Source organism: Streptomyces sp. NPDC046349, assembly GCF_055587885.1.
The window spans coordinates 103,393-215,556 of sequence record NZ_JBVJFK010000008.1; the positions used below are offsets into that span (position 1 = coordinate 103,393).

110 protein-coding genes, 4 tRNA genes and 1 pseudogene (2 of these 115 cut by a window edge) are annotated in these 112,164 nt (G+C 70.0%); 91 read left to right on the plus strand and 24 right to left on the minus strand.

Translation table 11 applies throughout. The features are described from left to right. On the plus strand, nucleotides 1–1,115 hold the 3' portion of the coding sequence (locus ACZ6JS_RS19915) for a geranylgeranyl reductase family protein (protein WP_469299558.1). 169 nt of this gene lie to the left of the window's left edge; the window shows 1,115 of its 1,284 coding nt (coding positions 170–1,284); its start codon lies beyond the left edge, outside the window; it ends in the stop codon at nucleotides 1,113–1,115. Nucleotides 1,116–1,128: 13 nt separating this feature from the next. On the opposite strand, the gene ACZ6JS_RS19920 is transcribed toward ACZ6JS_RS19915, so the two are convergent. Together ACZ6JS_RS19920 and ACZ6JS_RS19925 are read right to left on the minus strand one after the other, a co-directional pair. After that, a complete protein-coding gene (locus tag ACZ6JS_RS19920) occupies nucleotides 1,129–1,419 on the minus strand; it encodes a hypothetical protein (protein WP_469299560.1) in 291 nt (96 codons plus the stop codon). A 227-nt stretch (nucleotides 1,420–1,646) separates the two neighbouring features. Next, on the minus strand, nucleotides 1,647–2,477 hold the full coding sequence (locus ACZ6JS_RS19925) for a C40 family peptidase (protein ID WP_469299561.1): 831 nt from the start codon (nucleotides 2,475–2,477) through the stop codon (nucleotides 1,647–1,649). A gap of 777 nt (nucleotides 2,478–3,254) precedes the next feature. On the opposite strand from ACZ6JS_RS19925, the gene ACZ6JS_RS19930 reads away from it, so the two are divergent. Genes ACZ6JS_RS19930 through nuoN form a run of 14 tightly spaced genes read left to right on the plus strand, consistent with a single transcriptional unit; the run spans nucleotide 3,255 to nucleotide 19,063 of the window. After that, nucleotides 3,255–3,614, plus strand: coding sequence for an NADH-quinone oxidoreductase subunit A (locus ACZ6JS_RS19930; protein WP_030653431.1), 360 nt, complete (start codon nucleotides 3,255–3,257; stop codon nucleotides 3,612–3,614). A 15-nt stretch (nucleotides 3,615–3,629) separates the two neighbouring features. Next, on the plus strand, nucleotides 3,630–4,184 hold the full coding sequence (locus tag ACZ6JS_RS19935; RefSeq protein WP_030028258.1) for a NuoB/complex I 20 kDa subunit family protein: 555 nt from the start codon (nucleotides 3,630–3,632) through the stop codon (nucleotides 4,182–4,184). Further along, nucleotides 4,181–4,930 carry an NADH-quinone oxidoreductase subunit C gene (locus ACZ6JS_RS19940; protein WP_469299562.1) on the plus strand — a complete coding sequence of 250 codons (750 nt, stop codon included), beginning with the start codon at nucleotides 4,181–4,183 and terminating at the stop codon, nucleotides 4,928–4,930. Before ACZ6JS_RS19935 ends, ACZ6JS_RS19940 begins: the two co-directional genes overlap by 4 nt. Beyond that, a complete protein-coding gene (locus ACZ6JS_RS19945; protein ID WP_469299564.1) occupies nucleotides 4,930–6,255 on the plus strand; it encodes an NADH-quinone oxidoreductase subunit D in 1,326 nt (441 codons plus the stop codon). Before ACZ6JS_RS19940 ends, ACZ6JS_RS19945 begins: the two co-directional genes overlap by 1 nt. Next, nucleotides 6,252–7,007, plus strand: coding sequence for an NADH-quinone oxidoreductase subunit NuoE (gene nuoE, locus ACZ6JS_RS19950; protein WP_469299566.1), 756 nt, complete (start codon nucleotides 6,252–6,254; stop codon nucleotides 7,005–7,007). The genes ACZ6JS_RS19945 and nuoE overlap by 4 nt, the downstream gene beginning before the upstream one ends. After that, nucleotides 7,007–8,356 carry an NADH-quinone oxidoreductase subunit NuoF gene (gene nuoF, locus ACZ6JS_RS19955; protein WP_469299567.1) on the plus strand — a complete coding sequence of 450 codons (1,350 nt, stop codon included), beginning with the start codon at nucleotides 7,007–7,009 and terminating at the stop codon, nucleotides 8,354–8,356. Before nuoE ends, nuoF begins: the two co-directional genes overlap by 1 nt. Further along, nucleotides 8,353–10,857 (plus strand): NADH-quinone oxidoreductase subunit G, encoded by a 2,505-nt coding sequence (locus ACZ6JS_RS19960; RefSeq protein WP_469299569.1) that lies wholly within the window; start codon nucleotides 8,353–8,355, stop codon nucleotides 10,855–10,857. The genes nuoF and ACZ6JS_RS19960 overlap by 4 nt, the downstream gene beginning before the upstream one ends. Beyond that, a complete protein-coding gene (nuoH, locus tag ACZ6JS_RS19965) occupies nucleotides 10,854–12,218 on the plus strand; it encodes an NADH-quinone oxidoreductase subunit NuoH (protein WP_469299571.1) in 1,365 nt (454 codons plus the stop codon). Before ACZ6JS_RS19960 ends, nuoH begins: the two co-directional genes overlap by 4 nt. Beyond that, on the plus strand, nucleotides 12,211–12,813 hold the full coding sequence (gene nuoI / locus ACZ6JS_RS19970; RefSeq protein WP_469299573.1) for an NADH-quinone oxidoreductase subunit NuoI: 603 nt from the start codon (nucleotides 12,211–12,213) through the stop codon (nucleotides 12,811–12,813). Before nuoH ends, nuoI begins: the two co-directional genes overlap by 8 nt. Continuing rightward, complete coding sequence (locus ACZ6JS_RS19975) at nucleotides 12,810–13,616, plus strand: NADH-quinone oxidoreductase subunit J (RefSeq protein ID WP_469299575.1); 807 nt, start codon at nucleotides 12,810–12,812, stop codon at nucleotides 13,614–13,616. Before nuoI ends, ACZ6JS_RS19975 begins: the two co-directional genes overlap by 4 nt. Beyond that, nucleotides 13,613–13,912 carry an NADH-quinone oxidoreductase subunit NuoK gene (nuoK, locus tag ACZ6JS_RS19980; protein WP_030653455.1) on the plus strand — a complete coding sequence of 100 codons (300 nt, stop codon included), beginning with the start codon at nucleotides 13,613–13,615 and terminating at the stop codon, nucleotides 13,910–13,912. Before ACZ6JS_RS19975 ends, nuoK (ACZ6JS_RS19980) begins: the two co-directional genes overlap by 4 nt. Nucleotides 13,913–13,921: 9 nt before the next feature. After that, nucleotides 13,922–15,817: an NADH-quinone oxidoreductase subunit L gene (nuoL, locus tag ACZ6JS_RS19985; RefSeq protein ID WP_469299577.1), complete on the plus strand. Its 1,896-nt coding sequence runs from the start codon at nucleotides 13,922–13,924 to the stop codon at nucleotides 15,815–15,817. Between the two features lies 1 nt (nucleotide 15,818). Next, nucleotides 15,819–17,411 (plus strand): NADH-quinone oxidoreductase subunit M, encoded by a 1,593-nt coding sequence (locus ACZ6JS_RS19990; protein ID WP_469299579.1) that lies wholly within the window; start codon nucleotides 15,819–15,821, stop codon nucleotides 17,409–17,411. Nucleotides 17,412–17,416: 5 nt separating this feature from the next. Then, nucleotides 17,417–19,063: an NADH-quinone oxidoreductase subunit NuoN gene (nuoN, locus tag ACZ6JS_RS19995; protein WP_469299913.1), complete on the plus strand. Its 1,647-nt coding sequence runs from the start codon at nucleotides 17,417–17,419 to the stop codon at nucleotides 19,061–19,063. Nucleotides 19,064–19,270: 207 nt separating this feature from the next. On the opposite strand, the gene ACZ6JS_RS20000 is transcribed toward nuoN, so the two are convergent. Together ACZ6JS_RS20000 and fahA are read right to left on the minus strand one after the other, a co-directional pair. Beyond that, nucleotides 19,271–19,882 (minus strand): hypothetical protein, encoded by a 612-nt coding sequence (locus tag ACZ6JS_RS20000; protein ID WP_469299581.1) that lies wholly within the window; start codon nucleotides 19,880–19,882, stop codon nucleotides 19,271–19,273. Nucleotides 19,883–20,022: 140 nt separating this feature from the next. Then, nucleotides 20,023–21,249 (minus strand): fumarylacetoacetase, encoded by a 1,227-nt coding sequence (gene fahA / locus ACZ6JS_RS20005; protein ID WP_469299583.1) that lies wholly within the window; start codon nucleotides 21,247–21,249, stop codon nucleotides 20,023–20,025. 446 nt (nucleotides 21,250–21,695) lie between these two features. Between fahA and ACZ6JS_RS20010 the strand changes: the two genes are divergently transcribed. Beyond that, nucleotides 21,696–22,514, plus strand: a complete 819-nt coding sequence (locus tag ACZ6JS_RS20010; RefSeq protein ID WP_469299585.1) for an HAD family hydrolase — start codon at nucleotides 21,696–21,698, stop codon at nucleotides 22,512–22,514. Between the two features lie 78 nt (nucleotides 22,515–22,592). Here ACZ6JS_RS20010 and ACZ6JS_RS20015 read toward each other — a convergent pair whose 3' ends face one another. Together ACZ6JS_RS20015 and ACZ6JS_RS20020 are read right to left on the minus strand one after the other, a co-directional pair. Next, nucleotides 22,593–24,599, minus strand: a complete 2,007-nt coding sequence (locus ACZ6JS_RS20015; protein WP_469299587.1) for a CocE/NonD family hydrolase — start codon at nucleotides 24,597–24,599, stop codon at nucleotides 22,593–22,595. Between the two features lie 32 nt (nucleotides 24,600–24,631). Further along, nucleotides 24,632–24,787: a hypothetical protein gene (locus ACZ6JS_RS20020; protein WP_469299588.1), complete on the minus strand. Its 156-nt coding sequence runs from the start codon at nucleotides 24,785–24,787 to the stop codon at nucleotides 24,632–24,634. A 305-nt stretch (nucleotides 24,788–25,092) separates the two neighbouring features. Between ACZ6JS_RS20020 and ACZ6JS_RS20025 the strand changes: the two genes are divergently transcribed. The 4 genes from ACZ6JS_RS20025 (at nucleotide 25,093) to ACZ6JS_RS20040 (ending at nucleotide 28,280) form a co-directional block, all read left to right on the plus strand. Continuing rightward, complete coding sequence (locus tag ACZ6JS_RS20025; protein WP_136229635.1) at nucleotides 25,093–26,103, plus strand: polyprenyl synthetase family protein; 1,011 nt, start codon at nucleotides 25,093–25,095, stop codon at nucleotides 26,101–26,103. Nucleotides 26,104–26,343: 240 nt separating this feature from the next. Next, nucleotides 26,344–27,558, plus strand: a complete 1,215-nt coding sequence (locus ACZ6JS_RS20030; protein ID WP_469299590.1) for a LolA family protein — start codon at nucleotides 26,344–26,346, stop codon at nucleotides 27,556–27,558. A gap of 105 nt (nucleotides 27,559–27,663) precedes the next feature. Next, entirely contained in the window at nucleotides 27,664–27,867 is a 204-nt protein-coding gene (locus ACZ6JS_RS20035; protein ID WP_225884906.1) for a ribbon-helix-helix domain-containing protein, read from the plus strand. Next, a complete protein-coding gene (locus ACZ6JS_RS20040; RefSeq protein ID WP_469299592.1) occupies nucleotides 27,864–28,280 on the plus strand; it encodes a hypothetical protein in 417 nt (138 codons plus the stop codon). The genes ACZ6JS_RS20035 and ACZ6JS_RS20040 overlap by 4 nt, the downstream gene beginning before the upstream one ends. A gap of 62 nt (nucleotides 28,281–28,342) precedes the next feature. Here the strand turns inward: ACZ6JS_RS20040 and ACZ6JS_RS20045 are convergent, their stop codons facing one another. The 8 genes from ACZ6JS_RS20045 to ACZ6JS_RS20080 form a co-directional block, all read right to left on the minus strand. Next, entirely contained in the window at nucleotides 28,343–29,659 is a 1,317-nt protein-coding gene (locus tag ACZ6JS_RS20045; RefSeq protein ID WP_469299594.1) for a M28 family metallopeptidase, read from the minus strand. Between the two features lie 225 nt (nucleotides 29,660–29,884). Next, nucleotides 29,885–30,829: an EamA family transporter RarD gene (gene rarD / locus ACZ6JS_RS20050; RefSeq protein ID WP_469299596.1), complete on the minus strand. Its 945-nt coding sequence runs from the start codon at nucleotides 30,827–30,829 to the stop codon at nucleotides 29,885–29,887. Between the two features lie 147 nt (nucleotides 30,830–30,976). Further along, nucleotides 30,977–31,831 (minus strand): SDR family oxidoreductase, encoded by an 855-nt coding sequence (locus ACZ6JS_RS20055; RefSeq protein WP_469299597.1) that lies wholly within the window; start codon nucleotides 31,829–31,831, stop codon nucleotides 30,977–30,979. 184 nt (nucleotides 31,832–32,015) lie between these two features. Beyond that, nucleotides 32,016–33,095 carry a 2-oxoacid:ferredoxin oxidoreductase subunit beta gene (locus ACZ6JS_RS20060; RefSeq protein ID WP_469299599.1) on the minus strand — a complete coding sequence of 360 codons (1,080 nt, stop codon included), beginning with the start codon at nucleotides 33,093–33,095 and terminating at the stop codon, nucleotides 32,016–32,018. Continuing rightward, the gene (locus ACZ6JS_RS20065; RefSeq protein WP_469299601.1) at nucleotides 33,088–35,031 is read right to left on the minus strand and encodes a 2-oxoacid:acceptor oxidoreductase subunit alpha; all 1,944 of its coding nucleotides are present in this window, start codon (nucleotides 35,029–35,031) and stop codon (nucleotides 33,088–33,090) included. The genes ACZ6JS_RS20060 and ACZ6JS_RS20065 overlap by 8 nt, the downstream gene beginning before the upstream one ends. Nucleotides 35,032–35,182: 151 nt before the next feature. Next, nucleotides 35,183–35,842: a response regulator transcription factor gene (locus tag ACZ6JS_RS20070; protein WP_468866118.1), complete on the minus strand. Its 660-nt coding sequence runs from the start codon at nucleotides 35,840–35,842 to the stop codon at nucleotides 35,183–35,185. Between the two features lie 261 nt (nucleotides 35,843–36,103). Next, complete coding sequence (locus ACZ6JS_RS20075; protein WP_469299603.1) at nucleotides 36,104–37,405, minus strand: sensor histidine kinase; 1,302 nt, start codon at nucleotides 37,403–37,405, stop codon at nucleotides 36,104–36,106. A gap of 518 nt (nucleotides 37,406–37,923) precedes the next feature. Further along, on the minus strand, nucleotides 37,924–39,117 hold the full coding sequence (locus tag ACZ6JS_RS20080; protein ID WP_469299605.1) for a sensor histidine kinase: 1,194 nt from the start codon (nucleotides 39,115–39,117) through the stop codon (nucleotides 37,924–37,926). Between the two features lie 147 nt (nucleotides 39,118–39,264). On the opposite strand from ACZ6JS_RS20080, the gene ACZ6JS_RS20085 reads away from it, so the two are divergent. From ACZ6JS_RS20085 to ACZ6JS_RS20145, 13 genes are all read left to right on the plus strand, one after another. Next, the gene (locus ACZ6JS_RS20085) at nucleotides 39,265–39,672 is read left to right on the plus strand and encodes an NADH-quinone oxidoreductase subunit A (protein ID WP_030012240.1); all 408 of its coding nucleotides are present in this window, start codon (nucleotides 39,265–39,267) and stop codon (nucleotides 39,670–39,672) included. After that, the gene (locus ACZ6JS_RS20090; protein ID WP_469299607.1) at nucleotides 39,663–40,256 is read left to right on the plus strand and encodes an NADH-quinone oxidoreductase subunit B; all 594 of its coding nucleotides are present in this window, start codon (nucleotides 39,663–39,665) and stop codon (nucleotides 40,254–40,256) included. Before ACZ6JS_RS20085 ends, ACZ6JS_RS20090 begins: the two co-directional genes overlap by 10 nt. Further along, nucleotides 40,253–41,608 carry an NADH-quinone oxidoreductase subunit C gene (locus ACZ6JS_RS20095; RefSeq protein ID WP_469299608.1) on the plus strand — a complete coding sequence of 452 codons (1,356 nt, stop codon included), beginning with the start codon at nucleotides 40,253–40,255 and terminating at the stop codon, nucleotides 41,606–41,608. The genes ACZ6JS_RS20090 and ACZ6JS_RS20095 overlap by 4 nt, the downstream gene beginning before the upstream one ends. Then, the gene (locus ACZ6JS_RS20100; protein WP_469299610.1) at nucleotides 41,605–42,573 is read left to right on the plus strand and encodes a complex I subunit 1/NuoH family protein; all 969 of its coding nucleotides are present in this window, start codon (nucleotides 41,605–41,607) and stop codon (nucleotides 42,571–42,573) included. The genes ACZ6JS_RS20095 and ACZ6JS_RS20100 overlap by 4 nt, the downstream gene beginning before the upstream one ends. Continuing rightward, the gene (locus ACZ6JS_RS20105; RefSeq protein ID WP_469299611.1) at nucleotides 42,573–43,178 is read left to right on the plus strand and encodes a NuoI/complex I 23 kDa subunit family protein; all 606 of its coding nucleotides are present in this window, start codon (nucleotides 42,573–42,575) and stop codon (nucleotides 43,176–43,178) included. The genes ACZ6JS_RS20100 and ACZ6JS_RS20105 overlap by 1 nt, the downstream gene beginning before the upstream one ends. Further along, a complete protein-coding gene (locus ACZ6JS_RS20110; protein ID WP_469299613.1) occupies nucleotides 43,175–43,765 on the plus strand; it encodes an NADH-quinone oxidoreductase subunit J family protein in 591 nt (196 codons plus the stop codon). The genes ACZ6JS_RS20105 and ACZ6JS_RS20110 overlap by 4 nt, the downstream gene beginning before the upstream one ends. Then, the gene (gene nuoK, locus ACZ6JS_RS20115) at nucleotides 43,765–44,136 is read left to right on the plus strand and encodes an NADH-quinone oxidoreductase subunit NuoK (RefSeq protein WP_469299614.1); all 372 of its coding nucleotides are present in this window, start codon (nucleotides 43,765–43,767) and stop codon (nucleotides 44,134–44,136) included. The genes ACZ6JS_RS20110 and nuoK (ACZ6JS_RS20115) overlap by 1 nt, the downstream gene beginning before the upstream one ends. Beyond that, complete coding sequence (locus ACZ6JS_RS20120; RefSeq protein WP_469299616.1) at nucleotides 44,133–46,181, plus strand: NADH-quinone oxidoreductase subunit 5 family protein; 2,049 nt, start codon at nucleotides 44,133–44,135, stop codon at nucleotides 46,179–46,181. Before nuoK (ACZ6JS_RS20115) ends, ACZ6JS_RS20120 begins: the two co-directional genes overlap by 4 nt. A 38-nt stretch (nucleotides 46,182–46,219) precedes the next feature. Continuing rightward, nucleotides 46,220–47,773 (plus strand): complex I subunit 4 family protein, encoded by a 1,554-nt coding sequence (locus ACZ6JS_RS20125; RefSeq protein WP_469299915.1) that lies wholly within the window; start codon nucleotides 46,220–46,222, stop codon nucleotides 47,771–47,773. Then, nucleotides 47,770–49,302, plus strand: coding sequence for an NADH-quinone oxidoreductase subunit N (locus tag ACZ6JS_RS20130; protein WP_469299617.1), 1,533 nt, complete (start codon nucleotides 47,770–47,772; stop codon nucleotides 49,300–49,302). Before ACZ6JS_RS20125 ends, ACZ6JS_RS20130 begins: the two co-directional genes overlap by 4 nt. Before the next feature lie 207 nt (nucleotides 49,303–49,509). Beyond that, nucleotides 49,510–50,373, plus strand: a complete 864-nt coding sequence (gene htpX, locus ACZ6JS_RS20135; RefSeq protein ID WP_469299917.1) for a zinc metalloprotease HtpX — start codon at nucleotides 49,510–49,512, stop codon at nucleotides 50,371–50,373. Next, on the plus strand, nucleotides 50,370–50,762 hold the full coding sequence (locus ACZ6JS_RS20140) for a YccF domain-containing protein (RefSeq protein WP_469299619.1): 393 nt from the start codon (nucleotides 50,370–50,372) through the stop codon (nucleotides 50,760–50,762). The genes htpX and ACZ6JS_RS20140 overlap by 4 nt, the downstream gene beginning before the upstream one ends. 115 nt (nucleotides 50,763–50,877) lie before the next feature. Beyond that, nucleotides 50,878–51,402, plus strand: a complete 525-nt coding sequence (locus ACZ6JS_RS20145) for an SMI1/KNR4 family protein (protein WP_469299621.1) — start codon at nucleotides 50,878–50,880, stop codon at nucleotides 51,400–51,402. On the opposite strand, the gene ACZ6JS_RS20150 is transcribed toward ACZ6JS_RS20145, so the two are convergent. The 3 genes from ACZ6JS_RS20150 to ACZ6JS_RS20160 form a co-directional block, all read right to left on the minus strand. After that, nucleotides 51,386–52,621, minus strand: a complete 1,236-nt coding sequence (locus tag ACZ6JS_RS20150; protein WP_469299623.1) for an APC family permease — start codon at nucleotides 52,619–52,621, stop codon at nucleotides 51,386–51,388. The two genes, ACZ6JS_RS20145 and ACZ6JS_RS20150, sit on opposite strands and share 17 nt — an antisense overlap. 18 nt (nucleotides 52,622–52,639) lie before the next feature. Then, on the minus strand, nucleotides 52,640–54,067 hold the full coding sequence (locus ACZ6JS_RS20155; RefSeq protein WP_469299625.1) for a SulP family inorganic anion transporter: 1,428 nt from the start codon (nucleotides 54,065–54,067) through the stop codon (nucleotides 52,640–52,642). A 202-nt stretch (nucleotides 54,068–54,269) separates the two neighbouring features. Further along, nucleotides 54,270–54,758, minus strand: coding sequence for a YajQ family cyclic di-GMP-binding protein (locus tag ACZ6JS_RS20160; protein WP_030030284.1), 489 nt, complete (start codon nucleotides 54,756–54,758; stop codon nucleotides 54,270–54,272). 201 nt (nucleotides 54,759–54,959) lie between these two features. Between ACZ6JS_RS20160 and ACZ6JS_RS20165 the strand changes: the two genes are divergently transcribed. Both ACZ6JS_RS20165 and ACZ6JS_RS20170 read left to right on the plus strand, forming a co-directional pair. Beyond that, nucleotides 54,960–55,041 (plus strand) — tRNA-Tyr (locus tag ACZ6JS_RS20165). Nucleotides 55,042–55,158: 117 nt separating this feature from the next. After that, a complete protein-coding gene (locus ACZ6JS_RS20170) occupies nucleotides 55,159–55,599 on the plus strand; it encodes a DUF3574 domain-containing protein (protein WP_469299626.1) in 441 nt (146 codons plus the stop codon). A 45-nt stretch (nucleotides 55,600–55,644) separates the two neighbouring features. Here ACZ6JS_RS20170 and ACZ6JS_RS20175 read toward each other — a convergent pair whose 3' ends face one another. Together ACZ6JS_RS20175 and ACZ6JS_RS20180 are read right to left on the minus strand one after the other, a co-directional pair. Next, a complete protein-coding gene (locus ACZ6JS_RS20175) occupies nucleotides 55,645–56,301 on the minus strand; it encodes an SDR family oxidoreductase (protein WP_469299628.1) in 657 nt (218 codons plus the stop codon). A gap of 48 nt (nucleotides 56,302–56,349) precedes the next feature. After that, nucleotides 56,350–57,618 carry an amidohydrolase family protein gene (locus ACZ6JS_RS20180; RefSeq protein WP_469299629.1) on the minus strand — a complete coding sequence of 423 codons (1,269 nt, stop codon included), beginning with the start codon at nucleotides 57,616–57,618 and terminating at the stop codon, nucleotides 56,350–56,352. Nucleotides 57,619–57,945: 327 nt separating this feature from the next. Between ACZ6JS_RS20180 and ACZ6JS_RS20185 the strand changes: the two genes are divergently transcribed. The 10 genes and pseudogenes from ACZ6JS_RS20185 (at nucleotide 57,946) to ACZ6JS_RS20230 (ending at nucleotide 63,838) form a co-directional block, all read left to right on the plus strand. Continuing rightward, nucleotides 57,946–58,018: transfer RNA gene (locus ACZ6JS_RS20185), tRNA-Thr, on the plus strand. Between the two features lie 48 nt (nucleotides 58,019–58,066). After that, nucleotides 58,067–58,139, plus strand: a tRNA-Met gene (locus ACZ6JS_RS20190). Between the two features lie 88 nt (nucleotides 58,140–58,227). Then, entirely contained in the window at nucleotides 58,228–58,392 is a 165-nt protein-coding gene (gene rpmG, locus ACZ6JS_RS20195; protein ID WP_007265873.1) for a 50S ribosomal protein L33, read from the plus strand. A gap of 133 nt (nucleotides 58,393–58,525) precedes the next feature. Next, on the plus strand, nucleotides 58,526–58,978 hold the full coding sequence (locus tag ACZ6JS_RS20200) for an FAS1-like dehydratase domain-containing protein (RefSeq protein WP_469299631.1): 453 nt from the start codon (nucleotides 58,526–58,528) through the stop codon (nucleotides 58,976–58,978). 1 nt (nucleotide 58,979) lies between these two features. Next, nucleotides 58,980–59,408: a MaoC family dehydratase gene (locus ACZ6JS_RS20205; RefSeq protein ID WP_469299632.1), complete on the plus strand. Its 429-nt coding sequence runs from the start codon at nucleotides 58,980–58,982 to the stop codon at nucleotides 59,406–59,408. A gap of 235 nt (nucleotides 59,409–59,643) precedes the next feature. After that, a complete protein-coding gene (locus ACZ6JS_RS20210; RefSeq protein WP_469299634.1) occupies nucleotides 59,644–60,213 on the plus strand; it encodes a TetR/AcrR family transcriptional regulator in 570 nt (189 codons plus the stop codon). 203 nt (nucleotides 60,214–60,416) lie between these two features. Further along, nucleotides 60,417–61,802 (plus strand): MFS transporter, encoded by a 1,386-nt coding sequence (locus ACZ6JS_RS20215; protein ID WP_469299919.1) that lies wholly within the window; start codon nucleotides 60,417–60,419, stop codon nucleotides 61,800–61,802. A 69-nt stretch (nucleotides 61,803–61,871) separates the two neighbouring features. Further along, nucleotides 61,872–62,270 (plus strand): DUF3291 domain-containing protein, encoded by a 399-nt coding sequence (locus ACZ6JS_RS20220; protein WP_469299635.1) that lies wholly within the window; start codon nucleotides 61,872–61,874, stop codon nucleotides 62,268–62,270. A 64-nt stretch (nucleotides 62,271–62,334) separates the two neighbouring features. Beyond that, nucleotides 62,335–63,405 (plus strand): annotated as a pseudogene (locus ACZ6JS_RS20225) (UDP-N-acetylmuramate dehydrogenase); the annotation flags it as partial. 61 nt (nucleotides 63,406–63,466) lie between these two features. Further along, nucleotides 63,467–63,838 carry a hypothetical protein gene (locus ACZ6JS_RS20230; protein ID WP_469299637.1) on the plus strand — a complete coding sequence of 124 codons (372 nt, stop codon included), beginning with the start codon at nucleotides 63,467–63,469 and terminating at the stop codon, nucleotides 63,836–63,838. Here the strand turns inward: ACZ6JS_RS20230 and ACZ6JS_RS20235 are convergent. Continuing rightward, nucleotides 63,828–64,847 (minus strand): adenosine deaminase, encoded by a 1,020-nt coding sequence (locus tag ACZ6JS_RS20235; RefSeq protein ID WP_469299639.1) that lies wholly within the window; start codon nucleotides 64,845–64,847, stop codon nucleotides 63,828–63,830. The two genes, ACZ6JS_RS20230 and ACZ6JS_RS20235, sit on opposite strands and share 11 nt — an antisense overlap. A gap of 190 nt (nucleotides 64,848–65,037) precedes the next feature. Then, the gene (locus ACZ6JS_RS20240) at nucleotides 65,038–66,264 is read right to left on the minus strand and encodes a pyridoxal phosphate-dependent aminotransferase (protein ID WP_469299640.1); all 1,227 of its coding nucleotides are present in this window, start codon (nucleotides 66,262–66,264) and stop codon (nucleotides 65,038–65,040) included. 204 nt (nucleotides 66,265–66,468) lie between these two features. On the opposite strand from ACZ6JS_RS20240, the gene ACZ6JS_RS20245 reads away from it, so the two are divergent. The 11 genes from ACZ6JS_RS20245 to ACZ6JS_RS20295 all read left to right on the plus strand — a co-directional run bounded on the left by ACZ6JS_RS20245 (nucleotide 66,469) and on the right by ACZ6JS_RS20295 (nucleotide 80,706). Beyond that, nucleotides 66,469–66,541 (plus strand) — tRNA-Trp (locus ACZ6JS_RS20245). Between the two features lie 106 nt (nucleotides 66,542–66,647). Beyond that, on the plus strand, nucleotides 66,648–66,929 hold the full coding sequence (secE, locus tag ACZ6JS_RS20250) for a preprotein translocase subunit SecE (RefSeq protein WP_030825982.1): 282 nt from the start codon (nucleotides 66,648–66,650) through the stop codon (nucleotides 66,927–66,929). A gap of 82 nt (nucleotides 66,930–67,011) precedes the next feature. Further along, a complete protein-coding gene (gene nusG / locus ACZ6JS_RS20255) occupies nucleotides 67,012–67,890 on the plus strand; it encodes a transcription termination/antitermination protein NusG (RefSeq protein WP_469299642.1) in 879 nt (292 codons plus the stop codon). Nucleotides 67,891–68,072: 182 nt separating this feature from the next. Continuing rightward, nucleotides 68,073–68,507 (plus strand): 50S ribosomal protein L11, encoded by a 435-nt coding sequence (gene rplK / locus ACZ6JS_RS20260; RefSeq protein WP_030773771.1) that lies wholly within the window; start codon nucleotides 68,073–68,075, stop codon nucleotides 68,505–68,507. An 89-nt stretch (nucleotides 68,508–68,596) separates the two neighbouring features. After that, nucleotides 68,597–69,325 (plus strand): 50S ribosomal protein L1, encoded by a 729-nt coding sequence (rplA, locus tag ACZ6JS_RS20265; protein ID WP_030773774.1) that lies wholly within the window; start codon nucleotides 68,597–68,599, stop codon nucleotides 69,323–69,325. Between the two features lie 197 nt (nucleotides 69,326–69,522). Further along, nucleotides 69,523–70,386 carry an SCO4651 family lipoprotein gene (locus tag ACZ6JS_RS20270; protein ID WP_469299644.1) on the plus strand — a complete coding sequence of 288 codons (864 nt, stop codon included), beginning with the start codon at nucleotides 69,523–69,525 and terminating at the stop codon, nucleotides 70,384–70,386. Nucleotides 70,387–70,481: 95 nt separating this feature from the next. After that, entirely contained in the window at nucleotides 70,482–71,381 is a 900-nt protein-coding gene (locus tag ACZ6JS_RS20275; RefSeq protein ID WP_469299645.1) for an SCO4651 family lipoprotein, read from the plus strand. Between the two features lie 245 nt (nucleotides 71,382–71,626). Next, entirely contained in the window at nucleotides 71,627–72,157 is a 531-nt protein-coding gene (gene rplJ, locus ACZ6JS_RS20280) for a 50S ribosomal protein L10 (RefSeq protein ID WP_030026650.1), read from the plus strand. 111 nt (nucleotides 72,158–72,268) lie between these two features. Then, entirely contained in the window at nucleotides 72,269–72,655 is a 387-nt protein-coding gene (gene rplL, locus ACZ6JS_RS20285) for a 50S ribosomal protein L7/L12 (protein WP_469299647.1), read from the plus strand. A 567-nt stretch (nucleotides 72,656–73,222) separates the two neighbouring features. Next, on the plus strand, nucleotides 73,223–76,705 hold the full coding sequence (gene rpoB, locus ACZ6JS_RS20290; protein ID WP_359120684.1) for a DNA-directed RNA polymerase subunit beta: 3,483 nt from the start codon (nucleotides 73,223–73,225) through the stop codon (nucleotides 76,703–76,705). Nucleotides 76,706–76,806: 101 nt separating this feature from the next. After that, nucleotides 76,807–80,706 carry a DNA-directed RNA polymerase subunit beta' gene (locus tag ACZ6JS_RS20295; protein ID WP_030653599.1) on the plus strand — a complete coding sequence of 1,300 codons (3,900 nt, stop codon included), beginning with the start codon at nucleotides 76,807–76,809 and terminating at the stop codon, nucleotides 80,704–80,706. Between the two features lie 123 nt (nucleotides 80,707–80,829). Here ACZ6JS_RS20295 and ACZ6JS_RS20300 read toward each other — a convergent pair whose 3' ends face one another. After that, complete coding sequence (locus ACZ6JS_RS20300) at nucleotides 80,830–83,298, minus strand: YfhO family protein (RefSeq protein WP_469299649.1); 2,469 nt, start codon at nucleotides 83,296–83,298, stop codon at nucleotides 80,830–80,832. Nucleotides 83,299–83,666: 368 nt separating this feature from the next. Between ACZ6JS_RS20300 and rpsL the strand changes: the two genes are divergently transcribed. The 4 genes from rpsL (at nucleotide 83,667) to tuf (ending at nucleotide 88,028) form a co-directional block, all read left to right on the plus strand. Beyond that, nucleotides 83,667–84,038, plus strand: a complete 372-nt coding sequence (rpsL, locus tag ACZ6JS_RS20305; RefSeq protein WP_007265893.1) for a 30S ribosomal protein S12 — start codon at nucleotides 83,667–83,669, stop codon at nucleotides 84,036–84,038. A 2-nt stretch (nucleotides 84,039–84,040) separates the two neighbouring features. Further along, nucleotides 84,041–84,511, plus strand: coding sequence for a 30S ribosomal protein S7 (rpsG, locus tag ACZ6JS_RS20310; protein WP_007265894.1), 471 nt, complete (start codon nucleotides 84,041–84,043; stop codon nucleotides 84,509–84,511). Nucleotides 84,512–84,550: 39 nt separating this feature from the next. Further along, nucleotides 84,551–86,683, plus strand: coding sequence for an elongation factor G (gene fusA / locus ACZ6JS_RS20315; RefSeq protein ID WP_030842654.1), 2,133 nt, complete (start codon nucleotides 84,551–84,553; stop codon nucleotides 86,681–86,683). 151 nt (nucleotides 86,684–86,834) lie between these two features. Further along, a complete protein-coding gene (gene tuf, locus ACZ6JS_RS20320; RefSeq protein WP_030653602.1) occupies nucleotides 86,835–88,028 on the plus strand; it encodes an elongation factor Tu in 1,194 nt (397 codons plus the stop codon). Nucleotides 88,029–88,248: 220 nt separating this feature from the next. On the opposite strand, the gene rfbC is transcribed toward tuf, so the two are convergent. Next, a complete protein-coding gene (rfbC, locus tag ACZ6JS_RS20325) occupies nucleotides 88,249–88,848 on the minus strand; it encodes a dTDP-4-dehydrorhamnose 3,5-epimerase (RefSeq protein WP_469299651.1) in 600 nt (199 codons plus the stop codon). Beyond that, nucleotides 88,845–89,720 carry a glucose-1-phosphate thymidylyltransferase RfbA gene (gene rfbA / locus ACZ6JS_RS20330; RefSeq protein ID WP_392576121.1) on the minus strand — a complete coding sequence of 292 codons (876 nt, stop codon included), beginning with the start codon at nucleotides 89,718–89,720 and terminating at the stop codon, nucleotides 88,845–88,847. Before rfbA ends, rfbC begins: the two co-directional genes overlap by 4 nt. A gap of 81 nt (nucleotides 89,721–89,801) precedes the next feature. On the opposite strand from rfbA, the gene rfbB reads away from it, so the two are divergent. The 31 genes from rfbB to secY all read left to right on the plus strand — a co-directional run. Then, nucleotides 89,802–90,779 carry a dTDP-glucose 4,6-dehydratase gene (gene rfbB, locus ACZ6JS_RS20335; protein ID WP_469299653.1) on the plus strand — a complete coding sequence of 326 codons (978 nt, stop codon included), beginning with the start codon at nucleotides 89,802–89,804 and terminating at the stop codon, nucleotides 90,777–90,779. Then, nucleotides 90,776–91,699 carry a dTDP-4-dehydrorhamnose reductase gene (gene rfbD / locus ACZ6JS_RS20340; RefSeq protein WP_469299655.1) on the plus strand — a complete coding sequence of 308 codons (924 nt, stop codon included), beginning with the start codon at nucleotides 90,776–90,778 and terminating at the stop codon, nucleotides 91,697–91,699. Before rfbB ends, rfbD begins: the two co-directional genes overlap by 4 nt. Further along, a complete protein-coding gene (locus tag ACZ6JS_RS20345) occupies nucleotides 91,696–93,030 on the plus strand; it encodes a lipopolysaccharide biosynthesis protein (protein WP_469299656.1) in 1,335 nt (444 codons plus the stop codon). Before rfbD ends, ACZ6JS_RS20345 begins: the two co-directional genes overlap by 4 nt. Nucleotides 93,031–93,098: 68 nt before the next feature. Next, nucleotides 93,099–93,788, plus strand: coding sequence for a glycosyltransferase family 2 protein (locus ACZ6JS_RS20350; protein ID WP_030842670.1), 690 nt, complete (start codon nucleotides 93,099–93,101; stop codon nucleotides 93,786–93,788). After that, nucleotides 93,785–94,213 (plus strand): DUF2304 family protein, encoded by a 429-nt coding sequence (locus ACZ6JS_RS20355; RefSeq protein WP_469299657.1) that lies wholly within the window; start codon nucleotides 93,785–93,787, stop codon nucleotides 94,211–94,213. Before ACZ6JS_RS20350 ends, ACZ6JS_RS20355 begins: the two co-directional genes overlap by 4 nt. 6 nt (nucleotides 94,214–94,219) lie before the next feature. Beyond that, a complete protein-coding gene (locus ACZ6JS_RS20360) occupies nucleotides 94,220–95,122 on the plus strand; it encodes a glycosyltransferase family 2 protein (RefSeq protein ID WP_469299659.1) in 903 nt (300 codons plus the stop codon). 31 nt (nucleotides 95,123–95,153) lie between these two features. Beyond that, nucleotides 95,154–96,962, plus strand: coding sequence for a chromate transporter (locus tag ACZ6JS_RS20365; RefSeq protein ID WP_469299661.1), 1,809 nt, complete (start codon nucleotides 95,154–95,156; stop codon nucleotides 96,960–96,962). A gap of 138 nt (nucleotides 96,963–97,100) precedes the next feature. Further along, complete coding sequence (locus ACZ6JS_RS20370; protein ID WP_469299662.1) at nucleotides 97,101–99,704, plus strand: peptidoglycan recognition protein family protein; 2,604 nt, start codon at nucleotides 97,101–97,103, stop codon at nucleotides 99,702–99,704. Between the two features lie 93 nt (nucleotides 99,705–99,797). After that, nucleotides 99,798–100,919, plus strand: coding sequence for a hypothetical protein (locus ACZ6JS_RS20375; RefSeq protein WP_469299664.1), 1,122 nt, complete (start codon nucleotides 99,798–99,800; stop codon nucleotides 100,917–100,919). A gap of 474 nt (nucleotides 100,920–101,393) precedes the next feature. Further along, the gene (gene rpsJ, locus ACZ6JS_RS20380) at nucleotides 101,394–101,702 is read left to right on the plus strand and encodes a 30S ribosomal protein S10 (RefSeq protein ID WP_003948644.1); all 309 of its coding nucleotides are present in this window, start codon (nucleotides 101,394–101,396) and stop codon (nucleotides 101,700–101,702) included. Nucleotides 101,703–101,716: 14 nt separating this feature from the next. Next, nucleotides 101,717–102,361 (plus strand): 50S ribosomal protein L3, encoded by a 645-nt coding sequence (gene rplC / locus ACZ6JS_RS20385; RefSeq protein ID WP_007265899.1) that lies wholly within the window; start codon nucleotides 101,717–101,719, stop codon nucleotides 102,359–102,361. 5 nt (nucleotides 102,362–102,366) lie between these two features. Further along, nucleotides 102,367–103,017, plus strand: coding sequence for a 50S ribosomal protein L4 (gene rplD / locus ACZ6JS_RS20390; RefSeq protein ID WP_030653638.1), 651 nt, complete (start codon nucleotides 102,367–102,369; stop codon nucleotides 103,015–103,017). After that, on the plus strand, nucleotides 103,017–103,340 hold the full coding sequence (gene rplW, locus ACZ6JS_RS20395) for a 50S ribosomal protein L23 (protein ID WP_007265901.1): 324 nt from the start codon (nucleotides 103,017–103,019) through the stop codon (nucleotides 103,338–103,340). Before rplD ends, rplW begins: the two co-directional genes overlap by 1 nt. A gap of 39 nt (nucleotides 103,341–103,379) precedes the next feature. Further along, nucleotides 103,380–104,216, plus strand: coding sequence for a 50S ribosomal protein L2 (gene rplB / locus ACZ6JS_RS20400; protein ID WP_030026325.1), 837 nt, complete (start codon nucleotides 103,380–103,382; stop codon nucleotides 104,214–104,216). A 12-nt stretch (nucleotides 104,217–104,228) separates the two neighbouring features. Continuing rightward, the gene (gene rpsS / locus ACZ6JS_RS20405; protein WP_007265903.1) at nucleotides 104,229–104,510 is read left to right on the plus strand and encodes a 30S ribosomal protein S19; all 282 of its coding nucleotides are present in this window, start codon (nucleotides 104,229–104,231) and stop codon (nucleotides 104,508–104,510) included. A 43-nt stretch (nucleotides 104,511–104,553) separates the two neighbouring features. Continuing rightward, complete coding sequence (gene rplV / locus ACZ6JS_RS20410; protein ID WP_007265904.1) at nucleotides 104,554–104,901, plus strand: 50S ribosomal protein L22; 348 nt, start codon at nucleotides 104,554–104,556, stop codon at nucleotides 104,899–104,901. Beyond that, nucleotides 104,901–105,740 (plus strand): 30S ribosomal protein S3, encoded by an 840-nt coding sequence (gene rpsC / locus ACZ6JS_RS20415; RefSeq protein ID WP_007265905.1) that lies wholly within the window; start codon nucleotides 104,901–104,903, stop codon nucleotides 105,738–105,740. The genes rplV and rpsC overlap by 1 nt, the downstream gene beginning before the upstream one ends. Nucleotides 105,741–105,745: 5 nt before the next feature. Further along, the gene (rplP, locus tag ACZ6JS_RS20420) at nucleotides 105,746–106,165 is read left to right on the plus strand and encodes a 50S ribosomal protein L16 (RefSeq protein WP_030653642.1); all 420 of its coding nucleotides are present in this window, start codon (nucleotides 105,746–105,748) and stop codon (nucleotides 106,163–106,165) included. Further along, a complete protein-coding gene (gene rpmC / locus ACZ6JS_RS20425; RefSeq protein ID WP_007265907.1) occupies nucleotides 106,165–106,389 on the plus strand; it encodes a 50S ribosomal protein L29 in 225 nt (74 codons plus the stop codon). Before rplP ends, rpmC begins: the two co-directional genes overlap by 1 nt. Then, nucleotides 106,389–106,670, plus strand: a complete 282-nt coding sequence (rpsQ, locus tag ACZ6JS_RS20430; protein ID WP_030008467.1) for a 30S ribosomal protein S17 — start codon at nucleotides 106,389–106,391, stop codon at nucleotides 106,668–106,670. The genes rpmC and rpsQ overlap by 1 nt, the downstream gene beginning before the upstream one ends. Nucleotides 106,671–106,774: 104 nt before the next feature. Further along, nucleotides 106,775–107,143: a 50S ribosomal protein L14 gene (rplN, locus tag ACZ6JS_RS20435; RefSeq protein WP_003956455.1), complete on the plus strand. Its 369-nt coding sequence runs from the start codon at nucleotides 106,775–106,777 to the stop codon at nucleotides 107,141–107,143. A 2-nt stretch (nucleotides 107,144–107,145) separates the two neighbouring features. Next, entirely contained in the window at nucleotides 107,146–107,457 is a 312-nt protein-coding gene (gene rplX, locus ACZ6JS_RS20440) for a 50S ribosomal protein L24 (protein WP_030026329.1), read from the plus strand. Continuing rightward, the gene (gene rplE, locus ACZ6JS_RS20445) at nucleotides 107,457–108,008 is read left to right on the plus strand and encodes a 50S ribosomal protein L5 (protein ID WP_030026331.1); all 552 of its coding nucleotides are present in this window, start codon (nucleotides 107,457–107,459) and stop codon (nucleotides 108,006–108,008) included. Before rplX ends, rplE begins: the two co-directional genes overlap by 1 nt. A gap of 5 nt (nucleotides 108,009–108,013) precedes the next feature. Then, nucleotides 108,014–108,199, plus strand: coding sequence for a type Z 30S ribosomal protein S14 (locus tag ACZ6JS_RS20450; RefSeq protein WP_003956452.1), 186 nt, complete (start codon nucleotides 108,014–108,016; stop codon nucleotides 108,197–108,199). Between the two features lie 220 nt (nucleotides 108,200–108,419). After that, entirely contained in the window at nucleotides 108,420–108,818 is a 399-nt protein-coding gene (gene rpsH / locus ACZ6JS_RS20455; protein ID WP_007265911.1) for a 30S ribosomal protein S8, read from the plus strand. Between the two features lie 20 nt (nucleotides 108,819–108,838). After that, nucleotides 108,839–109,378 carry a 50S ribosomal protein L6 gene (gene rplF / locus ACZ6JS_RS20460; protein WP_030773832.1) on the plus strand — a complete coding sequence of 180 codons (540 nt, stop codon included), beginning with the start codon at nucleotides 108,839–108,841 and terminating at the stop codon, nucleotides 109,376–109,378. A 2-nt stretch (nucleotides 109,379–109,380) separates the two neighbouring features. After that, nucleotides 109,381–109,764, plus strand: coding sequence for a 50S ribosomal protein L18 (gene rplR / locus ACZ6JS_RS20465; protein WP_030026334.1), 384 nt, complete (start codon nucleotides 109,381–109,383; stop codon nucleotides 109,762–109,764). 45 nt (nucleotides 109,765–109,809) lie between these two features. Continuing rightward, nucleotides 109,810–110,412 (plus strand): 30S ribosomal protein S5, encoded by a 603-nt coding sequence (gene rpsE / locus ACZ6JS_RS20470; protein ID WP_007265914.1) that lies wholly within the window; start codon nucleotides 109,810–109,812, stop codon nucleotides 110,410–110,412. Further along, nucleotides 110,412–110,594: a 50S ribosomal protein L30 gene (rpmD, locus tag ACZ6JS_RS20475; RefSeq protein WP_005313525.1), complete on the plus strand. Its 183-nt coding sequence runs from the start codon at nucleotides 110,412–110,414 to the stop codon at nucleotides 110,592–110,594. The genes rpsE and rpmD overlap by 1 nt, the downstream gene beginning before the upstream one ends. Before the next feature lie 2 nt (nucleotides 110,595–110,596). Beyond that, entirely contained in the window at nucleotides 110,597–111,052 is a 456-nt protein-coding gene (rplO, locus tag ACZ6JS_RS20480; protein WP_030842688.1) for a 50S ribosomal protein L15, read from the plus strand. 189 nt (nucleotides 111,053–111,241) lie between these two features. Continuing rightward, on the plus strand, nucleotides 111,242–112,164 hold the 5' portion of the coding sequence (secY, locus tag ACZ6JS_RS20485) for a preprotein translocase subunit SecY (protein ID WP_030026339.1). It continues 391 nt past the right edge of the window; 923 of the gene's 1,314 nt are visible here — the first part of the coding sequence; it begins with the start codon at nucleotides 111,242–111,244; the stop codon falls past the right edge of the window.

The window sequence follows — 112,164 nt, forward strand, 5'->3', positions numbered from 1 at the left end:
CCACCAAGCAGCTGGTGGCGATGGGCATCGACATCTCCGAGGAGGCCGGCTGGCTCCGCAACAAGGGCCTGCGGATCATCGGCGGCGGCCAGCGGCTCCAGCTGGACTGGCCGGAACTCGCCTCCTACCCGGAGTACGGACTCGTCCGCAAGCGCGACGACTTCGACGAGATCCTGGCCCGCCAGGCCCAGAAGGCCGGCGCCCGGCTGTACGAGCGCTGCAACGTGGGCGAGCCCGTGCGCGACGCCCGCACCGGCCGCATCACCGGCGTGCAGGCGAAGCTGGGTGAGGAGAAGACCCCGGTCACCTTCCACGCCCCGCTGGTCGTCGCCGCCGACGGCAACTCCTCCCGGCTGTCTTTGGCCATGGGCCTGCACCGGCGCGAGGACCGCCCGATGGGCGTCGCGGTGCGCACGTACTTCACCTCGCCGCGGCACGACGACGACTACCTGGAGTCCTGGCTGGAGCTGTGGGACCGGCGCGGTCCGCAGGACCGGCTGCTGCCCGGCTACGGCTGGATCTTCGGCATGGGCGACGGCACGTCCAACGTCGGCCTGGGCATCCTCAACTCCTCCTCCGCCTTCAAGGAGCTGGACTGGCGCGAGGTCCTCAAGGCCTGGTGCGCCTCGATGCCGGAGGACTGGGGCTACACCCCCGAGAACATGACGCAGCCGATCCGCGGCGCGGCCCTGCCGATGGCCTTCAACCGGCAGCCTCACTACACCAAGGGCCTGCTGCTGGTCGGTGACGCGGGCGGCCTCGTCAACCCGTTCAACGGCGAGGGCATCGCCTACGCGATGGAGTCGGGCCAGATCGCGGCCGACGTCATCGTGCAGGCGCAGGCCCGGTCCACGCCGGCGCAGCGCGAGCTGGCGCTGCACAACTACCCGAGGGTGCTCAAGGAGACCTACGGCGGCTACTACACGCTGGGCCGCGCCTTCGTGAAGCTGATCGGCAACCCGAAGGTCATGAAGGTCGCCACGCAGCGCGGCCTGACCCACCCGCTGCTGATGAAGTTCACCCTGAAGATGCTGGCCAACCTGACCGACCCGGCGGGCGGCGACGCGATGGACCGCGTCATCAACGGACTCTCGAAGGTGGCCCCGAAGGCCTGACAGCGGCCCGGGCTCACGAAGGACGGCGGTCACGGATCCCCCGACCCGCGGGGTCGGGGGATCCGTGCACGGTGCGCACGCACCGGGCCAGGAGGACCAGGCCGCACACCAGCAGTGCGCACGACACGGTCCATCCGGTCGCGAGGACGAGGACGTGCCCGGGCTTCTGCCAGGGGCGGGCGGTGTTCAGCAGCCAGCCCCCGACGGCGAGGAGCCCGAGGCCGAGGGCGGCCCGGACCGCGGTGGGGTCGCCGGCCTCGTGGGGCTCGTGGGGCTCGTACGGCTGTGTGCCCTGTGTGCCCACGGGACCACCACCTCCAGTGTCTGACGCTCAGGGCCTGCGCCGCCATCCTGTCAGGCCCCGCGGCCGGTTCGACGCGGCCGCCCGAGGCGGCCGCACGGCATCCTGTGCCCGGAATGCGACGAAGCTCCGGGAAACGACTCCAGGGCCGGTACTCCACCCCCGAGCGGGGGAGTACCGGCCCTCGGCCGTTTCTGCTGCCGGGACCTGAGCGGTGCTCAGGGGCGGGCTCAGAGGACGCGGACGGCGCCCGTCGGCTTGTCGTAGCTCAGGCTGCGCTCGACGATGCCCGTGCTGGGGTTCTGCGCGCCGACGAACTTGCCGCCGCCGACGTAGATGGCGACGTGGTACGCGCTGCCCTTGGAGCCCCAGTAGAGGATGTCGCCCGGCTGAAGGGCGTTGAGGGAGACGGACGTACCGGCCGAGGACTGCGCCTGGGACATGCGCGGCAGGGAGATGCCGGCCTGGCGGTAGGCGGCCTGGACGAGGCCGGAGCAGTCGAAGGAGGACGGGCCGGTGCCACCCATGACGTAGGCCTTGCCGACCTGCGCGCGGGCGAAGTTGACGATGGCGGCGGCGGACCCGGTCGCCGGGGCCGACACGGTGCCGGTGCCCTGCGGGGCCTTCGCGGAGGCGGAGGTGCTCTTCAGGGAGGTGCGGTCGGAGTCGCGGGTGGCGCGCTCGGCCTCGGCCTTGCGGTCCGCCTCCTCCTTCGCCTTCTTCTCGGCGGCCTTCTGGGCCGCTTCCTTGGCCTGCTTCGCCTCGGCGGCGGCGCCGGTGCGGGCGCTCTCCTCCTGGGCGGTCAGTTCGCCTTCCACGGCGGCCAGACGGGTGTTCTCGGCGGCCGTGGTGACCGCGGAGGAGACCTCGGCGGCCAGGTCCAGGTTCAGGACCGGCATTTCGAGCGTCGTCTCGGCCACGGGCTCGGACGGGGACGCGCTCGCGGTGCCGGCCATGGCCAGGGTGCTGAGGACGCCACCGGCAACTCCGGCGCGGACCGCGAGCTTCGAGGCGCTGCGGCGGGGCTTCCGGTGGCTGGGTATGTGAGCGGTGTGGGACATGAGAACAACCGCTATCAGGGCGTCAGGGGTCCCTTCAAGAAACGTGGGGTGCGCCACAGTTGCGCGCGAACGGCGCGAACCGGGCGCGTCCGGCTTCTTATTGACGCCGTAACGGGCGAAACGGACACGTCCTCGCAGGGCTGTGATCATGGGGTTTCAGTAATAAGTCCGAATTGATCCTCGGACTACCATCCCTCTGCACAGATGGCCAAGCCCGCTTTCGGAACCCCTGATTCAGAGTGGCGCAGGTCACAGGAGGATCACGCCATGCGGACGCTGTGGCCGGCCCGTGACCTTCCTGTGAAGCAGGGCCTCCGCCGCCGGGTGGGGGTTCGTGAACGGATGCACGCACTCGGCGGCCGCCGCACCCTCGTATGCCCCGCGTCCACCTCCGTACACGCAGGCTCCCCCGACCGGGCGACGCGGATCGCCATATCATCAAGTGCCCCCGTACGGCCAATTTGCCTGCAGCGGACACCATTTGATAGGGCGGTGCGCCTTCCACCTGCGAGAACGGGCTCGAATGTCACCTTTGGTGATCATGCGGATGCTTCGCGTATGAAGATCACCACTCATCGGCCTTCATGATCGTTCGTTAGGTGGTGGAGATCACAAACTCGGTGTTGTTACCCGTGTCGCAGATCACAGACGAGCAGGCATAAGATGCGCACCAGTCCGGCTTGTGAACTGCCTCACATGTGCACGATCTTCGCGAGGCGGGGCACGCGGCGCCGGCGGCGGTCCAACGGTCAAGGACGACTGGAAGGAGCGAGGAGCGTGAATGCGTACGCGCCCATCCTCGTGCTCGGCGCCCTCGGCGCAGGGTTTGCGATCTTCTCCGTGGTCATGGCCACGCTGATCGGTCCAAAAAGGTACAACCGGGCGAAGCTCGACGCCTACGAGTGCGGCATCGAACCGACGCCGATGCCGGCCGGCGGCGGTCGCTTCCCCATCAAGTACTACCTGACGGCGATGCTCTTCATCGTCTTCGACATCGAGGTTGTCTTCCTCTACCCCTGGGCCGTCACCTTCGACTCCCTGGGGATCTTCGGGCTCGTCGAGATGCTGCTCTTCGTGCTCACCGTCTTCGTCGCCTACGCCTACGTATGGCGCCGCGGCGGCCTGGAATGGGACTGAGGGGCTGAATTTCCCATGGGACTGGAAGAGAAGCTGCCGAGCGGCTTTCTGCTCACCACCGTCGAACAGGCTGCGGGGTGGGTGCGCAAGTCGTCCGTCTTCCCGGCGACCTTCGGCCTCGCCTGCTGCGCCATCGAGATGATGACGACCGGAGCCGGCCGCTACGACCTGGCCCGCTTCGGCATGGAGGTCTTCCGCGGCTCCCCGCGCCAGGCCGATCTGATGATCGTGGCCGGCCGGGTCAGCCAGAAGATGGCGCCGGTGCTGCGCCAGGTGTACGACCAGATGCCCGCTCCCAAATGGGTCATCTCCATGGGGGTCTGTGCATCCTCGGGCGGAATGTTCAACAACTACGCGATCGTCCAGGGCGTCGACCACATCGTCCCGGTGGACATCTACCTCCCCGGCTGCCCGCCCCGCCCCGAGATGCTGATGGACGCGATCCTCAAGCTCCACCAGAAGATCCAGGGCGGAAAGCTCGGTGTGAACCGGGAGGAAGCGGCCCGCGAGGCGGAGGCGGCGGCCCTCAAGGCCCTCCCCACCATTGAGATGAAGGGGCTGCTCCGGTGAGCGAGACCCAAGAGCCGGACCACGGCAACGACACCGGCGCGACCGGCGCGGACGGCAGCGGCCTTCCCGCGCCGCGCGCCCAGGGCCCCGAGGTCATCGGCGTCCGCAAGGGCATGTTCGGCGCCGTGAGCGGCGGCGACACCAGCGGCTACGGCGGCCTCGTCCGCACCGTGGCCCTGCCCGGCGCTACCTCCCGCCCGTACGGCTCCTACTTCGACGAGGTGGCCGACGAGCTCGAGGGCGCCCTGGAGGAGCAGGACCTGCTCCCGGAGAACGTCATCGAGAAGACGGTGGTCGACCGGGGCGAGCTCACCTTCCACATCGCCCGGGAGCACCTCGTGCGCGTCGCGCGCACCCTGCGCGACGACCCGGCCCTGCGGTTCGAGCTCTGCACCGGGGTCTGCGGAGTCCACTTCCCCGAGGACAAGGGCCGCGAGCTGCACGCCGTCTACCACCTGCGCTCGCTCACCCACGGCCGAATCCTGCGGCTGGAGGTGTCCGTCCCGGACGGCGACCCGCACGTCCCCTCGCTCGTCTCCGTCTACCCGACCAACGACTGGCACGAGCGCGAGGCGTACGACTTCTTCGGCCTGGTCTTCGACGGGCACCCGGCCCTCACCCGGATCATGATGCCGGACGACTGGCAGGGCTTCCCCCAGCGCAAGGACTACCCGCTCGGCGGCATCCCCGTCGAGTACAAGGGCGCCCAGATCCCGGCTCCCGACCAGCGGAGGTCGTACAGCTGATGTCCACGTCCAACCACACCTCCGCTCGCGAGACGACCGAGGGCACCGTCTACACCGTCACCGGCGGCGACTGGGACGAGATCGTCCAGTCGGCGGCCAAGGCCGACGACGAGCGGATCGTCGTCAACATGGGTCCGCAGCACCCCTCCACCCACGGTGTGCTGCGGCTGATCCTGGAGATCGACGGCGAGACCGTCACCGAGGCCCGCTGCGGCATCGGCTACCTCCACACCGGAATCGAGAAGAACCTCGAATTCCGCAACTGGACGCAGGGCACCACCTTCGTCACGCGCATGGACTACCTGACGCCGTTCTTCAACGAGACGGCGTACTGCCTCGGCGTCGAGAAGCTGCTCGGCATCACCGACCAGATCCCGGACCGCGCCACCGTCATCCGCGTCCTGCTGATGGAGCTCAACCGGCTCTCCTCCCACCTGGTGTGCATCGCCACCGGCGGCATGGAGCTGGGCGCGACCACGATCATGATCTACGGCTTCCGCGACCGCGAGCTGATCCTCGACATCTACGAGCTGATCACCGGGCTGCGCATGAACCACGCGTTCATCCGCCCCGGCGGCCTCGCGCAGGACCTGCCCCCGGGCGCCGTCGACCAGCTGCGCGAGTTCGTCAGGACCATGAAGAAGAACCTGCCGGAGTACGACAAGCTCGCCACCGGCAATCCCATCTTCAAGGCCCGCATGCAGGACGTCGGCTACCTCGACCTCTCCGGCTGCATGGCGCTCGGCGCCACCGGCCCGATCCTGCGCTCCGCCGGCCTGCCCCACGACCTGCGCAAGTCGGACCCGTACTGCGGCTACGAGGACTACGAGTTCGACGTGCCGACCACCGAGACCTGCGACTCCTACGGGCGGTTCCTGATCCGCCTGGAGGAGATGCGCCAGTCGCTGCGGATCGTCGAGCAGTGCCTGGAGCGGCTGGAGCCCGGCCCGGTGATGGTCGCCGACAAGAAGATCGCCTGGCCGGCGCAGCTGGCCATGGGCCCCGACGGCCTCGGCAACTCGCTCGACCACATCAGGAACATCATGGGCACCTCCATGGAGGCCCTCATCCACCACTTCAAGCTGGTGACCGAGGGCTTCCGGGTGCCCGCAGGGCAGGCCTACGCCGCCGTCGAGTCACCCAAGGGCGAGCTCGGCGTCCACGTCGTCTCCGACGGCGGAACCCGTCCCTACCGGGTCCACTTCCGCGATCCGTCCTTCACCAACCTGCAGGCCATGGCCGCGATGTGCGAGGGCGGCCAGGTCGCCGACGTCATCGTCGCCGTCGCCTCCATCGACCCCGTGATGGGAGGCGTCGACCGATGACCGCCAGTCCTACGAACCGAGGGGTCTCGCTGGGGATGCCCCAGCTGCCCGCCCCCGACTTCCCGGCGGAGGTACGGACACGCCTCGAAGCGGACGCGAAGGAAGTCGTCGCCCGCTACCCCGACAGCCGCTCCGCGCTGCTGCCGCTGCTGCACCTGTGCCAGTCGCAGGAGGGCTACGTCTCCAAGACGGGCATCCGCTTCTGCGCGGAGGTGCTCGGCCTGACCACGGCCGAGGTCACCGCCGTCGCCACCTTCTACACGATGTACCGGCGCAAGCCGTCGGGCGACTACCAGGTCGGCGTCTGCACCAACACCCTGTGCGCGGTCATGGGCGGCGACGCCATCTTCGAGGAGCTCAAGGAGCACCTCGGGGTCGGCAACAACGAGACCACCCCCGACGGCAAGGTCACCCTCGAACACATCGAGTGCAACGCGGCCTGCGACTACGCCCCCGTGGTGATGGTCAACTGGGAGTTCTTCGACAACCAGACCCCCGAGTCGGCCAAGGCCATGGTCGACGACCTGCTGGCCGGGCGTGAGGTCTCGCCGACCAGGGGCGCGCCGCTGTGCACGTACAAGGAGACCGCCCGGATCCTGGCGGGCTTCCCCGACGAGCGGGCGGGCGCGGTCGAGGCCACCGGCGGCGCCGGCCCCGCATCCCTGATCGGACTGCGCATCGCCCGAGGCGAATCCCCGCACACCCCGATCGTGCACCCGCGCGGCGAGACCCGTACCGAGGGAGGGGAGTGATGAGCGTGTCCACCGAGCTCAGTAAGAACGGCACCAGCCCGGAGAAGCTGCTGGCCCCCGTCCTGTCGGCCTTCTGGGACGAGCCCGAATCGTGGACGCTGGAGACCTACCGGCGCCACGAGGGCTACGAAGGCCTGCGCAAGGCGCTCGCCATGACCCCTGACGACCTCATCGCCTACGTGAAGGACTCGGGTCTGCGCGGACGCGGCGGCGCGGGCTTCCCCACCGGAATGAAGTGGCAGTTCATCCCGCAGGGCGACGGAAAGCCGCACTACCTCGTCGTGAACGCGGACGAGTCGGAACCGGGAACCTGCAAGGACATCCCCCTCCTCTTCGCCAACCCGCACTCCCTCATCGAGGGAATGATCATCGCCTGCTACGCGATCCGCTCGCAGCACGCTTTCATCTACCTGCGCGGCGAGGTCGTACCGGTCCTTCGGCGCCTGCACGAGGCGGTGCGCGAGGCGTACGAGGCCGGATACCTCGGCAAGGACATCCTGGGCAGCGGCCTCGACCTCGACATCACGGTGCACGCGGGCGCGGGCGCGTACATCTGCGGTGAGGAGACGGCGCTGCTCGACTCCCTCGAAGGCCGTCGCGGCCAGCCCCGGCTGCGTCCCCCCTTCCCTGCCGTCGAGGGGCTCTACGCGTGCCCCACTGTCGTCAACAACGTCGAGTCCATCGCCTCGGTTCCCGCGATCCTGAACAAGGGCAAGGACTGGTTCAAGGCGATGGGGACCGAGAAGTCCCCCGGCTTCACGCTCTACTCGCTCTCCGGGCACGTCGCCGGCCCCGGCCAGTACGAGGCCCCGCTCGGCATCACCCTGCGCCAGCTCCTCGACATGAGCGGCGGCATGCGGCCCGGGCACCGGCTGAAGTTCTGGACCCCGGGCGGTTCCTCCACCCCGATGTTCACCGACGAGCACCTCGACGTACCCCTGGACTACGAGGGTGTCGGTGCCGCCGGCTCGATGCTCGGGACCAAGGCCCTCCAGTGCTTCGACGAGACCACCTGCGTGGTGCGGGCCGTCACCCGGTGGACCGAGTTCTACGCGCACGAGTCCTGCGGCAAGTGCACGCCCTGCCGCGAAGGCACCTACTGGCTGGTCCAGCTGCTCCGCGACATCGAGGCCGGCAACGGCGTCATGTCCGACCTCGACAAGCTGAACGACATCGCCGACAACATCAACGGCAAGTCCTTCTGCGCCCTCGGGGACGGCGCGGCCAGCCCGATCTTCTCCTCGCTCAAGTACTTCCGCGAGGAGTACGAGCAGCACATCACGGGCAAGGGCTGCCCCTTCGACCCCAGGAAGTCGACCCTCTGGGCCGACACGGAGGTGAACGCATGACCGTCACCACTACGGCCGCCTCCGGGGGAGAAGCCGCCCTCCCGCCGGAGGACCTGGTCTCGCTGACGATCGACGGGGTCGAGCTCTCGGTGCCCAAGGGCACCCTCGTCATCCGCGCCGCCGAACAGCTCGGCATCGAGATCCCCCGGTTCTGCGACCATCCCCTGCTGCCCCCGGCCGGCGCCTGCCGCCAGTGCATCGTCGAGGTCGAGGGCCAGCGCAAGCCGATGGCCTCCTGCACCATCACCTGCACCGACGGCATGGTCGTCAAGACCCAGCTGACCTCCGAGGTCGCCGACAAGGCCCAGCGCGGCGTGATGGAGCTGCTGCTCATCAACCACCCGCTGGACTGCCCGGTCTGCGACAAGGGCGGCGAGTGCCCGCTGCAGAACCAGGCGATGTCGCACGGCAACGCCGAGTCCCGCTTCGAGGGCAGGAAGCGGACCTACGAGAAGCCCGTCCCGATCTCCACCCAGGTCCTGCTGGACCGGGAGCGGTGCGTGCTGTGCGCCCGCTGCACCCGCTTCTCCAACGAGATCGCGGGCGACCCGATGATCGAACTCCTGGAACGCGGCGCGCTCCAGCAGGTCGGCACCGGCGAGGACGACCCGTTCGAGTCGTACTTCTCGGGCAACACCATCCAGATCTGCCCGGTCGGCGCCCTCACCTCCGCCGCGTACCGGTTCCGCTCCCGCCCCTTCGACCTCGTCTCCTCCCCGAGCGTGTGCGAGCACTGCGCGGGCGGCTGCGCGACCCGTACCGACCACCGGCGCGGCAAGGTACTGCGGCGCCTCGCCGCGGAGGACCCCGAGGTCAACGAGGAGTGGGTCTGCGACAAGGGCCGCTTCGCGTTCCGCTACGCGCAGCGCCCGGACCGGCTGACCACGCCGTTGGTGCGCAGCGCCGCCGGGGTCCTGGAACCGGCGAGCTGGCCCGAGGCCCTGGAGGCCGCGGCGAACGGGCTCGCCGCAGCGCGCGGCCGGGCCGGGGTGCTCACCGGCGGGCGGCTCACCGTCGAGGACGCCTACGCGTACGCCAAGTTCGCCCGGGTCGTGCTCGACACCAACGACATCGACTTCCGGGCCCGCGTGCACAGCGCGGAGGAGGCCGACTTCCTGGCCGCCACCGTCGCCGGCACCGGCAAGGACCTCGACGGCGACGGCGTCACCTACACCTCGCTGGAGGCGGCGCCCACGGTGCTGCTCGCCGGCATCGAGGCCGAGGAGGAGGCCCCCGGGGTCTTCCTGCGGCTGCGCAAGGCCCACCGCAGGTCCAAGCAGCGCACCTTCGCCCTCGCCCCCTTCGCCACCCGCGGACTTCAGAAGGCCGGCGGCACCCTGCTGGCGGCCGCTCCCGGCACCGAGCCCGACTGGCTCGACGCACTGTCCTCGCGGACCGGCCTGGAGGCGGGCGGCGCCGAAGCCGCCGAGGCCCTGCGCCGGCCGGGCGCCGTCATCGTCGTCGGGGAGCGCCTCGCCGGCGTGCCCGGCGCGCTGACCGCCGCCGTACGGGCGGCCGCCGCCACCGGCGCGAAACTGGTGTGGATCCCGCGCCGGGCCGGGGAGCGGGCGGCCGTCGAGGCCGGCGCGCTGCCGTCCCTGCTGCCGGGCGGCCGTCCGGCCACCGACCCGCGGGCCCGCGACGAGGTCGCCGCCGCCTGGGGTCTGGACGAACTCCCGCACCGCTACGGCCGCGACACCGGCCAGATCGTCGAAGCGGCGGCCACCCGGGAACTGTCCGCGCTGCTGGTCGCGGGCGTCGAGGTCACCGACCTGCCCGACCCGGCCCGCGCGCGGACCGCCCTGGAGGAGGCCTTCGTGGTCTCCCTGGAGCTGCGGCCCAGCGAGGTCACCGACCACGCGGACGTGGTCCTGCCGGTGGCCGCGGTCGCCGAGAAGGCGGGCGCGTTCATCAACTGGGAGGGCCGGGTCCGGCCGTTCGAGGCCGCGCTCAAGCCCGACCAGATGACCCGCCGGCTCGCCCCGGCCGACGCCCGCGTGCTGCACATGCTGGCCGACGCCGCCGATCGGCCGATCGCACTGCCCGACGTGCACGCCGTACGCCGGGAGCTGGAGCGGCTCGGCCCCTGGGAGGGCGGCCTCGCCGCCGAGCAGTCCACCGACCCCGTGCCGCTGCCCCGCCCGGGCGCCGGCGAGGCGGTCCTCGCGGGCCACCGGCTCCTCCTCGACCTGGGCCGGCTCCAGGAGGGCGACGAGGCCCTGGCCGGCACCCGGCACGAGGCCAGCGCGCGGCTGTCGGCCGCCACGGCCGCCGAGACCGGCGTCAAGGACGGCGACGTCCTCGCGGTCACCGGCCCCGCAGGCACCGTGGAACTCCCGCTCCGGATCACCGAGATGCCGGACCGTGTCGTCTGGCTCCCCCTGAACTCCACCGGCTCCGGCGTCCTCGCCGACGCCGGAGCCCGCCCGGGCACCCTCGTACGCATCGGCCCGGCGACCCCGGTCGGCGCAGGCGACACCACTGCGGAGGTGGGCGCGTGAACACCGTTCAACTCGCTGCCGAGGACCTGTCCCTCTTCGGACGGGACGTCTGGTGGCTCGTCGTCATCAAGGCGGTGTTCTGCTTCGCCTTCCTGATGGTGACGGTGCTCTTCTCCATCGTATGGGAGCGCAAGGTCGTCGCCTGGATGCAGCTGCGCATCGGTCCCAACCGGCACGGGCCCTGGGGCATGCTCCAGTCGCTCGCCGACGGCGTGAAGCTGATGCTCAAGGAAGACATCATCGTCAAGCGGGCCGACAAGGTGGTGTACGTCCTGGCCCCGATCATCGCGGCGATCCCGGCCTTCATGGCCATCGCGGTGATCCCCTTCGGCCCGGCCGGCAACGAGGTCTCCATCTTCGGCCAGCGCACCTCGATGCAACTGACCGACCTGCCCATCGCGATGCTCTACATCCTCGCGGTGGCCTCGGTCGGCATCTACGGCATCGTCCTCGCCGGCTGGTCCTCCGGCTCCACGTACCCGCTCCTCGGCGGCCTGCGCTCCTGCGCGCAGATGATCTCCTACGAGATCGCGATGGGTGCCGCCTTCGCCTCGGTCTTCCTCTACTCCGGGTCGATGTCGACCTCGGCGATCGTCGAGGCCCAGCAGGACCGCTGGTTCATCGTGCTGCTGCCGGTGTCCTTCATCATCTACGTCGTCACGATGGTCGGCGAGACGAACCGCGCCCCCTTCGACATGCCCGAGTCCGAGGGCGACCTGGTCGGCGGCTTCAACACCGAATACTCGTCCATCAAGTTCGCGCTGTTCATGCTCGCCGAATACGTCAACATGGTCACCGTCTCGGCGGTCTCGGTCACGCTGTTCCTCGGCGGCTGGCGGGCCCCGTACCCGATCAGCTCCTTCTGGGAGGGCGCGAACCACGGCTGGTGGCCGCTGCTCTGGTTCGTCCTCAAGGTGCAGCTGCTCCTCTTCTTCTTCATCTGGCTGCGCGGAACGCTGCCGCGCGTGCGCTACGACCAGCTGATGAAGCTCGGCTGGAAGGTCCTGATCCCGGTCTCCGTGGTCTGGCTGATGATGGTCGCCACCGTCCGGGCCCTGCGCAACGAGGCGTACGAGATCGCGGACATCGCGCTCTACGTCGGCGGCGCCGTCGTGGCGATCCTGCTGCTCTCCTTCGTCGCGGACGTCTTCCGCGACAAGCGCGAGAAGGCGGCGGCCGCGGACGCCGGCAAGGACACCGCGCCCTTCGATCCGCTGGCGGGCGGGTTCCCCGTACCGCCCAAGCCCGGCCAGCACCTGGCACCCGTACCGCGCAGGCGGCCCCGCAGTGAGCGGGAGCTGATCGTCAGTGGCGGGGCGAAGACCGAAAGCGACCGAGAGGAGGGTGCTGAGAATGTCTGACGAGAAGTGGCAGAACCCGGTGGCCGGCTTCGGCGTGACCTTCAAGGCCATGTTCAAGAAGCGCCTCACCGAGCAGTACCCGGAGCAGCAGAAGACGACCGCCCCGCGCTTCCACGGACGCCACCAGCTCAACCGGCACCCCGACGGTCTGGAGAAGTGCATCGGGTGCGAACTGTGCGCCTGGGCCTGTCCCGCCGACGCCATCTACGTGGAGGGCGCGGACAACACCGAGGAGGAGCGCTACTCCCCGGGCGAGCGGTACGGCCGGGTCTACCAGATTAACTACGCCCGCTGCATCCTGTGCGGGCTGTGCGTCGAGGCGTGCCCCACCCGGGCGCTGACCATGACGAACGAGTTCGAACTGGCCGACTCCAGCCGCGAGTCGCTCATCTACACCAAGGACCAGCTGCTCGCCGGGCTGACCGAGGGCATGGTCGAGGCCCCGCACTCGATCTTCCCCGGCACCGACGAGCAGGACTACTACCGCGGACTGGTGACGGGCGCGGCCCCGGGCACCGTCCGGCAGGTGGCGGTCTCCAAGGGTGAGGAGCCGGCCGGCGCCGCCGACGGGAACGCCGCGGAGGTGGGGGCATGAGCGCCATCGCCGCCACCGCCACCTCCGGCGGTGAGGCCGTGCAGTTCTGGATCCTCGGCACGGTCGCCGTCATCGGCGCCCTGGCCACGATCCTGATGAAGAAGGCAGTGCACAGCGCCCTCAGCCTCGCGGGGACGATGATCATCCTGGCCGTCTTCTACCTCGCCAACGGGGCGTACTTCCTGGGCGTCGTCCAGGTCATCGTCTACACCGGCGCGATCATGATGCTCTTCCTCTTCGTGGTCATGCTCGTCGGCGTCACCGCCGCCGACTCCCTGAAGGAGACCATCAAGGGGCAGCGCTGGCTGGCCCTCCTGTGCGGGCTCGGCTTCGGCATCCTGCTGTTCGCCGGCATCGGCCACGCCGGGCTGGGCCACTTCAACGGGCTCGGCCGGATCAACTCCGCCGGCCACGTCGAGGGCCTGGCGCAGCTGATCTTCACCAAGTACGTCTTCGCCTTCGAGATCACCGGCGCGCTGCTGATCACCGCGGCCGTCGGCGCGATGGTGCTCACCCACCGCGAGCGCACCGAACGGGCCGCGACCCAGCGCGAGCTGGCCGAGCGCCGCGTGCGCGAGGGCGTGCAGCTCCCACCGCTGCCCGCGCCCGGCGTCTACGCCCGGCACAACGCGGTGGACGTCCCCGGCCTGCTGCCGGACGGCACCCCGTCCGACCTGACCGTCAGCCGGACGCTGCGCTCCCGCGGCCAGATCCGCGACGTGTCCGGCGAGGCCCTCGACGACCTCAAGGCGCTGGAGCAGCGCTCCGCGGAGCGCCTCGGCCGTGAGGAGGCCTCGAAGTGAATCCGGTCAACTACCTGTACCTGGCGGCCCTGCTGTTCACGATCGGCGCCACCGGGGTGCTGATCCGCAAGAACGCGATCGTGCTGTTCATGTGCGTCGAGCTGATGCTCAACGCCTGCAACCTCGCCTTCGTCGCGTTCTCCCGGATGCACGGCAACCTCGACGGCCAGATCATCGCCTTCTTCACGATGGTCGTCGCCGCCGCGGAGGTCGTGGTCGGCCTGGCGATCATCGTTTCGCTGTTCCGTACCCGCCACTCGGCCTCGGTCGACGACGCCAGCCTGATGAAGCTGTAAGGGGTCGCTGTGGAGAACCTGATTGCGCTGCTGATCGCGGCGCCGCTGTTCGGAGCGGTGGTGCTGCTCTGCGGCGGCCGGCGCCTCGACAAGACCGGCCACTGGATCGGCACGCTGCTCGCGGCCGTCTCCTTCGGGATCGGCGTCGTCCTCTTCGCCGACATGCTGGGGCGCAGCGCCGACGACCGGACACTGACCCAGAACCTGTTCACCTGGATCCCCGTCGAGGGCTTCCAGGCGGACATGGCGTTCCAGCTGGACCAGCTGTCGATGACCTTCGTCCTGCTGATCTCGGGCGTCGGCACGCTCATCCACGTGTACTCGATCGGGTACATGGAGCACGACGAGCGCCGCCGCCGCTTCTTCGGCTACCTGAACCTGTTCGTCGCGGCCATGCTGCTGCTGGTCCTCGCCGACAACTACCTGCTGCTGTACTTCGGCTGGGAGGGCGTCGGCCTCGCCTCGTACCTGCTGATCGGCTTCTGGCAGCACAAGCCCAGCGCGGCCACGGCCGCGAAGAAGGCCTTCCTGGTCAACCGCGTCGGCGACATGGGCCTGTCCATCGCGATCATGCTGATGTTCACCACCTTCGGGACCTTCGCCTTCACGCCGGTGTTCGGCGCGGTGGGGGAGACGTCCGAGGGCATGCTCACCGCCATCGGCCTGATGCTGCTGCTGGCCGCCTGCGGCAAGTCGGCACAGGTCCCGCTGCAGTCCTGGCTCGGGGACGCGATGGAGGGCCCGACCCCGGTCTCGGCCCTGATCCACGCGGCGACCATGGTGACCGCCGGCGTCTACCTGATCGTCCGCTCGGCCGCGGTCTTCAACGCCGCCCCCGACGCCCAGCTGGTGGTCACCGTCGTGGGCGCGGTCACGCTGCTCTTCGGTGCGATCGTCGGTTGCGCCAAGGACGACATCAAGAAGGCCCTGGCGGGCTCGACGATGTCGCAGATCGGCTACATGATCCTCGCCGCGGGCCTCGGCCCCGTCGGATACGTCTTCGCGATCATGCACCTGGTGACGCACGGCTTCTTCAAGGCGGGCCTCTTCCTCGGCGCCGGTTCCGTGATGCACGGGATGAACGACGAGGTCGACATGCGCAAGTACGGCGGCCTGCGGAAGTACATGCCGGTCACCTTCGTCACCTTCGGCCTCGGCTACCTGGCCATCATCGGCTTCCCGGGCCTGTCCGGCTTCTTCTCCAAGGACATGATCATCGAGGCGGCCTTCGCGAAGGGCGGCACCGAGGGCTGGATCCTCGGCGGGGTCACCCTGCTGGGCGCCGGCATCACCGCCTTCTACATGACCCGCGTCATGCTCCTCACCTTCTTCGGCGAGAAGCGCTGGCAGCCCGATGCCCAGGGCCACGAGCCGCACCCGCACGAGTCCCCGAAGTCCATGACCATCCCGATGGTCGTCCTCGCCTTCGGGTCCGTCTTCGCCGGCGCCTTCTTCGAGATCGGCGAGCGCTTCCTGAAGTGGCTGGAGCCCGTCACCGGCTACTCCCACGGCAACCCGCCCGTCAGCGCCATGACGGTCACCGCGGCCACCATGGTGATGCTCCTCGTGGGCGTCGGCATCGCCTGGGCGATGTACGGCAGGCGGCCCGTCCCGCTCGTCGCCCCGCGCGGGTCCTTCCTCACCCGGGCGGCCCGCCGCGACCTGTACCAGGACGACTTCAACCACGTCGTGCTGGTGCGCGGCGGGGAGCACCTGACCCGCTCCCTCGTGTACGTCGACCACAGCCTGGTCGACGGGGTGGTCAACGGGACGGCCGCCTCGGTCGGCGGTCTCTCGGGACGGCTGCGCAAGCTGCAGAACGGCTACGCCCGCAGCTACGCGGTCTCGATGTTCGGGGGCACGGCGATCCTGATCGCCGCGACCCTGCTGATGAGGGCGGTGTGACATGAACTTCCCGCTTCTGACGGTCACGGCCGCGGTGCCCGCGGTCGGCGCGATCCTGACGGCGGCCGTCCCGGCCGCCCGCCGGACCGCCGCCAAGTGGCTCGCGCTGCTCTTCTCCCTGGCGACACTGGCCCTGGCCGTGCTCATCGCCATCCGCTTCGAGCCCGGTGGCGACCGCTACCAGCTCACCGAGTCCCGCCCCTGGATCGCCGACTTCGGCGTCCGCTACGAGCTGGGCGTCGACGGGATCGGCGTGGTCCTCATCGGGCTCACCGCGCTCCTGATCCCCTTCGTGATCGCGGCCGGCTGGCACGACGCCGACCCGCTGGAGACGAACTCCAAGCGGTGGCGCCCGACCCAGGGCTTCTTCGCCCTGATCCTGATGGTCGAGGCGATGGTGATCATCTCCTTCGAGGCCACCGACGTCTTCCTCTTCTACATCTTCTTCGAAGCCATGCTCATCCCGATGTACTTCCTCATCGGCGGCTTCGGCGACCGGGCGCACTCGGGCAGCGACGAGAACGCGGCCGCGCAGCGCAGCTACGCCGCGGTCAAGTTCCTCCTCTACAACCTGGTCGGCGGCCTGATCATGCTGGCCGCCGTCATCGGCCTGTACGTGGTCGCCGGGAACTTCTCGCTCCAGGAGATCACCGCAGCCCGCGCCGCGGGCACCCTGGACATGGCGACGAACACCGAACGGCTGCTGTTCCTCGGCTTCTTCTTCGCCTTCGCAGTGAAGGCCCCGCTGTGGCCGCTGCACACCTGGCTGCCCAACGCGATGGGCGAGTCCACGGCGCCCGTCGCCGTACTGATCACCGCGGTCGTCGACAAGGTCGGCACCTTCGCGATGCTCCGGTTCTGCCTCGGGCTCTTCCCCGACGCCAGCAAGTGGGCCACGCCGGTGATCCTCGTCCTGGCCCTGATCAGCATCGTCTACGGGGCTCTGGTGGCCGTCGGCCAGCGGGACATCAAGCGCCTGGTGGCCTACGCCTCCATCTCGCACTTCGGCTTCATCGTCCTGGGCATCTTCGCGATGACCTCGCAGGGCCAGTCCGGCGCCACCCTCTACATGGTCAACCACGGCCTGTCGACGGCGGCGTTGATGCTGGTGGCCGGCTTCCTGATCTCGCGGCGCGGCTCGCGGCTCATCGCCGACTACGGCGGCGTCCAGAAGGTGGCCCCGGTCCTCGCCGGGACCTTCCTCATCGGCGGTCTCGCCACCCTCTCGCTGCCGGGCCTCGCGCCCTTCGTCAGCGAATTCCTGGTCCTGGTCGGCACCTTCGCCCGCTACCCGGTCATCGGGATCATCGCCACCATCGGCATCGTGCTGGCCGCGCTCTACACGCTCGTCCTCTACCAGCGCACGATGACCGGGCCCGTGAAGGAGGAGGTCCGCACCATGCCGGACCTGCGCCTGCGCGAGGTGCTCGTGGTCGCACCGCTGATCGCGCTGCTGATCGGGCTGGGCGTCTACCCGAAGGTCCTCACCGACATCGTCAACCCGGCGGTGGAGCACACCATGTCGGACGTGAAGCAGACGGACCCGGAGCCCGAGGTCGCCGTCGAAGCCAAGAACGGGGAGGAGGCGAAGTGAGCACACTGACTTCCGCCCACAGCCTGTGGACACTGGCGGCCGACACACCGGCCGGCCGGATCCCGGCGCCGACCATCGAGTACGCGCAGCTCGCTCCCACCCTGATCGTGGTGGGCGCGGCGGTCGTCGGGATCCTCGTGGAGGCCTTCGTGCCCCGCAAGTCCCGTTACTACGTACAGGTGTTCCTCACCCTCGCCGCGCTGGCCTCGGCCTTCGCCGCGGTGGTCGGCCTCGCGGCCGGCGGGTACGGCTCGGCGAAGGCGCACGTCGCCGCGATGGGCGCCATCGCCGTGGATGGCCCCGCGCTCTTCCTGCAGGGCACCATCCTGCTGGCCTCTGTCGTCGCGGTCTTCACCTTCGCCGAGCGGCGCCTGGACCCGGCCGCGCACGGCAACCGGGTGGACTCCTTCGCCGCCCAGGCGGCGTCGGTACCGGGCAGCGACAGCGAGAAGGCCGCCGTCAAGGCCGGGTTCACCACCACCGAGGTGTTCCCGCTGGCCCTGTTCGCGATCGCGGGGATGCTGATCTTCCCGGCGGCCAACGACCTGCTGACGCTGTTCGTCGCCCTGGAGGTCTTCTCCCTCCCGCTGTACCTGCTCTGCGCCGTCGCCCGCCGCCAGCGGCTGATGTCGCAGGAGGCCGCGGTGAAGTACTTCCTGCTGGGCGCCTTCTCCTCCGCCTTCCTCCTCTTCGGCATCGCGCTGCTCTACGGCTACGCGGGCTCCATGTCGTACGCGGTGATCGCCGACGTGGTCGACGGCACGATCACGAAGATCGACCCGGCGCTCGCCGACACCATGGGCAACGACGCACTGCTCCTCATGGGCGGTGCGCTGATCCTGACGGGCCTGCTCTTCAAGGTCGGTGCGGTCCCCTTCCACATGTGGACCCCGGACGTCTACCAGGGCGCCCCGACCCCGGTCACCGGTTTCATGGCCGCGGCGACGAAGGTGGCAGCGTTCGGCGCCCTGCTGCGGCTGCTGTACGTGGTCCTGCCGGGGCTGCGCTGGGACTGGCGGCCGGTGATGTGGGCGGTGGCCATCGTCACGATGCTGGCGGGTGCGGTGATCGCCGTGACCCAGACGGACGTCAAGCGGCTCCTGGCGTACTCGTCCGTCGCGCACGCCGGCTTCATCCTGGCCGGTGTGATCGCGACGTCGGCGGAGGGCGTCCAGTCCGTCCTCTTCTACCTGGCCGCCTACTCCTTCGTGACGATCGGCGCGTTCGCGGTGGTCACGCTGGTGCGCGACGCGGGCGGCGAGGCGACGCACCTGTCCAAGTGGGCCGGTCTGGGCCGGCGTTCACCGCTGACCGCGGCGGTCTTCGCGGTGTTCCTGCTCGCCTTCGCCGGCATCCCGCTGACGTCGGGCTTCACGGGGAAGTTCGCCGTGTTCAGCGCGGCGGCGGAGGGCGGCGCCGGGGCACTGGTCGTGATCGGTGTCCTGTCGTCCGCGATCGCCGCGTTCTTCTACATCCGGGTGATCGTCCTGATGTTCTTCAGCGAGCCGAAGGCCGACGGCCCGACCGTGGCCGTCCCCTCGCCGCTGACGATGACGACCATCGCGGTGGGCGTCGCGGTCACCCTGGTGCTGGGCCTGGCGCCGCAGTACTTCCTGGAGCTGGCGGGCCAGGCGAGCACCTTCGTCCGCTGACCGGTCCGCCGCACGGCCCAGGGCCCGGCCCCCCTCGGGGGAGCCGGGCCCTTCGCCTGTGCACGGGGCTGCTCCGGCAGCACGTAGACCGCTGCCCGGGGTTCTTGTTCTCGACGTGCCAGTGGTGGGATTCCCGTCCGGGCCTCCGTGGTCGGCCTGCTCTCGCGGGAGTCATTGCGAAAGGCGCTTGACCGCGCAGGCGGCCCGCTAGTGGCCGTGCGCGTGGGCGGTGGCCGGCTTGCCCGGGGTGGGGGCCTTGTGCGGGCAGGTCAGGGCCGGGTTCCAGTTGTGGAAGCGGCCGGCCGGGTTCTTCTTGTACGCCCACATGTGCAGGTCGTAGTGCTTGGGCATGCCCGCCCAGTGGCCCGGCATCGGGCCGTCGAAGGGCAGGCCGAACATGCTCGGCCGGTCGTCGGCGGTCTTCAGGTCCTGGTCCCGGTCGGTGGACATCCACTCCACCGTCTCCAGCCTGCGGCGGCCGTTCTTGTCCTTCTCGCGGCTGTAGAGGAGCGCGGTGGGCTTCGCCGGATCCATCGAACCCCAGTTGGCCTGCTTGACGTAGTGGTAGTTCATGGCGCCCGCCCCGAAGGGGTTGGTCATGCACTCCTGGCCCTTCGGGACGTACCCGTCCTTGATGGCCTGCCGCTCGTCCGCGTACTTGGCGGTCGCCGCCATCGCCGTCGCCATGTCCCGCATGGCCCGTGCGTTGCGCGGGTCCGGCGCGGGCCCCTCCACCCCGTGGGCCGGGGCCACGGCGGTCAGGCCGAGCGACACGGCGGCCGCGCAGGTGACGAGGGTCCTCAGGCTGCGTACGGTCATGGCGGCTCCTCGTGGTGGGGGTACGGGGTACGGGTTTCCGCTTCCGGTCCTCCGCCCACCATCCCGGCCCGCCGCGCGCGTCGCACGCGGCGCGCCTCCGAACGGGGGTTGGCCCGTCCGGAGGCGCGAGGTGTCGAGGGCTACTGCTCGGCGCCCACGATGCGGCCGGTGACCTCGCCGAGGCCGACGCGCGTGCCGTCCGGGCCGGGGGCCCAGGCGGTGAGGGTGACGGTGTCCCCGTCCTCCAGGAAGGTGCGCTTGCCGTCGGCGAGCTCGATGGCGTCGCGGCCGTTCCAGGTCAGCTCCAGCAGCGAGCCGCGCTGGCCGACCTCGGGGCCGCTGACCGTGCCCGAGCCGAAGACGTCGCCGGTGCGCAGGGAGGCGCCGTTGACGGTCATGTGCGCGAGCTGCTGGGCGGCGGTCCAGTACATCGTCGCGAACGGCGGCTGCGCGATCTCCTGGCCGTTGACGCAGACGCTGATGTGCAGGTCGAAGCCGCCGGGGCGGTCGACGTCCGCGTCGTCCAGGTAGGGCAGCAGCGGGAAGTCCCGGGCGGGCGGGGTGACGCGGGCGGCGTCCAGAGCCTCCAGCGGGGTGACCCAGGCTGAGACGGAGGTGGCGAAGGACTTGCCGAGGAAGGGGCCGAGCGGCACGTACTCCCAGGCCTGGATGTCCCGCGCCGACCAGTCGTTGAGCAGGAACAGCCCGAAGACGTGGTCCTCGAACGCGCCCACCGGTACGGGGCGGCCCAGCTCGGAGGGCGTGCCGACGACGAAGCCGACCTCGGCCTCGATGTCGAGCTTGACGGACGGGCCGAAGACGGGCGCCGGGTCGGCGGGCGCCTTGCGCTGCCCGGAGGGCCGTACGACGTCGGTCCCGGAGACGACGATGGTGCCGGAGCGGCCGTGGTAACCGATCGGCAGGTGCTTCCAGTTGGGTGTCAGCGCGTCGCCGTCCGGACGGAACATCTTCCCGACGTTGGTGGCGTGGTGCTCGCTCGCGTAGAAGTCGACGTAGTCGGCGACCTCGTACGGCAGGTGCAGCGTGACCTCGTCCAGCGGCAGCAGGTGCGGCTCGACGGTCGGGCGGTGGCCGGGGTCGGTGACCCAGGCGGTCAGCGCGCGCCGCACGTCGCGCCAGGCGGTGCGTCCGGCGGCCAGCAGGGGGTTGAGGGAGGTCCGGCCGAGCAGGTCGGCGTACGGGGAGCCGAGCTCGACGGCGGCCGCCCCCGCGTCCAGCACGTGCCCGCCGATGCGCACACCGATCCGGCGGCGTTCCTCGCCGGCGGTCGAGAAGACGCCGTAGGGGAGGTTGTGCGGCCCGAACGGGTCGCCCTCGGGGACATCGAGGGGGCTCTGCTGGGGCATGGGGTACTGCCTCGCTTTCGACGCGGTCCGGGGGTGTCCCGGGAAACACAGTGCGGCACACGCTACCCAGGATCCTGCGTGAAAGCTCGGGCCCTCAGTCGGATATGAAACACACACGGGAAGACCAGAACGGGCAGATATCGCCAATTGTGGTTCTATCTGATCTTCGGGCGCGAGTTGTCGGTTTCAGGTCGTACGGTCAGGGCCGTGCAGCTTCGCTACAACTCCCGGGTGTGCCCGAACGCCGCCGAGCGCAAGGCGCCGGCGCGAGCCTGCGGTCCGGCACCGCGCGGTGAAGCAGGAAGCCGGCGATGCGGTGGCCTGCCGTGGTCGTCATGTCGGGTGGCCGACTCTGCAGTGCGTCAAGTGACGGGAGGGGCGCGCGGGAGGCCGGATTCGCGTTCTATTTGTAGGACTTGTCCACAGGGGTCCGTATCCTTGGCGCCGTGACTTCCGCCCCTCTTCCGGCCCTTCCCTATGCCTTGATCGCCACTGACCTGGACGGGACTCTGCTGCGTGCCGGGGACAGCGTTTCAGCCCGTTCCACCGGGGCGCTCGCGGCCGCCCGCGCGGCCGGCGCCCGGCACATCATCGTCACCGGCCGCCCCGTCCCCCAGGTCCGCCACGTCCTCGACGGGCTGGGTTATACGGGGCTCGCGGTGTGCGCGCAGGGCGCGCAGGTGTACGACGCTGCGCGCGGCCGGCTCCTGCACTCCGTGTCCATGGACCGCGAACTGGCGGAGGTGGCACTCGGCAAGATCGAGGCGGAGATCGGCGAGGTCTACGCAGCGGTCAACCAGGAGGGCCTGGACGCGGAGATGCTGATGGGGCCGGGCTACCGGATGTGGCACCCGCACCTGCCGACGGTCCGGGTGGCCCGGCGCTCCGACCTGTGGTCGGCGCCGATCAACAAGGTGCTGCTCCAGCACCCGGAACTGGACGACGACGAGCTGACGCGGGTGGCGCGGTCGGTGGTGGGGGACCTGGTGAACGTCACCATGGCCGGCGAGCACACGGTGGAACTCCAGCCGCCGGGCATCGACAAGGCCAGCGGTCTCGCGCGGGCGGCCGACGTCCTGGGCGTCCGCGCCGCCCGCACGATCGCCTTCGGCGACATGCCGAACGACATCCCGATGTTCGCGTGGGCGGCGTGGGGCGTGGCCATGGCCAACTCCCACCCCGAGCTGGTCGCCGTGGCCGACGAGCTGACCCTGTCCAACGAGGCCGACGGCATCGCGGTGGTCCTGGAGCGGCTGTTCGGCTGACCCCCGGCCGGCCGGGGCGGTCGGCCCGGGGAGGTCGGACCGCCGGCTCGGAGGGGTCCGCCGGGGCGGCGGACCCGGTCAGCCCGCCGCGCGCGGGAGTCGGCGCTCCCACGTGCGGTGGAAGACGACCTCGTCCCCCTCCCGGCAGACCACCTCGTTCGACGTCACGAAGCCGCCCTCGTCGCAGGCGACCTCCGAGCGGGTCTCCACCCGCGCGTCCCAGCCCAGTTCCGGCCGGTGGAGCCGGATCCGCCACTGCGAGCGGGTCCGGGCCGACAGCGGGTCCCCGTCCTGGATCTCGTACACCTCCGTGGCGTCCTCGCCGTACTCCAGGCCGTCGGGGTAGACCCGGGTGCCCCCGTACCGCGGGTCCACCTCCAGCCGCCAGGTCCCGCGCGCGACGTCCCGCACGACCAGCCGCTCCGGGCGCGGCTCGTCCAGGGTGGCCGGGAAGGAGACGCCGAGCGGCTCCGACTGCTCGGGGGGATCGAAGACGATCCCGCCCTCCCCGGCCGGGGACGCCGCCCGGACCGGCAGGGTGACCGAGCTGCCCGCCGGGTCCAGCGTCCAGCCGGCCTCGGACCCGGCCCGCGGCCAGATCCACGGCCAGTACGCGGAGGACACCGCGAGGCGGATCCGGTGCCCCGGGGGGAAGGCGTGGCCGATGCCGTTCAGCTCGAAGGTGACGTCCTCGTACGAGCCCACCGGCCACGGGACGGCCCGGTCCCGCCCCTGGCGGGCGGACAGGTTCAGGGCGCCCCGCGTGACCAGCGTCGAGGAGCCGTCCGGGGCGACGTCGCACAGTCGCGCCACGACCTGCCCGTACGGCACGTCGAGCCGCAGCCGCAGGGTCACCGACGGCCGGCCCAGGATCTCCACGGGCTCGCCGCCGCCCACCGGGAATTCGAAGCAGGCCGATTTCGCGTCCTCCTCCCGCTGGTCCGGGGGCAGGTCGGCGTCGTTGCCGAAGGGGAAGAAGCGGCCCGCGTCCAGCCCGGTGTGCTGCGGGGAGGCGACGGCCACGGGCGGGCCCTGGAACACGTACGGGACGGGGATCACGTGCGCCGAGGGCCAGGTTCGCTCGCCGACCCAGCGCCCGGGGAGCTCCTCGTACACGGTCGCCGGCGGGTGGGCGTCGCTGATCCAGGCGCGCAGCAGCGGCTCGTCCATCACCCCGTTGTCGGCCTCCTTCAGCCAGTGGTCCCACCAGCGCAGGGTCTCCTGGAGGAAGCCGATCGCCGGACCCGGCGGCAGCCCGCGGTCCGGGTACTGGTGCGACCAGGGACCGATCAGGCCCCGTACGCGCGCCTTCGGCAGGTGCTCGACCAGCCGCAGCACGGTGTCCCGGTACGGGTCGTGCCAGCCGCCGACGGCGAGCACGGCCGCGCCGATCGCCCCGTAGCCCTCGCAGACACTGCCGTGGCGCCAGTAGGCGTCGCGGGTCTGGTGCGAGAGCCAGGTGTGGATCAGCGGTTCCACCGCCTCCAGCCGGTCCATCCACTGCGCGCGCCAGCCGTCGCCGGCATACCGCGGGTCCGGCGGCCGGGAGGCGAAGGCCAGCATGGTCGCGGCCCACGCGTGCATGTCCACGGCGAGCACCGAGCCGCCCATGTAGTGCACGTCGTTGTCGTAGCGGTCGTCCGTCGAGCAGACGGTGACGACGGCCTTGAGCGGTTCGGGGGCCAGGGCGGCGATCTGGAGGGAGTTGCACCCGCCCCACGAGATCCCGAACATCCCCACCGATCCCGTGCACCACTCCTGCGCCGCCAGCCACTCCACCACGGCGACCCCGTCGGCGAGCTCGCGCGCGTCGTACTCGTCGCCGGGGCGGCCGCCGCTGCAGCCGTGTCCGCGCACGTCGACGCGTACGGAGGCGTAGCCGTGCCCCGCGTACCAGGGATGGCGCTGCCAGTCGCGCGGCGCGGTCCAGTCGGTGAGCCGGTACGGGAGGTACTCCAGCAGTGCCGGGACGGGCTCGTCGGTCACGGGGCGCCAGATCCGGGCGTACAGCTCCACTCCGTCGGGGAGCGGGATCCGGACGTCCTCGTGAGTGGTGCCGTACGGGAACTCGGTGCGGATGATCATCGGTTCTGCCACCAATCGCCTCGGCCGCAGCCTCAGTGGACGGGGTGCATCGTGCGCCGCAGCCACAGCGCCGGTGCGATCACGGTCGGGCCCGCCGCCACGAGGGTGCCGCCCCCCGGGACGGCGCGGCAGCAGCCGGCGATCCGGTCGGCGAGCCATCCGGCGGCGACACGGACGGGGTGGACCATGGTCCCCTGGGCCGCGGCGACGGAGGCTCTGCGGTGCCCGGGGCCGCGCCCGGGCCGCCGTCCGCCGCGGTGTCGGACACCTGGGTTCGCCCGTCTCGGGCGTAGTTCTGGGCAAAACGTACTCTCCGGTTGTTTCTGCTCCTCCCGAACATACCGGTGCTCATCGGGCAGTGTGGGGAGGGTGGCCGGGAAGGCCCTCTCGGTGATCGAAAACAGACCCGATACGCTGGCTTGAGTGATGGCAGCGACACATCGACAATCCAGGTGATCGTCAACGTGATCGTCAGCAGACAGGAGTACCCCTCGTGACCGTCGTCGGGCCGTTCGGACTGAGCGTGCGGGACCAGGCTCTTGAGACCGATGTCCAGGCCGGACTGGCCGCCGTCGAGGCGGGTCTGCTGGAAGCCACCAAGAGCGAAGTCCCCTTCATCACCGAGGCCGCACAGCACCTGGTCCGGGCCGGAGGCAAACGGTTCCGGCCACTGCTCGTCATGCTCGCGTCCCGTTTCGGCGACCCCTACGCGCCCGGGATCGTCCCGTCCGCCGTGGTCGTCGAACTCACCCACCTGGCGACGCTCTACCACGACGACGTCATGGACGAGGCCGACGTGCGCCGCGGTGTGGAGAGCGCCAACGCCCGCTGGGGCAACTCGGTGGCCGTCCTCACGGGTGACTTCCTGTTCGCCCGTGCGTCGCACATCCTGGCCGACCTGGGGCCGGAGGCCGTCCGCATCCAGGCGGAGGCCTTCGAGCGGCTCGTGACGGGCCAGATCCTGGAGACGGCCGGTCCGCGCGACGGCCGCGACCCCGTCGCCCACTACCTCGACGTCATCGCCGGCAAGACCGGCTCGCTGATCGCGGTCTCCGGCCGCTTCGGCGCGCTGATGTCCGGCGCCGACGAGTCGGTCGTCGACATCCTGACCCAGTACGGAGAGCGCCTCGGCACCGCCTTCCAGCTGGCCGACGACGTCCTCGACATCGCTTCCGACGCGCACGAGTCCGGCAAGACCCCGGGCACCGACCTGCGCGAGGGCATCCCGACGCTGCCGGTACTGCGGCTGCGCGAGATGGCCGCACGGGACGGGCGTCCGGAGGACCTGGAGCTCGTCGAGCTGCTGGACGGCGACCTGACGGACGACGCCCGCCACGCCGAGGTGCTCACCCGGCTGCGGGCGCACCCGGCCCTGGAGCAGGCCCGCCGCGACACCGTCCGGTACGCGGAGGACGCGCGGGCCACGCTCGCGCCGCTGCCCGAGTGCTTCGCGAAGGCAGCTCTGGAGGAGCTGTGCGACGCGGTGGTGCACCGCGCCGGCTGACGCCTCACGGCGGGCGGCCGCGCCCGCAGGCACCTTGACGGGCCCTGCGCCCCGCCTACCCCTACGGGTCGGGGGACGCAGGGCCCGCTGTGTCATCCCACGGTCGTACGTCCAGTTGCTTCCGGGGACTGACGACCCGACGTCGCCGATTTGGTCAGATGGAGTCATCAACCCCACCAGATCGGGTGAGCGCGGCGACATGCGGATCGCCGCCGTCGACACAGAGGGCAGGGCACTGACATGGCAGCGAACACGAAGACTTCTCGCAAGGTCGCCCGGTACGCCGTACCGGTCGCGGTGGCGGGTGTCGCCGCGGCGACCGTGGCGATGGTCCCGGCCTTCGCCAATGCCGGCGGGCCCGACCTGCCCAAGGTGACGGCGCAGCAGCTGATCGAGAAGGTCGCCGCCTCGGACGTGGAGCAGCTGTCGGGCACGGCGAAGATCAGCACCGACCTGGGCCTGCCGAAGATCGCGTCGGGCCTGCTCGGCGGCGGCGGCGTCACGGGCGGCTCCGCCAACCCGGAGGACAAGGTCGCGCAGCTGGCGAACGGCACGCACACCCTCCGGGTCGCGGCCGACGGCGAGGACCGCCAGAAGCTGACCTTCCTGGACGGCAAGGACGAGTACAGCCTCATCCACAACGGCGACGACGTGTGGGGCTACGACTCCAAGTCCAACGAGGTCTTCCACGAGAAGGCGGCCCCGTCGGACCGGGCGGCCGGCAAGGGCGCGGGCACGGAGCACAAGACCGGCGACCGGCTGAACGCCTCGCCCCAGAAGCTGGCCGAGGAGATCCTCGCGGCCGCCGGCCCCACCACGGACGTGAGCGTCGGCGAGACCGCGCAGGTGGCCGGCCGCGACGCCTACCAGCTGGTGCTCAAGCCCAAGCAGGCCGGCTCGACCGTCGGATCGGTGCAGATCGCGGTGGACGCCAAGAACGGCGTGCCGCTGCGCGTGCAGCTGCTCTCGGCCCAGGGTGGCAAGCCGATCGTGGACGCCGGCTTCACCAAGGTGGACTTCGCCAAGCCGTCCGCCGACACCTTCACCTTCACCCCGCCCAAGGGCGCCAAGGTGACCGAGGGCGCCGACGGCCACGGCAAGGGTGACAAGGACGGCGCGTTCAAGGCGCTGGAGTCCTTCCCGGGCCTGGAGGGGCTGGCCGGCGGTCCGGGCGGCAAGGGCGACGTGAAGGTGCTCGGCGAGGGCTGGGCCACGATCGCGCGGATCGACTCCGGCGCCGGCAAGGGCCTCAAGGACCTGGAGAACGACAAGAACGCCCCGAAGGAGGCCAAGCAGTTCCTCGACTCCCTCGGGGACAAGGTGAGCGGCAGCTTCGGGGAGGGCCGGGTCCTGTCGACCCGCCTCTTCAACGTCCTGGTCACCGACGACGGCAAGGTCTATGCCGGTGCGGTCACCAAGGACGCACTGGTGAAGGCGGCCGACGCCAACAAGTAGCCCTCCCGGACGCGGGTGCCGCAGGGGTGGGCGGGGACTGTGTCCCTGCCCACCCTTGCGGCGTTACTGCTGCCCGTACAGCGCGGCCGCTGTACGGTGTTGGGCATGTCGAGACACGTCACCATCCGCCTGGACGAAGAGTTCCACGAGCGCCTCAAGGCGCGCGCGGCGGCGCTGGGGACGACGGTCACCGCGCTGATCACCGAGGTCACCGAACGCGAACTCGACGAGGACCGGAAGAACTTCCTCTCCGGCATAGAGGAGTTCGCCGATCACTGGGGCTACTTCCAGGAGCGGTTCGGCAATTGAAGATCACCATGGAGTGGGCCTGGACCGCTCTGGCCCACCATCTCCCGTCAGATCCCGCCGTGTGGGATCCCTCCGGGGTGGCCGCCGCGGTCGCCCGGCACCAGAACGACCTGGTCCTGGTGCCCGAACAGCCCGCCCCGGACACCGCGTGGCGGGCCGCCGCGTTTCTGCACACCCTCGCGGTCTGCCCGGCGCTGGAATCACCGATGAACGAGTTCTACGCGGCCGCGGCGACCCGCTCGTACCTGCGCGTGGCCGGAGCCGCGAAGCTGCCCTCGCCGGAGGAGCTCGGCGATCTGGTCGAGGCGGCGAAGCTGGGCCTCGCGGACGTGGCGGCCGTGGCCGAGGAACTGCGGGCCCGGATGAGGGAGCCGCTGGAGGCATCGTCCCAGGGGCGCGCCGAGGACGGCTGAGCCCCGGCACGATCCGGGAGGATCGCGCCGGGGCCCTGGGAGGGGAGCGGGACCACCGGCGCCTAGAAGGTGATCTTCCAGCTGTTGATGTAGCCGACGTCCTGCGCGGCCGCGTCCCTGACCCGGAGATTCCAGACCCCGTTCGCGACCTCGCTGGAGGCGTTGACGGTGTACGACCCCACGATGTTGTCGGCGCTGCCGCCCGAGCGGTTGTGCAGGTTGTAGACCGTGCCGTCCGGGGCGACCAGGTCGACCAGGAGGTCACCGCGGTAGGTGTGGACGATGTTCACGTCCACCTTGGTGGTGGCGGGGGCGTTGCCCGCGACGCCCGAGACCGTGATCGGCGAGCTGACCGCCGCGGCGGGGGAGTCCGGGATGTTCACGTCCGCCGTGTTCTCGAAGGACGGGCCGGGCGGGACCGGGGTGGAGGCGCCCAGGGTCCAGACCGCGTACGCGGCGGCGTCCGTGTTGCGGTCCAGGGCGGTGTCGCTGATGTTCGCGGTGTTGTCGCAGGAGGAGTGGTAGCAGCGGTCGAAGGACTGGCCGGCGGTGCCGCCCCACTTCTGCGCCTGCGCCGAGGTCTTGGTGTTGCTGGCCCCGGTGAACAGGCCGCCGACCGGGATGCCCACGTTCTTGAAGGAGGCGTGGTCCGAGCGGCCGTCGCCCTCGGTCTCTATCTCGGTCGGGACGCCGATGCCCGAGAAGTAGTTCTTGAAGGTCTGCTCGATCGTCGGGTCGTCGTCGTAGACGAAGTAGCCCGGGTTCGGCGAGCCGATCATGTCGAAGTTCAGGTACCCGGCGAACTTGGCCCGCTCGGCCGTCGGCAGGTTGTTGACGTAGTACTTCGACCCGATCAGCCCCAGCTCCTCCGCGCCCCACCAGCCGAAGCGCAGGTGCTTGGTGGGCTGCAGCCCAGCGCGGGAGACGGCGAGGGCGGTCTCCAGGACCGCCGCGCTGCCGGAGCCGTTGTCGTTGATGCCCGCGCCCGAGGTCACGGAGTCGAGGTGCGCGCCGGCCATCAGGACCGAGTTGGGGTCGCCGCCCGGCCAGTCGGCGATCAGGTTGTAGCCGGTGGCGCCGCTGGTGGTGAAGGTCTGCAGCGTCGTGGTGAAGCCCGCCGCGTCGAGCTTGGCCTTCACGTAGTCGATCGAGGCCTTGTAGCCGGCCCGGCCGTGGGCGCGGTTGCCGCCGTTGTTGGCGGCGATGGTCGAGAACTGCGACAGGTGGGCCTTGACGTTGGCCAACGGGATGTCGGGCGGGGTCGGCGCCGCGGCGACCGCCGTGGGGGCGGCGAGTGCGGCGGGGGCGGCGGAGGCGAACAGGCCGGCGACCGCGAAAGCGGTCACGGCAGCGAGGCGCCGGGAGACGGACAGGCTCATGTGGGGGCTCCGGGATTCCGCTGGGGATATGACGGAACGAGCGAGATAGAGCGTGTGAGCGTTAGTGCGTCAGTGCGAGCCTGATGGTCAGCGAGAGTATGACTGTCCGTCAAGACCTCAATTCGGTCAGGGCAGTTCGGAAAACGGACGATCCCCGGTGCGGAGGGTCCGTACCGGGGATCGTGAGGCCGAAGCGTTTGCTGTTGCGCGCCTTGCGGGCGGCCGTTACGCGGGTTCGCGGGCCGGCGCCGGGGCGACCACGGGGGCCGTCGCCAGCCGGGCGCGGGAGCGTCGCGCCGTACGCAGCGCGTCCCAGGTCAGGAGGGCCAGCGCGGCCCACACCAGGGAGAAGCCGGCCCAGCGCTCCGGAGGCATGGCCTCGTGGAAGTACAGGACGCCGAGCCCGAACTGGAACACCGGGGCCATGTACTGGAGCAGCCCGAGGGTCGACAGCGGGACCCGGATGGCGGCCGCCCCGAAGAACACCAGCGGGATCGCCGTGACCAGGCCGGTCGCCGCCAACAGCAGCGCGTGGCCGACGCCCTGCGAGGTGAAGCTGGACTGCCCCTGCGCGCCCAGCCACAGCAGGTAGCCGAGGGCCGGCAGGAACAGCATCGCCGTCTCGGCGGCCAGCGACTCCAGCCCGCCCATGTTGAGCTTCTTCTTGATCAGGCCGTACGTCGCGAAGGAGCAGGCCAGGACCAGCGAGATCCATGGCGGCCGTCCGTAGCCGATGGCGAGCACGAGCACCGCGACGAAGCTGAGGCCGACCGCCACCCACTGCGCGCGGCGCAGCCGCTCGCCGAGGACCAGCACGCCCATCGCGATGCTGACCAGCGGGTTGATGAAGTAGCCGAGGCTCGACTCGACGACGTGGCCGTTGTTGACGGACCAGATGTACAGGCCCCAGTTCACGCTGATCACCGAAGCGGCCAGTGCGGTCAGGCCCAGTTTGCGCGGCTGGCTCAGCAGCTCGCGTATCCAGCCCCAGCGGCGCACCGCGAGCAGCGCCAGGCCGACGACGGCCAGGGACCACGTCATGCGGTGGGCGAGGATCTCGACGGCCCCGGCAGGCATCAGGAGCGGCCAGAAGAGGGGGACCAGCCCCCACATCCCGTAAGCGCCGAATCCGTAGAGCAAACCCGCGCGCTGCTCGTTCTGTGCCTTCACGGGGCCTCCTGTGCGACTTCCAGCCAACTTCACGACGGTATCGCCGTGCGGCCCGGATGTCATGCCCGTCATGGGGAGATACTCATGACATCTTTCCGGTCGCGGTGGTGCACCTGCCGGAAGCCCGCCCGCTCACGCCCTCCGCTCTCAGGCGAGGGCGGCGCCGATCGCCTCGGAGACCGGGGTCGTGGGCCGCCCGATCAGCCGGGCCAGGTCCTGGCCGGTGCCCGCCAGCCGGCCGCGGGCGATCGCCGCGTCCACGTCGACGATGATCGCCGCGAAGCCCTCGGGCACCCCGGCGCCCACCAGGATCCTCAGGTGTTCGTCGGCCGGGACCTCGGTGTACGCGATCTCCTTGCCGCTCTGCGCCGACACCTCGGCGGAGTACTCCGCGAGGTTCCACGCGGTGTCGCCGGAGAGCTCGTAGATCCGGTTTAGGTGGCCCTCGCCCGTGAGCACCACGGCCGCGGCGGCCGCGTAGTCGGCACGCGCCGCCGAGGCGATCCGGCCCTCGCCGGCGCTGGCCACGACGGCCCCGCGGCCGAGGACGGCCGGCAGCTCGCGGGTGTAGTTCTCGTGGTACCAGCCGTTGCGCAGGAAGGTGTACGGGAGGCCGGAGGCGAGGACGGCCTGCTCGGTGGCGGTGTGCTCGGCGGCCAGCTCGAAGTCCGCCTCCGGGCCGCCGAGTATGCCGGTGTACGCCAGCTGCGCCACGTCCGCCGCCTTCGCGGCGCCGATCACAGCGGTGTGCTGCGCGACGCGCCGCCCGATCTCGTTGCCGGAGATCAGCAGCACGCGGTCGCCGGGTCGGAAGGCGCCGGCCAGGGCGGCCGGGTCGTCGTAGTCGGCGACCCGGACCTCGATCCCGCGTGCGGCCAGGTCGGCGGCCTTCTCCTCGTTGCGGACGACGGCCGCGACGCAGTCGGCGGGAACCCGGGCCAGCAGTTCCTCGACGACGAGACGGCCGAGGGCTCCGGTGGCTGCGGTGACGACGATGCTCATGACTGCTCTCCTCGTGGCGGCGATAGCACCAGCCTACGGGAAGCGCTAACTTTTTGAAAGTGCTGCGTTGGGGAGAGTGCCGGTGGCCGGGCCGGAAGCCGTGCATGGCGGGCCGGCGGGGGCCGCACGCACCGAAGCCCGGACCCCGAGGGGTCCGGGCTTCCCGGCGGCCGCGTCGTCCGGGTCAGCCGACGACGGTCCAGGTGTCGCTGCCGTTCAGCAGCGCACCCAGGTCGCCCTTGCCGCTGCGGTCGACGGCCGCGTCGAGCTGGTCGGCCATGAGGGTGTCGTAGACCGGCCGCTCGACGCTGCGGAAGACGCCGATCGGCGTCCGGTGCAGGGTGTCCGGGTCGGCGAGGCGGGAGAGCGCGAACGCCGTGGTGGGGCTGGCGGTCCGGGCGTCGTGGACCAGGACCCGCCCCTCGTTGGCGGGGGTCACGTCGACGACCTCGAGGTCCCCGGTGGCCTGGTTGCGCACCACGCCCTTCTCGTCGTCCGCGCCGAAACGGATCGGCCGGCCGTGTTCCAGCCTGATCACCGCCTCGCGGGCCTGGTCCTTGTCCTTGAGGACCTCGAAGGCGCCGTCGTTGAAGATGTTGCAGTTCTGGTAGATCTCGACGAGCGCCGTGCCCTGGTGGTCGGCCGCCTGGCGCAGTACCTCGGTGAGGTGCTTGCGGTCGGAGTCGACGGTGCGGGCGACGAAGGACGCCTCGGCGCCGATCGCCAGCGACACCGGGTTGAAGGGCGCGTCGAGCGAGCCCATCGGCGTCGACTTGGTGATCTTGCCGATCTCGGAAGTGGGGGAGTACTGGCCCTTGGTCAGCCCGTAGATCCGATTGTTGAAGAGCAGGATCTTCAGGTTGACGTTGCGGCGCAGGGCGTGGATCAGGTGGTTGCCGCCGATGGACAGCGCGTCGCCGTCACCCGTGACGACCCATACCGACAGATCGCGTCGGGAGGTGGCGAGGCCCGTCGCGATGGCGGGGGCCCGGCCGTGGATCGAGTGCATCCCATAGGTGTTCATGTAGTACGGGAAGCGGGAGGAGCACCCGATGCCGGAGACGAAGACGATGTTCTCCTTCGCCAGCCCCAACTCGGGCATGAAGCCCTGGACGGCGGCGAGCACGGCGTAGTCGCCGCAACCCGGGCACCAGCGGACCTCCTGGTCCGACTTGAAGTCCTTCATCGACTGCTTGCTCTCGGCCTTGGGCACCAGCGAGAGCAGGGTCCGCGCCCCGTCGGCCGCCTCGGTCACCTCAGTCATCGATGGCCTCCTTGAGAACCTTGGCGAGCTGCTCGGCCTTGAAGGGCATTCCGTTCACCTGGTTGTACGACCGGGCGTCGACCAGGTACTTCGCGCGGATCAGGGTGGCGAGCTGCCCGAGGTTCATCTCCGGCACCACTACCTTGTCGTAACGCTGAAGGACCTCGCCGAGATTCCCCGGGAAGGGGTTGAGGTGGCGCAGGTGGGCCTGGGCGACGGGGAGGCCGGCGAGGCGGACCCGGCGGACCGCGGCGGTGATGGGGCCGTAGGTGGAGCCCCAGCCGAGGACCAGGGTGGTGGCGCCGTCCGGGTCGTCCACGTCGAGGTCGGGCACCTCGATGCCGTCGACCTTGGCCTGGCGGGTGCGGACCATCAGGTCGTGGTTGGCCGGATCGTAGGAGATGTTGCCCGTGCCGTCCTGCTTCTCGATGCCGCCGATGCGGTGTTCGAGGCCGGGCGTGCCGGGGACCGCCCAGGGCCGGGCCAGGGTCTCCGGATCCCGCTTGTAGGGCCAGAAGACCTCGGTGCCGTCGGCGAGCGTGTGGTTCGCACCGGTGGCGAACTTGACCTTAAGGTCCGGCAGGTCCGCGACCTCCGGGATCCTCCACGGTTCGGAACCGTTGGCGAGGTAGCCGTCGGAGAGCAGGAACACCGGCGTCCGGTAGGTCAGCGCGATACGGGCCGCGTCGAGGGCGGCGTCGAAGCAGTCCGCCGGGGTCCTCGGCGCCACGACCGGCACGGGCGCCTCGCCGTTGCGGCCGTACATGGCCTGGAGGAGGTCCGCCTGCTCGGTCTTGGTCGGCAGGCCGGTGGAGGGGCCGCCGCGCTGGATGTCCACGATGAGCAGCGGCAGTTCCAGCGACACCGCCAGGCCGATCGTCTCCGACTTGAGCGCCACACCCGGACCGGAGGTGGTGGTGACGCCGAGCGCCCCGCCGAAGGCCGCGCCGAGCGCCGCCCCGATGCCGGCGATCTCGTCCTCGGCCTGGAAGGTCCGCACGCCGAAGTTCTTGTGCTTCGACAGCTCGTGCAGGATGTCCGAGGCCGGCGTGATCGGGTAGGAGCCCAGGTAGAGGGGCAGGTCGGCCTGCTGGCTCGCGGCGATGAGACCGTAGGAGAGGGCCAGGTTCCCGGAGATGTTGCGGTAGGTGCCGGTGGGGAAGGCCTGGGTCGCGGGCGCGACCTCGTAGGAGACGGCGAAGTCCTCGGTCGTCTCGCCGAAGTTCCAACCGGCCCGGAAGGCCACGATGTTCGCCTCGGCGATCTCGGGCTTCTTCGCGAACTTCTGCCGCAGGAAGCTCTCCGTGGCCTCGGTGGGACGGTGGTACATCCACGACAACAGGCCCAGCGCGAACATGTTCTTGCTGCGCTCGGCCTCCTTGCGGGAGAGCCCGAAGTCCTTCAGCGCCTCCACCGTCAGTGTGGTCAGCGGAACCGGGTGCAGGTTGTAGGCGGCCAGCGAGCCGTCTTCCAGCGGCGAGGTCTCGTACCCGACCTTGGCCATGGGGCGCTTGGTGAACTCGTCCGTGTTGACGATGATCTCCGCGCCGCGCGGCACGTCGGCGATGTTCGCCTTCAGCGCCGCGGGATTCATGGCCACCAGCACGTTCGGGGCGTCGCCCGGCGTGAGGATGTCGTGGTCGGCGAAGTGGAGCTGGAAGGAGGAGACGCCCGGCAGGGTGCCGGCGGGAGCGCGGATCTCGGCCGGGAAGTTCGGCAGGGTCGACAGGTCGTTCCCGAACGACGCCGTCTCCGAGGTGAACCGGTCACCGGTGAGCTGCATACCGTCACCGGAGTCACCCGCGAACCGGATGATCACCCGATCGAGACGCCGTACTTCCTTGCCGTCCGGACTTCCCGGAGTGCGCTGTCCACCGACAACCGCACCCCCGGGCCCGTCGGCCTGTTCGGCTGGGCTGCTGACCTGGCTGGTCACTGAACTGGACCTCCTTCGAGGCGTGAACACCCCCATAACCCACCCTACGACGGTAGGGATCAGGTCCCCAGGAGCGGCCACATTCTGGACCGTAGGACCGCCCTTTGAGACGGTCCTGCCGGTATGCCGTATCTGACAGAGTGTCAGTCGATCAAGACTTCAGGTAGGTGAGAACGGCCAGTACGCGCCGGTGATCCCCGTCACTCGGCGACAGGCCCAGTTTCATGAAGATGTTGCTGACGTGCTTCTCCACCGCTCCGTCGCTCACGACCAGCTGCTTCGCCACGGCGGAATTGGTGCGGCCCTCGGCCATCAGCCCGAGGACCTCGCGCTCGCGCGGCGTCAGACCCGCCAGCACGTCCTGCTTCCGGCTGCGCCCCAGCAGCTGGGCCACGACCTCGGGGTCCAGGGCGGTCCCGCCCCGGGCCACCCGGACTACCGCGTCCAGGAACTCGCGCACGTCGGCCACCCGGTCCTTCAGCAGATACCCCACTCCGGTACTGGAACCGGCCAGGAGCTCGGTGGCGTACTGCTCCTCCACGTACTGCGACAGCACGAGCACGCCTATCCCGGGATGGTCGCGCCGCAGCCGCACCGCGGCCCGCACGCCCTCGTCGGTGTGCGTCGGAGGCATCCGCACGTCCGCCACCACCACGTCCGGCAGGGCATCCTCGGCGGCGAGCTCCGCCACCGTCTTGATCAGGGCTTCCGCGTCCCCGACGCCCGCCACGACGTCATGCCCCCGGTCGGTCAGCAACCGGGTCAGGCCCTCGCGCAGCAGCACTGAATCCTCGGCGATGACCACCCGCACCCTGTCTTCCACGATTCAGCAGCTCCCGCATCCGCTCGTTCCCGTACTGCCCGACTCAGCCAAGCATCCCAGCCTTAAGTCCCGGTGAAGGCAGAGCCGGGACAACCCGTGGGCGTACGGGGGGAGTTTTCGCACGGCGAGCGGACGGAAGCCCGAAGTCCGGATTCATCGGAGCCGACGCGCCGGGAAGCGGCGGCACGCCGCACGCGCGAACGGGACCCCCGCCCACCCGGGCGGGAGTCCCGCGGCTGCGCACAGACGTCAGGGCCGCCACGGCAGCTCGGCGGTGACCGTCGTCCCCCCGCCCTCGGGGGAGTCGACGACCAGCACGCCGTCCACGGCGTCCAGCCGCTCGGCGAGCCCCGCCAGTCCCGTCCCGGCCCGCTCGCTCGCGCCGCCCCTGCCGTCGTCGGCGACCCGGAGCAGCAGCCGCCCCCCGGACTGCCACACGTCCACCGAGGCGGACCGGGCCACCGCGTGCTCGCTGATGTTCCGCAGCAGCTCCGAGACCGTGAAGTACGCGATCCCCTCGATGGCCGCGGCCGGCCGGGCCGGAAGGTCCACGGCCACCCGCACCGGCACGGCGCACCGCGACGCCACCGCGGACAGCGCCGCGTCCAGTCCGCGGTCCGTCAGCACCGCCGGGTGGATCCCGCGGGCGAGATCCCGCAGCTCCTGGAGGGCGATCTTCACCTCGCCGTGCGCCTCGTCCACCATGCGGGCGGCTGCCCGCGGGTCCTCGCCGAGCTTCTCCTTCGCCATCCCCAGGTCCATCGCCAGCGCCACCAGCCGGGCCTGCGCCCCGTCGTGCAGGTCCCGCTCGATGCGCCGCAGGTCGGCGGCGGCCGTGTCCACGACGACGCCCCGGTCCGACTCCAGCTCGGTGACCCGGCTGTCCAGCCGCGACGCCCCGAGCAGCCCGCCGACCATGACCCGGTCGACAGTGGTCAGGGCCCGGATCAGCCACGGGGTGGCGAGGGTGAAGGCCAGACCGACGAGGCAGGTGAGGGCGATCTCCGCGGGGGAGTCGAGGAAGAAGGCGTAGTCGCCGTTCTGGAAGAGCTGGAGCCCGGGCTGGTCGGTGTAGGCCGGGAAGACCCAGAACCACAGCGGGTACAGCAGATACGCCCAACCCGCCGCCCAGAACGTCAGTGCCAGGCAGAAACCGAACAACGCCCACGGGAAGTGGATGACGGAGTACAGCGCGTGCCGCCATGCGCTCCCGCTCCTGAGCACCGCGCCCATGGCGGCGAGGGGCCCGCTCTTCTTCGCCCGGATCGGCGCGGGCTCGATGACGTCCGCCCGGAGCAGCGCCCGCACCCGGGCCCGCTCCACCCGGCCGAACCCGCGGCACATCGCGAGGACGCCCGCCAGAACGGGGACACCGAGGAAGGTGACGAGCAGCCCGGCGCCGAGGCTCACACCGGCGATGGCGAGCGAGAAGTAGAGGGTGCTCAGCGGCAGCCCGACCAGCAGGTACGCGAACTCCCGCCAGGTCCGCCCCGCCACCGGGGCCCGCAGCACAGCGCCGAAACCGCCACGCCCGCCCTTGCCGTCGTCCATTTCCGACCCGCCCTTCAGCTCCTCGGCCTACACCCCAACCCTCCCGTCCACCCCCGCCCCCGGGCCATGCGGCGGGTAGGCCTGTCCAACGGGGGGTTAACCCCACCAAGGCCTCCCCCGGGCGCCCCGGCGCGCCGACCGGCCCCGGCCCCACCGGGCCCGCCGTTCCCCGGCAGCTCACCCCGGCCCACCCAGCCCCGCCGGTGTCCACCGCCCGCCGGCGCCGAGCCGTCCCGCCCGCCGGTGGCTACCGCCCGCCCTTCGGGGCGCCGCGCCGGTCGGCCCCGGCCCCACCGGGCCCACCGCGTGCTCGGGAGCCCGCGCCCGGCCGGCCCGGCCCCGCCGGCGTTTGAGACGCGGGGTCCGGGGCGCCGCCCCCGGAAGCGGGGCGAGCCGGACGCGCGAACGGGACCCCCGCTCACCCGGACGGGAGCCCGGCGGCGAGCCGGACGCGCGAACGGGACCCCCGCCCACCCGGACGGGAGCCCCGCGTCGTTCGGCAAAGACGGCCGGTGACCTCAACCTCGGCCCGGAATCCGGTCACGCCACGGCAGCTCCGCCGTCACCACCGTCCCCTCGCCCTCGGGGGAGTCCACCACCAGCACCCCGTCCACCGCGTCCAGCCGCTCCGCCAGCCCCGCCAGCCCGCTCCCGCCGGACGTGTCCGCGCCGCCCCGTCCGTCGTCCGACACCCGGATCACCAGCCGGGCGTCCACCCGCCAGACCTCCACGCTCGCGCCCCGCGCCCTCGCGTGCTTGCTCACGTTCTGCAGCAGCTCGGACACCACGAAGTACGCGATCCCCTCGATGGCCTCCGCCGGCCGGGACTCCTGTCCCGGCGGCAGGTCCACCAGTACCTTCACCGGCACCACGCACCGCGCCGCCACCGACGACAACGCCGCGTCCAGCCCCCGGTCGGTCAGCACGGCCGGGTGGATCCCGCGGGCCAGGTCCCGCAGTTCCTGGAGGGCCAGCTTCACCTCCCCGTGGGCCTCGTCGACCATCGCCGCCGCGCCCTCCGGGTCCTCCAGCAGCTTCTCCTTCGCCAGGCCGAGCCCCATCGCCAGCGCGACCAGCCGCGCCTGCGCCCCGTCGTGCAGGTCCCGCTCGATGCGCCGCAGGTCGGCGGCCGCCGTGTCCACGACCACGCCGCGGTCCGACTCCAGCTCGGCGATCCGGCGCTCCAGGTCGTCCGAGGGCGACAGCAGGCCCCGTACCATCGCCCGGTCCGCGTTCGCGAGCAGCCGCACCAGATACGGCAGCACCGGCCACAGCACGAACAGCCCGGTCAGGACTACCGTGAAGGTGAGAACCCCCCAGGGCAGCCGGATCAGCTGGTACAGCACGGTCCGCCAGCCCACCGGATCCTTGATGCTCGTCCACAGCCAGGGGAAGAACCCCCCGGACCGCCGCGGCCCGGGGATCGGGGTCGGCTCCTCCACCCTTACGCCCAGGAGCAGTCGTGCGCGGGCGCGTTCCAGCCGTCCCCATTGCCGAGACAAAAAGAGACCGAGGGCAAGCAAAGGAAGTCCGATCGCGGTCACGGAAAGACCGCCCGTGGTGGAAACCATGACAACCGCGTAAACGAAACCGAGGATCGCCTCAGGCAGATTGGTCACCAGATGGGCGATTTCCTTCCACGTGACGGCGCTGAATACGGGCCGTACGCGGGGAGGGCTGTCGTTGCCGGCAATGGCATGGCTCGTGGTCATGCGCCACAGCCTGTCAAGCGCGCCTCGCTGATGCCATGGGGTGGCCGGGGTGCTGTGAACGGGGGATAACCCCACCCCGTGTGAGGCAGGCCCTAGACTCCCGTCCGTACCAGATCGTCGACAGTGACCGAGGAGCGAGGAACGGACGTGCCCGAACCAACGGTATCGACCGTAACCGTGCTCGCGGCGGACTACTTCCGGAGTTATTCGGTCGTCGGACTGCTCGCGGCCCTCGGTGTGCTCTTCGTGGCCGTCGCCTTCGGTGCGGGCCGCCTGCTGCGGCCCGTGGTCCCGACCCCGGAGAAGCTGCTGACCTACGAGTGCGGCGTGGACCCCGTCGGCGAGGGCTGGGCGCACACCCAGGTCCGCTACTACGTCTACGCCTTCCTCTACGTCATCTTCGCCGTCGACTCGATCTTCCTGTTCCCGTGGGCGACGGTGTTCGCCGCCGCCGGCTACGGCGCCACGACCCTGGTCGAGATGTTCATCTTCCTGGGCTTCCTGGCCGTCGGCCTGCTCTATGCGTACAAGAAGGGCGTCCTCGAATGGACGTGACACCTCAGCCGGAGCTGCTCCCTGAGCCCAAGCGCCTCGGAGTCCTCTCCCGTCTGGCCCCGGAACCGATGAAGGTGGTCCTGAACTGGGGCCGCCGGTACAGCCTGTGGGTCTTCAACTTCGGCCTGGCCTGCTGCGCGATCGAGTTCATCGCCGCCTCCATGGCCCGGCACGACTTCATCCGCCTCGGCGTCATCCCCTTCGCACCGGGTCCGCGCCAGGCAGATCTGATGATCGTCTCGGGCACCGTCACGGACAAGATGGCCCCGGCCGTCAAGCGGCTCTACGAGCAGATGCCGGAGCCCAAGTACGTCATCTCCTTCGGAGCCTGCTCCAACTGCGGCGGCCCGTACTGGGACTCGTACTCGGTGACGAAGGGCGTCGACCAGATCATCCCCGTCGACGTCTACGTGCCCGGCTGCCCGCCGCGACCGGAGGCGCTCCTCCAGGGGATCCTCAAGCTCCAGGAGAAGATCGCCCGCGAGTCGCTGGCCGAGCGCTACGCCTCGGGGCCGTCCGTCTCCCAGCTGACCAGCGGCCTGGTCACGCCCCCGCCGGCACTCGGGCAGGGGGCCGGCGCGTGAACCTCTACGACTCCCTCCCCGACGCCGCTCCCACGGTCTTCGGTGCCGAGGCCGTCGCCGAGCTCTCGTACGACGTCCTCACGGTGGACGTGCCCGTCGGCAGCTGGATTCCCGCGCTGGAGATCGCCCGGGACAAGCTGGGCTGCACGTACTTCGACTGGCTGAGCGCCGTGGACGAGCCCGGCACCGGCTTCCGGGTCTGCGCCCACGTCGCCTCACTGGAGAACCACCGCGTACGCCGGCTCCTGCTGCGCACGACCGTCCCGCACAGCGCCCCTTCCCTGCCGTCGGCGGTCGCCGTCTACGCGGGGGCGGAATGGCACGAGCGCGAGACGTTCGAGATGTTCGGCATCACCTTCACCGACCACCCGCACCTGGTGCACCTCCTCCTCCCGGAGAACTTCGAGGGGCATCCGCTGCGCAAGGACTTCGTGCTGGCCGCACGCGTCGCGAAGGCCTGGCCGGGCGCCAAGGAGCCGGGCGAGGCCCACGACCCCGACGCCCCGAAGCGCCGTCAGATGCTGCCGCCCGGCGTGCCGGACCCCAACGACTGGGGCCCGCTGAAGGGCCAGCTCCCGCCGGCCCCGGCCCGGCCCGCCCGCACTCCGCGTGCCGCCGGCGCCGCCGCCCGTACCCCGCGCGAGGGCGCCCCCGTCCGCCGGACCCGCTCGGTCGCCGAGGGCTCGGCCACCCAGGCCACCCAGGCCGCTGAAGCCGCCACCCCGGAGACCACCGCCCGCCCGCCGCGCCGCACCCGCTCGGTCACGGAGGGTTCGGCGAGCCAGGTGGCCGGGACGGCCGCTCCGGACGCGGCGACTCCGGCCACGGAGTCTCCCGAAGCCCCGGCCCGCCCGGCCCGGCGTACCCGCTCGGCGGCGGACGGCTCGGCGAGCCAGGCCCCGGAGACCGCTGGACCGAGTTCGGCGGCTCCCGGCACCGCAGCCCCGGACGCGGCGGCCCGCCCGGCCCGGCGTACCCGCTCGGCGGCGGACGGCTCCGCGAGCCAGGCCCCGGAGACGCCGGGCGAAGCGGCTGCGCCGCGTCGCCCCGCCCCCCGCAGCTCCGACGCCCCCTGGCACGACCCGAAACCCGCCTTCCAGGAGCCGGCCCCCAGGCCGGCTCCGAGGGCGGAACGGGGCGCCGGGGCCGAGCCGGCCCCCGAGGCCGGCCCCGCACCCGAGCGGCTCCCGGCCGAGCCCGGCCCCAAGCCCGAGTCCGGGGACGCGACCGGGCCCGAGTCCGGGCGCAAGCCCGAGTCCGGGGACGGGACCGGGGCCGAGTCCGGGCGCAAGCCCGAGCCCGAGACCGAGTCCGCAACCGACCCCACCACCGACAACGGAGGCGACGCGTGAACGACGTCCTCGACGTCGCCCTGCGGCTGATCGTCGTCTTCGCCGTCTTCCTCGTGCTCCCGCTCGTCGTCGGGCAGACCGAGCACAAGGTGATGGCCCACATGCAGGGCCGTCTCGGCCCGATGTACGCCGGCGGCTTCCACGGCTGGGCCCAGCTCGTCGCCGACGGCGTGAAGTTCGCGCAGAAGGAAGACGTCGTCCCGGCGGGCGCCGACCGCCGGATCTTCCAGCTGGCCCCCGCCGTCGCCCTGCTGCCGTACCTCCTCGTCCTCCTCGCCATCCCGATCGGGCCGGGCGAGGGCGCGGTCGGCCAGGTCATCGACGCCGGCCTGTTCTTCGTACTCGCCGTCATGGGCGTCGGAGTCCTCGGCTCCCTCATGGCCGGCTGGGCCTCCGCGAACAAGTTCTCCCTGCTCGGCGGCCTGCGTACCGCCGCCCAGCTGCTCGCCTACGAACTCCCCATGTTGCTCGCCGCCGCCTCCGTGGCGATGGCCGCGGGGACGGTCTCCCTCCCCGGCATCGTGGAGGCCTTCGAGTGGTGGTGGCTGCCCTGGCAGATCGTCGGCGCCCTCGTGTTCTTCACCGCCGGCCTCGCCGAGCTGCAGCGGCCCCCCTTCGACATGCCCGTCGCCGACTCCGAGATCATCTTCGGCGCGTACACCGAGTACACGGGCCTGCGCTTCGCGCTGTTCCTGCTCGCCGAGTACGCCGGCATCGTGGTCCTCTGCTTCCTCACCACCGTCCTCTTCCTCGGCGGCTGGCACGGGCCCTTCGGCGCCGAAGGCCTCGGCTGGGTCTGGACCCTGCTCAAGACCGCGGTCCTCGCCTTCGTCGTGATCTGGCTCCGGGTGAGCTACCCGCGCCTGCGCGAGGACCAGCTCCAGAAGCTCGCCTGGACCGCACTCATCCCGCTCGCGCTCGCCCAGATCGCGCTCACCGGCATCGTGAAGGTGGCGATCCAGTAATGCCCATCCCCGGATCCGGCCTCGCCAAGGGTCTCGCCGTCACGCTGCGCACCATGACGAAGCGCTCACACACGGCCCAGTACCCCGACGTCCAGCCCGAACTCCCGCCCCGCTCCCGCGGGGTCATCGGCCTGTTCGAGGAGAACTGCACGGTCTGCATGCTCTGCGCCCGTGAGTGCCCCGACTGGTGCATCTACATCGACTCCCACAAGGAGACGGTCCCCGCCTCCACCCCCGGCGGGCGCGAGCGCAGCCGCAACGTCCTCGACCGCTTCGCGATCGACTTCTCCCTCTGCATGTACTGCGGCATCTGCATCGAGGTGTGCCCCTTCGACGCCCTCTTCTGGTCGCCGGAGTTCGAGTACGCGGAGACCGACATCCACGAGCTGACCCACGAGCGCGACAAACTCCGCGAGTGGATGTGGACCGTCCCCGCCCCGCCCGCCCTCGACCCGCGGGCCGAGGAGCCCAAGGAGATCGCCACCGCCCGCAAGGCGGTGGAGAAGGCCGAAGCGGCAGCAGCAGCAGCGGCGGCCGCCGAAGCCGCAGCCCAGGCGGCCGAGAACGAACCGCCGACCACCCCGACCCCGGAGTCAGACGCGTGACCCCCGCCGCCACCGTGGCCGCAGCCGCCACCAACGGGCCCGGTTTCCTGTCCCCGACCGGCGTCGAGATCGCCTTCCTCCTCGTGGGCCTCGCCACCCTCGGCGCGGCCCTCGTCACGGTCACCACCAAGCAGCTGGTGCACGCCGCCCTCTGGCTGGTCGTCGCCCTCGGCGGCATCGCCGTCGAGTACCTGCTGCTGACCGCCGAGTTCATCGCCTGGGTCCAGGTCCTGATCTACCTCGGCTCCGTGATCGTCCTCCTCCTCTTCGGGCTGATGCTCACCAAGGCCCCCATCGGCCGTTCCCCGGACGCGGACTCCGGCAACCGGTGGATCGCGCTCGGCGTCGCCGTCGTCGCAGCAGCGGCCCTGGTCTGGGTGGTCGTCGACGCCTTCCGCACCACCTGGATCGACCTGGACGGGCCGGTCCAGGGCTCCACGAAGGTCTCCGGCGAAATCCTCTTCCAGCACTGGGTGCTGCCCTTCGAGGCACTCTCCGTCCTCCTCCTCGCCGCCCTGATCGGCGCCATCGTGCTGTCCCGCCGCAACGACCCCGCCGACGAGGCCCGTGACAAGGGGAAGCGCTGATGCACCTCGCCTACCCCGCCGTGCTCGCGGCGCTCCTCTTCTGCACGGGCCTGTACGGAGTGCTCGCCCGCCGCAACGCCATCCTGGTCCTGATGTCCGTCGAGCTGATGCTCAACGCCGTCAACCTCAACCTGGTGGCCTTCGACGTATGGCTGCGCGACACCCTGCACGCAGGCCAGGCCCTCACCCTGTTCACCATCGCCATCGCCGCCGCCGAGATCGGCATCGGCCTCGCGATCGTGCTGATGGTGTACCGCAACCGCGGCACCTCGGACGTCGACCGGCTGCGCGACACCGCCGAAGGCCACGAGCCCGGCCCGAACGACACCAGCGACCACACCAGCACCGCCCGGCCGGAGGTCGCCGCGTGAGCACCACGACCCTCGCCGTCCTCGTCCCGCTGCTCCCCTTCCTGGGCGCCGTGGCGGGCCTGCTGCTCGGCCGCAGCGCCCCCGGATTCGTCCGCCCGCTCGCGATCCTGCCGACGCTCGCCGCCGCCGTACTGGCCGTGACCGTCGCCGTCCGCCAGGGCGGCGGGCAGCCGCTCAGCACCGCGACCGAGCTGACCCCGACCGGCTCGGTGCCGATCGACCTCTCGCTGTACATCGACGGCTTCGCCGCACTGGTCGCCGTCCTGGTCGGGGTCGTCGCCACCTGCGTACAGCTCTACTCCACGGCGTACCTCCGTGAAGACCCGCGCTACCCCTCGTACGCAGCCCTCGTCTCGCTGTTCACCTCCGCCATGCTGCTCGTCGTCTACTCCGGCGACCTGATGGTGCTGCTGGTCGGCTGGGAAGTCATGGGCATCTGCTCCTACTTCCTCGTCGGCCACTACTGGGAGACCGAAGCGGCCCGCTCCGCCTCCCTGAAGGCCTTCCTCGTCACCAAGCTCGGCGACGTCCCCTTCCTCATCGGCCTGTTCGCGCTCGCCACCGACGCAGGCTCCTTCCGGATCACCAAGATCCTCGGGACCGTCGCAGGCGGCGGACTCGACCACCCGACCCTGATCGCGCTGCTCCTGCTCGCCGGAGTCGCCGGCAAGTCCGCGCAGTTCCCGCTGCACACCTGGCTCCCCGACGCGATGGCCGGCCCCACCCCCGTCTCGGCGCTGATCCACGCCGCGACGATGGTCGCCGCCGGTGTGTACTTCATCGCCCGCCTCCTGCCCGTCTTCGCGGCCTCCGCCGCCGCGCTGGTGGTCATGGCCGCCATCGCGGCCGTCACGATGATCGGCTCCGGACTCGCCGCCCTCGCCCAGGACGACATCAAGCGGGTGCTCGCCTACTCCACGATCGGCCAGCTCGCCTACATGACCGGCGCACTGGCCGTCGCCGACCGCAGCGCGGCCGTCTTCCACCTCCTCTCCCACGGCGCCTTCAAAGCCCTCCTCTTCCTGGGCGCGGGCGTGATCATCCACGCCGCCGGTACGAACTCCCTGGCCGCCATGTCCCGAATGGACGGCCTGGCCAAGCGCATTCCCGACGCCTTCTGGACGATGACGATCGCGCTGCTCGCCCTCGCCGCGATCCCGCCCTTCGCCGGCTTCTTCTCCAAGGAAGCCGTCCTCGTCGCCGCCGAGCAGACCGCCACCGGCCACTCGGACCTCGCCCCCGCCGTCGCCGGCTGGCTGGTGCTGATCGCCGGCGTGCTCACCGCCCTGCTCACCGCCGCCTACGCCGCCCGGCTGTGGCTGATGGCCTTCCGCGGCCGGGGCGCGGCCGCCCCCGACCACGGCAAGGAGCCCTTCGCCATGACCGGCGTGCTGTGGCTGCTGGCCATCCCGTCGGTCGGCTTCGGCCTCGCGGCGGACTCGCTCGCCGACTGGTTCGACGGCAGGGCCCTCACCCCGACCCTGGCCACCTCGGTCCTCGGCACCGGCGCCGCCGTCATCGGCGCGATGCTGACCTACGCCCTCTGGCAGCGCGCCACGGCCAAGGCCGCCACCGCCCCCGCCGCCGGACCCGTTCAGGCCGCCACCGCCGCCGAGCAGCCCGCCGCCGTGGCCGGCACGGTGTCCGCGGCCACCGCGGCCGCCGAGTCCGCCGCCGAGGCACCCGAGGTCGCGGAGGTCACCCACGAGCACCCCGCCGTCCCGGCGGGTCCCGCCGCCGACCCCGGCCGGGCCCTCCTGGGCCCCCTGCACCGCCACGCGGCCGAAGGCTTCCACCTCGACGCCCTCTACGACCGGCTCTTCGTCCGCCCCGTCCGTGCGGCGGCGCGCCTCGTCGGCTTCCTCGACCGCGAGGTCGTCGACACCTACGTCCGCGGCGCGGGCACCGGCACCCGGCTGCTCGGCGGCCTCGTACGCCGGGCCCAGACCGGCAACGTGCAGAGCTACCTGAGCGCCCTGCTCGCCGGCGCCGTGGTCCTGGCGATCGCCACCGCCGTCCTCGCCAACGTCAACGCCGGATCGTGAGCCGTGAGTCAGCCGTGATTGATATCAGCCCGTCCGTGATGCAGTTCCTTCTGGCGTTCATCGTGGCAGCGCCGCTCCTCGGCGCCGTCGCGGCCCTCCTGCCGGCCCCGCCCGGCCTCAAGGGCCGCAGCCCCGAGCAGGCCGTGCTCCGCCACGGTGTGACCGTGACCGGCGTGGTCCTCGCCGCGGCGACCGCCCTGGCCCTCGGCTTCGACCACGACGCCCCGTCCCGCTTCCAGGCGTCGACGGACATCAGCTGGATCCCGGCGCTGGACGTCCGGATCCACCTCGGTGTCGACGGCATCTCGCTCCCCCTCCTCGTGATGACCGCGCTGCTGTTCTTCCTCTGCGCGCTCTACAGCTACTTCAAGCTCCCCGCAGGCCCTTCCCCGAAGGCCTTCGTCGCGCTGATCCTCGTCCTGGAGTCCGGCACCCTCGCGACCTTCGCCGTCCTCGACCTGCTGCTGTTCTTCCTCGCCTTCGAGATGGTCCTCATCCCGATGTACTTCCTCATCGCCCGCTGGGGCGGTGCCCAGCGGCAGGCCGCCGCCTGGAAGTTCATCCTCTACACGCTCCTCGGCTCCGTCGTCATGCTGCTCGGCCTCCTCCTCATCGGTGTGACGGCGGACACATTCGACATGGTGGCACTCGCCTCTGACAACGGCCGCGAACTGTCCCGCACCACCCAGCTGCTGGCCGTCCTGTCCATCGGCCTCGGGCTCGCCGTGAAGACCCCGATGTGGCCCCTGCACAGCTGGCTTCCCGACGCCCACACCGCCGCCCCCACCGTCGGATCCGTCCTCCTGGCCGGCGTCCTGCTCAAGATGGGCACGTACGGGTTCGTCCGGATCCTGCTCCCGGTCACCCCCGACGGCATGGCCTCCTTCGCCCCCTACCTGGGCGCCTTCGCCGTCGTCGGCATCGTCTACGGATCGCTCGCCTGCCTCGCGCTGGCCCGCAAGGGCAACAAGGGCGACCTCAAGCGGCTGATCGCCTACTCCTCCGTCGGCCACATGGGCTTCGTACTCCTCGGCATCGCGTCCATGACCCCCACCGGGGTCAACGGCGCCCTCTTCGCCAACATCGCCCACGGCCTGATCACCGGCCTCCTCTTCTTCCTGGTCGGCGCCCTCAAGGACCGCTACGGCACCGCCGACCTCGACACCCTCGCAGGAGCCACCGGCGCCGCCCTCTACGGCCGCGCCCCCCGCCTCGGCTCACTCCTCGCCTTCGCCGCCGTCGCCTCCCTGGGCCTGCCCGGGCTGGCCGGGTTCTGGGGCGAGATGCTGGCCCTCTTCGGCGCCTTCGACCCGGCCGAGGGCCTGTCCCGCGCCGCGTTCCTCACGTACACGGCCATCGGAGCGTTCGGCACCCTGCTCACGGCTGCCTACCTGCTGGTCGTCGTACGGCGCGTCTGCATGGGAGACCCCAAGGCGGGCCCCCAGCCCGCCGTCGCGGACGTCCAGCGCTACGAGTTCGCCGCCTGGACCCCGCTCGTCGCCCTCACCGTCCTCGCCGGCCTGTGGCCCGCGCTCCTCCTCGGCCTGACCGACCCGGCCGTTCAGCAGCTCCTCGCAGGAGGCAACTCATGACGGCCCTGACGGCCCTCGCGGCCGACACCCCCAGCCTGGTCCAGTCCGTCGACTGGCTCGCCATCGCCCCCGTGGTGATCACCGCCGTCGTCGGCCTGGCCGTCCTCGTCGCCGACCTCTTCGTCGCCGAGCGCCACAAGCCGGTCCTCGGCTGGATCTCCGTGGCCGGCCTGGCCGCCGCGACCGCCACTCTGCTACCGCTGCGCTCCGGCGACCGCTCCACCTTCTGCCTCACCGCCGACCCCGATGTCTGCAGCTACGTCGCCGACCACTTCACGGTGGTCGTCCAGTTCCTGGTGCTGGCAGGCGCCCTGCTCACCGCCCTCCTGTCGGTCACCGCCGTGCGCGACACGCGGATGCCCGCCGGCGAGTACTGGTTCCTGCTGCTCTCCTCCGCCGCCGGCGCCGCCCTGCTGCCCGCCTCCCGCGACCTCGCCACCCTGATCGTCGCGCTGGAGGTCGCTTCCCTGCCCGCCTTCGCGCTCGTGGGCATGCGCCGCGGCGACCGGCTCTCCTCCGAGGCCGCTCTGAAGTTCTTCCTGTCCTCCGTCACCGCCACCGCCGTGTCGCTGATGGGCGTCAGCTTCGTCTACGCCGTCACCGGATCGCTGCACCTCACCCAGGTCGCGGACCGGCTCGAGGACGTCCCCGGACAGCTCGACACCCTCGCCATGGCCGGTGTCGCGCTCACCCTGGTCGGCTTCGCGTTCAAGACCGCGGCCGTCCCGTTCCACTTCTGGGTGCCCGACACCTACGTCGGAGCCCCCCTGCCCATCGCCGGCTACCTCTCGGTGATCGGCAAGGCCGTCGGCTTCACCGGCCTCATCCTCGTCACGGTGATCGCCTTCCCCGCGTACTCGCAGATCTGGGGCCCGGCCCTCGCCGTCCTCGCCGCGCTCACCATGACCCTGGGCAACGCCGCAGCCGTGCGGCAGTCCGCGGACCGCCCGAACAGCGCCGTACGGCTGCTCGCCTGGTCCTCGGTCGGCCAGGCCGGCTATCTGCTGGTCCCGATCGCCGCGGCCGCGTACACCGAGCGCGACCAGATCGGCTCCACCCTGGCCTACGCCCTGATGTACGCCGCCGTGAACCTCGGCGCCTTCGCCGTGGCCGCCCTCGTCGCCCGTACCAAGCCCCTCCACCGCATCAGCGACTACCGCGGCCTGTACGCCGAGCGCCCGATGGCGGCCCTGTCGCTGGCCTTCTTCCTGCTCTGCCTGGCCGGCCTGCCGCCGGGCATCATCGGGCTCTTCGCCAAGGTGACCGTCTTCCAGTCCGCCGTCGACGCGGGCCTGGGCTGGCTGGCCGTGCTCATGGCCGTCAACGTCGTCATCGCCCTGTACTACTACCTGCGCTGGACGGCGCTGCTCTTCCGCTCGCCCGAGGGCGCCGAGGGCGCTCAGGCCCGTGCCAAGGCCCCCTGGCCGGTTGCGGCGGCCATCGTCGCGACCGCGGTCACCGCGGTCGTCCTCTCGGGCGCCCCGCAGCTCGTCCTGCGCGTCGCGTCGGGGAGCCTCTTCACGCAGTAGCCCGTATCCGGGCGGTTGCCCCGTACGGAGTAACGCGCGCGGCGGCCCCGCCACCCCCGCCGAGGGGGCGGCGGGGGGCCGCCGCCCCGGCACGCCCTGGGAACCAGACGCCGCCACCTCGCGTTGACCAGGAAGGGAGGGTCCACTGGAGCGTAGACCCTCAGATCCATGACGGGCTCCCCTGCCGCACCACTTGGAGGGCGTACCGTGCACCGCCGGCACAACGGGCTCAAGACCGCCGTACTCCTCGGCGGGCTGTCCGCAATCATCATCCTCATCGGCAGCTTCTTCGGACGGACCGGCCTGATCGTGGCCGTCATCGTCGCCCTGGGGACGAACGCCTACGCGTACTGGAACAGCGACAAGCTGGCTCTACGCGCGATGCGCGCCCGCCCCGTCAGCGAGTTCGAAGCCCCGCAGCTCTACCGCATGGTGCGCGAGCTCTCCACGTCCGCGCGCCAGCCCATGCCACGGCTCTACATCTCACCAACCGAGGCCCCGAACGCCTTCGCCACCGGCCGCAACCCGCGCAACGCCGCGGTCTGCTGCACCGAGGGCATCCTGCGCATCCTCGACGAGCGCGAGCTGCGCGGAGTCATCGGCCACGAGCTCAGCCACGTCTACAACCGCGACATCCTCATCTCGTCGGTGGCCGGAGCCCTCGCCTCGGTGATCATGTTCTTGGTGAACTTCGCCTGGCTCATCCCGATCGGCCGGTCGAACGACGACGAGGGCCCCGGCCTGCTCGGCATGCTGCTGATCATGATCCTGGGCCCGCTGGCCGCCTCGGTGATCCAGTTGGCCATCAGCCGCTCCCGCGAGTACGAGGCCGACGCCTCCGGAGCCCAGCTCACCGGGGACCCGCTCGCCCTGGCCAGCGCCCTGCGCAAGCTCGACGCGGGCACCAAGCAGCTCCCGCTGCCACCGGAGCCGCGTCTGGAAACGGCGAGTCATATGATGATCGCCAACCCGTTCCGGCCCGGCGCGGGCCTCTCCAAGATGTTCTCCACCCACCCCCCGATGGCCGAGCGCATCGCCCGGCTCGAACAGATGGCAGGCCGCCGCCGATGAAGACAATCCTGAACGTCGTCTGGCTCATCCTCAGCGGCATCTGGCTGTTCCTGGGATACCTGCTCGCAGGTGCGCTCCTCTGCATCACCATCATCGGCATCCCGTTCGGCATCGCCGCATTCCGCATCGCGGTCTACGCCCTGTGGCCCTTCGGCTACACCACGGTCGAGCGCCACGACGCGGGCGCCCCCTCCTGCATCGGCAACGTCCTGTGGCTGGTGCTGGCCGGCTGGTGGCTGGCCCTCGGCCACATCGTCACGGGCATCGCCCTCTGCGTCACGATCATCGGCATCCCCTTCGGCATCGCCAACTTCAAGATGGTCCCCCTCTCCCTGCTCCCGCTGGGCCGCGAAATCGTTCCCACGGACGCCCCGTTCGCCGCCCGCTGACACCAGGCAACCGAGCGTTCGACGCCGCGCCGCGCCGCGGACGGGCCGGGCCCCGCCGCGGCGCGGTTGTCCACAGGGTCTGCGGGCTGTCAGTGGCGTGCGTCACCATGAACGCATGGACGAGACCGAGCAGTTGCTGGAGCAAGTCGCCGACCGTGCGCACACCTCCGCACGGGCCCAGGGAAAGCCCCTGCCCACGCCGCTGGGCGCCGGGGAGATCGCCCGCGCCGAGGGCATACTCGGCTTCGCCCTGCCGCACCTGCTCGCCCGTCTCCACACCGGCGTCGGGGACGGCGGATTCGGCCCGGGGCACGGGCTCCTGCCCCTGCGTCAGGCCCTGGCCGCCTACGCGGCGCAGCGGGCCTCCGGCTGGCGGTGGCCCGAGGCGGTCCTGCCCGTCGCCGACCTCGGCTGCGCCATGTACGCCTGCGTGGACTGCAGATCCGAGACGGCCCAGGTCCTGCTGTTCGACCCCAATCCCGGGGAGCCCGACCTCGCCTGGTCCGTCGACGCACCGGGCCTGGCCGACTGGCTGCGCGGCTGGCTCGACGGCACCGCGTGGTTCTGCGAGGAGTCCGCCCTGGGGGAGGAACACGACCTCGAACTCGCGCCCTGGGCGGAGTTCAGATCCCGGATCTGAGCCGGCTCCGCACCCCGTACGCCAGGGCGCCCAGAGCCAGCACCACGGCCCCCGCGACCGCCGACGCGAGGGGCAGCGCACACGCCAGCACCACACAGCCGGACAGCCCGACCGCCGCCACGGCCCGCCCCTTGACACCTGAATCGAGAGTCCACGCGGAAGCGTTCGCGATCGCGTAATAGGCAAGCACTCCGAAGGAGGAGAAACCGATCGCGCCCCGCAGATCGGCGGTGGCCGCGAGCAGCGCCACGACCGCACCCACCACGAGCTCGGCATGGTGCGGTACCTGGTGCCGGGGATGTACGGCCGCCAGCGCGCGCGGGAGATGGCCGTCCCGGGCCATCGCCAGCACCGTTCGCGACACCCCGAGCACGAGGGCCAGCAGCGAGCCCAGCGCGGCCAGGGCCGCGCCCACCCGGACGACCGGCGCCAGCTCGGGCGCGCCCGCCGCCCGCACCGCGTCGGCCAGCGGGGCCGCCGACCGGGCCAGCCCCTCGACGCCGAGCACCGACAGAACCGCCACCGCCACCGCCGCGTACGCCACCAGGGCGATCCCCAGAGCGAGCGGCACCGCCCGCGGGATCGTCCGTTCCGGGTCACGCACCTCCTCGCCCAGGGTGGTGATCCGCGCGTAGCCCGCGAACGCGAAGAACAGCAGCCCGGCGCCCTGCAGCAGGCCGAAGAGGGTCCACTGCGACCCCGCGAGCCTCTCGGGGGAGGCCGCACCCGAGGACAGGCACACCACGACCACCCCGGCCAGCACGGCCAGGACCGCCGCCACGATCAACCGGGCGATCCGGGCGGACTTCTGGACACCGCCGTAGCTCGCCGCGGTGATCGCCACCACCGCCGCCACGGCCACGGCGTGCTCGCCACCCGGCCACAGGTAGGCACCCGCCGTCAGCGCCATCGCCGCGCAGGAAGCGGTCTTGCCGATGACGAAACCCCAGCCGGCCAGGTGGCCCCAGAAGGGGCCGAGCCGCTCCCGCCCGTACACATAAGTGCCGCCGGACGCCGGATACCGGGCGGCCAGCCGCGCCGAGGAGTGCGCGTTGCAGTAGGCCACCACGGCCGCCACCGCGAGGGCGGCGAGGAGCGCCCCGCCCGCGGCCCGTGCGGCCGGGGCGAAGGCCGCGAAGACCCCCGCGCCGACCATCGCTCCGAGCCCGACGACGACCGCGTCGGAAACCCCCAGGGTGCGCTTCAGCTCGTTGTCCACGCGCGGAGGGTAACCGGCCTAGATGACGCCCTCCCGGCCGGGGAGCGGCGTCCGGGTGCGCACCCAGCCGTCCAGGGCCGTCAGACAGGCGTGGTCGAGATGGCGCAGCCCGCTCAGGTCGAGCCGCACATGCTGCCCGTGCGGCAGCGCGTCCAGGGCGTCGAGGAGTGTGGGAAGCCGCAGGAAGCTGGCGTTCCCCATGACCCGCACGCACAGCTCCCCGTCCTCCCACACCTCCTCGATGTGCACGTGGGAGGTCTCCCAGGCGGCCTTGGCGATGGCCAGCCCCAGCCCGACCAGCACCCCCTCGAAGAGGTTGGTGGCGACGATCGCGCCGGCCGTGGCGACCAGCACCACCGCCTCGCCCCGGTGCGTGCGCCACAGCGCGGCCACCGCCTTGACCGGCAGCAGCTTCCACCCCGCGTACAGGAGCACCCCCGCCAGAGCGGCCAGCGGCACGAACTCCAGCACCCGGGGGAAGGCCACGGCGAAGAGCAGCAGCCAGCCACCGTGCATCACCCGGGCGGCGCGGGTGCGCGCTCCGGCCTCCACGTTGGCGGCGCTGCGGACGATCACGGCGGTCATCGGCAGTGCCCCGAGCAGCCCGCAGACGCTGTTGCCCACGCCCTGGGCGATCAGTTCCCGGTCGTACTCCGTCCGGGGCCCGTCGTGCATCCGGTCCACGGCGGCCGCGCTGAAGAGGGTCTCGGCGGAAGCGATCAGCGCCAGCGCGACCACCGTCCCGGCCGCGCCGAAGGACGCCAGCACCCCGAACTCGCCCCAGGCGGGCGGGGACACGGCCTCCAGCACCCCCGTCACCCGCACCTTCTCGACGGGCAGCCGGAGCAGGGCGGCCGCGGCGGCGGCTGCGGCCACCCCGACCAGCGCGCCCGGCAGCAGCCGCAGACGGGCGGGCGCCCTGCGCCACGCCAGCATGACGGCGATGGTTCCGACCCCGAGCAGCACCGCGGCCCAGTCGGCCCGCGCCGCGAGCCCGTGCACCCCGCCCAGCTTCGCCAGGGTCTGCCCGGGAGCTTCCGCGTCGCCCAGGGCGTACAGCTGCCCGGAGATCAGCACGAGCCCGATGCCGGCCAGCATCCCGTGCACGACGGCCACGGAGATCGCCCGGAACCACCGCCCGAGCCGCAGCACCCCCATGCCCAGCTGCAGCGCGCCGGCGGCCAGCACCAACACCCCGAGGGCCGCCGTGCCGTGGGTCTGCAGCGCCTCGTGGACGAGCACGGTGAGCCCGGCCGCCGGCCCGCTCACCTGCAGGGTGCTCCCGCGGAACCAGCCGGTGACCAGCCCCCCGACCACGCCGGTGACGATCCCCAGCTCGGCCTGCACCCCGGAGGCGACCGCCACCCCCACGCACAGGGGGACGGCGACGAGTGCGACGACGACGGACGCCGCGAAGTTTTCGCGGAACGTGCCGGCCCCAGGCATGCGAGAACCCCCTGCCACGCGGTGATGTGATGCCACCACCGTGCTGGGCGCACTCCCCGCCGCCCAAGTGCCCACGGAAGCCCGCGGCAGCGCGCGCGCCGCACACGCCCGGCACGCACACCCCATGCACCCCGCAACCACCGCGGCCCGGCGGTCGGTGAAGACCGCCGGGCCGGCGTGGTGACAGGTCGCGGACCTCGGGTCAGCGGTAGTTCACGAACTGGATGGCGAAGTCCAGGTCCTTGCCCTTGAGGAGGGCCTGGACGGCCTGGAGGTCGTCGCGGCTCTTGGAGCTGACGCGCAGCTCGTCGCCCTGGACCTGGGCCTTGACGCCCTTCGGACCCTCGTCACGGATGATCTTCGCGACCTTCTTGGCGTTCTCCTGGGAGATGCCCTCCTCGATCGTGGCGAAGATCTTGTACTCCTTGCCGGACAGCTGCGGCTCACCGGCGTCCAGTGCCTTGAGCGAGATGCCGCGCTTGACCAGCTTGGTCTCGAAGACGTCGAGGACGGCCTTGACGCGCTCCTCGGAGTTCGCCTCCATGAGGATCTTCTCGCCGGACCAGGCGATGGTGGCGCCGGTGCCCTTGAAGTCGTAGCGCTGCGAGAGCTCCTTGGCGGCCTGGTTGAGGGCGTTGTCGACCTCCTGCCGCTCGACCTTCGAGACGATGTCGAAACTGGAGTCGGCCATGTGCTGTGGCTCCTTGAAGTCGATTGCGATCGCCCCGGAGGGCGCGGCCGGACATCCCCGGACCGCTCGGCAAAGCCTAGCCACCGCACCCACCCGCGGCGCTGATCAATCCGGTGGCGAAGCACCCCCGGTCATCAGGTATCGTTTACGTCGTTGCCAGGGAGAACCGCGGAAAAGCGGTCCTCGAAGGCGATATCCCATGGCGGTGTGCCCGAGTGGCCAATGGGAGCGGACTGTAAATCCGTCGGCTTAGCCTACCCAGGTTCGAATCCTGGCGCCGCCACGCGAGTGGAACCCCCGTTCATCTGCGGAAACGCAGCGGACGGGGGTTCTTTCGCATTGCCGGCGGCGCTGCGGGGCGTCGGCCGCATCGTCCGGGGCCCCCGGTCGTTCTCCGGGCGTGAAATGGACATCTGACACGCGGGGGAAGGTCGGCGGCGGGGTTCTCCTGGCCCTGCTCGGCGCGGGCATTCCGGCTCTGATGGGAGCCACCCTTCATACGGACGTGGGGGAGCCCTACCGGGAGACCCGGCTGTACTTCGGCACGGAGCGGGCGGACGGCGGCGGCCCGGTCGCGGAGCGGGAGTTCATGCGGTTCCTGGACCAGGAGATCACCCCCGCCTTCCCCGAGGGGCTGACGCTCCACGACGGGTACGGCCAGTGGCGCGGCGGGGACGGCAAGATCGTCCGGGAGACCTCCTACGAAGTGGTCCTGCTGTACCCGGAGAAGGAGGCCGACGACCGCAGCGTGCGCATCGAACGGATCCGCGACGCGTACGAGAGCCGCTACCAGCAGGACTCGGTCGGACGCTCCGACGACAAGCTGGACGCGCAGTTCTGAGCCGCGGGCGGGAGGCCGGCCCGGAGCCGGCCTCCCCCCGGGCCGTCAGTTGCCGGCGACGGCCTTGACGGCCACCTGGACCGGGGTGGAGCCGGAGACCAGCTCCAGGGTCAGACCCGCGGTCGCGGGCGTCTCCACCAGCTCGGCCAGCACCGCCGCCACGTCGTCCCGCGGCACCGCCCCCCGGCCCGTCCGGGCCTCCAGACGGACCTGGCCCTGCCCTGCGTCGTCGAGCAGCGAGCCGGGGCGCAGGACCGTCCACTCCAGGCCCAGCCGGGTCCGTACGTGGTCGTCGGCCTCCCCCTTCGCCCGCAGGTAGACGTCGAAGACCTCGTCGCCCTCGTGATGGGCGTCCGCGCCCATCGAAGAGACCATCAGGAAGCGCCGCACGCGGGCCCGTTCGGCCGCGTCGGCGAACAGCACCGCCGCGCCCCGGTCCACGGTGTCCTTGCGCGCGGCACCGCTGCCGGGGCCGGCGCCCGCCGCGAACACCGCCACGTCCGCGCCCTGGAGGATCCCCGCCACGTGTTCCACCGTGGCCGACTCCAGATCGCAGAGCACCGGTTCGGCGCCCGCCTCCCTGAGGTCGTCGCCCTGTTCGGGGTCGCGGATGATGCCCGCGACCTCGTACCCGCGCGCGGCGAGCAGTCGCTCCAGCCGCAGCGCGATCCGACCGTGTCCACCCGCGATGACGATGCGCATGCCCCGACGGTACGACGAGCCGGGCGCCCCCGCCCGGGAAGGCACCCGTCAGGGGCCGTGCTCCGCGCGGCCCTGCCGGGGCAGGTCCAGGGCCACCGCGACGGCGGAGTCGCAGTACTCGCGCACCGCGCTCGTACGCGCCACCACCCGCCCGCGGTGGATCACGATCCGGCTGTACGCGAGGGACAGCACGCCCGCGATCCGGTCGCCGCGCACGGCGAGCAGCTCCGCCGGGAAGCCGGCCTCGACCCGTACCTCCGGCAGGCCCATCGCCTCGCGGGCGCAGGCGCTGACGGACTCGTAGGCCTCGCCGGGGCGCAGCCCGCCCTGGGAGGCCAGCAGGTACGCGGCCTCCAGCGGATCACCGCGGCCGACCGGGTTCCCGGCGTCCCGCAGGGCCCCGCTGCCGGCCGCGACCCGCACGCCGGCAGCCCGCAGGAGCCGTACGGGGGCCGTGCGCAGGCCGCGGCGCTCCAGGGCCGCGCAGTCGCCCTGGGGCAGGCAGGTCACGCGTACGCCGGCCGCCGCGAGCCGGTCGGCGGCGCGGGCCGCCGCGTCCAGCGGGAGCCGGGAGAGGCCGCCGCACGGGCCGATGGTCACTCCGGGGCGCAGCCCGCCCGCCATCGCCGCGAGCCGCGAGAGGCGGGCCGGGTCGTCACCGTCCGTGTGCAGGTCCACGGGACAGCCGTGCTCGTCGGCGAGCTCCAGGACGGCTTCGAGGAAGCCCGTCGGGTCCGGGTCCAGGTCCGGGCAGCCGCCGATGACCGAGGCGCCCATCTTGACCGCGTCCCGCAGCATGGCGAGCCCGTCGGCCCCGGCCGCGCCGGTCAGCAGACGGGGTACGGCCACCGCGGTCAGGTCGGCGAGGCCGCGCAGGGAGCGCCGGGCTTGGAGCACGGCCTCCATGGGGCCGAGGCCGTGCATGTCGCCGATGCGCACGTGCGAGCGCATGGCGGTGGCGCCGTGGCCGAGCTGGAGCAGCGCCGCCTCAGTGGCGCGGCGCTGCACCTCGTCGGGGGCGTAGGAGACGGGGCCGTCGCCGTCTGCGCTCAGCGCGGTGTCCCCGTGGGCGTGCGGCTCGGCGGGGGCGGGGAGCAGCAGGTAGCCGTTGAGGTCCACTCGGGCCAGTACCGGGGAGGAGAGGCTGCCCGCGGTCCCGACGGCCTGGATCCGTCCGCCGCCGACGCGGACATCGACGGTACGGCCGTCCGTGAGGCGGGCCCCGGCGAGGAGCAGGGTGGCGGCCTCGGCGGCGGCCGCGCTGCCGTTGCCGCTGCGGTGGGAGGGGGACGGCTGCTGCGGCTGGCTGTCGGACATCGCGCTCCTGCGGTGGCTCGGGCGGTTCCTGGGGCCGTGGCCGCGGCCCGCGGCCCAAGATCACGCAGCGTGCTCAGAGCCTAGGGCGCACCGCACCCCGCTTCGCGGAAGAGCGCAATAGTCGTACCGGTGTGGTGCCCCTGGGCCGCGGCGCCCACGGCAGCCGCGGAGCGCGCGCCCCGTGTGAGCCCGCGCACAAACAACGGGAGAAGTGGGGCGTGTGGGGGCGGCGGGTTGATCAAGAGAGGCTTCCGAACGCCCTCGGAGCCCTGTTCCCGCAAAGGATTTGGGCGATCGGCGGGCAACCGTGTAATGTCTTCATCGCTCGCCCCAATAGCTCAGTCGGTAGAGCGTCTCCATGGTAAGGAGAAGGTCTGCGGTTCGATTCCGCATTGGGGCTCTGGTGAGAGAGGCCCCCCACCCTCGGGTGGGGAGCCGATCACATCAAAGCGGCGTAGCTCAGTCGGTAGAGCAAGCGGCTCATAATCGCTGTGTCACCGGTTCAAGTCCGGTCGCCGCTACCCACAGTAGCCGATTGCGGGGTCGGTCTCCCGATCGGCTACTCTTTTATGCGTTCATCCGTCCCATAGTCCGTCAAGGAGCACTCACGTGGCTGCCACCGACGTCCGCCCGAAGATCACGCTGGCCTGCGTGGAGTGCAAGGAGCGGAACTACATCACCAAGAAGAACCGGCGTAACAACCCGGACCGCATGGAGATGAAGAAGCACTGCCCGCGCTGCAACTCGCACACCGCGCACCGCGAGACCCGCTGACCCCAGCGAAGTCTCGAATACAGGCACCGTCATGAGGTCGTCCCCTTCATTGGGGGCGGCCTCGTGTCGTTTCCGTGTCGTTCCTGTCTTTGTCCCTGTGTGTTTCGTGTCCTTCAACAGGAGGTAGTGAGTCATGGCTCTCGACCAGTCCTTCGTGGGGCGGAGCTACCCGCCCACCGATCCGTACGAGGTCGGCCGGGAGAAGATCCGCGAATTCGCGGTCGCGGTGGGCGACGCCAATCCCCTCTACACCGACCCCGAAGCGGCCAGGGCCCACGGCCACTCCGATGTGATCGCACCGCCGACTTTCGTGTTCGCCATCACTTTCAAGGCGGCCGGCCAGGTCGTCGCGGACCCGCAGCTGGGGCTCGACTACAGCCGCGTCGTCCACGGCGACCAGAAGTTCGCGTACTCCCGCCCGGTGCGGGCCGGTGACCGCCTGTCGGTGACCTCCACCATCGAGGCCGTGAAATCGCTCGCGGGCAACGACATCATCGACATCCGCGGCGAGGTCCACGACGAGACCGGCGAGCACGTGGTGACGGCGTGGACGAAGCTCGTCTCCCGCGCCCCCGAGGAGGCCTGACATGGCAGCACAGATCAAGTACGCCGACGTCGAGGTCGGCACCGAGCTGCCCGCCGCGTCCTTCCCCGTGACGCGCGCCACGCTCGTCCAGTACGCCGGAGCCTCGGGCGACTTCAACCCGATCCACTGGAACGAGAAGTTCGCCAAGGAGGTCGGACTGCCGGACGTGATCGCGCACGGCATGTTCACCATGGCCGAGGCGATCCGCGTGGTCACCGACTGGGTGGGCGACCCGGGCGCGGTGGTCGAGTACGGCGTGCGCTTCACCAAGCCCGTCGTGGTCCCCAACGACGACCGGGGCGGCCTGATCGAGGTCACCGCCAAGGTCGCGGCGAAGCTGGACGACAACCGCGTACGGGTCGACCTGACGGCCGTGAGCGCCGGCCAGAAGGTCCTCGGGATGTCCCGCGCAGTGGTCGCACTCGCCTGAGCGCCTGAGCGCCTGAGCGCCCGAGCGCCCGATCGTCTGAGCGCCTGAAAGTCTGGAGTGCCCGAGGGGGCGGGCGGCCGTCCCCCCGGCGCCCCGCCCCCGGCGCCCCGCCCCCGGCGGCCGCCCTCTCGGCGCCCCCGCTTCCCCGCAACCTCGCCTCCTCTTCCTCCTCCGTCCGGAGTTGCCCCAGGACTCCTCCTTGACCAAGTTAGTGATTGAGTACTAACTTTGCTGCATGGCAAGGATGAGCGCAGAGGAGCGGCGCGAGAGCGTCATCCGCGCGGCGATGCACGAGTTCGCCCGGGGCGGGTACTACGGGACCTCCACCGAGGCGATCGCCAAGCGGGTGGGCGTCTCGCAGCCCTACCTCTTCCGGCTCTTCCCCAACAAGCAGGCGATCTTCCTGGCGGCCTCGGAGCGCTGCCTGAGGGACACCCGCGAGGTCTTCGCCGCCGCAGTCGAGGGGCTGCGTGGCGAAGAGGCCCAGCAGGCCATGGCGAACGCGTACACCCGGCTGATCGTCGAGGATCCCGACAAGCTCCAGATGCAGCTCCAGATGTACGTCACCGTCGCCGCCGCCGCGGCGGCAGGCGACCACGAGCTCGGCGAGCTGGTCCGCAAGGGCTGGATGGAACTGTGGGACACCGTCCACCTGCCGCTGGGTGCGGACCCGAAGGAGACCACGACCTTCATGGCCTACGGAATGCTGATCAACACCCTGGCCGCCATGGGATTCCCGCCCGGGCACCGGGTCTGGCAGGGGCTCTATCCCGACGCCGGCGCCACCGGTCGTCTGGAGAAGTGACGGGAGTGCGCGATCTGCGCGCATCCGCTTGGGCAAGAAAGTTAGTCAGTAATAACTAACCACTCGCAGGGGGAATCGTGCACACGCCCGACACCGGCAGAGGCACCGACACCGACAAAGGCACGCGCAAAGGCGCCGGCACCGGCGCGGGCACCGACACCACACTTCGCGCGCCCGCGGTCTGGGCCCTCGTCCTCACCGGCGTGGCCGGCTTCATGGCCGCACTCGACAACCTGGTCGTGACCACCGCCCTCCCCGCCATCCGCGAGGACCTCGGCGGCGGGCTGGAGGACCTGGAGTGGACGGTGAACGCCTACACGCTCACCTTCGCCGTCCTCCTCATGTTCGGAGCCGCACTCGGCGACCGCTTCGGCCGCCGCCGGCTGTTCATCGTCGGCCTCGCCGTCTTCACCGGCGCCTCCGCCGCCGCCGCCCTCTCACCGGGGATCGACGCGCTCATCGCCGCCCGCGCCGTGCAGGGCGTGGGAGCCGCCGTCATGATGCCGCTCACGCTCACCCTGCTGACCGCCGCCGTCCCGGCCGCCCGCCGCGGCACGGCCCTCGGCATCTACGGCGCCGTCACCGGCCTCGCCGTCGCCAGCGGCCCCCTCATCGGGGGCAGCCTCACCGAGCACATCTCCTGGCAGTGGATCTTCTGGCTCAACGTACCGATAGGCCTGGCCCTGATCCCGCTCGCCCGCCTGCGCCTCGCCGAGTCCACCGCCCCCGGCGCCCGCCTCGACGTACCCGGCACCCTCCTCATCAGCGGCGGCCTCTTCGGCATCGTCTACGGCCTGGTCAACGCCCACTCCGAGGGCTGGACCAGCACCCCCGTCCTCACCGGTCTGATCGTCGGCTCCGCCCTCGTCGCGGGCTTCGTCCACCACGGCTTCACCGACGCCGACCCCATGCTCCCCATGCGGCTCTTCCGGGACCGCGGCTTCCTGGGGATCAACCTGGCCAGCCTGCTGATGTTCCTCGGCATGTTCGGCTCGATCTTCCTGCTCAGCCAGTTCCTCCAAGGCGTCGCCGGCTACTCGCCCACCGAAGCCGGCCTGCGCATGCTCCCCTGGACCGGCATGCCGATGATCGTGGCCCCACTGGCCGGGATCCTCTCCGACCGCATCGGCGGCCGCCCCGTCGTCGCCGCCGGCCTGGCGTTCCAGGCACTCGGCCTCGGCTGGTTCGCCGCGATCCTGAGCACGGACGTCTCGTACGCCGCGCAGCTGCCGCCGCTGATCCTCAGCGGGATCGGCATGGCCCTCTACTTCGCCCCGGCGGCCAACGTCCTGATGTCCACCGTGCGCCCCGCGGACCAGGGCAAGGCCTCCGGCACCAACAACGCCCTGCGCGAGGTCGGCGGAGCCCTCGGTGTCGCCGTCCTGGCCTCGGTCTTCTCCGCCCAGGGCGGCTACGAAACCCCGCAGGCCTTCACCGACGGCACCGTCCCCGCCCTGTGGATCGGCGCCGCGGCCGTCGCCCTCGCCGCCGCGCTGGCCCTCCTGGTGCCCCGCAAGGCCGGGCACGCGCCCACTCCGGTATCCGCCGGCGCGGCCCACGCCACGGACAAGGTCCCCGCCATCGGGTGACCAGGAAGCCCGCAAACCCGATCAGGTCCATGCGGCTTCCGTAGCCGCACCACGGAAGGAGAGCACGCCATGCCCGACATCCCCTGGTCCACGCCCACTCCGGCCGCCCCCGGAGCCGAGGTCTACGTCATGGCCTCCCGCTTCGAGACCGCCACCCTCACCGGCGCCGTCAGGTTCCTCCTCAAGGCGCCCGGCATCATCCGCCAGATGCGCCGGGCCCCCGGCGCCCACGGCGTCGCCCTGCGGGCCCGCGTCCTGCGCCGCACCTTCCTCACCCTCTCCGCGTGGGAGGACCGGGACGCGCTGTACCGGTTCGCCCGCAGTGAGCCCCACCGCTCCAGCTCCCGCGCCGCCGGCGCGTACATGAAGGAATCCGTCTTCACCTACTGGACCGTGCCCGCCGCCGAGCTGCCCCTCGGCTGGGCCGAGGCCGAGCGCCGCCTCGCCGAGCAGAAGCCGGTCCGCTGACCCCGCCGGCACGAGAGAGAGCGAGGACGGTCCGTGGCCCCGCAGGGATGCGAGGGGCACGGACCGTACTCTTGTCCACGTGCAGGAACTCCACGACGCCCCCCTCGCCCCGCTGACCACCTTCCGTCTCGGTGGTCCCGCCGCCCGCCTGGTCACCGCGACCACCGACGCCGAGGTGGTCGCCGCCGTCCGCGCCGCGGACGAGAGCGGCACCCCGCTGCTCGTCATCGGCGGCGGCAGCAACCTGGTCATCGGCGACCGGGGATTCGACGGCACCGCCCTGCGCATCGCGACCACCGGCTTCCACCTCGACGGGACAAGGCTGGAGCTCGCCGCCGGCGAGAACTGGAGCGACGCCGTCGCCCGCACCGTCGAAGCCGGCCTCGCCGGCATCGAGTGCCTCGCCGGCATCCCGGGCTCGGCCGGCGCCACCCCGATCCAGAACGTCGGGGCGTACGGCCAGGAGGTCTGCGACACCATCACCGAGGTCGTCGCCTACGACCGCACCACCGGCGAAACGGTCACTCTGACCGCCGCCGAGTGCGCCTTCCGGTACCGCAGCAGCACCTTCAAGGACCAGCCCGACCGCTACGTGGTCCTGCGCGTGCGCTTCGCCCTGGAGGACGCCGGCGGCCTCTCGGCGCCGATCAAGTACCCCGAGACCGCCCGCGCCCTCGGCGTCGAGGCCGGCGACCGGGTCCCCGCCGCAACCGCCCGCGAGACCGTCCTGCGGCTGCGCGCCGGCAAGGGCATGGTCCTCGACCCCGCCGACCACGACACCTGGTCGGCCGGCTCCTTCTTCCACAACCCGATCCTGACCGACGAGGCCTACGCCGCCTTCCTCGGCCGCGTCCGGGACCGCCTCGGCCCCGACACCGCGCCGCCCGCGTACCCCGCCGGCGAGGGCCGTACGAAGACCAGCGCGGCCTGGCTGATCGACAAGGCCGGCTTCACCAAGGGCTACGGCACCGGCCCCGCCCGCATCTCCACCAAGCACACGCTCGCCCTCACCAACCGGGGCGAGGCCACCACCGAGGACCTCCTCACCCTGGCCCGCGAGGTCGTCGCGGGCGTCCACGCGGCGTTCGGCGTCACCCTCGTCAACGAGCCGGTGACGGTCGGCGTCAGCATCTGAGGAGCCCCGGCCGCCCATGCTCTGTCCCCGTCACGGGGCCGGTACGGACCCCACTCGGCTCGTGGGTCGCACGCTCAGCAGGGTCGTCGCGTCCTGGCACGTCAGCGACGGCGAACGCTCCGAGTCCCCCCTCGACGTCTGGCTGATCGACAGCGTCGGCGACTCCATCCGGATCACCACCGGCTCCGACCAGTGCCTCATCGTCGAGTCCGCCCCGCCCCACGAGCCGTACGACATGGGGGAGTGGGGCCGTATCGAGGTCGGCGAGGACCTCGGCGACCACCCCTTCCTGCGGCACGTGGGCGAGACCGTCTCCTCGGTCGCCGAGTTCGCGCTGCCCGAGCAGGGCCGCACCCACCTGGAGATCGGCTTCCCGGACGGCCGCCGGGTGCGCGCCGACTGCTACGAGGGGGACCTGCGGCTCACCCGGTGAGCCAGTGGTCGATCCCGGCCAGCAGCTTGGCCTGTACATCGTCCGGCGCGGCGCTCCCGCGCACCGACTGGCGGGCCAGCTCCGCGAGCTCCGCGTCCGTAAAACCGTGGTGGCGGCGGGCGATCTCGTACTGCGCCGCGAGCCGGGACCCGAAGAGCAGCGGGTCGTCCGCGCCCAGCGCCATCGGCACCCCGGCCTCGAACAGCGTGCGCAGCGGGACGTCCTCGGGCCGCTCGTACACGCCCAGGGCGACGTTCGACGCGGGGCAGACCTCGCAGGTGATCTGCCGGTCGGCGAGCCGCTTCAGCAGCCGGGGGTCCTCCGCGGCCCGTACACCGTGCCCGATGCGGGCGGCGTGCAGGTCGTCGAGGCAGTCGCGGACCGAGGCCGGGCCGGTGAGCTCGCCCCCGTGCGGGGCCGCGAGGAGGCCGCCGTCGCGGGCGATGGCGAAAGCCCGGTCGAAGTCGCGGGCCATGCCGCGGCGCTCGTCGTTGGAGAGGCCGAAACCGACGACGCCGCGGTCGGCGTAGCGCACGGCGAGCCTGGCCAGGGTGCGGGCGTCGAGGGGGTGCTTCATGCGGTTGGCGGCGATGAGCACCCGCATGCCGAGACCCGTCTCGCGGGATGCCGAGTCGAGGGCGTCGAGGATGATCTCGACAGCCGGGATCATCCCGCCGAGAAGGGGGGCGTAGGACGTGGGATCCACTTGGATCTCCAGCCAGCCGCTGCCGTCCCGGACGTCCTCCTCCGCAGCCTCGCGGACCAGGCGCCGGATGTCGTCGGGCTCGCGCAGGCAGGAGCGGGCGGCGTCGTAGAGCCGCTGGAAGCGGAACCAACCGCGCTCGTCGGTGGCGCGCAGCTTGGGCGGCTCCCCGGCGGTCAGGGCGTCGGGAAGGCGCACGCCGTACTTGTCGGCCAGCTCCAGGAGGGTCGATGGTCGCATCGACCCGGTGAAGTGGAGGTGGAGGTGGGCCTTCGGCAGAAGCGTGAGATCGCGTACGTGCTCCATCTGGTGATCCTGCCGTACCGCTGCGCTCGGCGGGAGGGGGTTTTACCGATCGGGGGCTTGCGCGAACGCCTGAGCGGGTGCGGCGCCGCACCCGCAGCCCCCGGACCGCCGCGCCTCGAACGCCGGCGGGGCCGAAAAGGCGAACGGCGCCGCCCCGGTGGGGGAGGCGCCGCTGCGGGCCGTGTCAGGCCTAGGCCTTGGCCTCGGCCAGGAGCTTCTGAATGCGGGACACGCCCTCGACCAGGTCCTCGTCGCCCAGGGCGTACGAGAGGCGCAGGTAGCCGGGGGTGCCGAAGGCCTCGCCCGGGACGACCGCGACCTCGACCTCGTCCAGGATCAGGGCGGCCAGCTCGACGGATGTCTGCGGGCGCTTGCCGCGGATCTCCTTGCCGAGGAGCTCCTTGACCGACGGGTACGCGTAGAAGGCGCCCTCGGGCACCGGGCAGAGGACGCCGTCGATCTCGTTCAGCATCTTGACCATCGTCTGGCGGCGGCGGTCGAAGGCCTTGCGCATCTCGGCGACCGCGTCCAGGTTGCCCGAAACGGCGGCCAGCGCGGCGACCTGGGCCACGTTGGAGACGTTGGAGGTGGCGTGCGACTGCAGGTTGGTCGCCGCCTTGATGACGTCCTGCGGGGCGATGACCCAGCCCACGCGCCAGCCGGTCATCGCGTACGTCTTGGCGACGCCGTTGACGATGATGCACTTGTCGCGCAGGGCCGGGACCAGGACCGGCAGCGAGGTGAACTTCGCGTCGCCGTAGACCAGGTGCTCGTAGATCTCGTCCGTCAGCACCCACAGGCCGTGCTCGGCGGCCCACTCGCCGATCGCCTTCGCGTCGGCCTCGCTGTAGACCGAACCGGTCGGGTTGGACGGGGACACGAACAGGACGACCTTGGTGCGCTCGGTGCGCGCGGCCTCCAGCTGCTCGACGGAGACCCGGTATCCGGTGGTCTCGTCGGCGACGACCTCGACCGGGACACCGCCGGCGAGACGGATCGACTCCGGGTAGGTGGTCCAGTAAGGGGCCGGGACGATGACCTCGTCACCCGGGTCCAGGACGGCCGCGAAGGCCTCGTAGATCGCCTGCTTGCCGCCGTTGGTCACCAGGACCTGCGACGCCTCGACCTCGTAGCCGGAGTCGCGCAGCGTCTTGGCGGCGATGGCGGCCTTCAGCTCCGGCAGGCCGCCGGCGGGCGTGTAGCGGTGGTACTTGGGGTTGCGGCAGGCCTCGACCGCGGCCTCGACGATGTAGTCCGGGGTCGGGAAGTCGGGCTCGCCCGCGCCGAAGCCGATGACCGGACGCCCGGCGGCCTTGAGGGCCTTGGCCTTGGCGTCCACGGCGAGGGTGGCGGACTCGGAAATGGCGCCGATACGGGCGGACACCCGGCGCTCGGAGGAAGGCGTTGCAGAGGTCATACGAGCAATCGTCCCAGACCACGCAGAAGCGCCGCACACCGTTTCATTGAACGGACGCGAGACGGACCGGAGCATGTCAGGGCGGGCGCTGTTCGACGTCACGGCCCGGTTCACGTACACTCACCTGTCGTTGGACCTCGCCAGCCGCTGCAAAGCGTGAGCACTCCGTGCACTCGCCCGGATGCGGTAGGTTGGGGGACGCAAAGGGTCGTAGCTCAATTGGTAGAGCACTGGTCTCCAAAACCAGCGGTTGGGGGTTCGAGTCCCTCCGGCCCTGCTCCACACTCCTTCTCGGATGTGTGTGCGCAGGTACGTACTTAGATGCAACGCCGTGCGGCGCAACCGGGCGCGGTACGGCCACGACCCGGATTCAGGTGAGAGACGTGACGGACGCCCTGGGCTCCATCGACATGCCTGACGCCGAGGACGAGACGCGCGAGAAGAAGGCCCGCAAGGGCGGCAAGCGCGGCAAGAAGGGTCCTCTGGGCCGTCTCGCGCTTTTCTACCGCCAGATTGTCGCGGAACTCCGCAAGGTTGTCTGGCCCACTCGCAACCAGCTCACGACGTACACCACCGTGGTGATTGTCTTCGTGGTCATCATGATCGGTCTGGTGACCGTGATTGACTATGGGTTCCAGGAAGCCATCAAGTTCGTCTTCGGCTGATCCCCGCGGAGGGCGGCGCCTTGATGGGTGCCGCCCCTTTTCGCATGTTCCACCACCTTTTTTCCAGGAAGAAGCAGCCACCGTGTCTGACCCGAACCTGAACGCGAGCCACGACTCCGTCGAGTCCGTCGAGGACGAGCTCGACATCGTCGAGGCGGCAGACGCTGTGGACCCCGACGAGGCCGAGCTCGCCGACGTCGAGGCGGGTGACGCCGCCGAGGAGGCCGCGCTGCACGTCTCCGACGACGAGGCGGACGAGGCCGAGGCCGACGCCGAGCTCGAAGAGTCCGCCGACGACGCCGAGATCGCGGAGGAGGCCGAAGAGGCCGAGCCCGCCGAGCCGGTCGACCCGATCCAGGCCCTGCGCGAGGAGCTGCGCCTCCTCCCCGGCGAGTGGTACGTGATCCACACCTACGCCGGCTACGAGAAGCGCGTGAAGGCCAACCTGGAGCAGCGCGCCGTCTCGCTGAACGTCGAGGAGTTCATCTACCAGGCCGAGGTGCCCGAGGAAGAGATCGTCCAGATCAAGAACGGCGAGCGCAAGAACGTCCGGCAGAACAAGCTGCCCGGCTACGTGCTCGTCCGCATGGACCTGACGAACGAGTCCTGGGGCGTCGTCCGCAACACCCCCGGTGTCACCGGCTTCGTGGGCAACGCGTACGACCCGTACCCGCTGACCCTGGACGAGATCGTCAAGATGCTCGCCCCGGAGGCGCAGGAGAAGGCCGCCAAGGCCGCCGCGGAAGAGGCCGGCCTGCCGGCGCCCGCCGTCAAGCGCACCATCGAGGTCCTGGACTTCGAGGTCGGCGACTCGGTCACCGTCACCGACGGTCCGTTCGCCACGCTGCAGGCGACCATCAACGAGATCAACCCCGACTCGAAGAAGGTCAAGGGCCTCGTCGAGATCTTCGGCCGCGAGACCCCGGTCGAGCTCAGCTTCGACCAGATCCAGAAGAACTGATCCATTCCCTGGATCACGGCTTCTGAGCCACAGCTTCCGGACAGGTCAGACCACCCCTCGAGGGCGGTCTGACCTGCTCGGTTTTTAGCCCCGCACCGATACCCGTTATCGTGGTGCGGTATGCCTCCATCCGGATGACCGGATCGGCGGCTGAAAACTCTCACTAGGACCCGGAGAGAGCAATGCCTCCCAAGAAGAAGAAGGTCACGGGGCTTATCAAGCTCCAGATCAAGGCCGGTGCGGCCAACCCGGCTCCGCCGGTCGGCCCCGCGCTCGGTCAGCACGGCGTCAACATCATGGAGTTCTGCAAGGCCTACAACGCCGCGACCGAGTCGCAGCGTGGCATGGTCGTGCCGGTGGAGATCACGGTCTACGAGGACCGCACCTTCACCTTCATCACCAAGACTCCGCCGGCGGCGCGCCTCATCCTGAAGCACGCGGGCATCGAGAAGGGCTCCGGCGAGCCCCACAAGACCAAGGTCGCCAAGCTCACGGCCGCCCAGGTCCGCGAGATCGCCGAGCTGAAGATGCCCGACCTGAACGCCAACGACATCGACGCCGCCGTGAAGATCATTTCCGGCACCGCGCGCTCGATGGGCGTCACGGTCGAGGGCTGATCCAGCCACCCCCCAGCACCACCAGTGGTAGGACCAAGCGCTGGTCCGCACCACGACTCCCTGCCTGAATCCGAAATACAGGAGCAGAAGTGAAGCGCAGCAAGACTCTCCGCGCTGCGGACGCCAAGATCGACCGGGAGAAGCAGTACGCCCCGCTCGAGGCCGTCCGTCTCGCCAAGGAGATCTCCTCGACCAAGTTCGACAGCACCGTCGAGGTCGCCTTCCGCCTGGGTGTCGACCCGCGCAAGGCCGACCAGATGGTCCGCGGCACCGTGAACCTCCCGCACGGCACCGGTAAGACCGCCCGGGTCCTGGTCTTCGCGACCGGTGACCGTGCAGCGGCCGCGGAAGCCGCCGGCGCCGACATCGTCGGCGACGACGAGCTGATCAACGAGATCGCCAAGGGCAACCGCCTGAACGAGTTCGACGCCGTTGTGTCCACCCCGGACCTCATGGGCAAGGTCGGCCGCCTCGGCCGCGTGCTCGGTCCCCGTGGCCTCATGCCGAACCCGAAGACCGGCACCGTCACGATGGACGTCGCGAAGGCTGTCACCGAGATCAAGGGTGGCAAGATCGAGTTCCGCGTCGACAAGCACTCGAACCTGCACTTCATCATCGGCAAGGTCTCCTTCTCCGACGAGCAGCTCGTCGAGAACTACGGCGCGGCCCTGGACGAGATCCTTCGTCTGAAGCCGTCCGCCGCCAAGGGCCGCTACCTGAAGAAGGCCGCCCTGAGCACCACCATGGGCCCCGGCATCCAGCTGGACCCGAACCGCACCCGGAACCTCCTCGTCGAGGAAGACCCGGCTGCGGTCTGACCGGCCGAGCCTGACGGCTCACCGAGTGGCTGAACGGGCCCCTCGCCCCCTTCACGGGCGGCGAGGGGCCCGTTTCCGTTCCCTGTGCGAGTCCTGTGCGGAGGCTCGCGGTGCCGAGTCGTACAGTCGTACGGGCAGCGCCGCACCCGGAAACGCCGGGGACCGTGCGCTGCACGATGACACGGGGTGGGGAACACATGAACGCGTACCGCAAGAAGACCGTCGCAGCCGTCCTGGCCGCCCTCCTGCTCGCAGGAGGCGCCACGGCCTGCGAGAACGGGAGCGACGCGAAGAAGGACACGGGGGCGCCCGCACCGGCCAAGGCCCCCGAGAAGCCGGCGGAGGTGACGCCGGCCGCGTACCTGGAGAAGACGAAGAAGAAGTCCGAGGAGATCACCTCGCTCCGGTACACCATCACGGGCGACGCGGCGGGCCAGAAGATCACCGGCGAGGCCGCCATGCGGATCAAGCCCACCGTGGCCATGTCGATGACGATGGATTCGCCCGAGAAGCCGGGCGAGAAGGTGCAGATCCGCCTCCTCGACGGCGCCATGTACATGGGCGCCGAGGGCAAGTGGCTGAAGTTCGACCTCAAGGCCCTCGCTCCCGAGCAGGCGAAGGAGCTGGACTCCCTCGGTTCTGCCCAGCAGGGCCAGAACCCGGCCGACACGGCCGACAGCCTGAGCGCCGCCAAGGACCTCAAGAAGGTCGGCGACGAGACCGTCGACGGCCAGAAGACGACGCACCTGAGCGGCACCGTCTCGGTCGACGAGCTGCGCTCCCGCAGTGCCGCCTCCACCCCGGAGGCCAAGGAGCGCCAGGAGAAGAACCTCGCGGCACTGGAGGCCCAGGGCATCAAGACCCTGACCATGGACCTCTGGATCGACGAGAACGACCAGGCCAAGCAGGTCCGCACCCGGGGCGCCGGCACCTCCGGCCCCATGGACATCACCATCAAGTTCCTGGACATCAACAAGCCCGTCGAGGTCACCGCGCCGCCGGCCGAGCAGGTCGTCGACCTCGCCGAGATGATGAAGGGCGCCGACGAGGGCTCCGCCTGACCGCCGTCGCAGCACCCGTACGACCGCACCACCGTCGCGCCGCCGCTCCACCGCGGCGGCGCGGCGCGCACCGACCATGCATGGGGGAGAACCAGATGAACAGCGCTGTCCGGACCCGGGCCGGCGTGGCCATGGCAGGCACCGTACTGCTCGTGGGCGGCCTCACCGCCTGCGGCGGGGCCGAGGGGGGCAAGGGGGCCGACGCCAAGGCGCACGACCCCGTGGAGGCGGTGAAGGCGTCCTACCTGAAGACGGTGGCCGCCAAGTTCGCCAAGGCGGAGCTGTCCACCGTCGAGAAGGACGGCAAGACCGGCGCCCAGTCCGGCACGAAGGGCTGGTACCCGTCCAGCCACGACGTGGTCCTCAAGGGGGGCGGCGAGCCCGACAGCCGCTCGATCATGATGGGTGACACCGTCTACACCCGGATGGACAAGCCCCTCCGGGGCAAGACCTGGATGCAGATGGACCTGTCCAAGGACGGCAAGCCGGGAGTCCGGCTGAACGAGGACCCGGCCGAGTACCTCGCCATGCTGCTCGGCCAGAAGAAGCTCACGCACGTCGGGGCCGAGAAGACCGACGGCATCGACGCCCAGCACTACCGGGCCAGCCTCACCAACGCGGACCTGATCACGGCGGACGAGTCGACCAGGGCCATGGACGACAAGAACCGCCAGTACCTGCGCGAGTCCGTCAAGCACATCACCGCCTTCGAGGTGGACCTCTGGATCGGCGCGGACGGCTATCCGGTCCGCGTCGACAGCTCCAGCACGGACGGCAAGGGCACGTCGAAGACCACGGCGAAGTTCTCCGACTTCGGCAAGGCCGCCGCCGTCCAGCCCCCGCCGGCCGACCAGGTCGTCGGCTTCGACGCCGTGATGAAGGGCGTCGACAAGGACCTCGAGCAGGTCGACAAGGACCTCGAACAGGCCGACAAGGACCTGGAGGAGGCAGACAGGATCCTGCGGGACGCCGGGCTGCCCGGCCTTCGCAGCTGACCGATTTGCCTCGACCGGAACCCTTCACGTAGTCTTCCCCGGAAGCCAAAGACCGCTGGTCGTTGCTGTGCCCGCCAGGGTGCGGTGGCCGAAGGATCCGCTTACTGCGGACGACCCGCGCAGGTGACTGTGGAATGCTCCCGGACTCGTTCCGGTCGAGCAACGCCCTGGCGCCTGCGCCGGGGCGTTTTGTATGTCAGCCCCTTCTGAGCGGTCCTCATCACCCGGAAGGAGGCGAACGCACCATGCCGACGCCCAACAAGGCTGCATCGGTGGCCGAGCTCACGGACGCGTTCCAGAGCTCCAACGCCGCCGTGCTGACCGAGTACCGGGGTCTCACCGTCGCGCAGCTCAAGACGCTGCGTCGCTCCCTCGGTGAGAACGCCCAGTACGCCGTGGTGAAGAACACGCTGACCAAGATTGCGGCCAACCAGGCCGGGATCACCGCGCTGGACGAGCACTTCGCTGGTCCGACCGCGGTCGCCTTCATCACCGGTGACCCGGTGGAGTCGGCGAAGGCTCTGCGTGACTTCGCCAAGGAGAACCCGAACCTCATCATCAAGGCCGGTGTCCTTGACGGTAAGGCTCTCTCCGCCGACGACATCAAGAAGCTTGCGGACCTCGAGTCCCGCGAGGTTCTGCTCAGCAAGCTGGCCGGCGCGTTCAAGGGCAAGCAGTCCCAGGCTGCCTCGCTCTTCCAGGCGCTGCCGTCGAAGTTCGTCCGCACCGCGGAAGCGCTTCGCGTCAAGCTCGCCGAGCAGGGCGGTGCCGAGTAATTCGGCTCGCGCATTGATCCGCGCCGCCTAGTGCGCGGGTCGTAGCGGGCCGTTACGCCCGCCTCTATAGACACATCGGCACCTGCCGAATTAGTGGAAGGATCGCCCATCATGGCGAAGCTCTCTCAGGACGACCTCCTCGCCCAGTTCGAGGAGATGACCCTCATCGAGCTCTCCGAGTTCGTGAAGGCCTTCGAGGAGAAGTTCGACGTCACCGCCGCCGCGGCCGTCGCCGTTGCCGGTCCGGCCCAGGGTGGTGGCGACGCCGCCGCCGCCGAGGAGGAGAAGGACGAGTTCGACGTCATCCTCACCGGTGCCGGCGACAAGAAGATCCAGGTCATCAAGGTCGTGCGTGAGCTGACCTCCCTGGGTCTGAAGGAGGCCAAGGACCTCGTGGACGGCGCCCCGAAGCCGGTCCTCGAGAAGGTTGCCAAGGACGCCGCGGAGAAGGCCGCCGAGGCCCTCAAGGGCGCCGGTGCGGCCGTCGAGGTCAAGTAACACCTCTGAGGCCGTCTGACGGCCTCTGCAAGGGGCGATCACCCGTAAGGGTGGTCGCCCTTTGGCGTATTCGCAGTGCCTGACTTGCCCTGGTCTCGTTGGGGAGTAGGGTGATCATCGTTGCCCCGACGCAGGGTCCGGAGATGATCCGCTCGGAGCAGGGGGCCTTGACGAACGGGTCGCGGCGCGCAATTCTCAGACCCGTCGAGAGGTCGGCCGCCTCGATCCGAGATCCGAGGCATGGATCGACTACGAAGAGGGCAGTACTGATACGCGCTCTGTGCACAAGAGCCGCAGCGTTGGATGCAGGGTTGATCGACATGGGGAAGGCCTGTTGCCGGTTTCCGGAAACGCGGTCTGGACATCAGTGAGCCAAGTGGCTACACTGACCCTTTGCGCTGCCTGTTAGCTGTCCCCTGCCCGTCGCCAGGGACATGCCCACGCTTGAGCACACTTGATTGATCTGCCCTGACCTGGCCTTTTTGGCCGGAATCGGGGGGCCTGTCTTCTGTGTCTGCTGGGACCGGTACGCGCGTAGTGAGTCCGAGCCCTCGGAAGGACCCCCTCTTGGCCGCCTCGCGCAACGCCTCGACCAATACGAACAACGGTGCCAGCACCGCCCCGCTGCGCATCTCCTTTGCAAAGATCAAGGAGCCCCTCGAGGTTCCGAACCTCCTGGCGCTGCAGACCGAGAGCTTTGACTGGCTGCTCGGCAATGCCGCCTGGAAGTCTCGCGTCGAGTCGGCGCTTGAGAGTGGACAGGACGTCCCCACCAAGTCCGGTCTGGAAGAGATCTTCGAGGAGATCTCGCCGATCGAGGACTTCTCCGGGTCGATGTCGCTGACCTTCCGCGACCACCGTTTCGAGCCGGCGAAGAACTCCGTCGACGAGTGCAAGGAGCGCGACTTCACGTACGCGGCTCCGCTGTTCGTCACTGCCGAGTTCACGAACAACGAGACCGGAGAGATCAAGTCTCAGACGGTCTTCATGGGCGACTTCCCGCTCATGACCAACAAGGGCACCTTCGTCATCAACGGCACCGAGCGTGTCGTCGTGTCGCAGCTTGTCCGTTCCCCTGGTGTCTACTTCGACTCCTCCATCGACAAGACGTCCGACAAGGACATCTTCTCCGCCAAGATCATCCCCTCCCGGGGTGCCTGGCTGGAGATGGAGATCGACAAGCGCGACATGGTCGGTGTCCGCATCGACCGCAAGCGCAAGCAGTCCGTCACCGTCCTCCTGAAGGCTCTCGGCTGGACCACCGAGCAGATCCTCGAGGAGTTCGGCGAGTACGAGTCCATGCGCGCCACCCTGGAGAAGGACCACACCCAGGGCCAGGACGACGCGCTGCTCGACATCTACCGCAAGCTGCGCCCGGGCGAGCCGCCGACCCGTGAGGCCGCTCAGACGCTGCTCGAGAACCTCTACTTCAACCCCAAGCGCTACGACCTCGCCAAGGTCGGCCGCTACAAGGTGAACAAGAAGCTCGGCGCCGACGAGCCGCTCGACGCCGGTGTGCTCACCACCGACGACGTCATCGCCACGATCAAGTACCTGGTCAAGCTGCACGCCGGCGAGACCGAGACGATCGGCGAGTCCGGCCGCTCCATCGTGGTCGAGACCGACGACATCGACCACTTCGGCAACCGTCGTCTGCGCAACGTCGGCGAGCTCATCCAGAACCAGGTCCGCACGGGTCTGGCTCGTATGGAGCGCGTCGTGCGCGAGCGCATGACCACCCAGGACGTCGAGGCGATCACGCCGCAGACCCTGATCAACATCCGGCCGGTCGTCGCCTCCATCAAGGAGTTCTTCGGCACCAGCCAGCTGTCGCAGTTCATGGACCAGAACAACCCGCTCTCGGGCCTGACCCACAAGCGCCGTCTGTCGGCGCTGGGCCCCGGCGGTCTGTCCCGTGAGCGGGCCGGCTTCGAGGTCCGTGACGTCCACCCGTCGCACTACGGCCGCATGTGCCCGATCGAGACCCCCGAAGGCCCGAACATCGGTCTGATCGGCTCGCTCGCCTCCTACGGCCGCGTCAACGCGTTCGGCTTCGTCGAGACCCCGTACCGCAAGGTCATCGACGGTGTCGTCACCGACGAGGTCGACTACCTGACGGCCGACGAGGAAGACCGCTTCGTCATCGCGCAGGCCAACGCGGCCCTGTCCGACGACATGCGCTTCACCGAGAACCGCGTCCTGGTCCGCCGTCGTGGCGGCGAGATCGACTACATCGCCGGCGGCGACGTCGACTACATGGACGTCTCCCCGCGCCAGATGGTGTCCGTCGCGACCGCGATGATCCCCTTCCTGGAGCACGACGACGCCAACCGTGCCCTCATGGGCGCGAACATGATGCGCCAGGCCGTTCCGCTCATCAAGGCGGAGGCCCCGCTCGTCGGCACCGGCATGGAGTACCGCTGTGCGGTCGACGCCGGTGACTCGATCCGCGCGGAGAAGGACGGTGTCGTCCAGGAGGTCTCGGCCGACTACATCACCGTCGCCAACGACGACGGCACGTACACCACGTACCGCGTCGCCAAGTTCTCCCGGTCGAACCAGGGCACCTCGGTCAACCAGAAGGTCATCGTCAACGAGGGTGACCGGATCGTCGAGTCCCAGGTCCTCGCCGACGGACCGGCGACCGAAGAGGGCGAGATGGCCCTCGGCAAGAACCTGCTCGTCGCGTTCATGCCGTGGGAAGGCCACAACTACGAGGACGCGATCATCCTGTCGCAGCGCCTCGTGCAGGACGACGTCCTCTCCTCGATCCACATCGAGGAGCACGAGGTCGACGCCCGTGACACCAAGCTCGGCCCCGAGGAGATCACCCGGGACATCCCGAACGTCTCCGAGGAGGTCCTCGCGGACCTCGACGAGCGCGGCATCATCCGCATCGGTGCGGACGTCGTCGCCGGCGACATCCTGGTCGGCAAGGTCACGCCCAAGGGTGAGACCGAGCTGACCCCGGAGGAGCGTCTGCTCCGCGCGATCTTCGGTGAGAAGGCCCGCGAGGTGCGCGACACCTCGCTCAAGGTCCCCCACGGTGAGATCGGCAAGGTCATCGGTGTCCGCGTCTTCGACCGCGAGGAGGGCGACGAGCTTCCTCCGGGCGTGAACCAGCTGGTCCGCGTCTACGTCGCCCAGAAGCGCAAGATCACCGACGGTGACAAGCTCGCCGGCCGTCACGGCAACAAGGGTGTCATCTCCAAGATCCTCCCGATCGAGGACATGCCGTTCCTCGAGGACGGCACCCCGGTCGACATCATCCTGAACCCCCTGGGTGTCCCGTCCCGAATGAACCCGGGACAGGTCCTGGAGATCCACCTCGGCTGGCTCGCCAGCCGCGGCTGGGACGTCTCCGGTCTGGGTGAGGAGTGGGCCGAGCGACTGAAGGCCATCGGCGCCGACCGCGTCGAGCCCGGCACCAACGTCGCCACCCCCGTGTTCGACGGCGCCCGCGAGGACGAGCTCGCCGGCCTGTTCGAGCACACCATCCCGAACCGCGACGGTGACCGCCTGGTCCTCCCGTCCGGCAAGGCGCGCCTGTTCGACGGCCGCTCCGGCGAGCCGTTCCCGGACCCGATCTCGGTCGGGTACATGTACATCCTCAAGCTCCACCACCTGGTCGACGACAAGCTCCACGCCCGTTCGACCGGTCCGTACTCGATGATCACGCAGCAGCCGCTGGGTGGTAAGGCACAGTTCGGTGGCCAGCGATTCGGTGAGATGGAGGTGTGGGCGCTCGAGGCTTACGGCGCCGCCTACGCCCTCCAGGAGCTGCTGACCATCAAGTCCGACGACGTCACCGGCCGCGTGAAGGTCTACGAGGCCATCGTCAAGGGCGAGAACATCCCCGAGCCGGGCATTCCCGAGTCCTTCAAGGTGCTCATCAAGGAAATGCAGTCGCTCTGCCTCAACGTGGAGGTGCTGTCCTCGGACGGCATGTCCATCGAGATGCGCGACACCGACGAGGACGTCTTCCGCGCGGCGGAGGAGCTCGGTATCGACCTGTCCCGGCGCGAGCCGAGCAGCGTCGAAGAGGTCTGACGGGCCTGACGGGGGGCTCACGAACAGAGCCCCCCGTCATCCCCGGGACCGTTCAGACCACTGATCAAGAGACACGACCCCGAAAGAGGGATTGACGCACAGTGCTCGACGTCAACTTCTTCGACGAGCTGCGGATCGGCCTTGCCACCGCGGACGACATCCGAACCTGGTCGCACGGCGAGGTAAAGAAGCCGGAGACCATCAACTACCGCACCCTGAAGCCCGAGAAGGACGGACTCTTCTGCGAGAAGATCTTCGGTCCGACCCGGGACTGGGAGTGCTACTGCGGCAAGTACAAGCGTGTCCGCTTCAAGGGCATCATCTGTGAGCGCTGTGGCGTCGAGGTCACGCGCGCCAAGGTGCGCCGTGAGCGGATGGGCCACATCGAGCTTGCCGCTCCCGTCACCCACATCTGGTACTTCAAGGGCGTCCCGTCGCGCCTGGGCTACCTGCTGGACCTCGCGCCGAAGGACCTCGAGAAGGTCATCTACTTCGCCGCGTACATGATCACGTTCGTCGACGACGAGCGCCGTCAGCGCGACCTGCCGTCGCTGGAGGCCCACGTCTCCGTCGAGCGCCAGCAGATCGAGAACCGCCGCGACGCCGACCTCGAAGGCCGCGCCAAGAAGCTCGAGTCCGACCTGGCCGAGCTCGAGGCCGAGGGCGCGAAGGCCGACGTGCGCCGCAAGGTGCGCGAGGGCGCCGAGCGCGAGATGAAGCAGCTCCGTGACCGCGCCCAGCGCGAGATCGACCGTCTCGACGAGGTGTGGGCCCGCTTCAAGAACCTCAAGGTCCAGGACCTCGAGGGCGACGAGCTCCTCTACCGCGAGCTGCGTGACCGCTTCGGCACGTACTTCGACGGCTGCATGGGCGCCGCCGCGCTGCAGAAGCGCCTGGAGTCCTTCGACCTCGAGGAGGAGGCCGAGCGCCTCCGCGAGATCATCCGCACCGGCAAGGGCCAGAAGAAGACCCGTGCGCTCAAGCGCCTCAAGGTCGTCTCCGCGTTCCTGCAGACCAGCAACAAGCCCAAGGGCATGGTCCTGGACTGCGTCCCGGTCATCCCGCCGGACCTCCGTCCGATGGTGCAGCTGGACGGTGGCCGCTTCGCGACCTCCGACCTGAACGACCTGTACCGCCGCGTGATCAACCGCAACAACCGCCTGAAGCGCCTTCTCGACCTCGGTGCCCCCGAGATCATCGTGAACAACGAGAAGCGCATGCTCCAGGAGGCCGTGGACGCCCTCTTCGACAACGGTCGCCGCGGCCGCCCGGTGACGGGCCCCGGCAACCGTCCGCTGAAGTCCCTCAGCGACATGCTGAAGGGCAAGCAGGGTCGATTCCGTCAGAACCTTCTCGGTAAGCGTGTGGACTACTCCGCGCGTTCCGTGATCGTCGTCGGCCCGCAGCTGAAGCTGCACCAGTGCGGTCTGCCCAAGGCCATGGCGCTGGAGCTCTTCAAGCCGTTCGTGATGAAGCGCCTGGTCGACCTGAACCACGCGCAGAACATCAAGTCGGCGAAGCGCATGGTCGAGCGCGGCCGCACGGTCGTCTACGACGTGCTCGAAGAGGTCATCGCCGAGCACCCGGTCCTGCTGAACCGTGCGCCCACGCTGCACCGCCTCGGCATCCAGGCCTTCGAGCCCCAGCTGGTCGAAGGCAAGGCCATCCAGATCCACCCGCTCGTCTGCACCGCGTTCAACGCGGACTTCGACGGTGACCAGATGGCCGTGCACCTGCCGCTCTCCGCGGAGGCGCAGGCCGAGGCCCGCATCCTGATGCTGTCCTCGAACAACATCCTCAAGCCGGCCGACGGCCGTCCGGTCACGATGCCGACCCAGGACATGGTCCTCGGTCTGTTCTTCCTGACCACCGACGGCGAACTCCGTGACACCAAGGGCGAGGGCCGCGCGTTCGGCTCCACGGCCGAGGCGACCATGGCGTTCGACGCCGGCGAGCTCGCGCTGCAGTCGTCCGTCGACATCCGCTTCCCGGTGGGCACCATCCCGCCGCGCGGCTGGGTGCCGCCGGTCGCCGAGGAGGGCGAGCAGGAGTTCCAGCCGGGCGACAGCTTCCGCCTGCGCACCACCCTGGGCCGCGCGCTCTTCAACGAGCTGCTGCCCGAGGACTACCCGTTCGTCGACTACTCGGTGGGCAAGAAGCAGCTCTCCGAGATCGTCAACGACCTGGCTGAGCGCTACCCCAAGGTCATCGTGGCGGCGACGCTCGACAACCTGAAGGCGGCCGGCTTCCACTGGGCGACCCGTTCGGGCGTCACCGTGGCCATCTCCGACGTCGTCGTGCCCGAGGCCAAGAAGGCCATCGTCGCGGGCTACGAGGCGCAGGACGAGAAGGTCCAGAAGCAGTACGAGCGCGGTCTGATCACCAAGGACGAGCGCACGCAGGAGCTCATCGCGATCTGGACCAAGGCGACCAACGAGGTTGCCGAGGCGATGAACGCGAACTTCCCCAAGACGAACCCCATCTTCATGATGGTTGACTCGGGTGCCCGAGGAAACATGATGCAGATGCGACAGATCGCCGGTATGCGTGGTCTGGTGTCGAACGCGAAGAACGAGACCATCCCGCGTCCGATCAAGGCGTCCTTCCGTGAGGGCCTCACCGTTCTGGAGTACTTCATCTCCACGCACGGTGCCCGTAAGGGTCTGGCGGACACCGCCCTGCGTACCGCCGACTCGGGTTACCTGACCCGTCGTCTGGTGGACGTCTCGCAGGACGTGATCATCCGCGAGGAGGACTGCGGCACCGAGCGCGGTCTGAAGCTGAAGATCGCCGTTCGCGGCGAGGACGGCGTGCTGCGCAAGGCCGACGACGTCGAGACCTCGATCTACGCCCGCATGCTGGCCGAGGACGTCGTCATCGACGGCAAGGTCATCGCGCCGGCCAACGTCGACCTCGGTGACGTCCTCATCGACGCCCTGGTCGCCAACGGCGTCGAGGAGGTCAAGACCCGCTCGGTCCTGACCTGCGAGTCCGCGGTCGGCACCTGTGCCTTCTGCTACGGCCGCTCGCTGGCCACCGGCAAGCTGGTCGACATCGGTGAGGCGGTCGGCATCATCGCCGCCCAGTCCATCGGTGAGCCCGGTACCCAGCTGACGATGCGTACCTTCCACACCGGTGGTGTGGCCGGTGACGACATCACGCAGGGTCTGCCGCGTGTCGTCGAGCTCTTCGAGGCCCGTACCCCGAAGGGTGTCGCCCCGATCTCCGAGGCCGCCGGCCGCGTGCGGATCGAGGAGACCGAGAAGACGAAGAAGATCGTCATCACGCCCGACGACGGCAGCGACGAGACGGCGTTCCCGATCTCGAAGCGCGCCAAGGTCATCGTGCACGAGGGCGACCACGTCGAGGTGGGCCAGAAGCTCACCATGGGTGCCACCAACCCGCACGACGTGCTGCGCATCCTCGGCCAGCGCGCCGTCCAGGTCCACCTGGTCGGCGAAGTCCAGAAGGTCTACAACTCGCAGGGCGTGTCGATCCACGACAAGCACATCGAGATCATCATCCGGCAGATGCTGCGCCGCGTGACGATCATCGAGTCCGGCGACGCGGAGCTCCTGCCGGGCGAGCTGGTCGAGCGGTCGAAGTTCGAGACCGAGAACCGTCGCGTGGTCACCGAGGGTGGTCACCCCGCCTCCGGCCGTCCGCAGCTGATGGGTATCACCAAGGCCTCGCTCGCGACCGAGTCGTGGCTGTCGGCGGCGTCCTTCCAGGAGACGACCAGGGTCCTGACGGACGCGGCGATCAACGCCAAGTCCGACTCCCTGATCGGCCTCAAGGAGAACGTCATCATCGGTAAGCTCATCCCGGCCGGTACGGGCCTTGCCCGCTACCGCAACATCCGGGTGGAGCCCACCGAGGAGGCGAAGGCCGCGATGTACTCGGCCGTCGGCTACGACGACATCGACTACTCGCCCTTCGGCACCGGCTCCGGCCAGGCTGTCCCGCTGGAGGACTACGACTACGGCCCGTACAACGGCTGATCGCTCGTAGGAAGAAGCCCCCCGCCGCTCCGAGAGGAGTGGCGGGGGGCTTCTTCATTCCCACGGGCGTGGTGGTCCGTGTGCTCGCCGCGGTCCGTCCGGCCGCCGCGAGCACACGGCGGGTCAGCGGCGGCGGCGCAGGCGGGTCGCCGCCGGGACGGCGGCCAGGACCAGGAGGGCCAGGGCGCCGCCCGCCAATCCGGCCGTGAAGCCCTTCGGGGTGAAGGTGCAGGAGATCCCGTTCGTGCCCGGGGGGACGTCCACGGCCAGCAGGCCGTGGAAGGGCCTGACCGGGGCCGAGCAGCTCCAGCCGGGGACCGCCGTGGTGGCGATGACCGCCGTGCCCCGGGTGCCGGCGGGGAGGGTGGCCGCGATGGAGTGGCCGCCGACCTCGACGGCGGTGGCGCCGGTGGTCCTCAGCCGGTCGACGGACGCGGCCAGGGCCGCCCGGTCCAGGCAGCCCAGCGGGTGGGCGCCCGCGTCGGCTCCCTGCGTGCGGGTCCGCACGGTGACCTCGACCCTGCCGGAGGCCGGGACGGGGCCGAGCGGGGTCACCCCGGTCATCTCGTCCTCCAGGGGCTTCTCGGTGGCGCCGGAGTGGAGGGAGCCGTACAGGGCGGGGGAGTACCAGTAGGCCTCGGAGCCGGGCCGGCACCGGGCCGCGTACGTCTGGGCCTCGGGGTCGCCCCCGCGGGTGACCTGCGGGACCTCGTAGACCGTGGAGCCGAGGACGTTCTCCTGGCGGGCGTAGACGCTGTCCGCCGGGTTCGGGGAGGTGTAGGGGCCGGTGCGGACGGTGACCAGCGGGGGCGCCGGGAAACGCTCGGCGGTCCAGCTGCCGGGGGCGGCCCCGGGGCGGACCCGCGCGCCGATCGAGAAGATCGCGTCGAGGGCCGGGTTGTCGGCGCCGAAGAAGGTGCGGCCGTCGTTCTTGAAACCGTACCCGAGGGGTTCCAGCGCCCGGTAGGTGGCCTCCGGGAGGTAGCTGCTGTAGTACTGCGGCCCCTCCGCACGAAGGGCCAGGGCGTCGTTGTACGAGGTCTGCGGTGCGCCCGAGTCGGTCCGGTACGCGGGCCAGTCCCCGACGCCGCGGACGGCGTCGAAGTGCCGGGCGATCGACTGGTTCGAGGTGGCGATCGGCTTGGCCCAGCGCTCGCGGGCCCGGCGGGCGTCGGCGCCGGCCGCGGCCGCGGTGGACTCCGCGAGGACGACGCCGGTCATCAGCACGGCGGCGACGGGTACCAGCACACGCTGCTTCTCGCCGAGCCGCAGCAGGACCAGCGCCAACAGCGAGACGCCCCCGCCCCCGAGCACCGCCGGCCAGGTCCAGCCGCCGAAGTCGTCGGTGTGGCGCAGTACGAAGGCGGCCGCGACCAGCAGGGCGGCGCTCAGGGCCAGATGCCGGGGGCGCGGCCGGGCCGCCAGCGCCAGCCAGGCCAGGACCACCACCATCGCGCTGAAGACGAAGGTCTCGCGGTACGGGTTGCCGTTCGGCACCGCCAGCCCGTGCCACACGTACTGCGTGGGCGGGAACTGGAAGGAGGCCAGGACGAGCGCGGTGGCGCCCGCCCACACCAGGCGGGTGCGGCGCGCGACACGGGTGTTGAGCAGGAAGGAGCCGGCCAGGATCAGGCCGAGCGAGGCCACGTACAGCCTGGGACGGCCGCCCCACAGGTGCGTGGCCGGCAGCAGGCCGGCGAGGAAGACCTCGAGCCGTACGGGGTCGAAGGCGGCGGCCTTGGTGGGCTGCGCGGCGCCGCTCGACAGGAACGACGGCAGCAGCAGCGGGAGCGTGAGCAGGATCCCGGTCCCGGCGGCCGTCGCGGCCCGCCACAGGGCCAGCAGCCGCTCCCGGGCCGTCGTGTCGCGGGTGGCCAGGCGGATCGCCAGCAGGACGCAGGCGGCCATCGTGGCCATCATCGCGGTGTAGAAGTTCCCGAACCACGCGAGAGCCACCAGCAGGGCCGCTCCCGGCCAGCGGCGCCCCTCCAGGCACCACTCGACGGCGATGCCGAGCATCGGGAGGGCGACCAGGCCCCAGAGCCACATCGGGATGTACGAGGCGTCGCTGAGGGCCCAGCCGCACAGGCCGTACGTCGCCCCGAGCACACCCCGCTGCCACCACGGCCCGGCGTGCAGCTTGCCGAGGTACACCGTCATCACGGCTGCTGCGGCGCCCATCGTGACCGGCGTGACCGCGAAGACGGCGAGGTCGACGTGGTCGCGCGGCACGAGGACGGCCAACCAGGAGAACGGGTTGCCCAGGTAGGTGTGGTAGTCGGACAGGAACTGCTGTCCGAATCCGCCGCGCCAGGTGAAGAAGAGGTCGCCGGCGGCCTGCCCGTGCACCAGGTCCCACAGCGCCCGGTGGAAGGGCACGTACTGGTTGGCCTGGTCGTTGACGGCCCGCCCGGTGTTGCCGAAGGGGAACGTGCCGCGCGCGAACCAGGACGCGCCGAAGGCGGACGCGGTCAGGAGGAAGGCCAGCAGGGGGCCGCGCAGGCGGGTGGAGCGGCGGACGGACCGGCGGACGGCGGACGGGCGCTCCGGTGCGGGGGGCCGGGCATCGACTGTGGTCGGCTCGGGTGCCACGGTCCCCAATGTGCTGCTCCCTGCTGATCGACTCGCGGGCGCCCAGCGCCCGGGCAAGCCGTCAGTTTAGGGCGCCGGGGCGGGCCGCCGGGCCGAACGGCCCCCGTCCCGCTTGCGCGCAGCGGTTTTTCGTGCTGGGCATTTGTTTTGACCTACCTCAATGAGGTAGGTACGCTCTGACCTTGTGCCTGGGGTGTGCCCTGGGCTCCCGCGCGCGCTTCAGACCCGCGGTGAGCCGAGAAGACCACACCGCGATCCGCGCCTCTCTCACCTCGGTGGAAGTGTGCAGGATCCGACACACCCGACCGCGTGGGTCGGCAAAGTTCCAGGTTAGCTTCACTACACGGCACACAGAAACCGGAGAAGTAGTGCCTACGATCCAGCAGCTGGTCCGTAAGGGCCGGCAGGACAAGGTCGAGAAGACAAAGACTCCCGCGCTCGAGGCCTCGCCCCAGCGTCGCGGCGTCTGCACGCGTGTGTTCACGACCACCCCGAAGAAGCCGAACTCGGCGCTCCGCAAGGTCGCGCGTGTGCGTCTGACCTCCGGCATCGAGGTCACCGCTTACATTCCGGGTGAGGGACACAACCTGCAGGAGCACTCGATCGTGCTCGTGCGTGGTGGCCGTGTGAAGGACCTGCCGGGTGTTCGTTACAAGATCATCCGCGGTGCGCTTGACACCCAGGCTGTCAAGAACCGCAAGCAGGCCCGCAGCCGCTACGGCGCCAAGAAGGAGAAGTAAGAATGCCTCGTAAGGGCCCCGCCCCGAAGCGCCCGGTCATCATCGACCCGGTCTACGCATCTCCTCTGGTGACCTCGCTCATCAACAAGATCCTCCTGAACGGCAAGCGCTCCACCGCCGAGCGCATCGTCTACGGCGCCATGGAAGGCCTCCGCGAGAAGACCGGCAACGACCCGGTCATCACGCTGAAGCGCGCGCTGGAGAACGTCAAGCCGTCCCTCGAGGTCAAGTCCCGCCGTGTCGGTGGCGCGACCTACCAGGTCCCCGTCGAGGTCAAGCCGGGTCGCCAGTCGACCCTGGCCCTCCGCTGGCTCGTGGGCTACTCCCGCGCCCGTCGTGAGAAGACCATGACCGAGCGCCTCATGAACGAGCTGCTCGACGCCTCCAACGGTCTTGGCGCTGCCGTCAAGAAGCGCGAGGACACGCACAAGATGGCCGAGTCCAACAAGGCCTTCGCGCACTACCGCTGGTAGTCCCACCCCACATCGAGACCGAGAGAAGACCGAAGCCTTATGGCTACCACTTCGCTTGACCTGGCCAAGGTCCGCAACATCGGGATCATGGCCCACATCGACGCGGGCAAGACGACCACCACCGAGCGCATCCTGTTCTACACCGGTGTGTCGTACAAGATCGGTGAGGTCCACGACGGCGCCGCCACGATGGACTGGATGGAGCAGGAGCAGGAGCGTGGTATCACCATCACGTCTGCCGCCACCACCTGCCACTGGCCGCTCGAAGATGTTGACCACACCATCAACATCATCGACACCCCGGGTCACGTCGACTTCACCGTCGAGGTGGAGCGTTCGCTGCGCGTCCTCGACGGCGCCGTCACCGTCTTCGACGGTGTGGCCGGCGTCGAGCCGCAGTCCGAGACCGTTTGGCGTCAGGCGGACCGCTACGGCGTCCCGCGCATCTGCTTCGTCAACAAGCTCGACCGCACCGGCGCCGAGTTCCACCGCTGCGTCGACATGATCAAGGACCGCCTCGGTGCGGTTCCGATCGTCATGCAGCTCCCGATCGGTGCCGAGGCCGACTTCCAGGGTGTCGTCGACCTCGTCCGCATGAAGGCGCTCGTCTGGTCCGCCGAGGCGACCAAGGGCGAGATGTACGACGTCGTCGACATCCCGGCCAGCCACACCGAGACCGCTGAAGAGTGGCGCGGCAAGCTGGTCGAGACCGTCGCCGAGAACGACGACGAGATCATGGAGCTCTTCCTCAACGGCGACGAGCCGACCGAGGAGCAGCTGCACGCCGCCGTCCGTCGCATCATCCTCGGCTCCGGCAAGGGCAAGGGCGAGCCCACGATCACCGCGGTGTTCTGTGGCACGGCGTTCAAGAACAAGGGTGTTCAGCCCCTGCTCGACGCCGTCGTCCGTTACCTGCCGTCGCCGCTGGACATCGAGGCCATCGAGGGCCACGACGTCCGCGACGCCGAGACGGTCGTGAAGCGCAAGCCGTCCGACGAGGAGCCCCTCGCCGCGCTCGCCTTCAAGATCATGAGCGACCCGCACCTCGGCAAGCTCACCTTCGTCCGGGTCTACTCGGGCCGCCTGGAGGCCGGCACTGCGGTGCTGAACTCCGTCAAGGGCAAGAAGGAGCGCATCGGCAAGATCTACCGCATGCACGCGAACAAGCGTGAGGAGATCGACTCGGTGGGCGCCGGCGACATCGTCGCCGTGATGGGCCTGAAGCAGACCACCACCGGTGAGACGCTGTGCGACGACAAGCAGCCCGTGATCCTGGAGTCCATGGACTTCCCGGCTCCGGTCATCCAGGTCGCCATCGAGCCCAAGTCCAAGGGTGACCAGGAGAAGCTGGGTGTCGCCATCCAGCGTCTCGCGGAGGAGGACCCCTCCTTCCACGTTCACTCGGACGAGGAGACGGGCCAGACCATCCTCGGCGGTATGGGCGAGCTGCACCTCGAGGTGCTGGTCGACCGTATGAAGCGCGAGTTCAAGGTCGAGGCCAACGTCGGCAAGCCGCAGGTCGCGTACCGCGAGACGATCCGCAAGGCCGTCGAGCGCCACGACTACACCCACAAGAAGCAGACCGGTGGTACCGGTCAGTTCGCCAAGGTGCAGATCGCGATCGAGCCCATCACCGAGGCCGACGGCCCGGCGTACGAGTTCGTGAACAAGGTCACCGGCGGTCGTGTGCCGAAGGAGTACATCCCTTCGGTGGACGCGGGTGCGCAGGAGGCCATGCAGTTCGGCATCCTGGCCGGCTACGAGATGACGGGCGTCCGCGTCACGCTTCTCGACGGCGGCTACCACGAGGTCGACTCCTCCGAGCTCGCCTTCAAGATCGCCGGTTCGCAGGCCTTCAAGGAGGCCGCGCGCAAGGCTTCGCCCGTTCTGCTCGAGCCGATGATGGCCGTTGAGGTCACCACGCCCGAGGAGTCCATGGGTGATGTCATCGGTGACATCAACTCCCGCCGTGGCCAGATTCAGGCCATGGAGGACCGTCACGGAGCCAAGATCGTCAAGGGCCTCGTGCCCCTGTCGGAGATGTTCGGCTACGTCGGCGACCTCCGCAGCAAGACTTCGGGTCGCGCCAGCTACTCGATGCAGTTCGACTCCTACGCCGAGGTTCCCAGGAACGTCGCCGAGGAGATCATCGCGAAGGCCAAGGGCGAGTAACTCTTCGGAGTACACGCTTTAGGCTTGTCACCGGCAGCCTCTGGGGCAACAGGAGCCACTCCCGTTGCCCCGGGGACCGGCCGGCTTTCCAGCAAAGATCACCTGGCGCCGATCTGTAAGGCGTACAGAACCACTCTCCAGGAGGACCCCCGTGGCGAAGGCGAAGTTCGAGCGGACTAAGCCGCACGTCAACATCGGCACCATCGGTCACATTGACCACGGTAAGACGACCCTCACGGCCGCCATTACCAAGGTGCTGCACGACGCGTACCCGGACCTGAACGAGGCCTCGGCCTTCGACCAGATCGACAAGGCTCCTGAGGAGCGCCAGCGCGGTATCACCATCTCCATCGCGCACGTCGAGTACCAGACCGAGGCGCGTCACTACGCCCACGTCGACTGCCCCGGTCACGCGGACTACATCAAGAACATGATCACCGGTGCCGCGCAGATGGACGGCGCGATCCTCGTGGTCGCCGCCACCGACGGCCCGATGCCGCAGACCAAGGAGCACGTGCTCCTGGCCCGCCAGGTCGGCGTCCCCTACATCGTCGTCGCCCTGAACAAGGCCGACATGGTGGACGACGAGGAGATCCTGGAGCTCGTCGAGCTCGAGGTCCGTGAGCTCCTCTCCGAGTACGAGTTCCCGGGCGACGACCTGCCGGTCGTCCGCGTCTCCGCGCTGAAGGCGCTCGAGGGCGACAAGGAGTGGGGCGAGAAGCTCCTCGGCCTCATGTCCGCCGTCGACGAGGCCATCCCGACCCCGCCGCGTGACACCGAGAAGCCGTTCCTCATGCCCGTCGAGGACGTCTTCACGATCACCGGTCGCGGTACGGTCGTCACCGGCCGTATCGAGCGTGGTGTCCTGAAGGTCAACGAGACCGTCGACATCATCGGTATCAAGGAAGAGAAGACCACCACCACGGTCACCGGTATCGAGATGTTCCGCAAGCTGCTCGACGAGGGCCAGGCCGGTGAGAACGTCGGTCTGCTCCTCCGTGGCATCAAGCGCGAGGACGTCGAGCGCGGCCAGGTCATCATCAAGCCGGGTTCGGTCACCCCGCACACCGAGTTCGAGGCCCAGGCCTACATCCTGTCGAAGGACGAGGGTGGCCGTCACACCCCCTTCTTCAACAACTACCGTCCGCAGTTCTACTTCCGTACCACGGACGTCACGGGTGTCGTCACCCTGCCGGCCGGCACGGAGATGGTCATGCCGGGCGACAACACCGAGATGTCGGTCGCGCTGATCCAGCCGGTCGCCATGGAGGAGGGCCTGAAGTTCGCCATCCGTGAGGGTGGTCGTACCGTGGGCGCCGGCCAGGTCACCAAGATCACGAAGTAATTCGTGTTCTGACCTGGTAGCCCGTTGATCGGGCACCGAGTTGCACCGGAGGGCCCCGGCCCATCGCCTCGGCGGTGGGACGGGGCCCTTCGGCGTTGCCGCCCCCTCGTTCGCTGCGCCCGCTCCGGGGGACGGGTCGGCCGGGGAGGCCCCGGACGCACGAGAAGGGCCGCACCCCCGTCGCGGGGTGCGGCCCTTCCCTCGGTACGGAGCCGGTGCGTCAGTTCACGCGCAGGGACTCGGTGAACTCGAGGCAGGCGGCGTGGTCGGGCAGCAGCCCGGTCGAGATGGCCTCGGCCAGCGACGGGGCGGCCTCGTCGCGCGCGGACAGCTGCGGCACGTCGGCCGGCCACTCGATGCCGAGGTCCGGGTCGAGCGGGTGCACCGAGTGCTCACCGGTCGGGTTGTACGTCTCCGAGCACAGGTACGACAGGGTCGCGTCGTCGGTCAGGGCGCAGAAGCCGTGGCCGAGGCCCTCGGGGATGTAGACGGCGCGGCGGTCGACGTCGTCGAGGCGGACGCCCTCCCACTGGCCGAAGGTGGGGGAGCCCACCCGGAGGTCCACGATGACGTCGAGCACGGCGCCGCGCACGCAGGTCACGTACTTGGCCTGGCCGCGCGGCACGTCGGCGAAGTGGATGCCGCGGACCACGCCCGCGGCGGAGACGGAGAGGTTCGCCTGGGCCAGGTTCAGCGGGTGGCCGACGACCTCCGCCAGGCGGTCGAAGCGGTACCACTCGGTGAACAGGCCGCGCGGGTCGCCGTGCAGCTGCGGGGTCACCTCGAAGGCGCCCGCGATGGAGAGCTCGCGGAACTTCACTTGCCCTCCGCCTCGTCGAGCAGGGCCAGGAGGTAGGTGCCGTAGCCGCTCTTGGTCAGCGGTTCGGCGAGCGCGCGCAGCTGGGCCGAGTCGATGAGGCCGGCCCGCCAGGCCGCCTCCTCGATGCAGCCGATCTTGAAGCCCTGACGCTCCTCGATCACGCGGACGAACTCGGAGGCCTGGACCATCGAGACGAAGGTGCCGGTGTCGAGCCACGCGGTGCCGCGGTCCAGGATGGTGACGTTGAGCTCGCCGGCCTGGAGGTACGCGTCGTTGACGGCGGTGATCTCCAGCTCGCCGCGGGCGCTGGGCTTGAGCCCCTTGGCTATCTCCACGACCTGGTTGTCGTAGAAGTACAGACCCGGCACCGCGTAGCGGGACTTGGGCTTGACCGGCTTCTCCTCGATGGAGATGGCCTGGCCCTTCTCGTCGAACTCGACGACGCCGTAGGCGGTCGGGTCCGCCACCGGGTACGCGAACACGCGGCCGCCCTTGGCGTCGGTGTGCTGGGCGAGGCGGGTGCCGAGGCCGCTGCCGTGGAAGATGTTGTCGCCGAGGATCAGTGCGACGGACTCGTCGCCGATGAAGTCGGCGCCGAGCACGAACGCCTGGGCGATGCCCTCCGGCCGCTCCTGGACGGCGTACTCCAGCCGCAGTCCGAACTGCGAACCGTCGCCGAGCAGGCGCTCGAACTGGTCACGGTCTTCAGGGGTGGTGATGATCAGAATCTCGCTGATGCCCGCCATCACCAGGGTGGAGAGCGGGTAGTAGATCATCGGCTTGTCGAAGACGGGCAGCAGCTGCTTCGAGACGGCCCGAGTCAGCGGCCAGAGTCGCGATCCGGTGCCACCGGCCAAAAGGATTCCACGCATGGGTGAACCCTATGCGAGAGGGCCGGGGCGGTCCGACCGTCCGGCGTGTGACGTTCGGCAGGCGGCTAGACTCTTCGTATTATGCGCATCCTCGTGACCGGCGGCGCCGGCTTCATCGGTTCAGAATTCGTCCGCCAGCAGCTCGGTGCAGACGCCACGGCGCAGATCACCGTCTTCGACAAGCTGACCTACTCGGGCGTCGAGGCCAACCTCGCCCCGGTCGCGGGCCACTCCGGATACCGCTTCGTCAAGGGCGACATCTGCGACCCCGAGGCAGTCGACCAGGTGATGGCCGGCCACGACGTGGTCGTGCACTTCGCCGCCGAGTCCCACGTGGACCGGTCGATCGCCGGTGCGGGCCCCTTCGTCATGACGAACGTCGTCGGCACCCAGGTGCTGCTGGACGCCGCCCGCAAGCACGGCGTCGGCCGCTTCGTCCACATCTCCACGGACGAGGTCTACGGCTCGATCAGCGAGGGCTCCTGGACCGAGGAGTGGCCCCTGGTGCCCAACTCCCCGTACTCCGCCTCCAAGGCGTCCTCCGACCTGCTGGCGCTGGCCTACGCGCGCACGCACGGCATGGACGTGGTGGTCACCCGCTGCTCCAACAACTACGGGCACTACCAGTTCCCGGAGAAGGTCATCCCGCTGTTCGTCTCGAACCTGATGGACGGCAAGAAGGTCCCGCTGTACGGCAACGGCGGCAACGTCCGCGACTGGCTGCACGTCTCCGACCACTGCCGCGGCATCGACCTGGCCATGCGCAAGGGACGCGCCGGCGAGGTCTACAACATCGGCGGCGGCACCGAGCTCACCAACAAGGAGCTCACCGGCGTCCTGCTGGAGGCCGCGGGCCTCGGCTGGGACATGGTCGAGCACGTCGAGGACCGCAAGGGCCACGACCTGCGCTACTCCATCGACATCAGCAAGATCGGCGCCGAGCTGGGCTACGCCCCGCAGGTGACCTTCGAGGACGGCATCAAGGCCACCATCGACTGGTACCGCGAGAACCGCGCCTGGTGGGAGCCGCTGAAGGCGAAGGCGGCCCTGCAGAAGTGAGCACCGACTCGTCGGCCGGGCGCTGGATCGTCACCGGCGCCGGCGGGATGCTCGGCCAGGACGTCCTGACCGTCCTGAAGCGCGCCAGGATCGAGGCCGTGGGCCTGAGCCGCGCCGACCTCGACATCACCGACCCGGCCGCCGTCCGGGCCGCGGTCGAGGGCGCCACCGTGGTGGTGAACTGCGCCGCCTGGACGGACGTCGACGGCGCCGAGACCGCCGAGGAGGCCGCGACCGCCGTCAACGGCACCGCCGTGCGCGTCCTCGCCGAGGCGTGCGCCGCGGCCCACGTGCGCCTGATCCACGTCTCCACCGACTACGTGCTGCCCGGCGACGCCTCGGAGCCGTACCGAGAGGACGCCGAGACCGGCCCGGTCAACGCCTACGGGCGCTCCAAGCTGGTCGGCGAGCAGGCCGTCACCGAACTGCTGCCGCAGGACGGCTACATCGTGCGGACCGCCTGGCTGTACGGCGAGCACGGCCCGAACTTCGTCGCCACCATGCTGAAGCTGGCCGCCCAGCGCGACACCCTCGACGTGGTCGACGACCAGTACGGACAGCCCACGTGGTCCTACGCGCTGGCCCGCCGGCTGGTCGACCTCGGCCTGGCCGCCCTCAAGGGCTGGGCCATGGGCGGCATCTACCACGGCACCGCGAGCGGCCGGACCACCTGGATGGGACTGGCCCGCGAGACCTACCGGCTGAGCGGCCTGGATCCCGAGCGGATCCGGCCCACCACCTCGGAGGCGTTCGTCCGCCCCGCCGTCCGCCCCGCCTTCAGCGTGCTCGCGCACGACGCGTGGAAGGAGGAGGCCGGCCTGGAGCCGCTCCCCGACTGGTGCGAACAGCTGGCCCAGGCGCTGGCCACCCCCGGCTTCGCCGCACTCGCCAAAGCGGCGCGGGACGGCCGCGCGGGATGAAAACCCTGCTGAACAAGCTGACCGCGGCGCTGCCGCCGGGCACCGTCGCGGTGGCCGGCGGCACCGTCGTGCTCGGCGCCGCCTCCTACGTCCACCTGGGCGTGGCCGGGCACAGCCTGTCGACGGAAGCTCTGGCGAACGTCTCCGTGCTGTGGACGATCGTCATGTCCATCGGCATCGGCGTCTTCTTCCCGATCGAGCAGGAACTCACCCGGATCGTGTCCGCCCGAGCGGTCCTGGGTCACGGCGCCGGCCCGGTGCTGCGCCGCGCCACCCTCCTCACCGGCGGGATCCTCGGTGCGACCCTGCTGGTCCTCGTCCTCGCCGCCGGCCCCATCGCCGACCTGCTCTTCCACGGGGACCGCGCTCTGGTGGCCGCGCTCGGCGGTGCCTTCACCGGCATGGCCGTCTGCTACCTCACCCGCGGTGTGCTGGCGGGCCTCGGCCGCTTCGGCGCGTACGGCACCCAGCTCGCCGTCGACGGCGGGCTGCGGATCGTGCTCGCCTTCGCGTGCCCCCTCCTCGGACTGCACTCGGCACTCGCCTTCAGCCTCATCCTGGCCGTCGCGCCCGTCGTCGCGACGCTGGTGACGCTGCCCGCACTGCTGCGCGCGGTCGGGCCCGGCGAGCAGATCGCCTGGCGGGACCTGGCGGGCGGGCTCGGCCTGCTCGTCTGCGCGACCCTGCTGTCCCAACTGGTCGTGAACGCGGCAGTGATGAGCACCAAGCTGCTGGCGCCGTCCGACAGCGCGCTGATCGCCTCGCTGCTGAGCGCCCTGGTCCTGGCGCGGGTACCGCTCTTCGTCTTCGGCTCGCTGCAGGCCTCGCTGCTGAGCGGACTGACCGCCGCCTTCACCGCCGGCGACCGCGCGGCCTTCTGGGCGATGCTGCGCCGGATCGCCATGGTCGTGGGAGCGCTGGGCCTGCTCGGCGGCGTGCCCGCCACGGCCCTCGGCCCCTGGCTCATCGAGGTGCTCTTCGGCATCGAGGATCCGGTGCTGGGGCACTTCGACTTCTTCCTGCTGTCCGCAGGCACCGTGGCGTACATGTTCGCGATGGTCCTGGGACAGGCGCTCATGGTATTCAAGCGGCACAACCTGCAGTTGTTCTGCTGGGTCCTCGGTACCGCGGTCCTGGCGGGCATCACCCTGATCCCCGGCGAGGTGGCCGTGCGCGTGATCGTCGCCTACGCCCTGGGCTCGACCGCCACCGTGCTCGCTATGCTGGCAGCCCTCAGGCTGAGCTTCCCCGGAGCCGCGGCCGCAGCCGGTGAAGCACCCCGGCAGACGGCCGACACAGGCGCCCCCGGCGTGGGCGCGGTCGGGAGATGACCATGCCGGCCCAAGACGTCACACCGATCACCGAGCACTCGTACGTGCCACATTCCGCTGGAGCTACCGTGTCCCAATACGACGATGTCTGGCTGGTCATACCGGCCTATAACGAGGGCCAGGTGATCGCCGACGTGGTCGAGGGGGCCCGCAAGACGTTCCCCAACATCGTCGTCGTCGACGACGGCAGCACCGACGACTCGGCCGAGCACATAGCGACCACGGGCGCCCACCTGGTCCGCCACCCGGTCAACCTCGGTCAGGGCGCGGCCCTCCAGACCGGTCTGAAGTACGCGCTCTCCCAGCCCGGTTCCCGCTACTTCGCGACCTTCGACGCCGACGGCCAGCACCAGACCAAGGACGTCGAGACCATGGTCGGCGTGCTGCGGCGGGACGAGGCCGACGTGGTCCTCGGCTCCCGTTTCATCGAGCAGAACGGCCAGGTGCCGTGGATCAAGCAGGTCGTCCTGCGCACGGCCGCGGCCGTCAGCCCCACCGCCCGCAAGCTCAAGCTCACCGATGCGCACAACGGTCTGCGCGTCCTGAGCCGCAAGGCCGCCGAGCAGCTGAACATCACCATGAACGGCATGGCGCACGCGTCCGAGCTCGTCGGTTTCCTCGCGGGCTCCGACCTGCGGGTCACCGAGGTCCCGGTGGACATCCTCTACACCGAATACTCGCGCTCCAAGGGCCAGTCCCTCATCAACGGCGTGAACATCATCTTTGACATTTCGCTGCGGGAGCGTGGGCGTCGATGAAGTACTTCTGGATCCAGCTCGTCCTGATCGTCGGCTCCGTGTCGATGGCCCTGGTGTTCATCCGAACGTGGAGCCAGGCGAAGAACCGGGCATGGAAGCGCATCGCGTTCTCCCTGTTCGTCGTCGTCAACGTGTACGCCGTGCTCCGCCCGACGGACGTGACGTGGCTGGCCCACCAGCTCGGCGTCGGCCGCGGCACCGACCTGGTGCTGTACGTGATGGTCCTCGCGATGGGCTTCCTCACGCTCAACACCTTCCTGCGGTTCCGCTCGCTGGAGAAGAAGATCACCGACCTCGCCCGGACGGTGGCCATCAACGAGGGCCTGCGCCACAACGACGAGCGCCTCGGTGCCGAGCCCGCCGCCGTCAGCACCGCCGACGCCGAGTCGAACGCCGACACCGACGCCGACTCCGTGAAGGCCTGAAGCTCCATGGTGACCTTCGACTTCATGCTCCCCTACTACGGGGACGTGCAGCTGATGCAGGACGCCGTCCGCAGCGTCCTGGCGCAGACGGACCGGGACTTCCGCCTCGTCGTGATCGACGACGGCAAGGAGCCCGACGTACCGGGCTGGTTCGCCGCGCTCGGCGACGACCGCGTGCACTACACGCGCAACGAGCAGAACCTCGGCATCACCAAGAACTTCCAGAAGTGCGTGCGGCTGTCCGAGGCCGACTACGTGGTCATCATGGGCTGCGACGACGTGCTGCACCCGCACTACCTGGCCACCGTCCGCTCGATCATCGAGGAGCGGCCCGGCATCGGCATGGTCCAGCCCGGCGTCGAGGTCATCGACGGCACCGGCCGGGTGACCCAGGGCGGCCTGGCCGACACCACCAAGAAGCGGCTGTACGCCCCGCAGGTGAAGGGCCGCCGCCTGATGGGCGGCGAGGAGCTGGCCGCCAGCGTGCTGCGCGGCAACTGGCTCTACTTCCCGTCCATCGCCTGGCGCGGCGAGGTGCTGCGCAAGGTGAACTTCCGGGACGACTACTCGGTGATCCAGGACCTCGCGCTCGTGGTCGACCTCCTCGAAGCCGGGGAGCAGATGGTCATCGACAACGCGACGACCGTCTTCCAGTACCGCCGGCACGCCGTCAGCGAGTCGTCGGTCCAGGCCTTCTCGGGCACCCGCTTCGCCGAGGCCGAACGCTACTTCTCCGCCGTGGCCGCCCGCATGGACGCCCGCGGCTGGCCGAAGGCGGCCCGCGCGGCGCGCTTCCACAGCGCTTCCCGGCTGCACGCGCTGACGATGCTCCCCGGAGCCCTGCGCAGCGGCAACAAGGCGGGCGCCCGCACGTTGGCGAAGCACGCCTTCACCTCCGGCCAGAACTGAACAGACTCCGCCCACCACGAAACGGACCGAGATGACACACCTGGCCCCCGAGGCGGTCGGCGAGGCCGGCGCCCCGGACCGGCGTCCTGGCGAACCGGCGCAGGGCGCGAGCCGTCCGTCCCCCTCACGGGGCGAGGGGTGGCTGTCGCGGCGGTGGGTGCAGATCCTGGCCGAGGTGGTCGTCAGCGTGGTGGCGGCTCTCGGGTACACGCTGCTGAGCCGTCACATCGGCGTCAACCCGATGAACCGCATCGGCCAGGTCAGCGGACTGGCCAAGCTCCAGCTGTACGCGGCCGTCCTCGGGCTGCCCCTGCTCGGAGTGCTGCTCTACACGGCCCACCGGGGCTCGGAGCGGCGCCACCGGTTCGTCAAGCGGCTGGTCTGCGCGGCCTTGGCCGGACTGGCCACGGGCATCGTGGCCGGCGGTATCGTCGTCGCGCTGCGCGGCACCCCGCACCCGCTCGGCGGCCAGGAGGGCGACCCGAGCGTCCTGGTGGAGATGGCCAACTCGTTCCTGTCGGGCGAGGGCATGTCGGGCATCTACCCGCCCGCCTTCCCCGCGCTGATGGCCCTGTGGGCCAAGGTCCGCTACGACGGCCTCGGCAGCGCGGGCTTCGCCCTGCACGACCTCCAGATCATCTGCAGCGCCCTGGTCGGCCCGATGGCCTACCTGTCGTGGCGCCTGCTGCTCCGTCCCTTCTGGGCGCTGCTGATCGCGGTCCCGGCGGCCGTGCTCTTCCTCGACCCGGTCCGCCCGTACAGCCACGTCGTCATGATCGTGCTGCTGCCGCTCCTCGGGTACTGCTTCCGCGAGCTGCGGCGGTCGGCCGGCCGCACGCCGAAGTCCCTGGTGCTGCGGGGTGTGGCCCTCGGCGCCGCCTTCGGCGTGCTCTTCCTCTGGTACTCGGGCTGGTTCGTCTGGGCCGCGCCCGGCGCCGCCGTGCTCTTCTTCTTCCTCTTCCCGTGGCGGGCCGGCGCCCCCGTGGCGAAGCGGGCGGCGCTGTTCGTCGGGTCCGTGCTGGTCACCGCAGGGATCATCGGCGCCCCGCTGCTCTACCAGATGGCGCGGCTGGGGTCGCAGACCCCGGACCGGTACGCCTACCTCGGGGTGTACGCGGACCCCGGGTACGTCCTGGGCTGGATCTCCGACCGGACGGGCTACATCAAGTACCACCAGTGGCCGGTCTCCGGCGAGATGGCGGGCCAGACCGGGTTCGCCCTGCTGCTGATCCTCGGCGTGGGCCTCGGAGTCGGCCTGGGCCTGCGGAACATCATGGTCCGTACGGCTGCGGCGGTCCTCGCGGGCGCCTGGCTCGCCCGCTTCTGGTTCGCCTCGCACATGGAGCACGACAAGGCGGTCCAGCTCTTCCCGCGGACCACCTGGATCATCATGTACTCGCTGATGATCCTGGCCGTCCTCGGCGTGATGGCGGCGGTCCAGCGGGGCTCGGGCTGGACCGAGCGGACCCTGCGCCCGGCCTCCGCCTCCCCCTCCGCGCGGGTCATCCCGCGCCGGACGATCCGTCAGCTCTCGGCCGGCATGGTGTGTGCGGTCGCGCTGTTCGCCACCATGGGCGCCTCCTGGTCGGTCAACCGCTACATGCCGACGCACGAGGACACCGACCTCATGGGCCTCGACGCCTGGCGCGCGCACAACATCGAACTGCCGAGCGGCAAGTGCCCGCGCTTCGCACCGACCAAGAACTGCGACGACCTCCAGGTCAAGCTGTGGAAGCAGTTCAAGGACGACGGCGAGATCTGGTGCGCCAACATCGTGGCGAAGGACTGGCCCGCGATCTGCGGCCGCAAGGCGCCATTCAAGGACAAGTCGGTGGAATAGCACCCCTGTGCGACCCGACTGCGACGCGCATCACGTGCGCACCCCCCGTCCCGCCCTGATCGGCCGTCATCCCGGCCAGTAGGATCCCGTCGGCCAGTGCTGTCACCTGGCGGGTTCTCTATAGGGGTTGGGGACAACTTGAAACTAGGTCGTGCGCGCGGGACGGCTCTGGCCGCCGCGCTCGGCGTCGTGGCGGTCCTGGGGATACAGGGCGTCGCAAACGGCACGGGCGGTTCCGACGGGGACGAGGTGTCGCCCTACAGCGCCCGCGCCCGCGAGAAGGGACCGGTCGAGGGGGAGCTGCACAAGCTCGCCCTCAAGCCGAAGGGCAGGGGCGAGGCCGTCCTCTCCCAGCAGGACACCGAGCCGTTCGGGCTCCTCGGCGTCTCCTGGACCGACCCCGAGGCCGAGGTGAAGGGCAAGATCGAGGCCCGCACCCGTGACGCCGACAGCGGCAAGTGGTCGAAGTGGGTCGTGCTGGAGCAGGCCGAGTCCGGCCTCGACGGCAAGCGCCCGGGCCTGCGCGGTGCCACCGAGCCCGTCTGGGTCGGCCCGTCCGACGGCGCCGAGGTACGGGTCACCGGGGGCGGCACGCTGCCCTCCGGCATGGAGCTGAACCTGGTGGACCCGGGTGCAGGCGCCGCCAAGGCGAAGAAGAAGAACGACCTGGGCCTCGCCCCCGCCGCCTTCTCCCTCCCCGCGGTGGACCCCGCTCCGACGACGCCGGGACCGGAGTCGACCGCCCCGCGGCCGGACGTGGTCTCCCGCGTGCAGTGGGGTGCCGACGAGTCCCTGAACAACGAGGGCCCCGTCTACCTGCCCGGCGGGAAGATCAAGGCGGTCTTCGTGCACCACACGGCGGCCACCGCCCCGTACGAGTGCTCCGAGTCCGCGGCCATCGTCCGCGGTCTGCACGTCTACCACGTGAAGACCAACGGCTGGCGCGACCTCGGCTACAACTTCCTCGTCGACAAGTGCGGCACCCTCTTCGAGGGCCGTCAGGGCGGCGTGGACCAGCCCGTCCAGGGCGCCCACAGCTACGGCTGGAACGCCGAGTCGACGAGCGTCTCCGTCCTCGGCGACTACACGAACGCCGGCGCCTCCGCCGCCGCGCTCGAAGGCATATCCAAGGTCGCGGCGTACAAGCTGGGCCAGTACGACGGCGACATGAACGGCACCGCGACCCTGACCGCAGGCGCCACCCAGACGAACTTCTCCGGCAAGAGCTTCACCGCCGGGCAGCAGTACGAGTTCAGGTCGCTCTCGGGCCACCGCGACGGCTTCAACACCCAGTGCCCGGGCAACTCGCTGTACCCGCAGCTGGAAGCGCTCCGGCAGACGGGCCCCGCGGCCCAGCTGAAGATCGCCTCGGTGAACGGTGCGACGGCCGCCCCGGGCGCCACCCTCCCGAGCGGCGCCGCCCTCACGGTCGACTGGACCACCAGCACCGCCACCGGCCGGCTGGCCAAGTTCGAGCTCCTCGTGGACGGTGAGACCACCGCGGTCACCGACGGCGCGGGCCGCAAGGCGACCGCCGTCGTGACCGACGGCAAGCACGAGGTCCGGGTCCGGGCCACCGCCGTCAACGGCAAGGTCTCCACGAGCCTCGCGGTCACCGTCGAAGCGGACGTCAAGGGCGCCGAGTTCGTCCCCCTGACCCCGAAGCGCCTGATGGACACCCGAGAGGGCCTGGGCGTCCGCAGGGGCCCGGTCGGCAGCGGCGAAGTGGTCACCCTGCCCGTGGCGGCGGCGACCGGCGGCACGCCCACCGCGGTGGTGCTGAACGTGACGGCGACGAACCCGACGCAGCCGAGCTTCGTGTCGGTGTACCCGAGCGGCACGACCCGCTCCAGCGCGTCGAACCTGAACTTCACCCCGGGCAGGACGATCCCCAACCTGGTGGTCGTCCCGGTCGTCAACGGGAGCGTCAGCTTCTACAACAACCAGGGCACCGTCGATCTGATCGCGGACATCACCGGCTACTTCACGTCGACCGGTGACGGCGCCACGCAGACCAACTTCGGCCCGAAGCGCCTGATGGACACCCGTACGGGCATCGGCGTCCCGGCCGCCCCGGTCGGCACCGGCGGCGTGGTCACACTGCCGGTGGCGGGCGTCGACGGCATCCCGGCCACGGGCGTCAAGGCCGTCGTGCTGAACGTGACGGCGACGAACCCGACGCAGCCGAGCTTCGTGTCCGTGTACCCGAGCGGCACGACCCGCTCCAGCGCGTCGAACCTGAACTTCACCCCGGGCCAGACCATCCCCAACCTGGTGGTCGTACCCGTCGTGGACGGCAAGGTCAGCTTCTACAACAACCAGGGCACCGTCGACCTGATCGCGGACATCACCGGCTACTTCTCGGACAGCGACACGGGTGCCACGCACGCGAACTTCGGCCCGAAGCGCCTGATGGACACCCGCACGGGCACCGGCGTCCGGCAGGGCCCGGTCGCCGGCGGCAGCGTCGTCACGCTGCCCGTGGCGGGCATCGGCGGCGTCCCGGCCACCGGGATCAGGGCCGTGGTGCTGAACGTGACCGCGACGAACCCGACGGAGGCCAGCTTCGTGTCGGTGTTCCCCAGCGGCACGACCCGTACGAGCGCGTCGAACCTGAACTTCACCCCCGGCCTCACCATCCCCAACCTGGTGGTCGTGCCCGTGGTGGACGGCAAGGTCAGCTTCTACAACAACTCGGGCTCCGTGGACCTCATCGCGGACATCACGGGGTACTTCCGCTGAGCGCGTGAACACGCCTTTGCGCAGGTGAGGGGCTCCGCACCGTCTGGTGCGGAGCCCCTCACGCATGTCGGGCAGACAAGGGGAGGACAGGGCATGGGGAAGAACGACAACGACGGACCGGGCGTCTCCGACGAGGAGTGGGCAAGGTTCATGGAGCAGGCCGCCCAGGGGGCGGGGGACGCGCCGAAGGAGCCCTCGGCCCGGGCGCGCATGGTGACCGAGCGGCTGCGCTCCACGCAGGGGCAGGAGCCGGCCGGCTGGCGCACCGGCCCCGCGCCGCGGGAGCGCCGCCGCCCGGGCACGCTCAAGGCCGCGCTGGCCGTCCTCGCCATCGCGGGGCTCGCACTGATCGCCGTACGGCCCGAGCTGGTGATCGACCGGATCACCGGCAAGGCCGCGGCCCGCGAGGAGGCCGCGAAGGCCGGCCCGTCGGCGCCGGAGACCGCCCGCCCGAGCGCTCCGCCGCCGTCGGTGGACCCGGACCGCCCGACCTTGCAGGAGCCCTTCCGGGGATCCCCGGCCCTCCACTGGGCGGACGGCGCCGCCGGTATCGAGGTCCCTGAGGCCGCAGCCGTCGGCGGGGTGTCCCAGGAGAGGATCGCGGAGGCCCTCCAGAACGCCAGGGCGTTCCTGATCGCGGCCAACCTGGACCCGGCGGTACTGAGGGGCGCCCGCCCCGAGGCGGCCCTGGCGCTGCTGGACCCCAGGAGCACCGAGACGTCGGAGCGCCTGGAGAGGTCCCTGGCGCAGCCCGGCAAGGACCAGGACCCCATGAGCCTGTTCACCCGGTACGACCCGGCCGAGGTGAAGGCCGTGGGCGAGGTGGTCAAGGTCCGCGGGCGGATGTGGGTGGAAGCCGGGAAGGAGGCGGGCCGGGCCGACGTCCGGCTCGACTACTCGTTCGTGTACCCCCTGGTGAAGGCCGCCCCGGGCGCCGACCAGGTCGAGCGGACCATCGTCCGCCGCGAGATCACCTTCACGGTCGCCGACCCGCGCAAGTGGCAGGTCACCGCCGGCCGGCTCAACCTCGCCGAGCACCGCGTCGACCTCGCCAACAGTGCCTGCGGGGTGTACGACGGCTATCTGCACCCGGGCTTCGACGCGGACCCGGCGGCCGGAACAACGCCCTCCGGGCCTCCGAAGGACCCGTACGACCGGAGCAAGGGCATCGAGGGGGGCAGCCAGGCCGACTGCGGGACGGTCTCGCGCACCTGACCCGACCGGGGGAGATGCCCCGCCGGGCCGAGCGCGCGGCACGGTTTGACCACGCAGCGTGGCGGGGTATTCTCTTCGGCCCGATTGGCCAGGTACGTGCCTCGTATGGCAGACTACTCAAGTTGCTCGGCTGAGTGCCGATGCTGCGCGCCTCCCGCCGGGAGGACCGGAAGCGAGTCCCACAGTACTCGTCGTCCTTAATCTGCCTCTCGGGGCAGCAATGGGGGCGGACGTACGGGAATCTTCTGGGAAGTGTCAGCACGGTGCCCACCAGGCACTCGGTGGGTGTTTCTCCCCCGAATCGCGGTCATGGGACCGCACCCCCTTGGACGAGGGAATTTCCGTATGGGAATTTTCTGTGGAGGGAGTGCGACACGCCCGACCGCGTGGGTCGGAGGAGAGGCCGCGGGATCCGTCCCGCAGCCGACCGGGAGCCAGAGCGTTTCCACATAGAGACAGGACTACGGAGTAGCCATGGCGGGACAGAAGATCCGCATCCGGCTCAAGGCCTACGACCACGAGGTCATCGACTCCTCGGCGAAGAAGATCGTCGAGACGGTGACGCGCACTGGTGCGTCGGTCGCGGGCCCGGTGCCGCTGCCCACTGAGAAGAACGTGTACTGCGTCATCAAGTCGCCGCACAAGTACAAGGACTCGCGCGAGCACTTCGAGATGCGCACGCACAAGCGCCTGATCGACATCCTCGACCCGACGCCCAAGACCGTTGACTCGCTGATGCGCCTGGACCTTCCGGCCGGCGTTGACATCGAGATCAAGCTCTGAGAGGCGTCGAGAAGATGGCAAAGCAGATCAAGGGCGTCCTGGGCGAGAAGCTCGGCATGACCCAGGTCTGGGACGAGAACAACCGTGTCGTCCCGGTGACCGTCGTCAAGGCCGGGCCCTGCGTCGTTACCCAGGTCCGTACGAACGACATCGACGGCTACGAGTCGGTCCAGATCGCCTTCGGCGAGATCGACCCGCGCAAGGTGAACAAGCCCCTCAAGGGCCACTTCGCCAAGGCCGACGTGACCCCCCGCCGCCACCTGGTGGAGCTCCGCACCTCCGACGCCAGCGAGTACACGCTCGGCCAGGAGATCACTGCTGAGGTGTTCGAGTCCGGCGTCAAGGTTGACGTCACGGGCAACAGCAAGGGCAAGGGCTTCGCCGGTGTCATGAAGCGGCACAACTTCCGGGGCCTCGGCGCCGGTCACGGTGTGCAGCGCAAGCACCGCTCCCCCGGTTCGATCGGTGGCTGCGCCACCCCTGGGCGTGTCTTCAAGGGCATGCGCATGGCCGGTCGCATGGGTAACGAGCGCGTCACCACCCAGAACCTGACCATCCACGCGGTAGACGCGGAGAAGGGTCTGCTCCTCATCAAGGGCGCAGTCCCCGGTCCGAACGGCGGCCTCGTCCTGGTCCGTACCGCGGCCAAGGGGGCTTGAGGTTAATGAGCACCATTGACATCCTTTCGCCGGCAGGCGACAAGGCCGGTACCGTCGAGCTCCCCGCGGAGATCTTCGACGCGAAGACCAGCGTTCCGCTGATCCACCAGGTCGTCGTCGCCCAGCTGGCCGCTGCCCGTCAGGGCACGCACAAGACCAAGACCCGTGGCGAAGTCCGTGGTGGTGGCAAGAAGCCTTACCGCCAGAAGGGCACCGGCCGCGCCCGTCAGGGTTCGACCCGCGCTCCGCAGTTCGCCGGCGGTGGCGTCGTCCACGGCCCGCAGCCGCGTGACTACTCGCAGCGGACCCCCAAGAAGATGAAGGTCGCCGCCCTCCGCGGTGCCCTCTCGGACCGTGCGCGTCACTCCCGCATCCACGTCGTCACCGGCGTGGTCGAGGGTGCCGTCTCCACGAAGGCCGCCAAGACGCTGTTCGGCAAGATCTCGGAGCGCAAGAACCTGCTCCTGGTCGTCGAGCGTGCCGACGAGGCCGCGTGGCTGTCCGCCCGCAACCTGCCCCAGGTTCACATCCTGGAGCCGGGCCAGCTGAACACGTACGACGTGATCGTCTCTGACGACGTGGTCTTCACCCAGGCCGCGCTCGAGTCCTTCGTGTCTGGCCCCAAGGCCGATGAGACCGAAGGGAGCGACGCCTGATGTCTGAGGCGACCGTTACCAGCAAGACCTTCACCGACCCGCGCGACCTGCTGATCAAGCCGGTCGTCTCGGAGAAGAGCTACGCGCTGCTGGACGAGAACAAGTACACGTTCATCGTCGCGCCCGGCGCCAACAAGACCCAGATCAAGCAGGCCGTCGAGGCGGTCTTCTCGGTCAAGGTCACCGGGGTCAACACGATCAACCGTCAGGGTAAGCGCAAGCGCACCAAGACCGGTTTCGGCAAGCGCGCCAACACCAAGCGCGCCATCGTGACCCTTGCCGAGGGCAACCGTATCGACATCTTCGGCGGCCAGGCCTCCTAACGGAGGTCTAGTCGTCCGGAATCGGACGAGGACTGAGAAATGGGTATCCGCAAGTACAAGCCGACGACCCCGGGCCGTCGTGGCTCCAGCGTCGCCGACTTTGTCGAGATCACGCGGTCCACGCCGGAGAAGTCGCTGGTCCGCCCCCTGCACAGCAAGGGCGGCCGTAACAACACCGGTCGTGTGACCGTTCGCCACCAGGGTGGTGGCCACAAGCGCGCCTACCGCGTGATCGACTTCCGTCGTCACGACAAGGACGGCGTGCCGGCCAAGGTCGCGCACATCGAGTACGACCCCAACCGCACCGCGCGCATCGCGCTGCTGCACTACGCCGACGGCGAGAAGCGCTACATCATCGCGCCGCGCGGCCTGCAGCAGGGTGACCGGATCGAGAACGGCCCGACGGCCGACATCAAGCCGGGCAACAACCTCGCGCTCCGCAACATCCCGGTCGGTACCACGATCCACGCGATCGAGCTCCGCCCCGGTGGCGGCGCCAAGTTCGCGCGTTCCGCTGGTGCCTCCGTGCAGCTGCTGGCGAAGGAGGGCGTGATGGCCCACCTTCGTATGCCGTCCGGTGAGATCCGTCTCGTCGACGCGCGCTGCCGCGCCACGGTCGGCGAGGTCGGCAACGCCGAGCAGTCGAACATCAACTGGGGCAAGGCCGGCCGCATGCGCTGGAAGGGCGTCCGCCCCTCCGTCCGCGGTGTCGCGATGAACCCGGTTGACCACCCGCACGGTGGTGGTGAGGGCAAGACCAGCGGTGGTCGCCACCCGGTCTCCCCGTGGGGTCAGAAGGAGGGTCGTACTCGTTCGCCGAAGAAGGCTTCGAACAAGTACATCGTCCGCCGCCGCAAGACGAACAAGAAGCGCTAGGAGCGGGTTTAGATGCCGCGCAGTCTCAAGAAGGGGCCCTTCGTCGACGACCACCTCGTAAAGAAGGTGGACGCCCAGAACGAAGCCGGCACCAAGAACGTCATCAAGACCTGGTCCCGTCGCTCGATGATCATCCCCAGCATGCTGGGTCACACCATCGCGGTGCACAACGGCAAGACCCACGTCCCGGTGTTCGTCACCGAGTCGATGGTCGGCCACAAGCTCGGCGAGTTCTCGCCGACTCGCACCTTCCGCGGCCACGTCAAGGACGACCGGAAGTCGAAGCGCCGCTAAAGGCGGGGTGGTTACGACTATGACTTACACCGAAGGGACAACCATGGAAGCCAGGGCCCAGGCGCGGTACATCCGCGTCACGCCCATGAAGGCCCGCCGCGTGGTGGACCTTATCCGTGGCATGGATGCCACGGAGGCTCAGGCGGTCCTGCGTTTCGCCCCGCAGGCCGCGAGCGTGCCGGTCGGCAAGGTGCTGGACAGCGCCATTGCCAACGCCGCGCACAACTACAACCACCCGGACGCCTCCACGCTGGTCATCAGCGAGGCGTACGTGGACGAGGGCCCGACCCTGAAGCGGTTCCGTCCGCGTGCCCAGGGCCGTGCCTACCGGATCCGCAAGCGGACCAGCCACATCACCGTGGTCGTCAGCAGCAAGGAAGGTTCCCGGTAATGGGCCAGAAGGTAAACCCGCACGGGTTCCGACTCGGCATCACCACGGACTTCAAGTCCCGCTGGTACGCCGACAAGCTGTACAAGGACTACGTCAAGGAAGACGTCGCCATCCGTCGGATGATGACGTCCGGCATGGAGCGCGCCGGCATCTCGAAGGTTGAGATCGAGCGCACCCGTGACCGCGTGCGTGTGGACATCCACACCGCTCGTCCTGGCATCGTCATCGGCCGCCGTGGCGCCGAGGCCGACCGCATCCGCGGCGACCTCGAGAAGCTCACGGGCAAGCAGGTCCAGCTGAACATCCTCGAGGTCAAGAACCCCGAGCTCGACGCTCAGCTGGTTGCCCAGGCCGTTGCCGAGCAGCTCTCCTCCCGCGTCTCCTTCCGTCGTGCCATGCGCAAGAGCATGCAGGGCACGATGAAGGCCGGCGCCAAGGGCATCAAGATCCAGTGTGGCGGCCGTCTCGGCGGCGCCGAGATGTCCCGCTCCGAGTTCTACCGCGAGGGTCGTGTGCCGCTGCACACGCTGCGCGCGAACGTGGACTACGGCTTCTTCGAGGCCAAGACCACCTTCGGCCGGATCGGCGTGAAGGTCTGGATCTACAAGGGCGACGTCAAGAACATCGCCGAGGTTCGCGCCGAGAACGCTGCGGCCCGTGCGGGTAACCGCCCGGCCCGTGGTGCCGGCGCTGGCGACCGTCCCGCCGGCCGTGGTGGCCGTGGTGGCGAGCGCGGCGGCCGTGGTGGCCGCAAGCCGCAGCAGGCTGCTGGCGCCGAGGCCCCCAAGGCCGACGCTCCCGCCGCCGCTCCGGCCGAGAGCACCGGAACGGAGGCCTGACCGACATGCTGATCCCTCGTAGGGTCAAGCACCGCAAGCAGCACCACCCGAAGCGCCGCGGTATGGCCAAGGGCGGTACTGAGGTCTCGTTCGGCGAGTACGGCATCCAGGCGCTCACCCCCGCCTACGTGACGAACCGCCAGATCGAGGCGGCTCGTATCGCGATGACCCGCCACATCAAGCGTGGCGGCAAGGTCTGGATCAACATCTACCCGGACCGCCCGCTGACGAAGAAGCCTGCCGAGACCCGCATGGGTTCCGGTAAGGGTTCCCCGGAGTGGTGGATCGCGAACGTGCACCCGGGACGGGTCATGTTCGAGCTGTCCTACCCGAACGAAAAGATTGCGCGTGAGGCCCTCACTCGTGCGGCCCACAAGCTGCCGATGAAGTGCCGGATCGTCAAGCGCGAGGCAGGTGAGTCGTGATGGCGACGGGAACCAAGGCGTCCGAGCTCCGCGAGCTCGGCAACGAGGAGCTCGTTGCCAAGCTGCGCGAGGCCAAGGAGGAGCTGTTCAAGCTCCGTTTCCAGGCGGCCACCGGCCAGCTGGAGAACAACGGCCGGCTCAAGTCCGTCCGTAAGGACATCGCTCGCATCTACACCCTGATGCACGAGCGTGAGCTCGGTATCGAGACGGTGGAGAACGCCTGATGAGCGAGAACAACGTGACTGAGAAGACCGAGCGCGGCTTCCGCAAGACCCGTGAGGGTCTGGTCGTCAGCGACAAGATGGACAAGACCGTCGTCGTCGCCGTCGAGGACCGCGTCAAGCACGCGCTGTACGGCAAGGTCATCCGCCGTACGAACAAGCTCAAGGCTCACGACGAGCAGAACGCTGCCGGCGTCGGCGACCGCGTCCTCATCATGGAGACGCGTCCGCTGTCGGCGAGCAAGCGCTGGCGCATCGTCGAGATCCTCGAGAAGGCCAAGTAAGCACCTGAGGGGTTTCCCTTAGGTTCGTTCCGCCAGGCTCGGTGGGGGCTCCGCTCGCGTAGCGAGGCCCCCGCCGGGAACCGGCAGACAAACAGGAGATAGACGTGATCCAGCAGGAGTCGCGACTGCGTGTCGCCGACAACACTGGTGCCAAGGAGATCCTTTGCATCCGTGTTCTCGGTGGCTCCGGTCGCCGCTACGCGGGCATCGGTGACGTCATCGTCGCCACCGTCAAGGACGCGATCCCCGGTGGCAACGTGAAGAAGGGTGACGTCGTCAAGGCGGTCATCGTTCGCACCGTCAAGGAGCGCCGCCGCCAGGACGGCTCGTACATCCGCTTCGACGAGAACGCCGCCGTCATTCTGAAGAACGACGGCGACCCTCGCGGCACCCGTATCTTCGGCCCCGTCGGCCGTGAGCTGCGCGAGAAGAAGTTCATGAAGATCATCTCGCTCGCGCCGGAGGTGCTGTAAGCATGAAGATCAAGAAGGGCGACCTGGTACAGGTCATCACCGGTAAGGACAAGGGCAAGCAGGGCAAGGTCATCGTCGCCTTCCCCGCCGAGAACCGCGTCCTCGTCGAGGGTGTCAACCGGGTCAAGAAGCACACCAAGGCCGGCCAGAACCAGGCTGGTGGCATCGTGATCACCGAGGCTCCGGTCCACGTGTCCAACGTCCAGCTGGTCGTGGAGAAGGACGGCAAGAAGGTCGTCACCCGCGTCGGTTACCGCTTCGACGACGAGGGCAACAAGATCCGCGTTGCCAAGCGCACGGGTGAGGACATCTGATGGCTACCACTCCGCGTCTGAAGACGAAGTACCGCGAGGAGATCGCGGGCAAGCTGCGTGAGGAGTTCTCCTACGAGAACGTCATGCAGATCCCCGGCCTCGTCAAGATCGTCGTGAACATGGGTGTCGGCGACGCCGCCCGTGACTCGAAGCTGATCGACGGCGCCATCCGCGACCTGACGACGATCACCGGTCAGAAGCCGGCCGTCACGAAGGCCCGCAAGTCCATCGCGCAGTTCAAGCTGCGTGAGGGTCAGCCGATCGGCTGCCACGTCACCCTCCGTGGTGACCGTATGTGGGAGTTCCTGGACCGTACGCTGTCGCTCGCGCTGCCGCGTATCCGTGACTTCCGTGGTCTGTCGCCGAAGCAGTTCGACGGCCGTGGCAACTACACCTTCGGTCTCACGGAGCAGGTCATGTTCCACGAGATCGACCAGGACAAGATCGACCGTACCCGGGGTATGGACATCACCGTGGTCACCACGGCGACCAACGACGCTGAGGGCCGCGCGCTCCTTCGTCACCTCGGCTTCCCCTTCAAGGAGGCGTAAGCGAGATGGCGAAGAAGGCTCTCATCGCGAAGGCTGCCCGTAAGCCCAAGTTCGGTGTGCGTGCGTACACCCGCTGCCAGCGCTGCGGTCGCCCCCACTCCGTGTACCGCAAGTTCGGCCTGTGCCGCGTGTGCCTCCGTGAGATGGCTCACCGTGGCGAGCTGCCGGGCGTGACCAAGAGCTCCTGGTAATCCCCACGCCCTTTGGGTGTTGAGGTATTCCAGACGCTCTCGGTAAGCATCAGGTCGGCGGACCGCCCTGCCCGCATGCCGTAGGCTTGTGGGGTTGGGCGTCCGCCGCCCTATCGACTTACTACGCCGTAGGTCCCCGTGCCGCACCCGTCCCGCCACTGAGTGGGGAGAGGGATGGCGCATACAGGAAACCCCGGCGAGAGAGGCCGAAGGCCACTTCATGACCATGACTGACCCCATCGCAGACATGCTCACGCGTCTGCGTAACGCTAACTCGGCGTACCACGACACCGTCGTGATGCCGCACAGCAAGATCAAGTCGCACATCGCGGAGATCCTCAAGCAGGAGGGTTTCATCACCGGCTGGAAGGTCGAGGACGCCGAGGTCGGCAAGAACCTCGTCCTCGAGCTGAAGTTCGGGCCGAACCGTGAGCGCTCCATCGCGGGCATCAAGCGGATCTCGAAGCCCGGTCTGCGCGTGTACGCGAAGTCCACCAACCTGCCGAAGGTCCTCGGCGGCCTGGGCGTGGCGATCATCTCCACGTCCCACGGTCTCCTGACCGGCCAGCAGGCAGGCAAGAAGGGCGTAGGTGGGGAAGTCCTCGCCTACGTCTGGTAGTCGGGAACGGAGGAAAAGCAATGTCGCGAATCGGCAAGCTCCCCATCCAGGTTCCCGCCGGTGTGGACGTCACCATCGATGGCCAGACGGTCAACGTGAAGGGCCCGAAGGGTTCCCTCGCGCACACCGTCAAGGCGCCCATCGCAGTTGTCAAGGACGAGGACGGCGTTCTGAACGTCACCCGTCCGAACGACGAGCGTCAGAACAAGGCCCTGCACGGCCTGTCCCGCACGCTGGTGGCGAACATGATCACCGGTGTGACCACGGGATACGTCAAGGCTCTCGAGATCAGCGGTGTCGGTTACCGCGTGGCCGCGAAGGGCTCCGACCTGGAGTTCCAGCTCGGCTACAGCCACCCGATCCTGGTGGAGGCGCCCGAGGGCATCTCCTTCAAGGTCGAGTCGCCGACGAAGTTCTCGGTCGAGGGCATCGACAAGCAGAAGGTCGGCGAGGTCGCCGCCAACATCCGCAAGCTGCGGAAGCCCGACCCGTACAAGGCCAAGGGTGTCAAGTACGCCGGCGAGGTCATCCGCCGCAAGGTCGGAAAGGCTGGTAAGTAGCCATGGCATACGGTGTGAAGATCGCCAAGGGCGACGCGTACAAGCGCGCTGCCAAGGCTCGCCGCCACATCCGCATCCGCAAGAACGTCTCGGGTACGGCGGAGCGTCCGCGCCTCGTCGTGACGCGTTCCAACCGCAACATCGTTGCTCAGGTCATCGACGACCTCCAGGGCCACACCCTGGCGTCGGCGTCGACCCTGGACGCTTCGATCCGCGGTGGCGAAGGCGACAAGAGCGCCCAGGCCCAGGCTGTCGGCGCGCTCGTCGCCGAGCGTGCCAAGGCCGCGGGTGTCGAGACCGTCGTCTTTGACCGCGGTGGCAACCGATACGCCGGGCGCATTGCCGCTCTGGCTGACGCCGCCCGCGAAGCCGGGCTGAAGTTCTAAGCCCCGGTTCCGGGACTCACGGACGTAACAGAGAGAGGTAATCCAATGGCTGGACCCCAGCGCCGCGGAAGCGGTGCCGGTGGCGGCGAGCGGCGGGACCGGAAGGGTCGCGACGGTGGCGCTGCCGCCGAGAAGACCGCTTACGTTGAGCGCGTTGTCGCGATCAACCGTGTCGCCAAGGTTGTCAAGGGTGGTCGTCGCTTCAGCTTCACCGCGCTCGTCGTGGTGGGTGACGGTGACGGCACCGTAGGTGTCGGTTACGGCAAGGCCAAGGAAGTTCCCGCGGCCATCGCCAAGGGCGTCGAGGAAGCCAAGAAGAACTTCTTCAAGGTTCCCCGCATCCAGGGCACCATCCCGCACCCGATCCAGGGCGAGAAGGCGGCCGGCGTTGTCCTGCTGAAGCCTGCTTCCCCCGGTACCGGTGTTATCGCCGGTGGCCCGGTGCGCGCCGTTCTGGAGTGCGCCGGCGTTCACGACATCCTGTCGAAGTCGCTCGGCTCCGACAACGCGATCAACATCGTGCACGCGACCGTGGAGGCCCTCAAGGGCCTGCAGCGCCCCGAGGAGATCGCGGCTCGCCGTGGTCTGCCCCTCGAGGACGTCGCTCCCGCGGCTCTTCTCCGTGCGCGCGCTGGGGCGGGTGTCTGATGGCCCGCCTCAAGATCACGCAGACGAAGTCGTACATCGGCAGCAAGCAGAACCACCGCGACACGCTGCGTTCGCTCGGGCTCAAGCGCCTGAACGACGTCGTCGTCAAGGAGGACCGCCCCGAGTTCCGCGGAATGGTGCACACCGTCCGCCACCTCGTGACGGTTGAGGAGGTTGACTAATCATGGCTGAGAACAGCCCGCTGAAGGCCCACAACCTCCGTCCCGCCCCCGGCGCCAAGACCGCGAAGACCCGTGTCGGTCGTGGTGAGGCGTCGAAGGGTAAGACGGCCGGTCGTGGTACGAAGGGCCAGAAGGCCCGTTACCAGATCCCGCAGCGCTTCGAGGGTGGGCAGATGCCCCTCCACATGCGCCTGCCGAAGCTCAAGGGCTTCAAGAACCCGTTCCGCACCGAGTTCCAGGTCGTGAACCTGGACAAGCTCAGTGCTCTCTACCCCGAGGGTGGAGAAGTCACGGTGGCCGACCTGGTCGCCAAGGGCGCGGTTCGCAAGAACAGCCTCGTCAAGGTCCTGGGCCAGGGCGAGCTCTCCGTGGCGCTGCAGGTTTCGGTTGACGCCGTTTCCGCCTCCGCCAAGGAGAAGATTGCCGCTGCCGGCGGCACGGTCACCGAGCTCGTCTAAGACGATTTCAGTGGCTGAATAGCTCAAAACCCGACCGGGGATGCCTCACATATGGGGCATCCCCGGTTGGTCGTTCCACGGGGGGCACACTCGCCGGTAAGGTGGCGTGCACCATTGCTTTGTCGTATACGTCGATCCCTCTCAGACCGTCACCTCTGACGCAGTAGCGCGGGGGTCGCAGGAGGCACCGTGCTCACCGCGTTCGCCCGGGCGTTCAAGACGCCCGACCTGCGCAAGAAGCTGCTCTTCACGCTCGGCATCATCGTGCTGTTCCGGCTCGGGTCCCATGTCCCCGTCCCCGGCGTGAGCTACAAGAACGTACAGATCTGCGTTGAACAGGCCGGGAGCAGCAATGGTCTGTTCGGCCTCGTCAACATGTTCAGCGGTGGCGCGCTGCTGCAGATCACGATCTTTGCGCTCGGCATCATGCCGTACATCACGGCGAGCATCATTCTGCAGCTGCTGACCGTGGTCATCCCGAAGCTGGAGACCCTCAAGAAAGAGGGCCAGTCCGGCACGGCGAAGATCACTCAGTACACGCGCTATCTGACGGTCGCGCTCGCGATCCTCCAGGGCACCGGCCTCGTCGCCACCGCCCGGACGGGCGCCCTGTTCCAGGGGTGCCAGGTCGCCAGCCAGATCGTTCCCGACCGGTCGATCTTCACCACGGTCGTCATGGTGGTCACCATGACCGCCGGTACCTGCGTCGTCATGTGGCTCGGTGAGCTCATCACCGACCGCGGCATCGGCAACGGCATGTCGATCCTCATGTTCATCTCGATCGCCGCCGGCTTCATCGGCGCCCTGTGGCAGATCAAGCTCCAGGGCAAGATCGCCGACGGCTGGGTCGAGTTCGGCGTCGTCATGCTGGTCGGCCTCGCGATGGTCGGCCTGGTGGTCTTCGTCGAGCAGGCGCAGCGCCGGATCCCGGTCCAGTACGCGAAGCGCATGATCGGCCGCCGTGCCTACGGCGGTACCTCCACCTACATCCCGCTCAAGGTGAACCAGGCGGGCATCATCCCCGTCATCTTCGCCTCGTCGCTGCTCTACATCCCGGCACTGGTCGTGCAGTTCAGCGGTTCCACCGCGGGCTGGGCCACCTGGATCCAGAA

Bases quoted from the DNA above. Each gene is read 5' to 3' on its own strand.
- ACZ6JS_RS19945 (WP_469299564.1), top strand. From the start codon at position 4,930: ATGTCCACGTCCAACCACACCTCCGCTCGCGAGACGACCGAGGGCACC.
- ACZ6JS_RS20140 (WP_469299619.1), top strand. From the start codon at position 50,370: ATGAAGACAATCCTGAACGTCGTCTGGCTCATCCTCAGCGGCATCTGG.
- rpmD (WP_005313525.1), top strand. From the start codon at position 110,412: ATGGCCCGCCTCAAGATCACGCAGACGAAGTCGTACATCGGCAGCAAG.
- rplX (WP_030026329.1), top strand. From the start codon at position 107,146: ATGAAGATCAAGAAGGGCGACCTGGTACAGGTCATCACCGGTAAGGAC.
- ACZ6JS_RS20045 (WP_469299594.1), bottom strand. From the start codon at position 29,659: ATGAGCCTGTCCGTCTCCCGGCGCCTCGCTGCCGTGACCGCTTTCGCG.
- ACZ6JS_RS19925 (WP_469299561.1), bottom strand. From the start codon at position 2,477: ATGTCCCACACCGCTCACATACCCAGCCACCGGAAGCCCCGCCGCAGC.
- ACZ6JS_RS20035 (WP_225884906.1), top strand. From the start codon at position 27,664: ATGTCGAGACACGTCACCATCCGCCTGGACGAAGAGTTCCACGAGCGC.
- ACZ6JS_RS20345 (WP_469299656.1), top strand. From the start codon at position 91,696: ATGAAAACCCTGCTGAACAAGCTGACCGCGGCGCTGCCGCCGGGCACC.
- ACZ6JS_RS20210 (WP_469299634.1), top strand. From the start codon at position 59,644: ATGGCAAGGATGAGCGCAGAGGAGCGGCGCGAGAGCGTCATCCGCGCG.
- fahA (WP_469299583.1), bottom strand. From the start codon at position 21,249: ATGCCCCAGCAGAGCCCCCTCGATGTCCCCGAGGGCGACCCGTTCGGG.
- rplE (WP_030026331.1), top strand. From the start codon at position 107,457: ATGGCTACCACTCCGCGTCTGAAGACGAAGTACCGCGAGGAGATCGCG.
- nuoK (WP_469299614.1), top strand. From the start codon at position 43,765: ATGCACCTCGCCTACCCCGCCGTGCTCGCGGCGCTCCTCTTCTGCACG.
- ACZ6JS_RS19960 (WP_469299569.1), top strand. From the start codon at position 8,353: ATGACCGTCACCACTACGGCCGCCTCCGGGGGAGAAGCCGCCCTCCCG.
- ACZ6JS_RS20375 (WP_469299664.1), top strand. From the start codon at position 99,798: ATGGGGAAGAACGACAACGACGGACCGGGCGTCTCCGACGAGGAGTGG.
- ACZ6JS_RS20450 (WP_003956452.1), top strand. From the start codon at position 108,014: ATGGCGAAGAAGGCTCTCATCGCGAAGGCTGCCCGTAAGCCCAAGTTC.
- ACZ6JS_RS20130 (WP_469299617.1), top strand. From the start codon at position 47,770: ATGACGGCCCTGACGGCCCTCGCGGCCGACACCCCCAGCCTGGTCCAG.
- ACZ6JS_RS20160 (WP_030030284.1), bottom strand. From the start codon at position 54,758: ATGGCCGACTCCAGTTTCGACATCGTCTCGAAGGTCGAGCGGCAGGAG.
- fusA (WP_030842654.1), top strand. From the start codon at position 84,551: ATGGCTACCACTTCGCTTGACCTGGCCAAGGTCCGCAACATCGGGATC.
- ACZ6JS_RS20220 (WP_469299635.1), top strand. From the start codon at position 61,872: ATGCCCGACATCCCCTGGTCCACGCCCACTCCGGCCGCCCCCGGAGCC.
- ACZ6JS_RS20105 (WP_469299611.1), top strand. From the start codon at position 42,573: ATGCCCATCCCCGGATCCGGCCTCGCCAAGGGTCTCGCCGTCACGCTG.
- ACZ6JS_RS20090 (WP_469299607.1), top strand. From the start codon at position 39,663: ATGGACGTGACACCTCAGCCGGAGCTGCTCCCTGAGCCCAAGCGCCTC.
- rpsS (WP_007265903.1), top strand. From the start codon at position 104,229: ATGCCGCGCAGTCTCAAGAAGGGGCCCTTCGTCGACGACCACCTCGTA.
- ACZ6JS_RS20200 (WP_469299631.1), top strand. From the start codon at position 58,526: ATGGCTCTCGACCAGTCCTTCGTGGGGCGGAGCTACCCGCCCACCGAT.
- ACZ6JS_RS20360 (WP_469299659.1), top strand. From the start codon at position 94,220: ATGGTGACCTTCGACTTCATGCTCCCCTACTACGGGGACGTGCAGCTG.
- rpsQ (WP_030008467.1), top strand. From the start codon at position 106,389: ATGAGCGAGAACAACGTGACTGAGAAGACCGAGCGCGGCTTCCGCAAG.
- ACZ6JS_RS19975 (WP_469299575.1), top strand. From the start codon at position 12,810: ATGAGCGCCATCGCCGCCACCGCCACCTCCGGCGGTGAGGCCGTGCAG.
- ACZ6JS_RS20235 (WP_469299639.1), bottom strand. From the start codon at position 64,847: ATGGAGCACGTACGCGATCTCACGCTTCTGCCGAAGGCCCACCTCCAC.
- ACZ6JS_RS19990 (WP_469299579.1), top strand. From the start codon at position 15,819: ATGAACTTCCCGCTTCTGACGGTCACGGCCGCGGTGCCCGCGGTCGGC.
- nuoE (WP_469299566.1), top strand. From the start codon at position 6,252: ATGACCGCCAGTCCTACGAACCGAGGGGTCTCGCTGGGGATGCCCCAG.
- rplF (WP_030773832.1), top strand. From the start codon at position 108,839: ATGTCGCGAATCGGCAAGCTCCCCATCCAGGTTCCCGCCGGTGTGGAC.
- rplJ (WP_030026650.1), top strand. From the start codon at position 71,627: ATGCCGACGCCCAACAAGGCTGCATCGGTGGCCGAGCTCACGGACGCG.
- rpsJ (WP_003948644.1), top strand. From the start codon at position 101,394: ATGGCGGGACAGAAGATCCGCATCCGGCTCAAGGCCTACGACCACGAG.
- rpmC (WP_007265907.1), top strand. From the start codon at position 106,165: ATGGCGACGGGAACCAAGGCGTCCGAGCTCCGCGAGCTCGGCAACGAG.
- ACZ6JS_RS20155 (WP_469299625.1), bottom strand. From the start codon at position 54,067: ATGCCTGGGGCCGGCACGTTCCGCGAAAACTTCGCGGCGTCCGTCGTC.
- ACZ6JS_RS20180 (WP_469299629.1), bottom strand. From the start codon at position 57,618: ATGTCCGACAGCCAGCCGCAGCAGCCGTCCCCCTCCCACCGCAGCGGC.
- ACZ6JS_RS20055 (WP_469299597.1), bottom strand. From the start codon at position 31,831: ATGAGCATCGTCGTCACCGCAGCCACCGGAGCCCTCGGCCGTCTCGTC.
- ACZ6JS_RS20240 (WP_469299640.1), bottom strand. From the start codon at position 66,264: ATGACCTCTGCAACGCCTTCCTCCGAGCGCCGGGTGTCCGCCCGTATC.
- rpsH (WP_007265911.1), top strand. From the start codon at position 108,420: ATGACCATGACTGACCCCATCGCAGACATGCTCACGCGTCTGCGTAAC.
- ACZ6JS_RS20020 (WP_469299588.1), bottom strand. From the start codon at position 24,787: ATGGTCCACCCCGTCCGTGTCGCCGCCGGATGGCTCGCCGACCGGATC.
- ACZ6JS_RS20080 (WP_469299605.1), bottom strand. From the start codon at position 39,117: ATGACCACGAGCCATGCCATTGCCGGCAACGACAGCCCTCCCCGCGTA.
- rplW (WP_007265901.1), top strand. From the start codon at position 103,017: ATGTCTGAGGCGACCGTTACCAGCAAGACCTTCACCGACCCGCGCGAC.
- ACZ6JS_RS20000 (WP_469299581.1), bottom strand. From the start codon at position 19,882: ATGACCGTACGCAGCCTGAGGACCCTCGTCACCTGCGCGGCCGCCGTG.
- rplK (WP_030773771.1), top strand. From the start codon at position 68,073: ATGCCTCCCAAGAAGAAGAAGGTCACGGGGCTTATCAAGCTCCAGATC.
- rpsC (WP_007265905.1), top strand. From the start codon at position 104,901: ATGGGCCAGAAGGTAAACCCGCACGGGTTCCGACTCGGCATCACCACG.
- ACZ6JS_RS19935 (WP_030028258.1), top strand. From the start codon at position 3,630: ATGGGACTGGAAGAGAAGCTGCCGAGCGGCTTTCTGCTCACCACCGTC.
- ACZ6JS_RS20275 (WP_469299645.1), top strand. From the start codon at position 70,482: ATGAACAGCGCTGTCCGGACCCGGGCCGGCGTGGCCATGGCAGGCACC.
- ACZ6JS_RS20175 (WP_469299628.1), bottom strand. From the start codon at position 56,301: ATGCGCATCGTCATCGCGGGTGGACACGGTCGGATCGCGCTGCGGCTG.
- ACZ6JS_RS20270 (WP_469299644.1), top strand. From the start codon at position 69,523: ATGAACGCGTACCGCAAGAAGACCGTCGCAGCCGTCCTGGCCGCCCTC.
- rplL (WP_469299647.1), top strand. From the start codon at position 72,269: ATGGCGAAGCTCTCTCAGGACGACCTCCTCGCCCAGTTCGAGGAGATG.
- nuoF (WP_469299567.1), top strand. From the start codon at position 7,007: ATGAGCGTGTCCACCGAGCTCAGTAAGAACGGCACCAGCCCGGAGAAG.
- rpsG (WP_007265894.1), top strand. From the start codon at position 84,041: ATGCCTCGTAAGGGCCCCGCCCCGAAGCGCCCGGTCATCATCGACCCG.
- rplB (WP_030026325.1), top strand. From the start codon at position 103,380: ATGGGTATCCGCAAGTACAAGCCGACGACCCCGGGCCGTCGTGGCTCC.
- rplD (WP_030653638.1), top strand. From the start codon at position 102,367: ATGAGCACCATTGACATCCTTTCGCCGGCAGGCGACAAGGCCGGTACC.
- ACZ6JS_RS20075 (WP_469299603.1), bottom strand. From the start codon at position 37,405: ATGGACGACGGCAAGGGCGGGCGTGGCGGTTTCGGCGCTGTGCTGCGG.
- rplV (WP_007265904.1), top strand. From the start codon at position 104,554: ATGGAAGCCAGGGCCCAGGCGCGGTACATCCGCGTCACGCCCATGAAG.
- rpsE (WP_007265914.1), top strand. From the start codon at position 109,810: ATGGCTGGACCCCAGCGCCGCGGAAGCGGTGCCGGTGGCGGCGAGCGG.
- rplO (WP_030842688.1), top strand. From the start codon at position 110,597: ATGGCTGAGAACAGCCCGCTGAAGGCCCACAACCTCCGTCCCGCCCCC.
- rplC (WP_007265899.1), top strand. From the start codon at position 101,717: ATGGCAAAGCAGATCAAGGGCGTCCTGGGCGAGAAGCTCGGCATGACC.
- rplP (WP_030653642.1), top strand. From the start codon at position 105,746: ATGCTGATCCCTCGTAGGGTCAAGCACCGCAAGCAGCACCACCCGAAG.
- ACZ6JS_RS20205 (WP_469299632.1), top strand. From the start codon at position 58,980: ATGGCAGCACAGATCAAGTACGCCGACGTCGAGGTCGGCACCGAGCTG.
- rplR (WP_030026334.1), top strand. From the start codon at position 109,381: ATGGCATACGGTGTGAAGATCGCCAAGGGCGACGCGTACAAGCGCGCT.
- rfbA (WP_392576121.1), bottom strand. From the start codon at position 89,720: ATGCGTGGAATCCTTTTGGCCGGTGGCACCGGATCGCGACTCTGGCCG.
- nuoI (WP_469299573.1), top strand. From the start codon at position 12,211: ATGTCTGACGAGAAGTGGCAGAACCCGGTGGCCGGCTTCGGCGTGACC.
- ACZ6JS_RS20145 (WP_469299621.1), top strand. From the start codon at position 50,878: ATGGACGAGACCGAGCAGTTGCTGGAGCAAGTCGCCGACCGTGCGCAC.
- ACZ6JS_RS20365 (WP_469299661.1), top strand. From the start codon at position 95,154: ATGACACACCTGGCCCCCGAGGCGGTCGGCGAGGCCGGCGCCCCGGAC.
- rfbB (WP_469299653.1), top strand. From the start codon at position 89,802: ATGCGCATCCTCGTGACCGGCGGCGCCGGCTTCATCGGTTCAGAATTC.
- ACZ6JS_RS20015 (WP_469299587.1), bottom strand. From the start codon at position 24,599: ATGATCATCCGCACCGAGTTCCCGTACGGCACCACTCACGAGGACGTC.
- ACZ6JS_RS20060 (WP_469299599.1), bottom strand. From the start codon at position 33,095: ATGACTGAGGTGACCGAGGCGGCCGACGGGGCGCGGACCCTGCTCTCG.
- ACZ6JS_RS20030 (WP_469299590.1), top strand. From the start codon at position 26,344: ATGGCAGCGAACACGAAGACTTCTCGCAAGGTCGCCCGGTACGCCGTA.
- ACZ6JS_RS20355 (WP_469299657.1), top strand. From the start codon at position 93,785: ATGAAGTACTTCTGGATCCAGCTCGTCCTGATCGTCGGCTCCGTGTCG.
- ACZ6JS_RS20125 (WP_469299915.1), top strand. From the start codon at position 46,220: ATGCAGTTCCTTCTGGCGTTCATCGTGGCAGCGCCGCTCCTCGGCGCC.